The 115,343-nt window shown below is 62.8% G+C and carries 103 protein-coding genes and 1 pseudogene (1 of these 104 running past the window's edge); 29 read left to right on the top strand and 75 right to left on the bottom strand.

Annotated features, from left to right (window positions below; all coding sequences use genetic code 11):
• On the top strand, positions 1–2,047 hold the 3' portion of the coding sequence (locus tag FDP28_RS01610; protein ID WP_144658868.1) for an ATP-binding cassette domain-containing protein. The gene continues 347 nt to the left of window position 1, outside the view; 2,047 of the gene's 2,394 nt are visible here — the last part of the coding sequence; its start codon lies beyond the left edge, outside the window; the stop codon is at positions 2,045–2,047.
• A gap of 749 nt (positions 2,048–2,796) precedes the next feature.
• Here FDP28_RS01610 and FDP28_RS01615 read toward each other — a convergent pair.
• The 6 genes from FDP28_RS01615 to FDP28_RS01640 all read right to left on the bottom strand — a co-directional run bounded on the left by FDP28_RS01615 (position 2,797) and on the right by FDP28_RS01640 (position 7,777).
• Positions 2,797–3,891, bottom strand: coding sequence for a Fis family transcriptional regulator (locus FDP28_RS01615; protein ID WP_260842285.1), 1,095 nt, complete (start codon positions 3,889–3,891; stop codon positions 2,797–2,799).
• 400 nt (positions 3,892–4,291) lie between these two features.
• Positions 4,292–4,645, bottom strand: coding sequence for a helix-turn-helix domain-containing protein (locus tag FDP28_RS01620; RefSeq protein ID WP_144648897.1), 354 nt, complete (start codon positions 4,643–4,645; stop codon positions 4,292–4,294).
• Entirely contained in the window at positions 4,638–5,768 is a 1,131-nt protein-coding gene (locus FDP28_RS01625; RefSeq protein ID WP_144658870.1) for a tyrosine-type recombinase/integrase, read from the bottom strand. The genes FDP28_RS01620 and FDP28_RS01625 overlap by 8 nt, the downstream gene beginning before the upstream one ends.
• Positions 5,769–5,931: 163 nt before the next feature.
• The gene (locus FDP28_RS01630) at positions 5,932–6,582 is read right to left on the bottom strand and encodes an RNA polymerase sigma factor (RefSeq protein ID WP_144658871.1); all 651 of its coding nucleotides are present in this window, start codon (positions 6,580–6,582) and stop codon (positions 5,932–5,934) included.
• Between the two features lie 225 nt (positions 6,583–6,807).
• Entirely contained in the window at positions 6,808–7,236 is a 429-nt protein-coding gene (locus FDP28_RS01635; RefSeq protein WP_144658872.1) for a VOC family protein, read from the bottom strand.
• A gap of 85 nt (positions 7,237–7,321) precedes the next feature.
• Positions 7,322–7,777, bottom strand: coding sequence for a VOC family protein (locus FDP28_RS01640; protein ID WP_144658873.1), 456 nt, complete (start codon positions 7,775–7,777; stop codon positions 7,322–7,324).
• Between the two features lie 177 nt (positions 7,778–7,954).
• Between FDP28_RS01640 and FDP28_RS01645 the strand changes: the two genes are divergently transcribed.
• Together FDP28_RS01645 and FDP28_RS01650 are read left to right on the top strand one after the other, a co-directional pair.
• On the top strand, positions 7,955–8,344 hold the full coding sequence (locus FDP28_RS01645) for a DUF3054 domain-containing protein (RefSeq protein ID WP_144658874.1): 390 nt from the start codon (positions 7,955–7,957) through the stop codon (positions 8,342–8,344).
• Positions 8,345–8,417: 73 nt separating this feature from the next.
• Positions 8,418–8,696, top strand: coding sequence for an Lrp/AsnC family transcriptional regulator (locus FDP28_RS01650; protein ID WP_144658875.1), 279 nt, complete (start codon positions 8,418–8,420; stop codon positions 8,694–8,696).
• Between the two features lie 36 nt (positions 8,697–8,732).
• Here the strand turns inward: FDP28_RS01650 and trpD are convergent, their stop codons facing one another.
• A complete protein-coding gene (trpD, locus tag FDP28_RS01655; protein WP_144658876.1) occupies positions 8,733–9,791 on the bottom strand; it encodes an anthranilate phosphoribosyltransferase in 1,059 nt (352 codons plus the stop codon).
• Between the two features lie 148 nt (positions 9,792–9,939).
• Between trpD and ctaE the strand changes: the two genes are divergently transcribed.
• The 4 genes from ctaE (at position 9,940) to qcrB (ending at position 14,272) form a co-directional block, all read left to right on the top strand.
• Positions 9,940–10,578, top strand: a complete 639-nt coding sequence (gene ctaE, locus FDP28_RS01660; protein ID WP_144658877.1) for an aa3-type cytochrome oxidase subunit III — start codon at positions 9,940–9,942, stop codon at positions 10,576–10,578.
• An 87-nt stretch (positions 10,579–10,665) separates the two neighbouring features.
• Positions 10,666–11,454, top strand: coding sequence for a cytochrome bc1 complex diheme cytochrome c subunit (gene qcrC, locus FDP28_RS01665; RefSeq protein WP_144658878.1), 789 nt, complete (start codon positions 10,666–10,668; stop codon positions 11,452–11,454).
• 96 nt (positions 11,455–11,550) lie between these two features.
• Positions 11,551–12,621, top strand: a complete 1,071-nt coding sequence (qcrA, locus tag FDP28_RS01670) for a cytochrome bc1 complex Rieske iron-sulfur subunit (RefSeq protein WP_144658879.1) — start codon at positions 11,551–11,553, stop codon at positions 12,619–12,621.
• On the top strand, positions 12,599–14,272 hold the full coding sequence (qcrB, locus tag FDP28_RS01675; RefSeq protein ID WP_144658880.1) for a cytochrome bc1 complex cytochrome b subunit: 1,674 nt from the start codon (positions 12,599–12,601) through the stop codon (positions 14,270–14,272). Before qcrA ends, qcrB begins: the two co-directional genes overlap by 23 nt.
• A 130-nt stretch (positions 14,273–14,402) precedes the next feature.
• Here qcrB and FDP28_RS01680 read toward each other — a convergent pair whose 3' ends face one another.
• Positions 14,403–15,191, bottom strand: coding sequence for a GntR family transcriptional regulator (locus FDP28_RS01680; protein ID WP_144658881.1), 789 nt, complete (start codon positions 15,189–15,191; stop codon positions 14,403–14,405).
• Positions 15,192–15,348: 157 nt separating this feature from the next.
• Between FDP28_RS01680 and FDP28_RS20460 the strand changes: the two genes are divergently transcribed.
• On the top strand, positions 15,349–15,642 hold the full coding sequence (locus FDP28_RS20460) for an HPr family phosphocarrier protein (protein WP_186313469.1): 294 nt from the start codon (positions 15,349–15,351) through the stop codon (positions 15,640–15,642).
• 110 nt (positions 15,643–15,752) lie between these two features.
• On the opposite strand, the gene FDP28_RS01690 is transcribed toward FDP28_RS20460, so the two are convergent.
• The 5 genes from FDP28_RS01690 to FDP28_RS01710 all read right to left on the bottom strand — a co-directional run bounded on the left by FDP28_RS01690 (position 15,753) and on the right by FDP28_RS01710 (position 20,921).
• A complete protein-coding gene (locus FDP28_RS01690) occupies positions 15,753–16,154 on the bottom strand; it encodes a cytochrome c oxidase subunit 4 (protein WP_144658883.1) in 402 nt (133 codons plus the stop codon).
• Entirely contained in the window at positions 16,151–17,872 is a 1,722-nt protein-coding gene (ctaD, locus tag FDP28_RS01695) for an aa3-type cytochrome oxidase subunit I (protein WP_018777684.1), read from the bottom strand. Before ctaD ends, FDP28_RS01690 begins: the two co-directional genes overlap by 4 nt.
• A 10-nt stretch (positions 17,873–17,882) precedes the next feature.
• On the bottom strand, positions 17,883–18,752 hold the full coding sequence (gene ctaC, locus FDP28_RS01700; protein ID WP_144658884.1) for an aa3-type cytochrome oxidase subunit II: 870 nt from the start codon (positions 18,750–18,752) through the stop codon (positions 17,883–17,885).
• Between the two features lie 184 nt (positions 18,753–18,936).
• Entirely contained in the window at positions 18,937–19,326 is a 390-nt protein-coding gene (locus FDP28_RS01705; RefSeq protein ID WP_144658885.1) for a HesB/IscA family protein, read from the bottom strand.
• Between the two features lie 161 nt (positions 19,327–19,487).
• Positions 19,488–20,921, bottom strand: coding sequence for a dipeptidase (locus FDP28_RS01710; RefSeq protein WP_144658886.1), 1,434 nt, complete (start codon positions 20,919–20,921; stop codon positions 19,488–19,490).
• A gap of 115 nt (positions 20,922–21,036) precedes the next feature.
• Between FDP28_RS01710 and FDP28_RS01715 the strand changes: the two genes are divergently transcribed.
• Positions 21,037–21,630 carry a DUF3043 domain-containing protein gene (locus tag FDP28_RS01715; protein ID WP_144658887.1) on the top strand — a complete coding sequence of 198 codons (594 nt, stop codon included), beginning with the start codon at positions 21,037–21,039 and terminating at the stop codon, positions 21,628–21,630.
• Positions 21,631–21,689: 59 nt separating this feature from the next.
• Here the strand turns inward: FDP28_RS01715 and FDP28_RS01720 are convergent, their stop codons facing one another.
• Entirely contained in the window at positions 21,690–22,769 is a 1,080-nt protein-coding gene (locus tag FDP28_RS01720) for a quinone-dependent dihydroorotate dehydrogenase (protein ID WP_144658888.1), read from the bottom strand.
• Positions 22,770–22,837: 68 nt separating this feature from the next.
• Here FDP28_RS01720 and FDP28_RS01725 point away from each other — a divergent pair, with 68 nt between their 5' ends.
• Genes FDP28_RS01725 through FDP28_RS01735 form a run of 3 tightly spaced genes read left to right on the top strand, consistent with a single transcriptional unit; the run spans position 22,838 to position 26,619 of the window.
• A complete protein-coding gene (locus tag FDP28_RS01725; RefSeq protein ID WP_144658889.1) occupies positions 22,838–24,520 on the top strand; it encodes an FAD-binding dehydrogenase in 1,683 nt (560 codons plus the stop codon).
• A 9-nt stretch (positions 24,521–24,529) separates the two neighbouring features.
• Positions 24,530–25,552, top strand: coding sequence for an alpha/beta hydrolase (locus FDP28_RS01730; protein WP_144658890.1), 1,023 nt, complete (start codon positions 24,530–24,532; stop codon positions 25,550–25,552).
• Positions 25,549–26,619 carry an alpha/beta hydrolase gene (locus FDP28_RS01735; protein WP_260842287.1) on the top strand — a complete coding sequence of 357 codons (1,071 nt, stop codon included), beginning with the start codon at positions 25,549–25,551 and terminating at the stop codon, positions 26,617–26,619. Before FDP28_RS01730 ends, FDP28_RS01735 begins: the two co-directional genes overlap by 4 nt.
• Before the next feature lie 15 nt (positions 26,620–26,634).
• Here FDP28_RS01735 and FDP28_RS01740 read toward each other — a convergent pair whose 3' ends face one another.
• From FDP28_RS01740 to leuA, 3 genes are all read right to left on the bottom strand, one after another.
• Positions 26,635–27,459, bottom strand: coding sequence for an isoprenyl transferase (locus FDP28_RS01740; protein WP_144658891.1), 825 nt, complete (start codon positions 27,457–27,459; stop codon positions 26,635–26,637).
• A gap of 2 nt (positions 27,460–27,461) precedes the next feature.
• A complete protein-coding gene (gene recO / locus FDP28_RS01745) occupies positions 27,462–28,214 on the bottom strand; it encodes a DNA repair protein RecO (protein WP_144658892.1) in 753 nt (250 codons plus the stop codon).
• Positions 28,215–28,298: 84 nt separating this feature from the next.
• The gene (gene leuA / locus FDP28_RS01750; protein WP_144658893.1) at positions 28,299–30,038 is read right to left on the bottom strand and encodes a 2-isopropylmalate synthase; all 1,740 of its coding nucleotides are present in this window, start codon (positions 30,036–30,038) and stop codon (positions 28,299–28,301) included.
• Between the two features lie 249 nt (positions 30,039–30,287).
• Here leuA and FDP28_RS01755 point away from each other — a divergent pair, with 249 nt between their 5' ends.
• The gene (locus FDP28_RS01755) at positions 30,288–32,240 is read left to right on the top strand and encodes a M13 family metallopeptidase (protein ID WP_144658894.1); all 1,953 of its coding nucleotides are present in this window, start codon (positions 30,288–30,290) and stop codon (positions 32,238–32,240) included.
• A gap of 73 nt (positions 32,241–32,313) precedes the next feature.
• Here the strand turns inward: FDP28_RS01755 and FDP28_RS01760 are convergent, their stop codons facing one another.
• From FDP28_RS01760 to FDP28_RS01780, 5 genes are all read right to left on the bottom strand, one after another.
• Positions 32,314–33,873 carry an LCP family protein gene (locus FDP28_RS01760; protein ID WP_144658895.1) on the bottom strand — a complete coding sequence of 520 codons (1,560 nt, stop codon included), beginning with the start codon at positions 33,871–33,873 and terminating at the stop codon, positions 32,314–32,316.
• 108 nt (positions 33,874–33,981) lie between these two features.
• Positions 33,982–34,944 (bottom strand): GTPase Era, encoded by a 963-nt coding sequence (gene era, locus FDP28_RS01765; protein WP_144658896.1) that lies wholly within the window; start codon positions 34,942–34,944, stop codon positions 33,982–33,984.
• A complete protein-coding gene (locus FDP28_RS01770; protein ID WP_144658897.1) occupies positions 34,928–36,259 on the bottom strand; it encodes a hemolysin family protein in 1,332 nt (443 codons plus the stop codon). Before FDP28_RS01770 ends, era begins: the two co-directional genes overlap by 17 nt.
• Complete coding sequence (ybeY, locus tag FDP28_RS01775; protein WP_144658898.1) at positions 36,256–36,729, bottom strand: rRNA maturation RNase YbeY; 474 nt, start codon at positions 36,727–36,729, stop codon at positions 36,256–36,258. The genes FDP28_RS01770 and ybeY overlap by 4 nt, the downstream gene beginning before the upstream one ends.
• Positions 36,726–37,808 carry a PhoH family protein gene (locus FDP28_RS01780; RefSeq protein ID WP_144658899.1) on the bottom strand — a complete coding sequence of 361 codons (1,083 nt, stop codon included), beginning with the start codon at positions 37,806–37,808 and terminating at the stop codon, positions 36,726–36,728. Before FDP28_RS01780 ends, ybeY begins: the two co-directional genes overlap by 4 nt.
• A 273-nt stretch (positions 37,809–38,081) precedes the next feature.
• On the opposite strand from FDP28_RS01780, the gene FDP28_RS01785 reads away from it, so the two are divergent.
• On the top strand, positions 38,082–39,020 hold the full coding sequence (locus FDP28_RS01785; protein ID WP_260842289.1) for a GerMN domain-containing protein: 939 nt from the start codon (positions 38,082–38,084) through the stop codon (positions 39,018–39,020).
• Positions 39,021–39,056: 36 nt separating this feature from the next.
• Here FDP28_RS01785 and FDP28_RS01790 read toward each other — a convergent pair whose 3' ends face one another.
• Genes FDP28_RS01790 through hrcA form a run of 3 tightly spaced genes read right to left on the bottom strand, consistent with a single transcriptional unit; the run spans position 39,057 to position 42,006 of the window.
• Complete coding sequence (locus tag FDP28_RS01790; protein WP_144658900.1) at positions 39,057–39,818, bottom strand: 16S rRNA (uracil(1498)-N(3))-methyltransferase; 762 nt, start codon at positions 39,816–39,818, stop codon at positions 39,057–39,059.
• Between the two features lie 2 nt (positions 39,819–39,820).
• Positions 39,821–40,948, bottom strand: coding sequence for a molecular chaperone DnaJ (dnaJ, locus tag FDP28_RS01795; RefSeq protein ID WP_144658901.1), 1,128 nt, complete (start codon positions 40,946–40,948; stop codon positions 39,821–39,823).
• A 50-nt stretch (positions 40,949–40,998) separates the two neighbouring features.
• On the bottom strand, positions 40,999–42,006 hold the full coding sequence (gene hrcA, locus FDP28_RS01800; protein WP_144658902.1) for a heat-inducible transcriptional repressor HrcA: 1,008 nt from the start codon (positions 42,004–42,006) through the stop codon (positions 40,999–41,001).
• 229 nt (positions 42,007–42,235) lie between these two features.
• Here hrcA and FDP28_RS01805 point away from each other — a divergent pair, with 229 nt between their 5' ends.
• The gene (locus FDP28_RS01805) at positions 42,236–43,087 is read left to right on the top strand and encodes a DUF3097 domain-containing protein (protein WP_144658903.1); all 852 of its coding nucleotides are present in this window, start codon (positions 42,236–42,238) and stop codon (positions 43,085–43,087) included.
• Between the two features lie 119 nt (positions 43,088–43,206).
• Positions 43,207–43,620, top strand: a complete 414-nt coding sequence (locus FDP28_RS01810) for a DUF4870 domain-containing protein (protein ID WP_144658904.1) — start codon at positions 43,207–43,209, stop codon at positions 43,618–43,620.
• A 46-nt stretch (positions 43,621–43,666) separates the two neighbouring features.
• Here FDP28_RS01810 and hemW read toward each other — a convergent pair whose 3' ends face one another.
• Both hemW and lepA read right to left on the bottom strand, forming a co-directional pair.
• Entirely contained in the window at positions 43,667–44,896 is a 1,230-nt protein-coding gene (hemW, locus tag FDP28_RS01815) for a radical SAM family heme chaperone HemW (protein ID WP_144658905.1), read from the bottom strand.
• Positions 44,897–46,750, bottom strand: coding sequence for a translation elongation factor 4 (gene lepA / locus FDP28_RS01820; RefSeq protein ID WP_144658906.1), 1,854 nt, complete (start codon positions 46,748–46,750; stop codon positions 44,897–44,899).
• A 160-nt stretch (positions 46,751–46,910) separates the two neighbouring features.
• Here lepA and FDP28_RS01825 point away from each other — a divergent pair, with 160 nt between their 5' ends.
• Complete coding sequence (locus tag FDP28_RS01825; protein ID WP_144658907.1) at positions 46,911–47,447, top strand: type II toxin-antitoxin system PemK/MazF family toxin; 537 nt, start codon at positions 46,911–46,913, stop codon at positions 47,445–47,447.
• Positions 47,448–47,616: 169 nt separating this feature from the next.
• Positions 47,617–47,877 carry a 30S ribosomal protein S20 gene (gene rpsT, locus FDP28_RS01830; RefSeq protein WP_144658908.1) on the top strand — a complete coding sequence of 87 codons (261 nt, stop codon included), beginning with the start codon at positions 47,617–47,619 and terminating at the stop codon, positions 47,875–47,877.
• Between the two features lie 103 nt (positions 47,878–47,980).
• Here rpsT and holA read toward each other — a convergent pair whose 3' ends face one another.
• The 8 genes from holA to FDP28_RS01870 form a co-directional block, all read right to left on the bottom strand.
• On the bottom strand, positions 47,981–48,997 hold the full coding sequence (gene holA, locus FDP28_RS01835; RefSeq protein ID WP_144658909.1) for a DNA polymerase III subunit delta: 1,017 nt from the start codon (positions 48,995–48,997) through the stop codon (positions 47,981–47,983).
• A complete protein-coding gene (locus FDP28_RS01840) occupies positions 48,916–50,634 on the bottom strand; it encodes a ComEC/Rec2 family competence protein (RefSeq protein WP_144658910.1) in 1,719 nt (572 codons plus the stop codon). The genes holA and FDP28_RS01840 overlap by 82 nt, the downstream gene beginning before the upstream one ends.
• The gene (locus FDP28_RS01845) at positions 50,627–51,511 is read right to left on the bottom strand and encodes a helix-hairpin-helix domain-containing protein (RefSeq protein ID WP_144658911.1); all 885 of its coding nucleotides are present in this window, start codon (positions 51,509–51,511) and stop codon (positions 50,627–50,629) included. The genes FDP28_RS01840 and FDP28_RS01845 overlap by 8 nt, the downstream gene beginning before the upstream one ends.
• Before the next feature lie 128 nt (positions 51,512–51,639).
• Positions 51,640–52,623 carry a DegV family protein gene (locus FDP28_RS01850; protein ID WP_186313470.1) on the bottom strand — a complete coding sequence of 328 codons (984 nt, stop codon included), beginning with the start codon at positions 52,621–52,623 and terminating at the stop codon, positions 51,640–51,642.
• Between the two features lie 59 nt (positions 52,624–52,682).
• Positions 52,683–55,211, bottom strand: a complete 2,529-nt coding sequence (gene leuS, locus FDP28_RS01855) for a leucine--tRNA ligase (protein WP_144659101.1) — start codon at positions 55,209–55,211, stop codon at positions 52,683–52,685.
• Between the two features lie 307 nt (positions 55,212–55,518).
• Positions 55,519–57,033: a glycerol kinase GlpK gene (gene glpK / locus FDP28_RS01860; protein ID WP_144658913.1), complete on the bottom strand. Its 1,515-nt coding sequence runs from the start codon at positions 57,031–57,033 to the stop codon at positions 55,519–55,521.
• Positions 57,034–57,112: 79 nt separating this feature from the next.
• Positions 57,113–57,865: an MIP/aquaporin family protein gene (locus tag FDP28_RS01865; RefSeq protein ID WP_144658914.1), complete on the bottom strand. Its 753-nt coding sequence runs from the start codon at positions 57,863–57,865 to the stop codon at positions 57,113–57,115.
• Between the two features lie 169 nt (positions 57,866–58,034).
• Positions 58,035–59,819 carry a glycerol-3-phosphate dehydrogenase/oxidase gene (locus FDP28_RS01870; RefSeq protein WP_144658915.1) on the bottom strand — a complete coding sequence of 595 codons (1,785 nt, stop codon included), beginning with the start codon at positions 59,817–59,819 and terminating at the stop codon, positions 58,035–58,037.
• 122 nt (positions 59,820–59,941) lie between these two features.
• Here FDP28_RS01870 and FDP28_RS01875 point away from each other — a divergent pair, with 122 nt between their 5' ends.
• Genes FDP28_RS01875 through FDP28_RS01890 form a run of 4 tightly spaced genes read left to right on the top strand, consistent with a single transcriptional unit; the run spans position 59,942 to position 63,868 of the window.
• Positions 59,942–60,904, top strand: a complete 963-nt coding sequence (locus FDP28_RS01875) for a sugar-binding transcriptional regulator (RefSeq protein ID WP_144658916.1) — start codon at positions 59,942–59,944, stop codon at positions 60,902–60,904.
• A 34-nt stretch (positions 60,905–60,938) separates the two neighbouring features.
• Entirely contained in the window at positions 60,939–61,820 is an 882-nt protein-coding gene (locus tag FDP28_RS01880; protein WP_144658917.1) for an aldo/keto reductase, read from the top strand.
• Positions 61,821–61,829: 9 nt separating this feature from the next.
• Positions 61,830–62,774, top strand: a complete 945-nt coding sequence (locus FDP28_RS01885) for an alpha/beta fold hydrolase (protein ID WP_144658918.1) — start codon at positions 61,830–61,832, stop codon at positions 62,772–62,774.
• The gene (locus FDP28_RS01890; RefSeq protein WP_144658919.1) at positions 62,771–63,868 is read left to right on the top strand and encodes a glycosyltransferase family 4 protein; all 1,098 of its coding nucleotides are present in this window, start codon (positions 62,771–62,773) and stop codon (positions 63,866–63,868) included. Before FDP28_RS01885 ends, FDP28_RS01890 begins: the two co-directional genes overlap by 4 nt.
• On the opposite strand, the gene FDP28_RS01895 is transcribed toward FDP28_RS01890, so the two are convergent.
• From FDP28_RS01895 to pyrR, 13 genes are all read right to left on the bottom strand, one after another.
• On the bottom strand, positions 63,865–65,991 hold the full coding sequence (locus FDP28_RS01895) for a primosomal protein N' (RefSeq protein ID WP_144658920.1): 2,127 nt from the start codon (positions 65,989–65,991) through the stop codon (positions 63,865–63,867). The two genes, FDP28_RS01890 and FDP28_RS01895, sit on opposite strands and share 4 nt — an antisense overlap.
• 162 nt (positions 65,992–66,153) lie before the next feature.
• Entirely contained in the window at positions 66,154–67,383 is a 1,230-nt protein-coding gene (metK, locus tag FDP28_RS01900; RefSeq protein ID WP_144658921.1) for a methionine adenosyltransferase, read from the bottom strand.
• A gap of 76 nt (positions 67,384–67,459) precedes the next feature.
• Complete coding sequence (gene coaBC, locus FDP28_RS01905; protein ID WP_144658922.1) at positions 67,460–68,719, bottom strand: bifunctional phosphopantothenoylcysteine decarboxylase/phosphopantothenate--cysteine ligase CoaBC; 1,260 nt, start codon at positions 68,717–68,719, stop codon at positions 67,460–67,462.
• A gap of 27 nt (positions 68,720–68,746) precedes the next feature.
• Entirely contained in the window at positions 68,747–69,007 is a 261-nt protein-coding gene (rpoZ, locus tag FDP28_RS01910; RefSeq protein ID WP_017197559.1) for a DNA-directed RNA polymerase subunit omega, read from the bottom strand.
• A 38-nt stretch (positions 69,008–69,045) separates the two neighbouring features.
• On the bottom strand, positions 69,046–69,618 hold the full coding sequence (gmk, locus tag FDP28_RS01915; protein WP_144658923.1) for a guanylate kinase: 573 nt from the start codon (positions 69,616–69,618) through the stop codon (positions 69,046–69,048).
• A gap of 21 nt (positions 69,619–69,639) precedes the next feature.
• Positions 69,640–69,966 carry an integration host factor, actinobacterial type gene (gene mihF / locus FDP28_RS01920; RefSeq protein WP_144658924.1) on the bottom strand — a complete coding sequence of 109 codons (327 nt, stop codon included), beginning with the start codon at positions 69,964–69,966 and terminating at the stop codon, positions 69,640–69,642.
• A 157-nt stretch (positions 69,967–70,123) separates the two neighbouring features.
• Positions 70,124–70,996 (bottom strand): orotidine-5'-phosphate decarboxylase, encoded by an 873-nt coding sequence (gene pyrF / locus FDP28_RS01925; protein WP_144658925.1) that lies wholly within the window; start codon positions 70,994–70,996, stop codon positions 70,124–70,126.
• Positions 70,989–74,297 carry a carbamoyl-phosphate synthase large subunit gene (gene carB / locus FDP28_RS01930; RefSeq protein ID WP_144658926.1) on the bottom strand — a complete coding sequence of 1,103 codons (3,309 nt, stop codon included), beginning with the start codon at positions 74,295–74,297 and terminating at the stop codon, positions 70,989–70,991. Before carB ends, pyrF begins: the two co-directional genes overlap by 8 nt.
• Complete coding sequence (carA, locus tag FDP28_RS01935) at positions 74,297–75,541, bottom strand: glutamine-hydrolyzing carbamoyl-phosphate synthase small subunit (protein WP_144658927.1); 1,245 nt, start codon at positions 75,539–75,541, stop codon at positions 74,297–74,299. The genes carB and carA overlap by 1 nt, the downstream gene beginning before the upstream one ends.
• A complete protein-coding gene (locus FDP28_RS01940) occupies positions 75,522–76,043 on the bottom strand; it encodes a PH-like domain-containing protein (protein ID WP_144658928.1) in 522 nt (173 codons plus the stop codon). The genes carA and FDP28_RS01940 overlap by 20 nt, the downstream gene beginning before the upstream one ends.
• Positions 76,043–77,368, bottom strand: coding sequence for a dihydroorotase (locus tag FDP28_RS01945; protein WP_144658929.1), 1,326 nt, complete (start codon positions 77,366–77,368; stop codon positions 76,043–76,045). The genes FDP28_RS01940 and FDP28_RS01945 overlap by 1 nt, the downstream gene beginning before the upstream one ends.
• Entirely contained in the window at positions 77,368–78,396 is a 1,029-nt protein-coding gene (locus FDP28_RS01950; protein ID WP_144658930.1) for an aspartate carbamoyltransferase catalytic subunit, read from the bottom strand. The genes FDP28_RS01945 and FDP28_RS01950 overlap by 1 nt, the downstream gene beginning before the upstream one ends.
• Positions 78,393–78,977, bottom strand: coding sequence for a bifunctional pyr operon transcriptional regulator/uracil phosphoribosyltransferase PyrR (gene pyrR, locus FDP28_RS01955; protein ID WP_144658931.1), 585 nt, complete (start codon positions 78,975–78,977; stop codon positions 78,393–78,395). The genes FDP28_RS01950 and pyrR overlap by 4 nt, the downstream gene beginning before the upstream one ends.
• A 155-nt stretch (positions 78,978–79,132) precedes the next feature.
• Here pyrR and FDP28_RS01960 point away from each other — a divergent pair, with 155 nt between their 5' ends.
• Positions 79,133–80,374: a PrsW family intramembrane metalloprotease gene (locus FDP28_RS01960; RefSeq protein WP_397320656.1), complete on the top strand. Its 1,242-nt coding sequence runs from the start codon at positions 79,133–79,135 to the stop codon at positions 80,372–80,374.
• 70 nt (positions 80,375–80,444) lie between these two features.
• Here FDP28_RS01960 and nusB read toward each other — a convergent pair whose 3' ends face one another.
• The 14 genes from nusB to FDP28_RS02030 all read right to left on the bottom strand — a co-directional run bounded on the left by nusB (position 80,445) and on the right by FDP28_RS02030 (position 93,988).
• Positions 80,445–80,855 (bottom strand): transcription antitermination factor NusB, encoded by a 411-nt coding sequence (gene nusB / locus FDP28_RS01965; RefSeq protein ID WP_144658933.1) that lies wholly within the window; start codon positions 80,853–80,855, stop codon positions 80,445–80,447.
• A complete protein-coding gene (efp, locus tag FDP28_RS01970; RefSeq protein ID WP_011774957.1) occupies positions 80,855–81,418 on the bottom strand; it encodes an elongation factor P in 564 nt (187 codons plus the stop codon). The genes nusB and efp overlap by 1 nt, the downstream gene beginning before the upstream one ends.
• A 155-nt stretch (positions 81,419–81,573) precedes the next feature.
• Complete coding sequence (locus FDP28_RS01975; RefSeq protein ID WP_144658934.1) at positions 81,574–82,095, bottom strand: tetratricopeptide repeat protein; 522 nt, start codon at positions 82,093–82,095, stop codon at positions 81,574–81,576.
• On the bottom strand, positions 82,092–83,183 hold the full coding sequence (gene aroB / locus FDP28_RS01980) for a 3-dehydroquinate synthase (protein WP_144658935.1): 1,092 nt from the start codon (positions 83,181–83,183) through the stop codon (positions 82,092–82,094). Before aroB ends, FDP28_RS01975 begins: the two co-directional genes overlap by 4 nt.
• Positions 83,180–83,746, bottom strand: coding sequence for a shikimate kinase (locus FDP28_RS01985; RefSeq protein WP_144658936.1), 567 nt, complete (start codon positions 83,744–83,746; stop codon positions 83,180–83,182). Before FDP28_RS01985 ends, aroB begins: the two co-directional genes overlap by 4 nt.
• Positions 83,746–84,945, bottom strand: a complete 1,200-nt coding sequence (aroC, locus tag FDP28_RS01990) for a chorismate synthase (RefSeq protein ID WP_144658937.1) — start codon at positions 84,943–84,945, stop codon at positions 83,746–83,748. The genes FDP28_RS01985 and aroC overlap by 1 nt, the downstream gene beginning before the upstream one ends.
• A gap of 26 nt (positions 84,946–84,971) precedes the next feature.
• Positions 84,972–85,826, bottom strand: coding sequence for a shikimate dehydrogenase (locus FDP28_RS01995; protein ID WP_144659102.1), 855 nt, complete (start codon positions 85,824–85,826; stop codon positions 84,972–84,974).
• Positions 85,823–87,580 (bottom strand): endolytic transglycosylase MltG, encoded by a 1,758-nt coding sequence (gene mltG / locus FDP28_RS02000; RefSeq protein ID WP_144658938.1) that lies wholly within the window; start codon positions 87,578–87,580, stop codon positions 85,823–85,825. The genes FDP28_RS01995 and mltG overlap by 4 nt, the downstream gene beginning before the upstream one ends.
• Positions 87,577–88,167 carry a Holliday junction resolvase RuvX gene (gene ruvX / locus FDP28_RS02005; RefSeq protein WP_144658939.1) on the bottom strand — a complete coding sequence of 197 codons (591 nt, stop codon included), beginning with the start codon at positions 88,165–88,167 and terminating at the stop codon, positions 87,577–87,579. The genes mltG and ruvX overlap by 4 nt, the downstream gene beginning before the upstream one ends.
• 2 nt (positions 88,168–88,169) lie before the next feature.
• Positions 88,170–90,848: an alanine--tRNA ligase gene (alaS, locus tag FDP28_RS02010; protein WP_144658940.1), complete on the bottom strand. Its 2,679-nt coding sequence runs from the start codon at positions 90,846–90,848 to the stop codon at positions 88,170–88,172.
• A gap of 115 nt (positions 90,849–90,963) precedes the next feature.
• Entirely contained in the window at positions 90,964–91,194 is a 231-nt protein-coding gene (locus FDP28_RS02015) for a hypothetical protein (RefSeq protein ID WP_186313471.1), read from the bottom strand.
• Between the two features lie 22 nt (positions 91,195–91,216).
• On the bottom strand, positions 91,217–91,591 hold the full coding sequence (locus FDP28_RS02020; protein ID WP_017197541.1) for a DUF948 domain-containing protein: 375 nt from the start codon (positions 91,589–91,591) through the stop codon (positions 91,217–91,219).
• 157 nt (positions 91,592–91,748) lie between these two features.
• Positions 91,749–92,369 carry a 30S ribosomal protein S4 gene (gene rpsD, locus FDP28_RS02025; RefSeq protein ID WP_144658942.1) on the bottom strand — a complete coding sequence of 207 codons (621 nt, stop codon included), beginning with the start codon at positions 92,367–92,369 and terminating at the stop codon, positions 91,749–91,751.
• Between the two features lie 191 nt (positions 92,370–92,560).
• Positions 92,561–93,988 carry a replication-associated recombination protein A gene (locus FDP28_RS02030; RefSeq protein ID WP_144658943.1) on the bottom strand — a complete coding sequence of 476 codons (1,428 nt, stop codon included), beginning with the start codon at positions 93,986–93,988 and terminating at the stop codon, positions 92,561–92,563.
• 41 nt (positions 93,989–94,029) lie between these two features.
• Here FDP28_RS02030 and FDP28_RS02035 point away from each other — a divergent pair, with 41 nt between their 5' ends.
• The gene (locus tag FDP28_RS02035) at positions 94,030–94,629 is read left to right on the top strand and encodes a Vms1/Ankzf1 family peptidyl-tRNA hydrolase (protein ID WP_144658944.1); all 600 of its coding nucleotides are present in this window, start codon (positions 94,030–94,032) and stop codon (positions 94,627–94,629) included.
• Here the strand turns inward: FDP28_RS02035 and FDP28_RS02040 are convergent.
• The 3 genes from FDP28_RS02040 to hisS form a co-directional block, all read right to left on the bottom strand.
• Positions 94,626–95,417 carry a GNAT family N-acetyltransferase gene (locus tag FDP28_RS02040; RefSeq protein ID WP_144658945.1) on the bottom strand — a complete coding sequence of 264 codons (792 nt, stop codon included), beginning with the start codon at positions 95,415–95,417 and terminating at the stop codon, positions 94,626–94,628. The two genes, FDP28_RS02035 and FDP28_RS02040, sit on opposite strands and share 4 nt — an antisense overlap.
• A 66-nt stretch (positions 95,418–95,483) precedes the next feature.
• Positions 95,484–97,277, bottom strand: a complete 1,794-nt coding sequence (gene aspS, locus FDP28_RS02045) for an aspartate--tRNA ligase (RefSeq protein ID WP_144658946.1) — start codon at positions 97,275–97,277, stop codon at positions 95,484–95,486.
• A gap of 110 nt (positions 97,278–97,387) precedes the next feature.
• Positions 97,388–98,743 carry a histidine--tRNA ligase gene (gene hisS, locus FDP28_RS02050; RefSeq protein ID WP_144658947.1) on the bottom strand — a complete coding sequence of 452 codons (1,356 nt, stop codon included), beginning with the start codon at positions 98,741–98,743 and terminating at the stop codon, positions 97,388–97,390.
• A gap of 208 nt (positions 98,744–98,951) precedes the next feature.
• On the opposite strand from hisS, the gene FDP28_RS02055 reads away from it, so the two are divergent.
• The 3 genes from FDP28_RS02055 (at position 98,952) to FDP28_RS02065 (ending at position 102,033) form a co-directional block, all read left to right on the top strand.
• On the top strand, positions 98,952–99,755 hold the full coding sequence (locus FDP28_RS02055) for a peptidylprolyl isomerase (RefSeq protein WP_186313472.1): 804 nt from the start codon (positions 98,952–98,954) through the stop codon (positions 99,753–99,755).
• 66 nt (positions 99,756–99,821) lie between these two features.
• Positions 99,822–101,309 (top strand): DUF349 domain-containing protein, encoded by a 1,488-nt coding sequence (locus FDP28_RS02060; protein WP_144658948.1) that lies wholly within the window; start codon positions 99,822–99,824, stop codon positions 101,307–101,309.
• A gap of 94 nt (positions 101,310–101,403) precedes the next feature.
• Positions 101,404–102,033: a hypothetical protein gene (locus tag FDP28_RS02065; protein WP_144658949.1), complete on the top strand. Its 630-nt coding sequence runs from the start codon at positions 101,404–101,406 to the stop codon at positions 102,031–102,033.
• Here FDP28_RS02065 and FDP28_RS02070 read toward each other — a convergent pair.
• The 9 genes from FDP28_RS02070 to pdxT all read right to left on the bottom strand — a co-directional run bounded on the left by FDP28_RS02070 (position 102,030) and on the right by pdxT (position 111,866).
• Complete coding sequence (locus FDP28_RS02070) at positions 102,030–104,423, bottom strand: RelA/SpoT family protein (protein ID WP_144658950.1); 2,394 nt, start codon at positions 104,421–104,423, stop codon at positions 102,030–102,032. The genes FDP28_RS02065 and FDP28_RS02070 overlap by 4 nt on opposite strands.
• Positions 104,424–104,583: 160 nt before the next feature.
• On the bottom strand, positions 104,584–105,573 hold the full coding sequence (gene secF, locus FDP28_RS02075) for a protein translocase subunit SecF (RefSeq protein WP_144658951.1): 990 nt from the start codon (positions 105,571–105,573) through the stop codon (positions 104,584–104,586).
• Positions 105,573–107,324 carry a protein translocase subunit SecD gene (gene secD / locus FDP28_RS02080; RefSeq protein WP_144658952.1) on the bottom strand — a complete coding sequence of 584 codons (1,752 nt, stop codon included), beginning with the start codon at positions 107,322–107,324 and terminating at the stop codon, positions 105,573–105,575. Before secD ends, secF begins: the two co-directional genes overlap by 1 nt.
• Positions 107,325–107,438: 114 nt before the next feature.
• A complete protein-coding gene (gene yajC, locus FDP28_RS02085; protein WP_186313473.1) occupies positions 107,439–107,822 on the bottom strand; it encodes a preprotein translocase subunit YajC in 384 nt (127 codons plus the stop codon).
• A gap of 145 nt (positions 107,823–107,967) precedes the next feature.
• On the bottom strand, positions 107,968–109,044 hold the full coding sequence (ruvB, locus tag FDP28_RS02090; protein WP_144658954.1) for a Holliday junction branch migration DNA helicase RuvB: 1,077 nt from the start codon (positions 109,042–109,044) through the stop codon (positions 107,968–107,970).
• A complete protein-coding gene (gene ruvA / locus FDP28_RS02095) occupies positions 109,037–109,681 on the bottom strand; it encodes a Holliday junction branch migration protein RuvA (RefSeq protein ID WP_144658955.1) in 645 nt (214 codons plus the stop codon). Before ruvA ends, ruvB begins: the two co-directional genes overlap by 8 nt.
• Before the next feature lie 101 nt (positions 109,682–109,782).
• On the bottom strand, positions 109,783–110,361 hold the full coding sequence (ruvC, locus tag FDP28_RS02100) for a crossover junction endodeoxyribonuclease RuvC (RefSeq protein ID WP_144658956.1): 579 nt from the start codon (positions 110,359–110,361) through the stop codon (positions 109,783–109,785).
• 44 nt (positions 110,362–110,405) lie between these two features.
• On the bottom strand, positions 110,406–111,161 hold the full coding sequence (locus FDP28_RS02105; protein ID WP_144658957.1) for a YebC/PmpR family DNA-binding transcriptional regulator: 756 nt from the start codon (positions 111,159–111,161) through the stop codon (positions 110,406–110,408).
• Positions 111,162–111,164: 3 nt separating this feature from the next.
• Complete coding sequence (gene pdxT, locus FDP28_RS02110) at positions 111,165–111,866, bottom strand: pyridoxal 5'-phosphate synthase glutaminase subunit PdxT (protein WP_144658958.1); 702 nt, start codon at positions 111,864–111,866, stop codon at positions 111,165–111,167.
• A 102-nt stretch (positions 111,867–111,968) separates the two neighbouring features.
• On the opposite strand from pdxT, the gene FDP28_RS02115 reads away from it, so the two are divergent.
• Together FDP28_RS02115 and FDP28_RS02120 are read left to right on the top strand one after the other, a co-directional pair.
• Positions 111,969–113,297, top strand: a complete 1,329-nt coding sequence (locus tag FDP28_RS02115; protein WP_144658959.1) for a Mur ligase family protein — start codon at positions 111,969–111,971, stop codon at positions 113,295–113,297.
• Positions 113,294–114,064, top strand: coding sequence for a type 1 glutamine amidotransferase (locus tag FDP28_RS02120; protein WP_144658960.1), 771 nt, complete (start codon positions 113,294–113,296; stop codon positions 114,062–114,064). Before FDP28_RS02115 ends, FDP28_RS02120 begins: the two co-directional genes overlap by 4 nt.
• Before the next feature lie 3 nt (positions 114,065–114,067).
• On the opposite strand, the pseudogene FDP28_RS02125 reads toward FDP28_RS02120, so the two are convergent.
• Positions 114,068–115,334 (bottom strand): annotated as a pseudogene (locus tag FDP28_RS02125) (CapA family protein).
• Positions 115,335–115,343: the final 9 nt, after the last annotated feature.

The following is a 115,343-nucleotide window of genomic DNA, read 5'->3' on the forward strand; positions in this document are numbered from 1 at the left end:
CGTAGGTACCGCCACTGATGCGAACGCCATGCTCCGTATTCTGTTCAGCCGGCTTGGACAACCCCACATTGGATCCCCGAACGCCTATTCGTTCAATGTCCCCACGGTGAAGGCCAGTGGAGCAATCACCGTCGAGCGCGGCGAAGGCAAGACCAAGACGGAAAAAGCCACCTTCAACCGGCTGGGCGGGATGTGCCCCCGCTGCGAAGGCATGGGTTCGGTCAGCGACTTCGACCTCACAGCGCTCTACGACGACAGCAAATCGCTCAACGAAGGCGCCCTCACCATTCCTGGTTACAGCATGGACGGCTGGTACGGACGCATCTTCAGCGGGACCGGTTACTTCAACATGGACAAGCCGATCGCCAAATTCACGAAGAAGGAACTGCACGATCTTTTGTATCGCGAGCCCACCAAAGTGAAGGTGGAAGGGATCAACCTGACCTACGAGGGCGTGATTCCGAAGATCCAGAAATCGATGCTTTCCAAAGACGTCGACGCCCTGCAACCGCATGTCCGCGCCTTCGTCGAGCGGGCCATCACGTTTACGACCTGTCCGGAGTGCGAGGGCACCAGGCTGAGTCCGGAGGCCCGGTCTTCCAAGATCAATGGCAAGAGCATTGCCGACGTCTGCACCATGCAGATCAGCGATCTCGCGGACTGGATCCGCCAACTGGACGAGCCTTCGGTGGCGCCGCTGCTCAAAGGGCTCCAGCACCTTTTGGATTCCTTCACGGACATTGGACTGGGCTACCTGTCGCTCGACCGTCCCGCGGGCACCCTGTCCGGGGGAGAGGCCCAGCGCACCAAGATGATCCGCCACCTCGGCTCGTCCTTGACCGACATCACCTATGTATTCGACGAACCCACCATCGGCTTGCACCCGCACGACATTGAGCGCATGAACCAGCTCCTGCTTCAGCTGCGGGACAAAGGCAACACCGTTCTGGTGGTCGAACACAAGCCTGAAGCCATCGCCATCGCGGATCACATCATCGACCTCGGCCCAGGCGCTGGAAGCGGCGGCGGCACAATCTGCTTCGAAGGGGATCTGGAAGGATTGCGGGGGAGTGACACCATCACCGGGCGCCACCTCGATGACCGTGCCTCCCTGAAGGCAAAGGCCCGTACCGCCAAGGGGCACATGGAAGTGCGAGGCGCTTCCACCAATAACCTCAGGAATGTGGATGTGGATATCCCCTTGGGTGTTTTGTGCGTCCTGACCGGCGTCGCCGGCTCCGGAAAGAGTTCACTGGTTCACGGCTCAGTGGCCAAACGTGACGGCGTGGTGGTGATCGACCAAGGTGCCATTCGCGGTTCCCGCAGGAGCAACCCGGCCACCTACACGGGCCTTCTGGAGCCCATCCGAAAGGCATTCGCGAAGGCAAACGGCGTCAAGCCGGCGCTCTTCAGTTCAAACTCCGAAGGCGCCTGCCCAACGTGCAACGGCGCGGGCGTTATCTACACAGATCTGGGCGTCATGGCCACGGTCGAGTCCACGTGCGAAGAATGTGAGGGAAAGCGCTTTCAGGCTTCTGTTCTTGAATACAAGCTAGGCGGGCGCAATATTGCAGAAGTGCTTGCAATGTCGGTGAATGAAGCCGAAGCCTTCTTCAGTGATGGCGACGCCCGCACGCCGGCAGCCCACAAAATCCTTGACCGCCTCGCCGACGTCGGACTTGGCTACCTGACACTGGGCCAGCCGTTGACGACTTTGTCCGGTGGTGAGCGGCAACGGCTGAAGCTTGCCACGCAGATGTCCGAGAAGGGTGACATCTACATCCTGGACGAACCAACCACGGGCCTGCACCTGGCGGATGTCCAGAACCTGCTGGGCATGCTGGACCGCCTGGTCGAGTCAGGAAAATCGGTCATTGTGATCGAGCATCACCAAGCAGTCATGGCTCATGCCGACTGGATCATCGACCTCGGACCCGGAGCCGGGCACGACGGCGGCAGGATAGTTTTCGCTGGATCGCCGGCTGAACTGGTGGCTGGGAAAGGGACGCTGACCGGCAAGCATCTAGCCGCCTATGTAGGCGCCTGAGAGCCGCTTCCACAGAGGTTACCGAACTGGCAGCGGGACGTGTTGGTGTGGGACGAGTTGGCGTCTGCTCCGGGCGCATGAAGTCCGCGTCGTAGGTTGAGTGCATGAAGGCACGGCTTGTTGATGAGCGAGACACAGTATGGGAATCGACCACCTCTGATTTTCGGGTCTTCCTGGTGGACGGTCATTCTGTGTCGGCTTTTAATCTTGATTCCGTGAGCCTTGCTGAGGCTTCAGCATGGGCCGGTGAGAACGCGCCTCCTAGCGTCAAGGTTTCCATCGCTTTGCGAGAAGTCGATGCTGCAGGGCAGCCTGGATTACGGTGGCTAGTTGGTCAGCCGGTATGAGGAAGAGGCGCTTGAGGCGGAATAACAACCATGAGGCCAGCACGAGTTGTCCATATCATGAGTCATGAGCACGCTTCCTAAGTCCTTGTCTCCAGTTTTAGCCCTGCTTCTGGCGGGCTGTGCTGGATCGCAAGCGGGGTCGTTTCAACGTTCCATCAGCGAGGACGACTCTTGGAATGTAGGTGCGATTCATCCCAGATATGACTCGCTGAGTCCCTGCGATGAAGACCCAAGTGTCGAAAGAGCAGTGGTAAGTGCAGATCTTCCGGCCTCGCATCTTGGGATCAGGCTCGTGCCTGGTTCGACAGAAGAGGATGCGGTACGTATCGCCGAATGCCTCGCCCGCGTTCTCTCTAATGGCGAGATATGGATCGCTTCGCCGGAATAGGCGCAATGCGTGGCCTAGTAGCCCCTGCGAAGAGGCAGCGATGGTTTGTCGTGACTTGAACTTGGTGCGTGGAGCGACGAGATGTATTCTATGTAGTTGGCCGAAGAGGCCAGTGCGTGGCGATCGATCGTGGCCGGGGCGTAGCCGAGAGCTTCGGCGATGATGGCCACCGGAGCGATTTTCGTAAGCTCGTGTAGGGTTCCGAGTCTGGCGGCCCGGCTGCTGAACGCGGCGCTGAGGCGCTGGGTGAGGGTTGAAGCGCGAAGATGCCGGCCGGGGGCGCCGCCGCGGAACACCCAGTTGCTGTTGGGGTGCGCTGCTGTTTGATCGTGGGTCGGGGTGGCTGCGAGTTCTCTCCAGGGCTCATCGAGCGGCGAGGTGAGTGCGATCTCGACGGCTCCGAAGGTGACCGTGACCAGATCCTCTGTCACCTTGACGTCGTGCCACGTCAGCTGGACGATGTCGGAAACCTGTTGGCCAAAGACCAGAACGAGGATGGCCGCTGCTCGGTCCCGCGGGCTCATGTCGGTCGTGTGGCTGAGGCCGCGGACGAGCTCTGCTTGAGCGGCTGCATCGAGTCTTGGGCTGGTGCCGCGACGGTGGGGCTGCAGCTTCAATGAGGGATCGATAAGGCTGGTTCTGGTGGCCCAGTCGAGGAAGCGTGAGGCAATGCCCCGTGTCGTTGGGCCTTCTGCCTGCCATCGGTCCAGGTGGGCTTGGGTCAGTGCTGCGAGTTCAGTGTCTCGTTCGGTGAGCCAGTTCAGCAGTTCGATGCCGACGGTGACTGATTGTTTGGCCCGCAGGAAGGTGCCTTGGGTGACCTCGTCCATCTGGTTCATCCGGCGCTGGTGGTGCCAGCGGATGTAGCGCCGGATGATGTCCCGATGGTTCTGGCTGGTGATCCGCTCGAGTGCCTGCTCGGCCCATTCAGCAAACCTTGCGCTGAGTTCATCGCGGCGCGGCAGCGCCTGGTGTTCGACGAGTAGTCCTCGGACGTATTCGCGCGTGCGGGATGCCGGTAGTTCGTCGAGGTGGGTGTGGGTGATCACAGGCGTGGCCGCCAGTTGCTGGAGGAAAGCGGTGACGTGCGGTTGCTGGATCCAGGTCATGCCACTGTTGGCCCGCTTCATGGATTTCAAGGCGGTGGCGACTGCCCGGAGCGCCGGGGAGGGTGGTTGGTTATCCGGTGGACTGAGGAGCCTGTCGACGGTGGCCGCGAGGATGCATGACCAGCATCGGTTCCCTGAGTGGAGTTCATCCTCGTTCCCGCATCCGATGCAGTCGATGTTGAGCTGGACTCCGGAGCAGCTTCGGCATGCCGGCAGCGTGTCGACGCGGCCGGGCAGGACACCCTCGTGACCGCAGGCGCAGGTGCCTCGGGTTCTTTTGGCCTGCTGGTAGCAGTAACCGCAGATTCCGCCGTCCGGCCAGCGGACCGCGATTTGATGGTGTTCACCGCAGCGTCCGCATGGTTCAGGCCATCTGACGGGGTCTCCGGCTTTTCGTGGCCTAGGCATCTTCATCCGGTGGCAGCACGCGGATCCGTCGAGCGATCGGCGCACCGGGGGCGATGCCAAGGTCCTCTGGCTTCTTCGGGGCGTTGGCGGTCTTCGCGGCGCGCATCTGCACGTAGGGTTCGAAGAGGTCGTTGGGCGTGCATTCCAGGATGTCGCAGAGCGCCGCGAAGGTCTGGGCTGGAATGCGTTCCGGCGTTCCGGTGACGAGCCGGTGGACCTGGGCGTTGGAAAGATTGATACCCCGGGATTTCAGCAGGGGGAGAAGCTCGGTGGTCTTCCAGAGGTTCCGTTGGGCCATCAGCTGACGAAGATTCCAGCGGTAGCCAATCCGTCGCTGTTCAGCCATGGCCGTTCCCCTCATTTGTGCCGCCGCTGCGCAGCCGCTGGGCGATCATTTTCTGGATGGTCTTCTGTTTGAAGTCCGCCGACACGGAAGTATAGAGGGCCGTGGTCGAGGAGTAGCTGTGCCCGACCTGCTGCTGGATAAACAACGGGTCGTAGCCGGCCTCGATCAGGTGCGTCACGTACGAATGCCTCAACGTGTGCAGGGAAAGTTCCTCCGGGAGCCCGGCGATTTTCCTCACCCGCTGGAAAGAGCGGTCAAAATTGCGGAAAACAGTGGAGCCGGAGCGTTCCGAGGGCCACAGGCTGGCTGACCGGTCGGCGGTGGGGAAACGTTTCCGGCCGTCAGGGGAGAGCCAATACTCAAGGAGCCCGACGACCCAATCGAATTCGGGGACAGTCAGAACCGTGCGTCGGCGGGGGCCTGAGCCCCTGGTTCCCTTGGCCCAGCGCACCTGGAGCGCCCCGAACCGGCCGAAAGACTCAACGTGCGGGTTGGGCCCGAAGTCGACGTATTCGAGCATCGCCAGCTCACGCCGCCGCAGCCCGTAGGCGTAAGCGACCTTGAACGCCGTCGAGTCCCTCAAGGCTGGAAGCCAGCGCTTGGATCCCTTGGCAAACTCAGTGTCCACCAAGTCGTCGGCGGCGTCGAAGAACGCCTGCAGCTCGGCCCTGGTAAACGCCCGGCGGCGTGCCGGCATCGCATCATCCGTTGTATGCCGGGGCGAGTTCCACTCGAATACGACCTGCACCGGGATGTCCGAGAAAACCCGTTCGCAGAACGCCGCCCAACCGTAGCGCCCATCAGTCAGGTATGAGCAGAACGCCCTGATAGCCCCGGAATTAGCCCGCAGCGTCGATAACGCCAAACCTTTCTCGGAGCTCCGCCGGTCCGCCAGGAACTCATCCACGTGATGCGCCGACCACGTCCACGGGTACTCATTCGCATGCTCCTGAAACCGCTGGACCGTCCCGCACGAGCTCTTGATATACGACGTCGACAGCCCGCGTGCCAGCATCTGCGCCCGCCAGCCATCTAGCATCGCTTCAAAGACGCGGTCCTCGGCACGCAGCAGCCCGACATTCACGTTGGTCAGAACGTCGCCGAGCCGCACGGCCTCGCGCATTCACTCGCGACAAGCCCATGGCGCTTCAGTACTGCAACGCCTACCTGAGCTGCGAAAACACGAGAAAGCGGGATGGGACGGGTTCTCTCATCTACTTCTACTCGTCCTTCTTTAACGCCGATAATCTACATTATGTCAAGTAGCGTTCTGGAGGCCTACCCTCTCACTGGGTCACACTGACCCTCAGGTAAGCGCTGCGCAACCCACGTCGCGCCCGAAAGGACAAGGCTGAGACAGCATTCGGGGTGATCCCCATCAGCTCGGCAATTTGAGCCGGCTTCATGGCTTCCACCTCACTGAACCAGAGCACTGATTGCCAGCGATGCGGCAGAGAACGCAATGCGTGGATCAGCGCTGCGGTCTCATCGGGATCCAGCACTGACTGGTCATCCCCAATGTCCTCCGGCAACGGAAACTTCACCGGGAAGGCACGCCGCGCCTGGACGTTTCGACGATGTGCCATCCGCCGGACGGTACTCAACAGGTAGCCCCTGAACGATTGCTTCGGACCGCCGCCTTCCATCAGTGCCTGAAAGACGGCCGCAAAAGCTTCACCCACGACATCCTCGGCATCTGACGGATTGTCCGCTTCCCTCATGGCGACGTAGAGCGCGATACCGCCATACCTGTCGAAGAGTTCTCCGAACGCGGCAACTTTGCTGGCCCGGACCTGGGCCATCAGGGCATCGTCGTCGCTCTCCCCAACCGAACCGTACCGCCCCCTCCCCCGTCGCGCGCCGACGGATTCAGGCGAGGGCAGGCGCTGCAGCTGCTCGTCATTGACTGCGGGATGTGGCAAGGCAGCAGTGGGCATGGTTCCTCTTCGGGCGCATTGATCAAGGGGTCCTTGAATCTAGGGCGCCAGAAACCAAGCTGACGGAAAATGCAGCTTTTTGCCGGGATTCGAGCGGTGGGCGCAGGATTTTGCGATGAGCGGCCACCAAGAGCTGCTAGCGGCGCACAAGGGCCCCGCTGGAACTTTCCAGCGGGGCCCTTGTGCGATGCGTCAGTTTGCCTGCGCTCAGTTGTGCTGCCGGGCTCAGCTCTGCTGCTGGGCTCCGGCGATATTCACCAGCCACGCTATGCCGAACTTGTCCACGCACATGCCAAAGACGTCACCCCACGGCGCGCTTTCGAGCGGCATGGTGACCGTTCCGCCGTCGACAAGTTTGTCCCAGTAGCCGCGAAGTTCAGCCTCGTCCGAAGACTCGCCGCTCAGCGATACGGAAATGTTGTTTCCCGGGTTGTACTCCATGCCGTTGGGCGTATCTGCGGCCATGATCGTCAGCCCGCTGGGCGAGACAAGCATGGCGTGCATGACCTTATCGGCTTCGGCCGGATCCTGGCTGGCCTGGTAATCGCCGAAGGTGCTGATATTCAACTCGCCGCCGAACACTGATTCATAGAAAGTGATCGCGTCACGGGCGTTGTCCCTGAAGGAGATGTAGGGATTCAAGCGGGAAGTCATGTGGTCAGTTCTCCTTATGGTTGTTGGGTGTAATTGCACGTCATCGTGCCTCGCGGGCGCCGGGCGTCAGCCCTCCCCCACAGTTTCAGTCGCCGTCGTACGCCTTTTGCAGGACGGCAAGGTCAAGTTTGCGCATTTTCAACATGGCCTCCATGGCACGTTGTGAACCTGCCGGATCCGGACCGTTCAGGAGTCCGGTCATGGCAGTGGGAACGATTTGCCAGGAAAGACCAAACTTATCTTTGAGCCACCCGCACTGGCTCTCCTCTCCCCCGGCAAGCAAAGCCTCCCAGTATCGGTCGACCTCCTCTTGGGATTCACAGTTCACCACCAAGGAAACTGCCTCATTGAACGTGAAATGTGGGCCTCCATTGAGACCCATGAACTGCCGGCCCTCTATTTCAAACTCGACCGTCAGGGCGGTGCCGTCCGGACCGGGCACTCCAGGGCTTATCGAAGAGTTGTCGAATATCGATGTGTAAAACTGTGCCGCTTCAGCCGCTTGGCCGTCGAACCACAAACAAGTAGAGATCTTCTGCATGCGCCACTCCTCGAAGAACGACGGGAACCGCGTGTCCCCCATCAGAGGCTAGTACCGTGAGTTCACTCACACAACGGGCCAGCATCGATTCTTCCTGGCGGTGGTGGAACACGAACCGGGCTGGCTGAACGGGGATCGACTTCGCGCCTGCGGGAGGTCCCGGATAGGGTCAAAGGCATGCCTTCGTCCACAAAGTCCCGGCTGGCAGCCGCCGCCGGGGATCTTGTCCTGATTCTTGTCTTCGCCGCCATCGGCCGGGACGCCCACGCCCGCGGAGACATCATCTCCGGCGCATTCATCACCGCCTGGCCATTTTTGGTTGGTGCACTGGTTGGCTGGCTCGTCCTCAGGGTATGGCGAACGCCCTTCTCCGTCTGGCCGTCGGGTGTGGCAGTGTGGCTGGGCGCTGTGGGCGTTGGGATGTTGCTCAGGGCCGCAACGGGACAGACCGTTGTCCTGCCCTTCATCATTGTTGCGTTGATCAGCCTGGGCGTCTTCCTGCTCGGATTCCGTGCCTTGTCCACCCTGATCCGTCGAGCCGCGGCCAAGCGGCAACACCGGGCGTGATCCGGACCGGGAACCAGAGGATGCACTAGGCTGGGAACCGTCCGCAACGATGCTTTTTTCGGAAAGGCCCCACGTGATCACCGCTTTCGTTCTGATCAAGACCGATGCCTCACGCATCCCGGAAACCGCCGAGCAAATTTCGGCCATCCAAGGCATCAGTGAGGTCTATTCGGTCACCGGCGAATGGGATCTCATTGCGGTCGCCAGGGTTTCCCAGCATGAAGAACTGGCAGACGTCATTGCCGACCGCCTGTCCAAGGTGCCGTCGGTGGTCCACACCACCACGCACATCGCTTTCCGTGCCTACTCGCAGCACGACCTCGATGCCGCCTTTGCACTCGGTTTTGAATAAGCACTGACCCACCCCCGGGGCCGGGTTAAAGCCCCATCAGCTCTGGCTGAGGGCCGTCCATTTCGCCAACACTTCGGCAGCCTTGCCGGACTCAATGGACTCAGCTGCCCTGTCGAACGCTGAGCGCATGCGCTCCAGCAAGCTGCCATCGGCCTGGAGATCGAAGGCCACCAACCCGGCGGCCGCGTTCAGCAGCACAGCGTCCCTGACGGGACCAACCTTCCCGTCGAGGACTTCACGAACGACGCCGGCATTCACGCTGGCGTCTCCACCGCGAAGGTCCGCCACGGTGGATGGCTTAATGCCAAGTTCCGCGGGACTGAAAACCTGCTCCTCCACGGAACCATCCCTGATTTCCCACACCGTGGACGGCCCAGTGGGCGTCAGCTCGTCCAGTCCGTCGTCACCGCGGAATACGAGGCCACGGCTTCCCCGCCGAGCCAGGACTCCGGCAACCAATGGCGCCATCCGCGCATTGGCCACACCCACAGCCGAAGCCTGCACATGGGCAGGATTGGTCATGGGTCCAAGGAAATTGAAGGCGGTTGGGACGGCGAGTTCGCGTCGGGGAACCGCCGTGTGCCTGAAGGACGGATGGAAAACCTGGGCGAAGCAGAACGTGATGCCCGCCTCTTCGGCATTGCGCGCCACCTGTTCGATGGAGAGGTCCAGCCGAACCCCGAGCGCCTCCAGGACATCAGCCGAACCCGATGTTGACGAGGCAGCCCTGTTTCCGTGTTTCACAACCTTGGCCCCGGCTCCGGCAGCAACAAGGGCCGCCATCGTCGAGATGTTTACGGTGTTGAGCCGATCCCCACCGGTTCCGACAATGTCGAGCTTTTCGCCCGATATGGAAATCGGGTTGGCGTGCTGGACCATGGCTTCAACCAATCCAGCAAGCTCTTCAACCGTTTCGCCCTTGGCACGGAGGGCTACAAGGAAACCGGCGATCTGCGATGGGGTTGCTTCACCGGACATGATCGTGTTCATGGCCCACTCTGTGTTGCCCACAGCAAGGTCGTCGCCGTTGATCAGTGCTGAGATGAGCCCTGGCCAGGTATTGCTGGCTGCAGGTGCCGATGCCGGAGAAGTCACTCCCTGATGCTATCGAGCCAGCCACGCCGATGACCAATGTGAACCACGCCGGGAACTTTTCCGCGCGATTTCGCGTCTTTGTAGAAAAAGTCTCCCGAATCGGTGGTTTGCATTGGGAACTCTGGACTTTTACAGACATAATGTCCTTGTGACATCTGCGACCCATGCCCCCAGTACCCCGGCGCACCCGACGCTGAACCGCCCTAACCTGGTTTCTGTTGGAACCGTTGTTTGGCTGTCCAGTGAGTTGATGTTCTTCGCCGGCCTCTTTGCCATGTACTTCACCCTGCGCTCCACATCAGGACTGATGTGGGCCGAAGAGACGGCCAAGCTCAACTTCCCGTTTGCGCTCGTCAACACCATCGTCCTGGTGGCAAGTTCCTTTACTTGCCAGATGGGCGTCTTTGCCGCCGAGCGGCTCGAACCCCGCCGTACCGGTGGGCTCTTCCAGTTCACCCGCTGGGGCATGACCGAATGGTTCACCCTCACGTTCATCATGGGTGCCTTCTTCGTAGCCGGCCAGACCACGGAATACGCCATGCTCGTCTCCGAGCACGTCTCCCTGTCCTCCAACGCCTATGGCTCCGCCTTCTACATGACCACAGGCTTCCACGGCCTTCACGTCATCGGCGGTCTGATCGCTTTCCTCTTCATTATCGGCCGTGCGTTTGCGGCCAAGAAGTTCGGACACTTTGAAGCGACGTCGGCAATCGTCACCTCGTACTACTGGCACTTCGTCGACGTCGTTTGGATTGGCCTCTTCCTGGTCATCTACGTCCTCAAGTAAGCCCGGCTTGACTCTTTTTCTACAAGAGGCAGAATTTCAAGAAGCGGCTCACGGAGCCGACGCAGGATCGAATAAAGGAACCACCACGTGAAGGCACTCTCGCAGAAGCGACGTCACCCATTGGCAGCAATTGCGCTGCTGCTGATGGGCCTCCTCCTCACTGGTGGGCTTTACGCCGTCGCCACATCTGTCAACCAGGCCAAGGCCGACACCACCAGCTACAGCGCCAGTGACGTAGAACAGGGCGGCAAGCTTTTCGCCGCCAACTGCGCCACCTGCCATGGCATGGGGGCCAGCGGAACCCAGGACGGCCCCTCGCTGGTCGGCGTGGGTGCTGCCGCGGTTGACTTCCAGGTTGGTACCGGTCGTATGCCCATGCAGATGAACGGCCCTCAGGCCCAGAAGAAGCCCGTCCAGTTCAATGAAGAGCAGACCAAGCAGCTCTCGGCCTATGTCGCATCCCTGGGTGCAGGTCCGGCCATTCCGGAAGAGCACCTGCTCGATGGCAAGGGTGACGCCGCAAAGGGTGGAGAACTCTTCCGCGTCAACTGCGCCATGTGCCACAACGCCGCTGCAGCCGGCGGTGCACTGACCCGGGGTAAGTTCGCTCCGGCCCTGGCAGATGTCACCTCGCAGCACATCTACGAGGCAATGGCTACCGGTCCCCAGAACATGCCCGTCTTCAACGACTCGAATGTCACCCCCGAAGACAAGCGCGACATCATCACGTTCCTGAAGACCATTGAAGCCAATGGTTCCCCGGGCGGCGCGGACCTCGGATCCCTCGGCCCGGTCTCTGAAGGCCTGTTCGTTTGGGTTGCCGGTTTGGGTGTCATCATCGCCTTCACGATCTGGCTGACGTCACGCACGTCCTGATCGGGACACAACAAAACTTCTGCTGCACAGTCAGCAGTTTGAAACTGAAAACAACTCGGCCCCGGTCGAGACAACGAGAGAAGGATGAGGCGAATTATGGGCAACCATAGTGACGGCAGTCCGAACCACTCGGGCACCGTAGCTACGGCTGGTCAGAATGAGGTGGAGAAGTTCCAGGATCCTGGTCTTCCTCCGCATCGTTTGCGCCTGGCTGACACGGACCCGGTAGCCGCAAAGCGCGCCGAGCGTCAGGTAGCCATTCTGTTTGGCACCTCTGTCATCGGAACGCTGGTCTTCCTGGTGGCGTACTTCGCCATTGACCTTGGCGACGACACCACCATTGCAACGATCCGCACGCAGAACCTCCTTCTGGGTCTCGGTACTGCCTTCGCAATGCTTGGTATCGGCACCGGCATCGTGCACTGGGCCAAGGCCCTGATGCCCGATCACGAAGTGTCCGAGGAACGCCACGCTATCCGTACGGAAGAGGACCGTCAGGCTGCAGTGCGCATCGTCGACGACATCGTCGAAGAGACCGGCATCAAGCGCCGTCCGCTGATCCGCAACACCCTTCTTGGTGCTGTCGCTTTGGCTCCCCTGCCTGCTCTCGCCATCTTCGGCGACCTGGGTCCGCGTCCGGACAGGGCACTTGCGCACACCATGTGGGCTCCTCAGGACGGCAAGCTCAAGCGCCTGACCCGCGATCCCGATGGCACCCCTATCAAGGCATCGGATGTCACCATCGGCTCGGCCTTCCACGTAATTCCCGAAGGCCTCAACGAGCTCCACGAAGGCAAGTTGAACGAAAAGGCCAAGGCCGTTGTTCTCCTGATGCGCCTGGACCCGAACTCGCTGAACCCCTCCGAGGGCCGTGAAAACTGGAGCTACAACGGAATCGTTGCCTACTCCAAGATCTGCACGCACGTCGGTTGCCCTGTTGCTCTCTACGAGCAGCAGACACACCACCTTCTGTGCCCCTGCCACCAGTCCACCTTTGACCTCACGCAGGAATGCAAGGTCATCTTCGGACCGGCCAGCCGTCCGCTTCCGCAGCTGCCCATCGCAGTTGACGCAGAGGGCTACCTCGTCGCTACCAGCGACTTCAGAGAACCTGTAGGACCGAGTTACTGGGAGCGTGACGAGCATGAGCGCCTCATCAACAGCTGAAGCCCCCTTCGTTCCGAAGACCAAGGTTGGTAGCTTTACCAACTTCGTAGACGAGCGTGTGGGCGGCTCCGGCATCCTGCGTGAGTTCGGCCGGAAGGTCTTCCCCGACCACTGGTCGTTCATGTTCGGTGAGGTGGCGCTGTACTCCTTCGTCATCCTGCTGATGTCGGGAACCTTCCTGACCTTCTTCTTCGACCCGTCCATGGCAGAAACCCACTACCAGGGTTCCTACACGCCGCTGTACAACGTCGAAATGTCTGTTGCCTACAACTCATCGCTGAACATCTCCTTCGATGTCCGCGGTGGCCTGTTCATGCGTCAGGTGCACCACTGGGCAGCACTGCTGTTCGTGGCATCGCTGGGCGTGCACATGCTGCGCGTATTCTTCACGGGTGCTTTCCGTAAGCCCCGCGAAATGAACTGGGTTGTCGGTGGCGTTCTGCTGATCCTGGCCATGGCTGCCGGCTTCACCGGCTACTCCCTCCCCGATGACCTGCTCTCCGGCAACGGCCTGCGCATCATCGACGGCGTCATCAAGTCCATCCCGGTCATCGGAACCTACATCTCCTTCTTCCTCTTCGGTGGGGAGTTCCCGGGAACGGCCATCATCGGCCGTCTGTACGTACTGCACATCCTGCTTGTACCTGCACTGATCCTCCTGATGATCGTGATCCACCTGTTCATGGTGGTTGTGCACAAGCACACCCAGTACCCTGGCCCGGGCCGCAACGACGGCAACGTCGTCGGTTACCCCCTCGGTCCGGTTTATGCTGCCAAGGCCGGTGGCTTCTTCTTCATCGTGTTCGGTGTCCTGGCACTCATGGCAGCGGCCTTCACCATCAACCCGATCTGGAACTACGGTCCCTACGACCCCTCCCCTGTTTCCGCAGGCACCCAGCCTGACTGGTACATCGGATTCGTCGACGGCGCACTGCGCCTCATGCCCGGCGTGGTCAACGACTTCCACTTTGAGTGGATTGTCTTCGGACACACGCTCACGCTGAACGTGCTTCTTCCGGCCCTCGTACCGGCAGGAATCATCTTCACCGTTCTGTTCACCTACCCGTGGATCGAACGCTGGGTAACCAAGGACGACCGTGAACACCACGTTCTCGACCGTCCCCGGAACGCCCCCACGCGTACTGCCATCGGCGTTGCAGGTTTCACCTGGTACTGCGTCATGTGGGCCGCTGCAGGTTCGGACCTCATCGCCACCCACTTCCACGTGTCCCTGAACGACGTGACCTACTGGCTGAGGACCTTGTTCTTCATCGGCCCGGTCATCGCGTTCATCGTCACCAAGCGCATTGCCCTGGCGCTCCAGCGCAAGGATCGTGAAATCGCCCTCCACGGCCGCGAGACCGGACGCATTGTGCGCCTCCCGCACGGTGAGTTCATCGAGGTCCACGCTCCGCTGGACGAATACAAGCGGTACAAGCTTGTCGGCTTTGAGTCACCCGCTCCCCTGCCGGCACAGCCGAACGAGCATGGCGTAGTAACCCGCAAGGAGAAGCGCCGCGCAGCACTGTCCCGCTGGTTCTTCGAAGACCGCGTTGCTCCAGCAACTCCCGCGGAACTCGAAGCAGCCCACTCGCACGGCCACCACGAGGCCATTGCAGCTGGCGACGAACAGAAGAGCCTGAGCCACTAGCAGCTCGGAACTCAACCACAAGAGGGGCCCAGTCCACACGGACTGGGCCCCTCTTTTGTCTTGTCGTGATGATACGCACGGCACCCCCTGGAACAGGAGCAGCACACACGGAGCCCATCACGGGCTTGTACTACTGGGTCCGGTACCCCGAGGCGTAGTTCCGGGTTGGGCGCACACCGGGCCGTTGCAGGGGAATCCAGAGCTTGTACCGGTCGGCACGGTAGTACGACACCGAGTAGTCCACCATGGCGCGGGCAACGAACGCGTGCCGCTGTATCTTCAGCAGCGGGGAACCCACGTCAACGTTAAGCAGCCTGGCAGTCGAAGGAGAGGCCGCGGTGGCTTCGATCATGTCCTCGCCCCACTCCATGACAAGGCCGTATCGTTCGCTCAGCACGTTGTACAGCGAGGTGGGAGGCGCCTCGTCGAGAAGCCCCGGGACACGGTGCGCAGGGATGAAGTTCTCATCCACGCTCATGGGCTCGTTGTCGGCCAACAGAAGCCTGCGGAAGCGCACCAGGGGTGTCCCCTCGTCCAGCTGGAGTTCGCGCGCCAGAAACGCACTCGCCGCAATCTGCTCGAAGCTGAGGACCTTGGCAGCCGGCACCATGCCACGACGCTGCATTTCCTCGCTGTACGACGTCAGCTTCACCTGCAGATCAAGCTTTGGCTTCTTGACGAAAGTCCCCAGGCCCACAACACGCTCAATGACTTCCTCTCCAACCAAGGCATCAATCGCTTGGCGGACGGTCATGCGAGCGAGCCCAAAGCGTTCGGAAAGGTCCCGCTCGGACGGCAGGGCTGAACCGGGCGGACAGGATTGCGCGATGAAGGTTCGCAGGATTTCACGGAGCTGGACGTAGATTGGCGTGTTGCTGGATCGATCGATCTCCCCGGCAATGCCCGCGGCGTCAGCCACGACAGTAGTCCGCCATGTAAGTCATGGTTCTAGGATAATTCAGGGACACCTCAGGTCTAGACCAGCGAGGGCCCAAGTTGTTAGGCGCCGGGCGCTGGCCGCTACGCTTGTAGGGATCATTTTTCGGCGGGGTGACCGCCTTAGCAAAGGAGCTGGCTTGCCGCAGCACAAAGCATCGGTTGCCGCAGAAATCGGCCTGCACGCCCGGGCGGCGGCAGTCTTCGTACGCGCTGTCACTGAAACAGGACTACCGGTAACCATCCGAAAAGCTGACGGACATCCGGTCGACGCCCGCTCGCTGCTTGAGGTCATGACGGAAGACTTCGAACACGGCTGCGAAGTCTTCTTGGAGGTCGCTCCCGAGGCCCTGACGGACCAGCAAACCATCTCGGAGGCCAACAACGCATTGGCAGCCCTTTCCTCCGTCCTGGAGGCCCCTGAGGCCCGCTGAGCCGGCCCCATGAATCCGGCGCCGGCGGGATTCATGAATCAGATCTGAAATGGAACAAAAAAGGATGGGCCCCACCTTTCGGTGGGGCCCATCCTTTTCAAAGTGAAGAACTAGTGGGCGTGGTCGCCGCGGCTGTACTCAAAGACCCAGCCAACGAGTGCGACGAGCGCCAGGCCGCCGGCCACGTAGGTGACCCAGAAACCAACGGCCAGGCCGAGGAATCCGCCAGCGCAGGACAGACCGAGGACCAGGGGCCACCAGCTCCAGGGGCTGAAGTGTCCCTGCTCACCAGCGCCTTCGTGGATCTCTGCATCAGGACGGTCCTCCGGACGCATTCCGATGCGCTTGCCGGTGAAGCCAAGGTAGGCACCGATCATGCCTGCGAGCCCACCGACCAGCAGGATGCCGAGCACGCCGACCCACTCGGACCATTCGGTCAGGAAGCCATATGCGATGGCTACTGGCACGAAGAAGAAGACTCCGGCCCCGAAGAGCCACGATTCAATTTTCATTTACTGACGTCCCTCTGGTCGGCGTTACCCAAGACTGCTGCTGCGGGTGACGGAGCCTCGGCGGTGTGCACCTGGGCCAACTCCGGGTGGTGGAGATCCAGGGCCGGGCGTTCGGAGCGAATACGGGGCAAGGAGGTGAAGTTGTGGCGCGGCGGCGGGCAAGAGGTTGCCCATTCCAGCGAAGCACCAAAGCCCCACGGGTCATCCACTTCAACCTTCTTGTTGCTGCGCCACGTGATGTAGACGTTCCAGAAGAACGGCAGCAGTGATGCACCCAGGACGAAGGAAGAGATGGTGGAGAACTGGTTCATCCACGTGAAGTTATCCTGCGGCATGTAGTCGGCGTAACGGCGCGGCATACCTTCAACACCGAGCCAGTGCTGGATAAGGAACGTGCCGTGGAAACCGAGGAACAGGAGCCAGAAGTGGATCTTTCCGAGACGCTCGTTCAGCATCTTTCCGGTCCACTTGGGCCACCAGAAGTAGAAGCCTGCGAACATGGCGAACACGACGGTACCGAACACGACGTAGTGGAAGTGGGCCACCACGAAGTAGGAGTCGGAAACGTGGAAGTCCAGCGGCGGGGAAGCCAGGATAATGCCTGTCAGGCCACCGAAGAGGAAGGTCACCAGGAAGCCGATGCTCCAGAGCATGGGCGTCTCGAAGGTGATGGATCCCTGCCACAGCGTGCCGATCCAGTTGAAGAACTTCACACCCGTGGGTACTGCGATCAGCATGGTCATGAAGGCGAAGAACGGCAGCAGCACCGAGCCGGTGACATACATGTGGTGGGCCCACACCGTCACGGACAGGGCAGCGATGGCAATGGTTGCGTAGACAAGGCCCTTGTAACCGAAGATCGGCTTCCGGCTGAAGACCGGGAAGATCTCGGAGACGATGCCGAAGAACGGCAGGGCGATGATGTACACCTCGGGGTGGCCGAAGAACCAGAACAGGTGCTGCCAGAGAACGGCGCCACCGTTTTCGGGATCGAAGATGTGCGCACCGAAGCGGCGGTCAGCGCCAAGGGCGAAGAGGGCTGCAGCCAGCGGCGGGAAGGCCATGAGGACCAGGATTGCCGTCACCAGGGTGTTCCAGGTGAAGATCGGCATACGCCACATGGTCATGCCCGGGGCACGCATGCAGATGATGGTGGTGATGAAGTTGACAGCACCGAGGATGGTGCCGAAACCGGAGAGCGCAAGTCCGAAGACCCACAGGTCACCACCGACACCAGGGCTGAATGTCGTGTTCGACAACGGCGCGTAGGCGAACCAACCAAAGCTTGCCGCACCCTGCGGGGTGATGAAGCCGGAGACTGCAATGGTGGAGCCGAAGAGGAAGAACCAGAAAGCCAAAGCGTTCAGTCGGGGGAACGCAACATCCGGTGCACCGATCTGCAACGGCATGATCACGTTGGCGAAGCCGGCGAACAGAGGCGTTGCGAACATCAGCAGCATCACGGTGCCGTGCATCGTGAACATCTGGTTGTACTGCTCTTTGGTCTGCAGGATCTGCATACCGGGTTCGAACAGTTCTGCACGGATCAGCAGCGCCATGACGCCACCGAGGCAGAAGAACACGAACGACGCGATCAGGTACATGTACCCGATGGTCTTGTGGTCCGTGGAGGTGATCCAGTTGACGACGATGCGTCCCTTGGATTTAGGAACTACGGGAGCCTCGAGGGTCCCGGCGGATTGAGTGTAAGTAGCCACGTCGCTCCCCTTACTTTTCGTTCAGGTTCGGATTGCGGTCGTATTCCGCACCGAGCAGGCCCGTGTTGCCATCCTGGCGGAGCTTGTCCATGTGGGCCTTGAACTCAGACTCGGAGACAACCTTGACGCGGAAAAGCATTTCGGAGTGGTATTCACCGCAAAGTTCAGCACACTTGCCATCGAAGGTGCCTTCCTTCGTCGGGGTGAACCGGATGTAGTTGGTCTTGCCCGGGATCATGTCGCGCTTCTGGAGGAACGCGGGGACCCAGAAAGAGTGGATGACATCGCGGGAGTTCAGTTCCAGGTCAACGGACTTGTTGACCGGCAAGTACAGCGTGGGGAGCAGTTCCTTGTCGACCTCGTTGCCGGTCAGGTGCGCCTGGACGCCAGCCTCGTGGAGGTCCTCGGTGATGACCTGGCCCTGCTTGTAGTTGAAGTCCCATGCCCACTGCTTGCCGCGGACATCAACGACGACGTCGGCCGGCTGTGAGCGGTCATCGATCGCACGCTGGTCCTGGTCGGTGAAGTAGAAGAACACCAGAACCATGAACAGCGGGATGGTCAAGTAAAAGACCTCGAGCGGCAGGTTGTAGCTGAGCTGCTTGGGGAATCCCGTGGTGCCCTTGCGGCGACGGTAAGCAATGATGCACCAGACCAGAAGGCCCCACGTGATGATACCGACTGCCAAAGCGGCGATCCATGAGTTGACCCAGAGGTCCATGATCCGGTCAGTGTGGTTGGTAGTGCCGCGCTCTGTAGGCAGCCAACCCTTCTCTACCTCTGGTGAACATCCGGTCAAAACCAACGCGCCGGCGAGTGCCAAGCCAGTGATCGAGGTGATCTTTATGCGTCGGCTGCCGGTTCGGTTCTGCGAACTCACAGACGGCCCTTCCTCTTGTTGCTGTCTCCCGGCAGGCCGAAGGCTCACCGGGCACACTAAAAGTTTTACTACCCGATGTAGAGCTTACCGCTATCAGGCGGTTTTCGCGCACATGTCAGCGCCGTGGCTCCGGATGCCTTTAAAGCAACCCGCAAGTGGCGCCGACATGCGGCGATGGCTCACATCAGTGGAACGAATCACCGCAGGCGCAAGACCCGCCGGCGTTCGGGTTGTCAATGGTGAAGCCTTGCTTCGAAATGGTGTCCTCGAAGTCGATGCTTGCGCCGCTGAGGTAAGGGACACTCATCTTGTCCACAATGACCTCAACACCGTCGTAATCCCGCACAGCGTCTCCGTCGAGCATCCGCTCGTCAAAGTAGAGCTGGTAGATCAAGCCGGAGCAGCCGCCAGGCTGGACTGCAACGCGCAGCCGAAGGTCGGTGCGCCCTTCCTGTTCGAGGAGGCTGCGGACCTTGCCTGCCGCCACGTCGGTCAGGTTGACCTCGTGCGTGGGCAGCTCGTCGTTGGCGACGACCTGTGTTCCGGTGCTGTTTTCGTTGGTTGCAGTGCTCATTGGCCTACCTTCTTATGAAGCTTCTGGCGGCGGCGCCGGGACGCTGCCTGCCCTTACCCAATTACATACGGGTTACAGCTAATGCTACGTCGCGCAGACGCTTAGCTATAACTCCTGACGTAACCACGGACAGCATTTCCTTGTTCCCGGCCGAACGGGTCCTAGGCGCCCAGCCCCTCGGCATTCAGACGCGCAAGCATCAGGGCCTCGGCCAGCACAGCATGGCGGAAGTCGCCGATGTGCAGGGATTCGTTGGCGCTGTGGGCACGGGAGTCAGGGTCCTCCACACCGGTCACCAGGATCTGAACGTCCGGATACATCTCCATGAGGTCGGCGATGAACGGGATGGAGCCACCGATTCCCATCTCGACGGGCTTGACGCCCCACGACTCCTCCAAGGCCCACAAAGCCACCTTCGCAGCCCCGGAAGTCGTGTCGGTGGCAAAAGCGTTCCCCCGCTCCCCCGGCGTAAAGGTCACCCTGGCACCGAAGGGGGCGTTCGATTCCACATGCTGCTTCAGGGCCTCCATGGCAGCTTCGGGGTCCTGACCCGGCGCAAGGCGCATGCTGAACTTTGCCCGGGCCGCGGGGATCAAGGTATTGGATGCGACATCAACCGCCGGGACGTCCATACCGATGATGGACAAGGCCGGCTTGGTCCACAGGCGCGAACCGATCGTGCCGCTCCCGGCGAGCCGCACGCCGTCGAGCACTGACGCATCCGCGCGGTAGTCCTCCTCGGTGAGGTCGACCGCAACGTCGTCGCGGGCCGCCAAGCCGGGAACCGCCACGTTGCCGTCGTCGTCGTGGAGAGTCGCAATCAGGCGCGACAACAGCGTGGGAGCATCCAGGACCGGTCCGCCAAACATCCCCGAGTGGACAGCGTGGTCCAAAACCCGGACTTCGAACGTTCCGTCCACCAAGCCACGGAGGCTGGTGGTCAGAGCCGGGACGCCCACCTTCCAGTTGCTCGAGTCGGCAACGACGATCACATCTGCCCGCAGCAGCTCCTGGTGCTCCTCAAGGAAGGTGCCGAACGTCGGCGAGCCGGCTTCCTCCTCACCTTCGAAGAAGAAGGTCACACCGAGACCGAGGTCCTCGCCGAGGACCTTGCTGACAGCACTGTAGGCTGCCAGGTGCGCCATGATGCCGGCCTTGTCGTCAGCGGCTCCGCGCCCGTAAAGGCGTCCATCCCGCTCCTCTGCCACGAACGGTTCGGACCTCCACAGAGCCCGGTCCCCCGGCGGCTGTACATCGTGGTGGGCGTACAAAAGGATGGTGGGTTTTCCTTCCGCCGCTGGTCGACGGGCGACGACGGCGGGACCACCGGGGGTCCCGTCGGCTTTGTCGCACCTGAGGATCCGGACGTCGGTCATGCCGGCAGCCTTGACCAGCGACGACACGGCCTCGGCGCTTCGATCCAGTTCCTTGGGGTCGAAGCTCGGCCATGCAATGCCTGGAATCGAGACGAGCCCGCGCAGGGAATCCATGGTGGAGTCGAAGGACTCGTCAACCGCCGTGGCCAGTGCCTCGACCGGGATGTCGCCGGAGTACTGTTGCTTGTTCTGCGGGGTGTCCGCATGTGCTGAAGTCATGGCCCACACTTTACCTCCGGCTGGCCGGCCATCCCGGGATGCCCGACCGGGCACCGAAGAGGCATCGACCGGGACGACGTAACCTGCGCCACCTCGCTGAGGGTATTCTGTATGGGTGTTCGGACGTAAAAAGGAAGAGCCCAGCGCTCAGTCAACAGTAGACCAGGCCTACGCCACCGCCCCGGCGCCGGGCGCCGGCAAGGGCGCCCCTACGCCCAAGCGGAAGGACCAGGAAGCCGCCCGGAAGCGCCCTCTTGTGCCCACCGACCGCAAGGCCTCGAAAGCGGCAGAACGGGTGGCTATCCAGGATCAGCGCATGAAGATGCGGCAGGCATTGGATACCGGTGATGAGAAGTACCTCCCCTTGCGCGACAAGGGCCCTCAGAAGCGGTACGTTCGCGACTACGTCGACGCCCGCTTCAGCCTGGGCGAATACCTGATGTTCGGCGCTTTGCTGTTCGTGGTCATTTCCTTGATCATTCCGCCGACCAGTGCCGGGATCAGCTACGTCCTGGTGGGCTTCTGGATCATGTTCCTCGCTGTCTTCGTGGACGTTTTCATTCTTTCCCGCAGGCTTCGCAAGCAGTTGACTGCGAAGTTCGGCGAGGTCGAGCGGGGATCAGTCTGGTACGGCTGCATGCGCGCCCTCCAGTTCCGCAAGCTTCGCCTCCCCAAGCCACAGGTGAAGCGCGGCCAGTACCCGGCCTAGAGCCCCATTGACAAGAAGACCCCGGACCACTGGTCCGGGGTCTTCTGCTTTGAGAGGCTTTAGCGGGACGCCCGCTGCCGCAGCTTGACCAGGCCTTTGTTGATGCGGGATACCCAGAACGGACCCTCATACAGGAAAGCCGTGTACCCCTGCACCAGTGTTGCTCCGGCATCGAGGCGATCCTGAACGTCGCGGGCGGTCTCGACGCCACCAACGGCAATCAGCACAAGCTCATCACCCACAGCATCCTTGAGCCGCCGGAGGACTTCCAGGGATCGCTGCTTGAGCGGAGCACCCGACAAGCCACCGGCCCCGAGGGCCTCGACGTGTGCGGGGTCGGACTTAAGACCGGCCCTGGAGATCGTGGTGTTGGTGGCGATGATTCCATCCAGCTTCAGGTCCAGCGCGAGACGGGCGACGTCGTCAACGTCTTCATCGGACAGATCCGGAGCAATCTTGACGAGCAAGGGAACGTGCCGTCCTGCAGCTTCGTCGGCGGCGTCACCGACGGCCCTCAGCAGCGGACGCAGCGTTTCAACGTTCTGCAGCAAACGCAGGCCCGGCGTGTTCGGGGAGCTGACGTTTACCACCAGATAGTCCGCGGCAGGAGCCAGGCCGCGCGCACTGATCAGGTAGTCTGCCGTGGCGTCGTCCAGGTCCACGTTTTTGGTCTTGCCAATGTTGACGCCGATGATCGGCCGCGACTGCGGGTACAACCTCTGCAAAGCAGCCCGGGCGGACTTGAGCCTCGGCGCAACGGCTGCGGCGCCGTCGTTGTTGAATCCCATGCGGTTGACCACGGCACGGTCTTCGATCAGGCGGAACAACCGGGGTTTGTCGTTGCCCGGCTGGGCCTGGCCGGTAATGGTGCCAACTTCGACGTGGCCGAAACCAAGGTCGGCCAAAGCCTCGATACCGTGGCCTTCTTTGTCGAAGCCGGCCGCCAGCCCGAACGGCGACGGGAAAGTGAGGCCGAAAGCCTCTGTCCTCAAAGAGGCATCCGGGGCGCTCAGCCGCGCCAGAATCCGGCCGGCGCCGGTACGGTGCGCTGTCCGGATCGCCTGGAAACCGATCTTGTGGGCTTTCTCGGCATCCATCCAGGAAAAGGCCAACTTGAAGAATGTGGGGTAAACACGCATACTCCTAGTTTTGCCGGTCCGGGACCGCTGGCCAAACCCGTGACCGCAGAAGCCGTTAGCATGTACGCATGCCGCTGGAAGATAGTGACGCACATCATGGACCCCGGCGCGTTTCTGCCGACATCGCGGTGGTTGGTGCCGGATTGTCCGGACTCGTCGCGGCCGCGACCGCCTATGCCGCCGGCAAGAGCGTTGTGGTGCTGGACCAAGAGCCGGAAGCATCAGTGGGAGGCCAGGCGCACTGGTCCTTCGGCGGACTCTTCATGGTCGATACCCCGGAGCAGCGCAGGCTGGGCGTAAAGGACAGCCCCGAGCTCGCCCTGTCCGACTGGATGGCTTCTGCAGCCTTTGATCGACCGGCGGATGGGCACGCACGGGCCTGGGCGGAGGCCTACGTCCATTTCGCCGCCGGTGAGAAAAGGAGTTGGCTCCGTAACCTGGGCGTCGGCATTTTTCCGCTGGTTCAGTGGGCCGAGCGGGGTGGGTACGGTCCCCAAGGTCACGGAAACACGGTGCCCCGATTCCACGTCACTTGGGGAACGGGACCGGCGCTTGTCCAACCGTTCCTCGCAAAGGTGCAGGAAGGCGTCGCTGCGGGAAAGGTGCGGATGTTCTTCAGGCACAGGGCCGCTTCCTTGACGACGACGGCGGGCCGGGTCACCGGCGTGTCGGGCCAGGTCTTGGAATGGTCGACGGCGGTGCGGGGCCAGGAGTCCTCGCGGGTCGCCGTCGGCGAGTTCGAGGTGAACGCCGGAGCGGTCGTGGTGACCACGGGAGGGATTGGGGGCAACCACGATCTCGTGCGTCGGCAATGGCCAGGTGGGTCAGCGCCGGCCTACATGCTCAGTGGCGTGCCCGCGTCGGTGGACGGTGGGTTCCTTCCGGCAGTGCAAGCAGCAGGCGGAAGATTGATCAACGTTGACCGGATGTGGCACTACCCCGAGGGCATCCACAATTACGAGCCTGTGTGGCCCAAGCACGGAATCCGGATCCTCCCGGGACCTTCGTCTCTGTGGCTCGACGCCGAGGGCAGCCAATTGCCGGCCCCGCTCTTCCCGGGTTTCGATTCCCTGGGAGCGTTGCGCCATATTCTCGCAACCGGCCACGGCTACTCATGGTTCGTCCTGGACAGAACCATCGCCCTCAAGGAGCTGGCTCTTTCCGGGTCTGAACAGAATCCTGACCTCACCGGCAAGGACGTGAGGCTCCTGGCTTCGCGCCTGAAGCCGGGCACCGACTCCCCTATCCAACGTTTCCTGCAAAGGGGCGAAGACTTCATCGAGGCCACATCGGTGCGGGATCTCGCCGCGGGGATGAACCGTCTGGCTCAAAACCACCTGATCGACGCCGGCACCCTGGAGGCGTTGGTGGACGCCCGGGACCGGCAGGTGACCAGTGGCCTTGGAAAGGACCCACAGCTTGCCGCGATCAGGGCAGCCCGGCGCTTCGCCACCGACAAACTGATGCGGGTCGCACCCCCGCACCGCCTGACTGACCCCAAGCACGGTCCCTTGGTTGCGATCCGTCTCTCGGTCCTGACCAGGAAGAGCCTCGGCGGCCTTCAAACAGACCTGGGCTCAAGGGTATTGGGCGTGGAGGGGGAAGCGGTTCCGGGTCTTTACGCAGCCGGGGAGGCTGCCGGGTTCGGCGGAGGAGGCATCCACGGGTATCGGGCGTTGGAAGGTACGTTCCTTGGCGGCTGCCTCTTCTCGGGCAGGGCTGCAGGGCGGAACGCCGCGGACGGTGTCTAAGCTAAAGCCATGAAGTGGACCCCTGACATCCTCGGAAAGGACTTCCAGTCCTGCGGCTTCGAGGCGGCGGGGCCCGACGGCGTGACCCGCCACGCCACACTGGTCCGGCATCGGACTGAAAAGCCCTCCCCGGAGCGTGGCTCAGTACGCGGACGCGCGTCCTACGGAGCCGTGCTCTTCCTCCATGGTTGGAGCGACTACTTCTTCAATACCGAGCTCGCCCGGTTCTGGGCCGAACAGGGCTACGATTTCTACGCTTTGGACATGCACAACCACGGCCGGAGCCTGCAGTCCAACACTCCGGGCGGCTACGTAGCGGACTTGAGGTACTACGACGCCGAAATCGACAGGGCCATGGACCTCATTCGGGATGACCGCTCTGGCTACCCCGACGGCACGCTGACCTTGATGGGGCATTCAACCGGGGGCCTGGTTGCCGCGTTATGGGCCAGCCGCCATCCCGGCCAGGTCCAGTTCCTGATACTCGACAGTCCGTGGCTCGAAATGCACGGGAACTCACTGGTCCGTCGTGCCGCCCACGCCATGGTCGCACCTCTTGCCAGGTTTCGTCCGGAGACTGTCTTGCGGCTGCCGGAGAGAGGTTTCTACTTCCGCAGCATCAGCAGCAGCGCAGAGGGAGAATGGGTGCTCGACGAGAAGTACCGGCCTCCTTTTGCCTTCCCTGTGCGGGCGGGATGGTTGAGCGCCGTCTTTGCGGGCCATTCGCAGGTGTCCCGGGGGCTCAACCTGGAAATACCTGTGTTGGTTCTGACTTCAGCGGCCAGCGCCAACGGCATGGTGTGGCAGGAATCCATGCGTCGCTCTGACGCGGTCCTGGATGTGGGCATCATCGCCCTGCGCGCCATGGCGCTGGGACGAACAGTGACCTTGGAACGGATTGATGGCGGCCTGCATGATGTCTTCCTCTCAGCCCCCGAGGTGCGCAAGGACGCGTATGCAAGGCTTGCCCGCTGGATCAGCGGATTCATGCGCCATGGCGCTCTGGAAGGGCAGGAGGAAAGGGATACGTGACGGGGACAGGCAATTCCGGTCAGCAGTGGAGGCCCGACGTCCTGGGCCGCAACTACGAATGCATGGACCTGCCACTTAAGGACGACGACGAAGGTCCGGTCAAAGCAACGCTTGTGAGGCACGCTCCGGCTCTCGAGGAGACAGCTCCGCACGGAATCCTCGATTTTCTGGCGACCTTCCTCAAGCGTAGGCACCACACACCGCACGAACCGGATGGGGCACCCAAAGTCGTTCTCTATCTCCACGGCTGGGCCGATTACTTCCTGCAAACGGAACTCGCCGAATACCTCACCGCCTCAGGCTTTCTTTTCTATGCGGTGGACCTGCGCAAATTCGGCAGAAGCCTTCTTCCAGGACAAACACCGGGCTACACGTCCGACCTCAGCGTTTATGACGAGGATCTTGCCGCGGCCCTGAGGGAGATCGAACGGGACGTGGCAGCACGGACCAGCAATCATGCGCCTCCCACCATCCATGTGATTGCCCATTCCCTGGGTGGACTCATCGCCGCGCTATGGGCCAACCGCAACCCAGGCACAGTGGGCACCCTGGTCCTGAACTCGCCCTGGCTTGAGCTCCAGGGCAGCAGCTTGGTCCGCAGCATCGCCATGCACTTGGTGGAACCGTTCGCCCGCACGGATCCGAAGCGCCCCTTCAGGTTTCCGGAAATGCCTGCCTACTGGGAAAGCGTCAGCAATGAAGCGCATGGCGAATGGATGCTGGACCCGGTGTGGCGGCCACGGGCTTCATTTCCCATTCGAGCTGGTTGGACCAAGGCTGTCCTTGCCGGGCACGCCGCTGTTGAGCGCAAGTTGAACATTGATGCCCCGGTCTTGGTTCTGTTGTCGGGCCGCACCAGGATCCAAGCCGACTGGACGGCCGACCTGATGCGCGCTGATGCCGTCATCGACGTCGAAGAAACCTCCCGGCGCGCCCTTGGCTTGGCACGGCGAACCGCGGTCTTCCGTTATCCGGGCGCGCTCCATGACATCTTCCTGTCGCGCCGCACGGTTCGGCAGCAAGCGTACCGGGACGTCGCAGTGTGGCTCGCGGCTTATCCGTACTGAATTAGCACACGCAGGCTAATTAGCGGCGGGCGCCGCGTCCACGGCTCCTCCATAGCGCCTGTCGCGTTTGGCGTAAATTTCGACGGCGTCCCACAGGGTGCGCCTGTCAACGTCCGGCCAGAGGGTATCCAGGAACACGAACTCCGCGTAGGCAGACTGCCACAGCAGGAAGTTGGAGAGTCGTTGCTCCCCCGAGCTTCGCAGGAAAAGGTCGACATCCGGGAGGTCGGGCTCGTCCAGATACTTCTGGATGGTCTTCTCGCTGACGGACCCTGGCTTGAGCCTACCGGCCGCCACGTCTTCGGCAATGGCGGAGACGGCGTCCGCAATCTCCGCACGCCCGCCGTAATTAACACACATGGTCAACGTACAGGTGTCATTGGCCCGGGTGTACTCCTCGGCTTCTTCCAGCTCCTTGATGACGGAGCCCCAAAGACGGGGCCGGCGGCCGGCCCAGCGGATCCTGACACCCCAGTCGTCGAGCTGGTTTCGCTGCCTACGAAGCACATCCTTGTTAAATCCCATCAGGAAGCGGACTTCTTCGGGTGAGCGACGCCAGTTTTCGGTTGAAAACGCGTAGACGCTGACGTACTTGATCCCCAGCTCGATGGCTCCCGCCATGACGTCCAAAAGCGCGGGCTCTCCGGCCTTGTGTCCCTCGATCCGGGGCAATCCGCGCTGATTGGCCCATCGTCCGTTGCCATCCATGACAATGGCGACGTGTTGCGGGATGAGTTCACTCGGAATATTTGGCGGAACCGCTCCGGAAGGATGCGCGTAAGGCGCCTGTACCGGGGTAGTCCGGGTCGCCGTCGTCTTGCTCTTCTTTCCAAGTGCCACTGTCAGCTTCGCTCCACATGTTTGAGGGATTTCACGGCACGTTCCAAATGCCATTGCAGGTAACTTGCCACCAAGCCCGCGGCTTCACGGCGGTGCCGTGGATCTGATGCGTCCGCAACAGCCCAGTCGCCGGTCAACAAGGCTCCAAGCAGGACGACGGTTTCGGCCGCAGGCGCCGGTGAACCGGGCGGCCTGCAGTCCCCACAGACCATGCCGCCTACCGGGGCGGCAAAAGCAGTATGCGGTCCAGGACGGCCACACCGGGCACAGGAGGTAAAGCTGGGAGCCCATCCTCCTGTGGCCAACGCACGCAGAAGATAGGAGTCAAGGATCAGTTCCGGCGGATGGTCCGAACGACTCAGGGCTGCCAACGCACCCACCAGAAGGTTGTACTGCGCCGTCCCTGATTCGGAATCGGCGTCCGTCAGCTTTTCAGCGGTCTCGGTCATGGCCGCAGCCACCGTGAACCGGCCATAGTCGGCGGCGATGCTGCTCCCGTAGGCACCCTTGGCCACAGCCTGGGTGACAATGTCCAGCGTTCGGCCCGACACCAGCTGCAGATCTGCCACCATAAAGGGCTCAAGCCTGGCTCCGAAGCGGCTGCTCGTCCTTCGGACGCCTTTGGCGACGGCACGCACTTGCCCATGGTGTTTCGTGAGCAAGGTAATGATGCGATCCGCCTCGCCCAGCTTGTGGGTACGGAGCACTACGGCATCGTCCCGATAGGCCCGGGCGGCAAACGATGGATTGGCCACATCTAATCTTCGCACTATGCCTGGACCCGGGACGGCCACCGGACCGTGTGGTGACAGAGTTTCCTGTCACCACACGGTTCCAGCCTAGGCTTGGGCGTCGCGTACTGCCCGGTTCACAGCAGAAATCAAAGCCTTGAGCGAAGACGTCGTGGTGCTGGGGTCAATCCCTACTCCCCACAGGACACGCTCTCCGACGGCACATTCGACGTAGGCGGCGGCGCTGGCGCTGCCGCCCTCGGACAGTGCGTGCTCGCTGTAGTCGAGGACCCGGACGTCGACGCCGTCCTGGTGCAGAATGTCCAGCAACGCCGCAATCGGACCATTGCCGTGTCCGGTGCGCCGCACCTCGACACCATCAATCCGCAGGTTCGCATTCATGGTCATGGCACCGGCTTCATCGGTTTCGGTGCTCACGCTGCCCAGCGTGTAGCGGCCCCACTGGGCCTGTTCCTCGTCTGAAGGCAGGTATTCGTCCTGGAAGATCTGCCACAGCTGGGATCCGCTGACCTCGCCACCGACGGCGTCCGTCCGCCGCTGGATGACGCCGGAGAACTCAATCTGGGCCCGACGTGGCAAGTCCAGGTTGTGCTCATTCTTCAGCAGGTACGCAACGCCACCCTTGCCGGACTGGGAGTTGACCCGGATGACGGCTTCGTAGCTGCGCCCCAGGTCCTTCGGGTCGATCGGCAGGTAAGGCACTTGCCAGGTGAAGTCATCCACGGACTTCCCGGCAGCGGCAGCGTCCTTCTCCAGTGCCTCAAAGCCCTTCTTGATGGCGTCTTGGTGCGAACCGGAGAATGCCGTGAAGACCAGGTCACCGCCATAGGGTGAGCGCTCCGGAACGGGCAGCTGGTTGCAGTACTCCACCGTTCGGCGGATCTCATCAATATCCGAGAAGTCGATCATGGGGTCCACGCCCTGGACAAACATGTTCAGCCCGAGCGTCACCAGGTCCACGTTGCCGGTGCGTTCGCCGTTTCCGAAGAGGCAGCCCTCGATGCGGTCCGCGCCAGCCAGGTAGCCCAGTTCAGCGGCTGCAACTCCAGTGCCACGGTCGTTGTGGGGGTGCAGGGAGATGATGATGCCGTCGCGGGGGTGCAGGTTGCGGTGCATCCACTCGATCGAATCGGCGTAAACGTTCGGGGTAGCCATTTCCACGGTGGCCGGCAGATTGATGATGACCTGCTTGTCGGCTGATGCCTCAAAGACGTCGGCAATGGCGTTGCACACACGCGCGGCGTACTCGAGCTCGGTTCCCGTGAAGGACTCGGGCGAGTATTCGTAGGTGATGTGCGTGTCCGTCAGTGTTTCTTCGTATTTCTTGCAGAGCCGTGCGCCCTGCAGTGCGATGTCCAGGATTCCGTCTTCGTCCTGGTTGAAGACGACACGCCGCTGGAGTACCGATGTGGAGTTGTACAGGTGGACGATGGCCTGCTTGGCACCGACCAGGGACTCATAGGTCCGCTCGATCAGGTGTTCCCGCGCCTGGGTCAGGACCTGGATGGTGACGTCGTCGGGAATGTGACCGCCCTCGATCAGCTGACGGACAAAATCGAAGTCGGTCTGTGATGCGGAGGGGAACCCTACCTCGATTTCCTTGTAGCCCATCTTGACCAGCAGCTGGAACATCTTCAGCTTGCGGGCCGGGCTCATGGGATCGATCAACGCCTGGTTGCCATCCCGGAGGTCAACAGCACACCAACGCGGAGCTTTGGTGATGACCTTGTCCGGCCAGGTACGGTCAGGGACCTCAACGGTGATCTGGTCCTGGAACGGCACATAGCGGTGAATGGGCATACCGGAGGGCTTTTGTGCATTACGCATGACGTGTGGCCTTTTCTCTAAGAACTGTATGAAAGCTTGGCCGGACACAACGAAACTCCGCGGCGAGGGTGGCCCAGCGTCAAACAGCTATCAGGCCTCGCCGCGGCAGCTAAGAAGAAGCATTTCCGCACGCACAAAATTACAGTAGCACGGTGCGTATGATGACAGTGCAACACCTCATGCAACGTCCACTATGCAGACGCCGCAGCGGTGGCAACGCCGACTGCAGCGTCCCTTCAAGGAGCCACAGTGCCACAGTCGGGGATCACTCTTTCGAATATCGACCACAGCGTCCGGCCCCAGGACGACCTTTATCAACACGTCAATGGCGCGTGGCTGAACAGCACCACGATTCCTGACGACAGGCCGTTGGAGGGGACGTTCACCGCCTTACGCGATGGAGCCGAACTCGCAGTGAAGGCAATCATCGAAGAAGCCGCCGGCAAGGGTGAAGCGGCCACGGGCATCGAGCAAAAAGTGGGCGGCCTTTACGCAAGCTTCATGGATGAGGCCACGGCCGAGGCAAAGGGACTCGACCCTGTCCGGCCGCGACTTGAGGAGGTGCGGGCGGTGCAATCCGCCGGAGAGCTGGCAGGCCTGATTGGCCGGCTTTTCCGTTCGGATGTATCAGGGCTCTTTTCGATCTACCCCGCCCCGGATGCCGGCAACCCTGAACGCATCCTGCTGTACATCGGTCAAGGTGGCTTGGGCTTGCCTGATGAGTCCTACTACCGCGAGGACAAGTTCGCCGGCATCGTTACGGCGTACGGCGAGTACATCGAAAGCCTGTTCACCCTCGCCGGTGTCCCTGACGCTGCGCAGGCTGCCCAGCGCGTGGTCGCGCTTGAGACGGCCTTGGCATCGCATCATTGGGACAACGTGACGCTCAGGGATCCCCAGAAGACCTACAACTTGAAGTCGGCGGAAGAGGCAACGGCGCTGTTTCCCTTGCTGGACACGTGGTTCGATGCGGCGCGGGTCGATGCGGAGAAGCGTCAGGAAATCGTTGTCAGCACACCCGACTTCTTCACCGGCGCTGCCGGCTTGATGGAATCCGAGCCCCTGCAGACGTGGAAGGAATGGCTGACACTTCGGGTTCTCAGTTCGGCCGCCCCCTACTTGTCGTCCGCCTTCGTTGACACCAACTTCGATTTCTATGGCACGACCCTCAGCGGGACACCACAGAACAAGGAACGGTGGAAGCGTGGAGTCGCGGTCGTGGAAGCAGCACTTGGCGAGGCAGTTGGCCAGATCTACGTCGAACGGCACTTCCCCGCCGGTCACAAGGCCCGGATGGAGACCTTGGTAGCCAATCTGATCGAGGCCTACCGCGAAAGCATCTCGTCATTGGAGTGGATGGGCGAAGAGACCAAGAAGGAAGCCCTGAAGAAGTTGGACGCGTTCCGTCCCAAGATCGGCTTCCCGGAGAAATGGATTGACTACTCTGCCGTGGAGATCGACCCCAATGATCTTCTCGGCAACGTTGAGCGCGCCCATGACGCCGACGTGGACAGGCACCTGGACGAGATCGGCAAGCCCGTTGACCTGTCGAAGTGGCTGATGACGCCTCAGACAGTCAACGCCTACTACCACCCCATGTTGAACGAAATTGTCTTCCCTGCTGCCATCCTCCAACCGCCTTTCTTCACCGCGGAGGCGGACGACGCCGTGAACTACGGTGGGATCGGCGCAGTGATCGGACACGAGATTGGCCACGGCTTCGACGATCAAGGATCGCAGTTCGATGGCAGCGGCGCACTGCGCAACTGGTGGACCGAGGACGACCGCAAGGCCTTCGAAGCACTCACGGCAAAACTCGTGGCCCAGTTCGACGCCCTTTCACCGTATGCCGCCCCCGATCACAAAGTGAACGGCAAGCTCACCCTGGGCGAGAACATCGGAGATCTTGGCGGACTGACCATTGCCTACAAGGCGTACCTGCTGAGCCTGGATGGTAAAGAACCGGAAGTCATTGATGGCTTTACGGGTCAGCAACGGTTCTTCATGTCGTGGGCAGCCGGCTGGCGTCAGGTCATTCGAGCCGAGGAAGCGATCCGCAGGCTCGCCACCGACCCGCACTCCCCCAATGAATTCCGGACCAATGCCATCGCACGAAACCTTGATGCTTTCCATGAGGCCTTCGGAGTACGCGAAGCTGACGGAATGTGGACCGAGCCGCAGGAACGCGTCAGCATCTGGTAAATAAATGAACAAGAGAGGCCGGGCCAGTTCTTCAACTGGCCCGGCCTCTCTCATGAGTCGCCTGCGTTATCCGCTACTGATCGATGTAGAACGGGTTCACCTGTTGGCACACCGCGTCCTTGGCAGTTTGGTTAACCACATCTGAGGGAACCGACGCTGCTCCGTAGGCCGTGCCGGTTGTGAAGTCCGTACCAACGTAGAGCTGCACACCAGCCACGCCAGGTGCCTCTTGGACTTGGGCGGCCGGGATGCCATAGAGCTTGGCGACGTCGGCGGCCACGTCGGCAAAGCCCGTTCCGTAGTAAAGCACGGTCTGGTCCACGGGGTTGGCCAGATAGGACACAGCCTGCGCGAATCCGCCGCCCGTCAGAACGGCCATCAGTTCCTGGCCGCGGGTGGCGACACCACTGCCGTTGGCCACCGAAACAGGCTGGATCGCCTTGTCATAGGCAGGCGCGGCGGGCGTTGTGGTTGTCGGCTGCGGGGCCGGGCTCTCTGACGGCGAGGGAGTAGCCGTCGCACCGGGAGTGGTGAGGTCAAGGTCCGCGCGCAGTGCCGCGAAGAGCTGGGACGCTTGGGGTTCAACCAGTTCAAGGCGGTTCGGATCCACGGCTGCAGCCTGGGTAGGCACAGCCACGAACGCTACCTTCGACACGTCAATATCCTTTAGCCGCCCACCGATGGTCAACAGCGAAGGGACCGAGGCGAGGCCCTCGTCCACTGTCAGGTTTTGGGTCACGACGTCTGCGATTTGCAGGAGACGCTGCGGATTGCCCAGCGTGCCTTCACTCTTGAGCTTTCGAGTCAGGGATGAAAGGAATGCCTGCTGGCCCTTGATGCGACCCAAATCGCCTCCGTCGCCGAACGCATGCCTGGTGCGCAGGAACGCAAGGGCCTGCTCGCCTTCGACCAACGAGTCACCCTTCGGCAGGCGGAGGCGGGAGTCCGGATCAAAGACGGGATCGCTGACGCAGACATTCACACCGCCGACGGCGTGGGAAAGCTCCTTGACGGCGTTGAAGTCAGCCATCATGAAGTGGTCGATCTCGAGGCCCGTCAGCTTGTTGATGGTGTCGACTGCGCAACCGATGCCGGCCTCTGCCATGGCCTCGTTGATCATCACGCCGCTTCGGGCAGGAAAGGTCTGGTTGTTGGTGCGGTCGGTGCACTGGGGAACGTTCACCAACAGGTCCCGGGGGAAGCTGAGGACATTGACGCGCTTGTTGTCGGCAGAGATGTCCAGCAGCATCATGACATCCGAGTGACCATAACCCGTGGAGTCTTCGCTGGTGCCGTACTCGGCATTCTTGCCGTCACGGGTATCGGAGCCAAGGATCAGGATCTGGAGCCGGTCGGTCTTGTCATTGGCCGTGGCCTCACCTGCATTGCGGCTTTCATCCGCACTCAGAGGGGCCTTGGTGATGTTCGTCTGGAGTCGGATAAACCAGAAAGCAGCAAACGCGACGCCGGCGACCAACGCGACGGACACCACGCCGGTGACGATCTTCAACCAGAGCGGCCATCCCTTGCGCTCATTCATATGGCGCGGAGTGCCGTCGGCCTCGGCTCCATGGCGTGCCGCAACGGGGCCAGCGGTGCCGGTGCCCTCCGGGCGGGCGTCACGACGTCGCACTATTCGGTTTACCTTTCCTTAAAACAGCTCAATCCCCGCAATCATAGTTGCCGTTTCTGGGAAGTTCCTTATCGGGCCGAAAGCCACGCCGGATCCAGCTCTGTTGGCCTAGAAGCCGAGCTTGACCAGCTGCTTCGGATCGCGCTGCCAGTCCTTGGCAACCTTGACATGCAAATCGAGGTAGATCCGGGTACCGAGAAGGGTTTCGATACCCTTGCGGGCATTGGTTCCGACTTCGCGCAGCCGGCTGCCGCCCTTGCCAATGATGATGGCTTTCTGCGACGGACGCTCTACGTAAAGGTTGACGCGGACGTCCAAGAGCGGATTGTCCTCAGTACGTCCTTCACGCGGCACGATCTCCTCGACCACTACTGCCAACGAGTGCGGAAGCTCATCACGTACACCTTCCAAGGCCGCTTCGCGGATGAGTTCGGCGATCATGACCGCTTCGGGCTCATCTGTCAGCTCGCCATCCGGGTAGAGCGGCGGGGAGGGAGGCATGTGGCTGATCAGAACGTCCGCGACGGTGGAAACCTGGAAACCGTCGGCCGCTGAAACCGGAACGATATCGGCCCATCCTGCTTCGCCCAGGACCTCCCTGCCCAGCTCTGCGACGGCCAGCAATTGCTCGGTCAGGGCCTGACGGTCCACCAGGTCAGTCTTGGTCACCAAAGCGACGATCGGCTTACGTCCGACGCCGGCCAGCTGGGCGGCAATGAATTTGTCGCCCGGACCAATCTTTTCGTTGGCGGGCAAGCAGAAGCCGATGGCGTCGACCTCGGCCAAAGTATCGGCAACGAGCTCGTTCAGCCGCTTGCCGAGAAGGGTTCGGGGCCGGTGCAGCCCCGGTGTGTCCACGAGGATCAGTTGCGCGTCCTCGCGGTGGACGATGCCGCGGATGGTGTGGCGGGTGGTTTGCGGCTTGGCTGAAGTAATCGCTACTTTCTGGCCGACAAGGGCATTGGTAAGGGTGGACTTGCCGGCATTCGGCCGACCGACCAGCACCGAGAAGCCCGCGTGAAAGCCGCCGAAGTCGCTGTCGGCATCGAATTTCTTATTTTGCTTGCTCACGTGGAACTCCCTGTTGCGTTGAGTCGGCGTCGTCGAGAAGGTCTTCAAGGTCAGTGTCTTCCTTTGGCATGGCGGCCGCAATAATATGGCTGACCCTGTTACGCCGACCCTCAAGCCTATCTGCCTTAAGGAACACCCCGTTCACTTCAACGGAGCTTCCGACGATGGGAACCTGTCCAAGGGCCTTGGCCAGGAGCCCGCCCACGGTGTCCACTTCGTCGTCGTCGAGTTCGATATCGAACAGTTCGCCAAGGTCATCAATGCTCATGCGGGCGCTGACGCGGTACTGTCCGTCACCCAAGTCGACGGCTTCTTCAGCGGCTGCGTCGTATTCGTCGACGATCTCGCCGACGATTTCCTCGATGAGATCTTCCAAGGTCACCAAACCGGCGGTTCCCCCGTACTCATCAATGACAATCGCCACGTGGGTGGACTCCTGCTGGAGCTCGCGCAGGAGGTCGCTCACCGGCTTGGACTCGGGAACGTACCGGACATCACGGGCCAGCGAATCGACGTCGTGCGGCTGCAGTCCCGGCTCACCGCGGTGCATGGCCGCGGCAACATCCTTCAGGTACAGGATGCCGCGGATTTGATCAGTGTTCTCACCGATCACGGGAATTCGGGAATAGCCCGACCGCAGGAACAATCCCATGGCGGTTTCAAGGTCTGCGCCCGTGCCGATGCTGACAATGTCCGTGCGGGGAACCATGACAGAACGTACCAGGGTGTCGCCGAAGTCGAAGACCGAGTGGATAAGTTCCGCTTCGTTGTCCTCGATCATGTCGGACTCGGCCGCCCGGTCCACAAACTCGCGGAACTCTTCTTCGCTGACGAAAGCATCATCGCCGGCCGGAGCACCAGGGGCTACCGCCTGGCCCAAGGCAACAAGCCAGCCCGGGATCGGGCCCAGGATCCAGCACAGAAACCTGATCAGGGGCGCGGTGAAGCGCACTACCGGCCCTGAGTGGGCGCGCCCAAGCTGCCTGGGCGAAACACCGACCAGCACAAAGCCGATGACTGCCATGATGCCCGTCGCGGCCAGTCCGGCGAGCCACACGTTGTCCAGCAAGCTGTGGAGGACAACGGCTACCGCCACGGCCGCCGCCATTTCAAACCACACACGCCAAAAGCGCAGCGCCCTCATATGGGCTATGGGGTTTTCCAGGATGCCGGCCAGCGCCTTGCCCTTGCTTCGGCCAAGGGATTGTTCGGCCTCGTGGCGGGGCAGGAAGTTGAACGCAGCCTCCGCTGCAGTCAGCAGGGCTACAAAGCTGAGGAAAACCAGCGCCATGCCGACCAGGATGAGCGAGGTCACTGCATGGTCTCCATGGGGGCATCCTTGCCCAGGAATTCAGACAGCAGTTCGCGCTGGAGGCCAAACATTTCTTCTTTTTCCTCGGGTTCTGCGTGGTCGAAGCCCAGCAGATGCAGGATCCCGTGCGTTGCCAGCAGCAGCATTTCATCCTGCGTGGAGTGACCGGCGTTGCGCGCCTGGACTTCGGCCACCTGCGGGCAGATGGCGATGTCCCCGAGCATGCCTTGCGGGGTGGGCTTGTCCGGTGTCCCCGGCGTCAGCTCGTCCATGGGCACGGACAGGACATCCGTTGCTCCGGGCTCGTCCATCAGCTCAATGTGGAGCTTCTCCATGGCGGGTTCGTCCACCAAGAGGATCGACAGCTCCGCCTGGGGGTGGATATAGAGGCGTTCGAAAATGAAGCGGGACAACGTCACCAGCTGTGCTTCATCGACTGCCACGCCGGACTCGTTGTTGACTTCGATGCTCATTTACGTTCTCCACGTTTATGGGTGTTGGCAGCGGCCGCGGGTCGGTGGGCGTCATCCCATGCGCTGTAAGCGGAGACGATATCGGCCACCAGGCGATGCCGCACCACGTCAGCGGCTTCCAGGATCGAGAAGTTGACGTCGTCGATACCGGTGAGGATTTCGCGGACGATCCTCAGACCCGAGGTCGAGCCAAAGGGAAGGTCGATCTGCGTGACGTCACCGGTGACTACCATCTTCGACCCGAATCCGAGGCGCGTCAGGAACATCTTCATCTGTTCCGGAGTGGTGTTCTGGGCTTCATCAAGGATGATGAAGGCGTCGTTAAGGGTACGTCCACGCATGTACGCCAAAGGCGCTACTTCGATGGTCCCGGCAGCCATCAGGCGAGGGATGGATTCCGGATCCATCATGTCGTGCAGGGCGTCGTAAAGGGGACGCAGGTACGGGTCGATCTTGTCGCTGAGAGTGCCTGGAAGGAAGCCCAGCCTCTCCCCCGCCTCAACGGCGGGCCGCGTCAGGATGATCCGGCTGACTTCCTTGTTCTGCAATGCCTGCACAGCCTTGGCCATGGCGAGGTACGTCTTACCGGTACCTGCAGGGCCAATTCCGAAGATCACCGTGTTGTCGTCGATGGCGTCAACATAGTTCTTCTGGTTCAGGGTCTTGGGCCTGATGGTCTTGCCCCTGCTGGAGAGGATGTTGTGGGTCAGGACATCCGCGGGATTCTGCACGGACTGGGTCCGCAGCAGGGACACCAGTTGCTGAAGTACGTCGGGCGTGACCACGGTCCCCTTGGCCACGAGGCCGCGTACTTCCTCAAGGAGGCGCATAATCCGTGGAATCACTGTGGAAGGACCGGTCATGGAGAGCTCGTTGCCACGAACGTGGAAGTTCACGTCCGGGAACTGTTCCTCGATGTACCGCAGCGCTTCATCATGGCTGCCCAGCGAGTGAACCATCTGGTCGGAGTTGTCGAACGTGACAACTTCCGTGCGCGTGCCCGGTAAAGTGTGCGGGAACTCGGTCAGCGGCTGGTTCCCGTTTCCGGTCCTGAGCCGCCCGTTCAAAGATTCACTCATAGTGCTGGCCTGCGGCCTGTTCTCCTCCGGTTGATGGTATGACGCAATCCTACGCCAGCCCCGGGCCGGATGAACCTCGGCAAGGCGCCGGAACCAGGGCCGAAACGATACCGAAGACATTTTGTCTCAACTCGGCATCAAGCCGGTATCAATCATGTTTCAGTTGACCGCCGTCCACCCAAACCCGGCCGGACGCCGTCGTCGATGTGCCAAGCTGGCTTAACCGGGTGGTTGGAACCCCCGCAGCCCTGACCAAAAGGAAGCACCATAGCCATGCCAGCGAGCACCGGGAAAGGCGCACGAAAGCGGACACGGTCCGCCATCGCCGCGCCTGCGATGCTTGCTGTCCTGCTGCTGACCGGTTGCATTGCCAACGGCGGCGGGGGCAGCCAGGCGACGTCGAGCCCGCCGTCGCTGTCCGTGCAGGACGCGCCCGCGAGCAACGCCCCCTTGGAGACAACCCAGGCATCCACCAAGATTCCGGTCTATTGGATTGGGCGAAGCAAGGACGAGGTCTACCTCTACCGCGAATTCCGGGACATATCCGGTGACGGCAACCCTGTCACCACCGCCCTGAAGATCATGATGGCCGAGAAGCCGTTGGATCATGATTTCTTCACGCCTTGGCAGGAACCTGGAAACCTGGCGACCTCCATCTCCGGGAAGAACGTGATCACCGTCGACGTCTCCCGCGACGCCTTCAACTCGAACCTGGACGCCGGGATGGCCCAGAGGGCCATTCAGCAGCTGGTCTACACAGCCACGGCGGCAGCGTCGTCCTCCGGACTCATCAACTCGGGCCAGCAGATCCAGGTGGTCATCCTGGTGGACGGCCACAAGGACTACATGGCGTTCGGACAAGTAAAACTTGGCGAACCCATGACGCGCGACGCTTCCTTGGTGGCACCGCTGTGGATCATTGATCCCCAGGAGGACGTCTCCTTGCCGGCAGGGCTCATCAAGTTCAACGGCCGCATCACGGACAACTCCCGGCCCATCAGCTGGCAGATCCTCCAGGACAACGGCAAGGGAGAGAAGTCGAGCCTGCTCACGGGCCAGACCAAGGCAACCGGCGAGCCCGGTCAGTACGGTCTCTTCAGCTTCGGCGCCACGCTGAAACCCGGCAAGTACGAGCTCCGGGTCTCCGAGGTGGACGACGCCGGCAAGGCGATCGAATCGAGCACGGATACCCGCCTGTTCAGCGTCTCCTAGGCGTCTTGTACATAGCTCGCGAGCGTCGGTGGCCGGCTACCAGCGTCCGAGGACGTCGCTGGCCAGAACGACGGCGGCAGGTCCCGCCGTCGACGACCGCAACACATGGTGACCCAACAGTGCGGTGACGGCACCAGCGTCGCTCAGCCGCGTTACTTCGCGCGGTGAGATCCCGCCTTCGGGCCCGACAATCAGAAGAACCTCGCGCGGTGGGGTGTCGCCAGCATCCAGCTTCTCCAGGACCTCCCGCAAGGGGTTCTTGGCGTCCTCGTGGAGGATGATGGCGAGGTCGGCTTCCGCAACGGCCTTGGCCAGTCCGCTCGAGTCGACGATCGGGCGGACCGGAGGTATCCAGGCCCTGCGCGCCTGCTTTGCCGCGGCGGTCACCACAGACTCCCACTTCGCGTGGGCTTTGGCTGCGCGGTCACCTTTCCAACGCACAATCGAGCGTTCGGACTGCCAGGGAACCACGGCATCGATTCCAAGCTCAGTGGCCGTCTCGATGGCCAGCTCGTCACGGTCGCCCTTGGCCAAGGCCTGCACCAGGACCAAACGCACCTGGGGCTGTTCTTCGAAGACGACATCCGCCGCCGTCACCGTCAAGGTGCCAGGGCCGACGTCGGCGACGGTTCCGGTGAGGCGGGCACCAGCGCCGTCGGCGATGTCAACGGACTCACCGACGGCCAAGCGCTTGACCGTGACGGCGTGGCGCGCCTCCGGTCCCTCCAGGACAAATGCGGCACCGGAGCGCAACTGGTCAAGGCTGCCGACCGGGGCGAAGAAGACGGGATTGCTCACCGCTACAGGTTACCGAGCTTGTCCCGGAGCTTTGCGAACATTCCGCCGCTGGCCACCAGTTTGCCTTCGGTGAACTGCTCACCGCGAAGCTTGGCGAGCTGCTGCAGCAGTTCTTCCTGGGCGTGGTCCAGTTTGGTGGGAGTCTCCACGTGCAGGTGCACTTTGAGGTCGCCACGGCCGTAGCCGCGGAGATGGGTGACGCCAAGGCCGCGAAGGGTGATGATCTCCCCGGACTGCGTCCCCGCCTTGACCTCAATGTCCTGTGCGCCGTCGAAAGTATCAAGCTCCAAGTCCGTCCCGAGGGCTGCTGCTGTCATGGGCACGCTCAGGGTGGCGTGGAGATCATCACCTTCACGAACGAACGTGGAATCGTTGTTTACGCGGATCTCCACGTAGAGATCGCCCGCCGGACCACCGGCGGGGCCGGCTTCGCCCTGGCCGGACAGCTGGATGCGCGTGCCGGTGGCGACACCTGCCGGCACCTTGATGGTCAACGAACGGCGGCTCCGGATGCGGCCCTGGCCACTGCACTCGTTGCAGGGATCCTTGATAACTGTGCCGAATCCTTCACAGGTTCCGCAGGGCGCGGTGGTCATGACCTGGCCAAGGATGGAGCGCACTGCGCGCTGGACCTGGCCGCTGCCGCCGCAAATGTCGCAGCGTTCGGGGTGGGTGCCGGGACGGCAGCAGCTGCCATCACACGTTGGGCAGACCACGGCTGTATCGACTTCAAGCTTCTTGTTGACGCCGAACACCGCGTCCTTGAGGTCGATCCGGACACTGATGAGGGCGTCCTGGCCGCGCCGGACGCGTGAGGCCGGCCCTCCGTGTCCACCGCCCCCGCCAAAGAACGTGTCGAAGATGTCCTGGAAGGCGAAGCCTTGGCCTGCGTACCCGCCACCGAAGCCGTTGTCAGTTCCGTTCTCATTGCCGGTGGCGTCGTAGACGCGGCGTTTCTGGGGATCTGACAACACTTCGTATGCATGGGTCACGGCCTTGAACTGCTCCGCGACATCTTCACCGGGGTTTACGTCCGGGTGGAGTTTCCGTGCCAGCTTGCGGTACGCCTTTTTGATCTCTTCCCCGGTGGCTTCCGGCGAGACTCCCAAAACGTCATAGTGGCTGCTCAAAGTCGGTATCTCTTCCTGGTTGTACTGCGGATGTTTCCTCGGGCCGCTTTTCAGCCGCCGAGAATGCGGGAAAGGTAACGGGCCACGGCGCGTACTGCCGCCATGGTGGTGGGATAGTCCATGCGGGTGGGTCCGAGGATGCCCACCTTGGCACCTGATCCGTAGCCGGTGGCCACGACAGATGCCTCGGCGAGACCGTCGTACGGATTCTCCCGGCCAATGCTGACAGTGACGCCTCGAGGATCGTCTCCCATGTCCGACAACAACCGGAGCATGACAACTTGTTCCTCAAGTGCCTCCAGCACCGGACCGATGCTCAAGGGGAAATCGACGTTGGACCGTGCAAGGTTGGCCGTACCGGCCATGAGAATGCGCTCTTCACGGCTGGTATCGCTCAACGATTCCAGGCCATTTGCGAGCGTTTGCGCGAGGGCCCGAAGGTCGGGCGGACACAGGGCAACCACTGACGGAAGTACCTGCGGCAAGAGGGCCAGCTGGGTGCCGGCGATGCTGCCAAGGAAACGTGACCTCAACAACATCAGGGCCTCGTTGCTCACATCGGCACCGGCCTCGATCACCTTCTGCGCAACGCTTCCGGTATCCGCTATGAGGACCACAAGCACTTGCTTGGGTGCCAGCAGGACAAACTCCGCGTGGCGCACCAAGGCGCGGTGCGAGTGCGGGTACTGCACGACGGCGACCTGGTTGGTCAGCTGCGAAAGGAGCCTGACGGTGCGCTCAAGAATGTCATCGACGTCGTCCGGGCCCTCCAACAACGAATGGATGGCCCGGCGCTCGGCGGCTGACAACGGCTTGACCTGCGAGATGCGGTCCACAAAGAGGCGATAGCCCTTGTCCGTGGGAATCCGGCCCGCGCTGGTGTGCGGGGCAGCAATGAGACCCTCCTCTTCCAGGACAGCCATGTCATTGCGGATGGTGGCACTGGAAACACCCAGGTGGTGGCGCTCAACGAGGGCCTTCGATCCCACGGGCTCCCGGGAATGTACATAATCCTCAACGATGGCACGCAGCACTTCCAGCTTGCGTGGCTCACTCATTGCTCCACCTCCTGACGACTGCCATGGTCCTTGGGACCGTCCCCGTGGGACCTCCAACGGGTCACCACACTTAGCACTCAACATGCCCAAGTGCTAACAAGTCTAGTATGAGCTACCACGTTGTTAGCATTGAAACCGTCCCCGGACTGTATCCGGGACGGCGAACCAGCACAGCCTGAATTCAGCTGCTGCCTGTCCTTTCACATACCAGCACAGAGGTAGGAATTCCTTGGCTTTCGACAATTGGGGCCCGCAGGATCTGACGGCACCGGCCAAACGCCAACTCCCCGAAGTCCCGGTCAAACGCGGAATGGTCCTGGAGGACGTCCAGTCGGGGTGGGTGGGCGAAGTCACCCGGGTCGAAAAGACCGGCGGCATGCACATCGTGGCCCTGGAGGACAGGCGCGGCAAAACGAAGTCGTTCCAGCTCGGCTATGGGTTCCTCCTTGAAGGGCAAGCCATCCGGTTGATGCCTCCAGCTCCCCGTCCGCCTGCCGCGGCGGTTCCGGCAGGACGGACGGCCTCGGGCTCAGTAAAAGTCGAGGGACAGCGGGCGCAGGTAGCCAAGGCCAGCCGCATCTGGGTTGAAGGCAAGCACGACGCCGAACTCGTCGAGAAGGTCTGGGGTGACGATCTTCGGGTCGAGGGAATTGTGGTCGAACCCCTCCATGGAGTGGACGACCTCAAATCGGCCATCGCAGCTTTCAGGCCCGGGCCCGACCGCCGGCTCGGCATCCTGGTGGATCACCTGGTCCAGGGCTCCAAGGAGTCCAGGATCGCAGCCGAGGCCATGACCGTCCCCGGCGCAGCCGGGAATGTCCTGATCGTCGGGCACCCCTATGTGGATGTGTGGCAGGCAATCCGGCCCAAGGTCCTGGGCATTGAGCAATGGCCGGCTGTGGCCCGTGGGACAGATTGGAAGACCGGGATTCTCACCGCCTTCGGGTGGCCCCACGACACCGCCGAGGACATAGGTTTGGGCTGGCAGCGGCTTCTGGGTGCGGTGCGCAGCTATGCGGACCTTGAACCGTCATTGCTGGGCCGCGTTGAGGAAGTCATCGACTTCCTGACCGCACCCTGAAGGGCCGCCAGCACGACAGGATCTGAGGCATCTGCGGGGCGTTGGTCCCGGGAAGGACGTCCGGGCCGGTATTCTTGGACAGCAACACCGCAGCATCTTTACAGCAAAGGGAAGACACCGTGGCAGATAACGCTCCTGAAGAACCGGGCAGCGCCGCAGGCCGGCCCCAGTACCACGGCGCGCCTGCCAACGCTCTCCCGCTGACGGCCAGTGAGGACCGGCAGTGGGCCACTTTGGCGCACTTCGGCGGCATCCTCGGATGCGTGCCGGCTCTTTTGATCTACTTGATCTTCCGCGACCGCGGGCCGTTCACCGCACAGGAATCCAAAGAGGCACTGAATTTCACGCTGCCTCCCACTATTGCCGCCGTGCTCGCGAACATCCTGGTACTGCTTCCGGTGGTGGGAAACATCTTCGCAGTCATCGCCACGGGCATCTGGGTAGCGCTGACCTGCTTCTCCGTCTCAGCGGGAATCAGGGTCAACCACGGTCAGCCGCACCGCTACCGCTTCAACCTGCGCTGGATCAAGTAGAGGCCCCGGCTTAGGACGCAGGAGCTCCACTACTGGCTTAGCCGGTTCAGTCCGGCAGGATCCTGCGGACTACTGCGTCGGCGAGCAGACGGCCCTTCAGCGTCAGGATCAGCCGACCCTTGAACGCCTGAACAGGATCAACCAGCCCATCAGCGATGAGGCCTGCCATGGCATGACGGCCCACAGCATCGAGGGCATCTACGGCAAGCCCCGTTCCGAGGCGCGCCTCCAGCATGATCCGCTCGATTTCGCGGGTTCCGGGGTCGAGGGTTTCGCGCCCGGCTGCCGGCGAGGTTCCAGCGCCCAACCGTGACGCATAGGCCGTCGGGTGTTTGACGTTCCACCACCGGACGCCGCCAACATGCGAATGCGCACCGGGGCCGATCCCCCACCAATCATCTCCGCGCCAGTACGCCAAGTTGTGCCTGCAGGCCTGTTCCGGGGTCCTGGCCCAGTTGCTGACCTCGTACCAGTCCAGGCCCGATGCTGAGATCATCTGGTCCGCCAGTTCGTATTTGGCGGCGTGGTCGTCGTCGTCGATTCCGGGGACTTGGCCGCGCCTGATCTGCGCGGCAAGCTTGGTGCCGTCCTCAACTATCAGCGCGTAGGCGCTGATGTGATCGGGCTCGTAGGACAGGGCCGTCTTGAGCGAGAGCTCCCAATCCGCCATAGACTCCCCTGGTGTCCCATAGATCAAGTCCAAACTGACGGCCAGGCCGGCCTCGCGGGCCCATTGGACCACCAAGGGCACCCGGCTGGGGGTGTGCGTGCGGTCCAGGACTTTCAACACGTGGGGAACGGCCGACTGCATGCCGAAGGACACCCGGGTGAAACCGGCCTCGGCAAGGATCTTCAGGGATTCGGGGGTTACGGAGTCGGGATTCGCCTCGGTGGTCACCTCCGCGCCGGGCTCAATGCCCCAATGCCCGACGGCGGCACGCAGGATCTGCGCCAGATCTTCCGCGGGCAGGAGGGTGGGCGTACCGCCGCCGAAAAAAACTGTGCTGAGGGGTCGCGGCGGGAGGCCCGAGGCATCCAGGGCCGCAGCCGCGAAGCCGAGTTCGGAAACCGCCGTCGCAGCATAGGCATCCTGTGACGCTCCGCCGCCGAGCTCGGTCGCGGTATAGGTGTTGAAATCGCAATAACCACAGCGCACGGCACAGAACGGGATGTGCACGTAGAGGCCGAATTTGCGCTGCTCGACGCCGTCCAGCACCTGCGGCGGCAAAATGCCGTCCGCAGGTGCCGGATCGCCCAAAGGTAGGACGCTGGGCATTTACTTCTTGGCCTTGTCCTTTGACTCGTCCGTGGTCAGCGCTGCGATGAAGGCCTCTTGGGGCACCTCAACGCGGCCAACCATCTTCATGCGCTTCTTGCCTTCTTTCTGCTTTTCGAGCAGCTTGCGCTTACGGGTGATGTCACCGCCGTAGCACTTGGCAAGAACGTCCTTGCGGATGGCCCGGATGCTCTCCCGGGCAATGATGCGGGAGCCGATGGCAGCCTGGATGGGCACCTCGAACTGCTGCCGTGGAATCAGTTCGCGGAGCTTCCCGGTCATCATCACACCATAGGCGTAGGCCTTGTCACGGTGCGTGATGGCGCTGAACGCGTCCACCTGTTCGCCCTGGAGCAGGATGTCGACCTTGACGAGGTCGGCCACTTGCTCGCCGTCGGCCTTCCAGTCCAGCGAGGCGTAGCCGCGCGTCTTGGACTTCAGGAGATCGAAGAAGTCGAACACGATTTCGGCCAGCGGGATCCAGTAACGGAGTTCAACGCGGTCCTCGGACAGGTAGTCCATGCCCTTCATCTGACCGCGGCGGCTCTGGCACAGCTCCATGATGGCGCCGACAAACTCGTTGGGCGCAAGGACGGTAGCGGAAACCATGGGCTCGCGGACTTCAGCGATCTTGCCCGTGGGGTACTCGCTGGGGTTGGTGACGTGGACAACCCGCTTGTCTTCCAGGGTGACCTCGTACTCCACGTTGGGTGCAGTGGAGATGAGGTCGAGGTTGTACTCGCGTTCCAAACGCTCGCGGGTGATTTCAAGGTGCAGCAGCCCAAGGAAGCCCACACGGAACCCGAAGCCCAGCGCAGCCGAGGTCTCAGGCTCGTAGACCAGGGCTGCGTCATTGAGCATCAGCTTTTCCAATGCGTCACGGAGCACCGGATAGTCCGTGCCGTCCAAGGGGTAGAGGCCGGAGAAGACCATGGGCTTGGCGTCGGCGTAACCACTGAGAGACTCAGAGGCCGGCTTGGCTTGGTTGGTGACGGTATCGCCAACCTTGGACTGGCGGACATCCTTCACGCCGGTGATGAGGTATCCCACCTCGCCAACACCCAGGCCCTTGGACGGGGTGGGCTCCGGTGAGCTCACGCCGATTTCGAGGAGTTCGTGCGTCGCGCGGGTTGACATCATCTGGATGCGTTCGCGTGGGTGCAGCTTGCCATCCACCACACGGACGTAGGTGACCACGCCACGGTAGGTGTCGTAGACCGAGTCAAAGATCATGGCACGCGCGGGGGCGTCGGGATTGCCAACAGGTGCCGGGAGGTCGCGGACGATCTTATCCAGCAGTGCTTCGACGCCAACGCCGGTTTTACCGGAAACCTTGAGGACATCCTCCGGGTCTCCACCGATAAGGTTGGCAAGCTCAGCCGCGTACTTCTCGGGTTGCGCCGCAGGGAGGTCGATCTTGTTCAGCACTGGAATGATGGTGAGGTTGTTTTCCATCGCCAGGTAGAGGTTGGCCAAGGTTTGGGCTTCGATGCCCTGTGCCGCGTCCACCAGCAGGATCGCGCCCTCGCAGGCTGCCAAGGACCGGGAGACCTCGTACGTGAAGTCCACGTGACCTGGAGTGTCGATCATGTTCAGGGCGTAGCTTGTGCCATCGAGTTCCCACGGCATGCGAACAGCCTGGGACTTGATGGTGATGCCGCGCTCACGTTCGATGTCCATGCGGTCCAGATACTGGGCCTTCATGTCGCGTTGCTGAACGACGCCGGTGAACTGCAGCATGCGGTCGGCCAAGGTGGACTTACCGTGGTCAATGTGGGCAATGATGCAGAAGTTCCGGATGATGGCCGGATCTGTTGCGGCGGGCACCGGTGCGGTGCGGGCCATGGGAGACACGCAGGATCCTTACTGTCGACACTCACACGGCAAATCATGGAACTGGGCATAAGCCAGCCCGAACACGCCGCATATCTGATCCTCTAGTCTCCCACGAACCAGCGCTTCGCCGTACATTGCGCAGCGGGTTGCCCGCCACAGACGGATGTAGCGTATTCACATGAGCTTCGATATGCGCCCTCTGGGTAAATTCCTGCTGCGTTCACTCCGGGCATTGGGAGGCTCGGGCTCAAAAGCCGCCGCCCCACCAACTGGCGCCAGGAAGCCGGCCCGGCCATCCGCCGTCGGACATTCCGCAGTCTCCTACCCGGGCGACTTCGTCGGAGCCGTAAGGCCCGGCTACTCCCCCAAACCTGATGGCCAACCGGATCCAGGCGAAATCGTATGGGGATGGGTTCCCTATGAAGAGGACCATTCGCAGGGCAAAGACCGTCCTGTACTTCTTATCGGGCGTGATGGGAAATGGCTGCTGGGACTGATGCTCACGTCAAAGGACCATGACAACGGCAGGCGCGCAGATGACTACGTCGACATCGGGAGCGGACCGTGGGACAGGCAGGGCAGGCCAAGCGAAGTCAACGTACGGCGCATCATCCGACTGGATCCTTCGGCCGTCCGGCGCGAAGGCGCCGTGTTGGGTAAACGGCAATTCCAGGAGGTTTCGCGGAGCCTCCAAGCGCAGCAAAGCCGGCGGTGAGCGACAAATCTCCGTTTACGGGCCTCATCTGCTATCCTTTATAGCTGTGTGTCCGTGCAGGTCGACGGCCGCACATGGTTGGCTGCCATAGGCATCCCCACGCCGCTCAGTCGATGGCCAACCTGACAACCCTCTAGACCAATTTCCGCATTAAAAAGAGAGTTCATACGTGGCTAATATCAAGTCCCAGAAGAAGCGCATCCTCACCAACGAGAAGGCTCGCCTGCGTAACAACAGCGTCAAGTCTGAGCTGAAGACGGCCATCCGCGCCGTCAACACCGCCGTTGAGTCTGCTGACAAGGATGCTGCTGCAACTGCACTTGTTGCTGCCAGCCGTAAGCTGGACAAGGCTGTCAGCAAGGGCGTTATTCACAAGAACAACGCTGCGAACCGCAAGTCGGCGATCTCCAAGAAGGTCAACGCACTCTAAGGTTTTCCAGTTCGACTGAGCTGATCAAAAGGCCGGCGCCCCTTTGGGTGCCGGCCTTTGGGTTTTAACCAACGGCGTTTGCCGCCTGATGCATCAACCAGCTTCAGCGTCGGCTGGCGGAGGTGGCGATCACGGTCACAGCGTGCTCCACGGCGTACACCGGGTCGCGGGATTCGCCTTTCACCTGCGCGTCCGCCTCTGCAATCACCTGGATCGAGCGGATCAGGCCCTCGGGTGTCCACCGGCGGACATCCCGTTGTGCCTGCTCCACCAGCCAAGGCTGCATTCCGAGATTTTTGGCGATGGTTGCCGATGATCCATTTGCCCCGGCAACTTTGGCCAACGTCCGAAGCTTGGCTGCCAGGGCAGCCACCAGGGGAACGGGATCGACGCCGGTGGCCAGTGCGTGCCGAAGGGTGGACAGCGCCACCGGGCCGTTGCCGGCCATGGCAGCGTCCGCGACTTTGAAGGCTGTGGCTTCCACACGCCCACCGTAGTAGCGCTCCACCGTCTCTGCCGTCACAGCGGTTGTGGCATCGGCAATGAGCTGGGCGCACGCCGATGCCAGTTCAGAAAGATTGGCTCCGACGGCATTCACCAGCGCCTGGACAGCCTCACCTTCAATGCGGCGGCCGCCCGCTTTGAACTCCGCGACAACGAAAGCAGTTTTGTCGGCGTCCTTTTTCAGGGGCTGACATTCGATCACGGGCCACCCGCCGGCCTTCACGGCATCAAGCAGCTTCTTGCCACGTACACCACCGCCGTGCCGAAGGACCAGGACAACGTCCTGATCAGGATGTTGAAGGTAGGCCAGACCGTCTGCCAGGAACGCATCGTTCATGGCTTCGAGGCCCTCGACCTCTATGAGCTTGCCTTCACCGAAGAGGGACGGAGTGACGGTCATCGCCAGCGTCCCGGCCTCGTAGGAGCCGGCGTTCAGACGGGTGAGCTCCACATCCGGCGTGCTGGTGCGTACCTGCGTGCGGATCCGGTCCATGGCGCGGATCCCGAGGTATTCTTCCGGTCCCGTGATCAGCACTACGGCGGCCGGCGCCGCGTCCCGCCAGGAGACGTTGTTCGCCGCGGAGTTCTTGGCCCGGGTGTTTTGGGCAGCAGCCACTGGTGTTTCCTTCCGGACGATTTCCTGCAGTTTACAAGTCTGCCATGCCTGTGCCGTGAGATTCGTTCCAAAGCCACCACTACGACTGTGTGCAGGGCCATGACGCGTGCCATAAACGGCCGCGGATGCAGCAGCATCCAGACTGCAGTGATGGTAACCACTGAGCCGAGCATCATGGACGCAATTCCGGCCGGCCCGTCGGCCCACGGCAGTGCCGCCCCGGGCAGGCCCGCGAAATACCTGGCCACGCCCGCAACCGCCGCCGCGCATCCACCGGCGACTGCCACGGGCACCACCGCCAACCAGGGCGCCAACGCGGCCAGTGGAACAGCGATCGTACCGAGAATGGTCACTGGGGCCACCAAAGGACCGGCCACTACATTGGCGATGAATGCATACGGGGTGAATTGCGGCTGAAGTGCCACGATGACGGGGCCACACAGCAGCTGGGCGGACAAGGGAACGGCCACTCCGGCAGCAATCCACCTGGGAACGCGGGCAGGGATCCAGGACGCAATCCGACGGGCCAACAGCACGATACCGAGAGTGGCCAGCACGGACAGGAGGAAACCCACGTTCGCAGCCATAGCCGGGTCAATAAGCAACAGGACCGCTGTGGCAACGCACAGGAATGTGAGGGACCGTCCACGAAGCCCGCCCGCCAGGGCGGCCAGACCTACGGCCCCCATGACGGCTGCACGCAAGACGCTCGGATCAGGGCCGACCATGACCACGAAGCCCGCCAGTCCGCAAGCAGCCACGGCTCCCGCCGCGGGGCGGGGTAGCCTGAACGTTCGGGCCATCACTATGAACCCTCCAAGGACAAGACTGCAGTTGGCGCCGCTCACGGCTGTCAAATGGGTCATACCGGTGGTCTTCATATCGGTACCGAGGCTCTCCGGCAGCGCGCTGGTATCTCCCGTAACCATCCCCGGCAAAAGCCCGGCTGCGTCAGCAGGCAACCATTGTGTGGCGCTGCCAAACGCTTGCTTAAGCTGTCCTGCCGATTGGCGGACATCGAACTGTGAGCGGATCACGACGGGTCCGGACGACGCCGACAGAATAGCTGCTTCTGTTTGCCCCTCCCGCACTTCCTTCAGGATCCCGGTGGTTCTGACAAGTTGGCCGGGTTGCACCTCCTTCCACGAATCGCCTCCGGTCACCACGACCTCGGCGGCTCCCCGCGTCACTGTGCCCTTGGCGGTGACCTCCTTCATGGTGGCCTCCACTGTCCATCTGGATGCACCTGTATGACCCGGCACGCTCGCTTCCTTCGGGCTTCCAGTGATCATGAGCTGGATGACCACTCCCTCTTTGCCCGCGACAGCCTCCGCCAGGGGTCCGGCCTCACGTTGGGTTGCAACGACCGCACAGTGGACTGCGACTGACGCGCCCATGAAACACGCTAGCGCAAAAGTGGCCTTCATTGTCCTCGCGCGGGCTCCGGCGGTTTGCAGCCGACGTCCACCGATCATCAGGACCGCTCCGGCGATCGCCAGGATCCCTGCCGTTATCCAAGACCAAAGTGCGCCATTGAAGCTGCCCACAAGCGCCGCACCCCAGGAGATGACGACGGCGGGCACCAGCCTGAGATCCGATCGCTTGGCTGGCCCTGTTTCCGCCTTGGCATCAGCCACCTTGCACCGTCACAAGGTCCTTGAGTGACTCCATGAGCTTGGGTCCGATTCCATCCACGGCATCAAGTTCGTCCACGGACGTGAACGCTCCGTGCTCCTTGCGCCAATCCACAATGCGTTGCGCTGTAACCGGCCCTACCCGCGGCAATGTCCCGAGTTCCTCCAATGACGCCGTGTTGATATTGATCTTGGCGCCAGCCGCCGCTGCTGGACCAGCTATACCGCTGGCGTTCCCGGTGCCGGCCTGGGAGGACGCCGCCGGCGGGGGTGCCTCTCCCACCGTGGGGACATACAGCTTGGTTCCGTCCGTGAGCACTTCGGCGAGGTTGAGGGCGGCCAGCTCGGCATTCGGCGCCGCCCCACCGGCGGCACTGATGGCCTGGAACACCCGGCTCCCCTGCGGCAATGAGACCACCCCGGGCTTGCCCACTGCACCGGCCACATGGACAACGACCACCCCTGCTCCCCCTTCCGGGGCCGCAGGCAAAGAGTCCGGGGAGTCAGTCACTTCCGCTCTTGTGGTGGTACCCGGGCTGGTCGGACCTGTCGATGCCCCAACCTCGCTTAACGGCTCCGAGGTTGCTTGTCCGTCTGCGAGCTGCCAGAAGTGCCAAGCTACGAGTGAAGCACCCACCACGGCAAGGAGCGCAGCAACCCTCCAGGATGTGCGCCACCGCAGCCGGGTTCCAGGCTGACTATGGTCCGCTCCCCCTGCCAACAGCGAGTCCAAATCGCCTGTGGCTGCCTCGGGATAAGCGGCATCAGCCAGGTCCAACAACGGTTGACCGCCGCCGTCAGGGATCATTCGGGAGGCAAACCGCTCCCGCGCGGCCCGCGCTGCGGCGTCTGGGGATACGTCGCGGTTCCAGCGTGGCATGAACCGAGCCTACGGCCGGTTACCCGGCCCCGCCGCGCGGTTTCAGCGCTATGTGGATAACCGGAACAGAGCACGGCTCCCGCAGCACTCCACACGCAGAAGATTCGGCGGAAAGTTTTGCCGCAACGTCACCCCGCCGGTGTGCTGCTCTCCCCCACGATAACCGCGAGAACTCCAAGCCCGGCATGCGCGGCCAGGACGGCGGGCAAGGCACTGATCTGCGGCGCCGGGCAATCCGGGCAGCTTTCGTTCAACCGCGCAGCCAGGGCTTCGGCCTCGATCTGGTTGCCGAAATGGTGGACCGCCAAGCGTTGTTGGCCTGCCGGGCGGGAGGCAACGTCCGCAGCAACGATCTCCTCGAGACGGGCTATGGCGCGCACAGCGGAACGCACCTTCTCGAGCGGCACGATCTTGCCGCCGTCGACCGCCAATATCGGCTTGATGGCCAGCACCGTACCCAAGAGCGACGCAGCCGCGCCGATACGCCCACCCCGACGCAGCTGCTCCAGGCTGGGGACGTAGAAATACACCTTGGTACGTTCCATCCGCTGTTCGGCGAAACCCCGGACCTCGGCAGACCCTCGACCGTCCGCCGCGGCAACGACAGCGCTTTGAACGCCCATCCCCAGAGCCATGCCTACTGTTCGGGAATCAACGACCTCCACGGGAATCGTCACGCGGGCAGCAGCGAGGCGGGCGGCGTCGGCGGTTCCGGAAAGGTCAGACGAGATATGGATGGACACTACGGCTTCAAATCCACGCCGCTGGGCGGCCAGGTACGCCTGCTCAAATTGCCCGGGTGATGGCCGGGATGTCTTTACCGAGGCGCCGGAAGCGAGTGCCAACGACAACGTCTGAGTGATGTCGTCTTCACCTTCGCCGTAAATTTCATTCCCCACCATCACGGGCATGGGCACAACGGCCAAACGACCGTCGGCCGTAAAGGCAGAAACCCAGTCAGCGGGCAGTGCGGCGGCCGAATCGGTGACCACGGCAGTCTTGACGACGGCGGCGAGTGGCTCGTCAGCGACAGGAACCGGCGCCGCTGGTTGCCGGAGGCGCGCCACCCTTTCCTTGAGCCACATCCAGGCGGGTGGTTCTCGCTCAGGCACGCAACCTCCAAAGATGATGGCCGGCCGCCGGCACAGTGCCGGCGGCCGCGCAATCCCTGCTAGGCAGGAACGATGTTCACCAGTTTAGGTGCCCGCACGATCACGGTGCGGATGCCACGGCCGTCCAGGGCGCGCTGAACGTTCTCCGAAGCCAAGGCGAGCTCCCGGAGCTCGTCTTCGGCGACGTCAGGAGACACTTCCAGACGATCACGGACCTTACCTTGGACCTGGACCACGGCAGTGACGGTGTCCTGGACCAACAGGGCTTCGTCATGGGTGGGCCAGCCGGCGTTTGCCACGGATGCCGGGTGTCCAAGCGCGCTCCAGAGGTCCTCAGCGGTGTACGGAGCGAAGAGGCTCAGGATGACGGCAACGGCTTCGACTGCCTCGCGGACGGCGGGGTCCGCTGCGCCTGCACCGGAGTCAATGGTCTTGCGGGTGGCGTTGACCAACTCCATGAGGCGTGCCACAACGACGTTGAACTTGTTGTTGTCCAGGAGCTCGGCAGCGTCGGCAATGGTCTTGTGGGTCACCGTGCGCAGGGCACGGTCGCCCGTGGCCGGGTCGACACCGGGCTCGCTGCTGACGTCCTGGCCAAGGCGCCAGGCACGGGCCAGGAACTTGGCCGAACCCGACGGCGATACGTCCGCCCAGTCGACGTCGTCTTCCGGTGGGGAGGCAAAGACCATCGTGAGGCGGACGGCGTCGACGCCGAATTTGTCCAGCTGCTCACCGAGGTCCACGCCGTTGCCGAGGGACTTGCTCATGGCTTTGCCGCCGTTGAGCACCTGCCCTTGGTTCAGGAGCGCCGAGAACGGTTCGTTGGCCTCGATCAGTCCGATGTCCTTGATGACCTTGGTGAAGAACCGGGCATACAGCAAGTGCAGGATGGCGTGCTCCACGCCGCCCACGTACTGGCCCACGGGCATCCAGTCATTGATCTTCTCAGGATCAAAGGGGCCCTCGGTGTACTGGGGCGATACAAAGCGCAGGAAGTACCAGGAGGAGTCCACGAAGGTGTCCATGGTGTCCGTGTCGCGCTGGGCAGCACGTCCACAGCTGGGGCATTCAACGTTGACCCACTCGACGGCGGCGGCCAGCGGGGAGGTCCCCTTCGGGGCCAGCGCTTCGCCACGCAGGTTGTCGGGAAGCCGGACCGGCAGCTGGTCATCGGGCACGGGTACTTCGCCGCATTCACCACAGTGGATGATCGGGATGGGGGTGCCCCAGAAACGCTGACGGCTCAGCAGCCAGTCACGCAGCCGGAAGTTGACGAACTTTTCGCCGGTTCCGAGCTTTTCCAGGATCTGGATGGCTGCCGGGATGGCTTCGGCCTTGGACAGTCCGTCCAGCTCGCCGGAGTTGATGAGCGTGCCTTCGCCAGCGGTAGCCACACCGGTCTCGGCCGGGTTCTCGTCGCCGGTTTCAAGCACAGGGCGTACGGGCAGGTCGAAGGCCTTGGCAAAGTCGAGGTCGCGCTGGTCGTGGGCGGGCACCGCCATGATGGCGCCGGTGCCGTAGTCGGCCAGCACGTAGTCCGCGGCCCACACCGGCAGCTTTTCACCGTTGAGCGGGTTGATGGCGTAGCGGCCGGTGAAGACGCCGGTTTTCTCGCGCTCGGTGGACTGACGTTCGATCTCCGAGAGGGCCTTGACCTTCTCGCGGTATGCCATCAGTTCGTCATGCTGCTCCGGGGTCACCAGATCCAGCGCCAGGTGCGCGTCAGCTGCGACGACGAAGAACGTTGCGCCGTAGAGGGTGTCGGGTCGCGTGGTGAAGACGGTGACTTCGCGCTCGGCCCGGTCTTCCGTAGCCTCGATGACGAAGCGCACGTGGGCACCTTCGGACCGGCCGATCCAGTTGCGCTGCATGGCCAGCACGCGCTCGGGCCAGTGGCCCTGCAGCTGGTCCATATCTTCGAGCAGGCGGTCGGCGTAGTCAGTGATCTTGAAGTACCACTGGTTCAGGGACTTCTTGGTGACCGGCGTGCCACAGCGCTCACAGGCACCATTGACTACCTGCTCGTTGGCCAGGACGGTGAGGTCCTTGGGGCACCAGTTGACCGGGGAGTCCTTGCGGTAGGCCAGGCCACGCTCGTAGAAGCGCTTGAACAACCACTGGGTCCACCGGTAGTACTCGGGGTCCGAGGTGTGGATGCGGCGCGACCAGTCAGCCGAGATGGCGTAGCGCTTGAACGATGCCGCCTGGGTGTCGATGTTGGCATAGGTCCACTCGCTGGGGTGGGCGTTGCGCTTGATGGCTGCGTTCTCGGCGGGCAGGCCGAAAGAGTCCCAGCCGATGGGGTGCAGGACGTCGAAGCCCTTCTGGCGCAGGTAACGTGCGACGACGTCACCCATCGCAAACGCTTCGGCGTGACCCATGTGAAGGTCACCGGAAGGGTAGGGGAACATGTCCAGGACATAGCGGCGTTCGCGCGAGCCGTCGTCGGCAGGCGTGAAGACTTTGAGGTCCTCCCAGACCTGCGGCCACTTGGCTTCCATCGCAGCGAAGCTGTAGACGCCTTCTTCAGGCGCTTCGGCTGCGGCTGTCTGTGCTGTTCCGGTCTCTGTCTCCGGCTGAACGCTCACTGCTGCCCTCTTCTGTTCTTCGATGGCGGTATTGCCTCCTGCTGCGGCCCGGAATGCCCCGGACACACAAAAGCCCCTCAACAATGGAGGGGCGGCCGCACGGCTGATAAAGCCGGGCGGCTAGCTAAGCAGAAGGATCGCACGCATAGATCTACAATAGCGCACGATCCCCCAGCCCAGTCGCATCGAGCGGCTTAGGGAAGGCCGGCTGACTGACGCCGCGCCGTTATGGGGGCCCGGGAGCGGCTTCGGGCGTCCGCGAAGCGGGCGGGGCCCCCATAACGGCTAAGGCGTCGGGTTGCCGACCTTACTTAACGTCCTCGTCGACCCAGTCCATGGACTTGGTGACTGCCTTCTTCCACAGGCGCAGCTGGCGTTCCTGCTCCTCCGCCGGCAGCTGCGGCTCCCAGCGCTTGTCCTCGTTCCAGTTGGCGCTGAGCTCGCCCAGGTCCTTCCAGAATCCAACAGCGAGTCCAGCGGCGTAGGCAGCACCGAGCGCCGTGGTTTCCACGACCTTCGGGCGAACCACGGGCACACCGAGGATGTCGGCCTGGAACTGCATCAGTGCCTCGTTGGCGACCATGCCGCCGTCGACCTTCAACTCGGTGAGCGGAACGCCCGAGTCGGCGTTGACGGCGTCAAGTACCTCGCGGGTCTGGAACGCGGTGGCTTCCAGGGCGGCACGGGCAATGTGGCCCTTGTTGGCGAACCGCGTAAGGCCCACGATTGCGCCGCGGGCGTCGGCGCGCCAGTACGGGGCGAAGAGGCCGGAGAAGGCGGGGACGATGTAGACGCCACCGTTGTCTTCCACAGCAGCGGCGAGTTGCTCGACTTCCGGGGCGGAACTGATCATGCCCAGGTTGTCGCGCAGCCACTGGATAAGCGAACCCGTCACGGCGATGGAGCCTTCAAGGGCGTAGTGCGGCTTCTCGTCTCCCAGCTTGTAGCCAAGGGTGGTGAGGAGGCCGTTCTTGGAGTGGACGATTTCCTCGCCGGTGTTGAAGATCAGGAAGCATCCGGTGCCGTAGGTGTTCTTCGCTTCGCCGGGCTGGAAAGCGGCTTGGCCGAAGGTTGCGGCCTGCTGGTCACCGAGGATGCCCGCAACAGGGGTCTCGCGCAGCAGCTGCGAGGTGTGGACCTGGCCATAAACCTCGGAGGAGGACTTGATGGTGGGCATCATGGATGCGGGGACACCGAAGATGTCCAGGATTTCCTGGTCCCATTGCAGGGTTTCAAGGTCCATGAAGAGGGTGCGCGAAGCGTTGGTGACGTCGGTGACGTGCACGCCGCCGTCGACACCGCCGGTCAGGTTCCAGAGGACCCAGGCGTCGGTGTTGCCGAAGAGGAGGTCGCCCGCTTCGGCTTTCTCGCGTGCACCGTCCACGTTGTCCAGGATCCACTTGATCTTGGTGCCGGAGAAGTAGGTGGCCAGGGGAAGGCCTACCTTCTGCTTGAAGCGCTCAAGGCCTCCATCCTGCGCCAACTGGTCGACGATCGGCTGCGTACGGGTGTCCTGCCACACAATGGCGTTGTAGACAGCCTCGCCGGTGTTCTTGTCCCAGACCACTGCCGTTTCGCGTTGGTTGGTAATGCCGACGGCGGCAATGTCGTGCCGTGTCAGGTTCGCCTTTGACAGTGCCGAGGCAATGACTTCCCGGGTGTTGTTCCAGATTTCGGCCGGGTTGTGCTCAACCCAGCCGGCCTGGGGGAAGATCTGCTCGTGTTCCATCTGGCCGGTGGAGACAATGTTGCCCGAGTGGTCGAAAACGATGGCTCGCGAGCTGGTGGTGCCCTGGTCAATAGCGATGACGTATTGGTTCATTGTGACGTCCTTGTCTGTTCTTGTTAATTACTCGGTGGGATCTGTTGCGTGCGGATAAGAACGGTTGTTGCAGGCGGTGTCAGCCGGCAAGTGCAGGCATAATGCCCGGTACCAAAAGGCCCACAAGCCCGGCCAAAGCGCCACCAACCAGGGGGCCTACAACCGGAACCCAGGAGTAGGCCCAGTCGCTGGAGCCTTTGCCCTTGATGGGAAGGACGGCGTGTGCGATACGCGGACCGAGGTCACGTGCGGGGTTGATGGCGTAGCCGGTCGGACCACCGAGGGACACACCGATACCTACGACGAGCAGCGCTACAGCCAGCGGGCCGAGTCCCGAAGGGGTTCCGCCAAAGGTCAGGATCACGAACACCAGGACGAACGTGCCGATGATTTCGGTGATCAGGTTCCACGGGGTTGAACGGATGGCCGGTCCGGTGGAGAAGGTGCCCAGCTTGTTTGCTGCCAGGGGTTCTTCGTCGAAGTGCTGCTTGTAGGCGAGCCAGCAAACCACGGCGCCCAGGAACGCACCGAGGAGTTCACCACCGAAATACGTCAGGGTCGAGCCGAACGTGTCCGCCACGTCCGGCGCGTACTCTCCCTTGCCGTTGACCAACAGGCCCAACGTGACAGCCGGGTTCAGGTGCGCACCGGACTTTGCAGCCACGAAAACGCCCGCGAAGACCGCAATACCCCAGCCCCACGTCACCATCAAGAATCCAGCGTTGTTGCCCTTGGTGCCTTTGAGCGCAACGTTGGCCACAACACCGCAACCCAGCAGGGTCAGCATCATGGTTCCGAATACTTCGGAAAGGAAAACTATTCCAAGAGACATCTTTGACTCCTCTATTTTCTGTTGTCAGCCTCCTCGCGGGTGAAGAGGCTGTTGGGACGGTTCCGTTGTCTCCGGAACCGTCCCGGTGTGGTGGTCCCCTATCAGGCCCACCTACCCCCATTCCGCCCCTGCCGCGTGGTGGGACGGTCAAGCTGTTTTCGGTGCCGGGCTAAGCCACGAGGCTGTGCACGTCTACCTTGTGGAACCGCTGGAGAACATCCTGTGCGTGCCGGATTTCGGCCTCACGGGTCGCTTCGTCCCAACCGAGAGGCTCGGACAGGGCCGCTGCGATCTCGTTAAGCAGTTCACCGGTCACGAGGCCCCGGAACGCGAGGGACGTCCTGCGGATAAGGACATCGATCAGGTGTCCGATCTGCTCGTGTTCGGCCATGAAGGCCAGTTCACGGACACTGAGTTCGCGGGTGGAGCGCAGCAGCTGGTCCTGTCCGGCGTTGAGGTAGTCGATGACAGCCTCTGCCCGGGTTCCGTAACGGGTCAGCAGGACGGCAACACGGTCAGCGTCCAGGCCCGGACCCATGTGCTTTTTGATCCATTCCTGTTCGCCCTGTTCCGTATCCGGGAAGCCGGCGCCTCCGCCGATGGCGAGTTTCGCCGTCGAGACCTTCCGTTCCATCCCCAGTTCGCGCAGGACATCGTTCGTCATGTGTTCTGCCAACGCGCGGAAGGTTGTCCACTTGCCACCTACCAGGCTGAGTACGACGGCGTCCTTGCCGCCTGGCGTTGTCACGGCGTCTTTTCCGGTGCGGACGTTGCGCTCGATGCGGTAGTCACGGGAGACGAAGCCCGGCTGGGTCTCATCGTGCCGCGGCAACGGACGGACACCTGCGAAGCTGTAAACGATCTGGTCCCGTTCGACCTTGATGGTGGGGAAGACATGGCCCACCAGGTCGAAGAAGTAGTCGATTTCTTCTTCGGTGCAGACGGCGTCCTCGGACATATCGGCGTCCACGTCGGTGGTACCCACCAACACGCGGTCACCCATCGGGTAGATGAGTACGATGCGGCCATCGGTGTGCTCGAAGAAGATTTCGCGGCCGTTGCAGGCAGCGAGCAGTTCGGGGTGGTCCAGGACAATGTGGGAGCCCTTGGTGCCGCCCATGAACCTGCTGGCAGCCCCCATGGCCTGGTTGGTGAGATCCACCCAAGCACCAGTGGTGTTGACGATGACGTCGGCCTGGAAGTCGAATTCCTTGCCGGTCAGTTCGTCGCGCAGGCGGGCTCCGTCAGTTCCCATGGAGACGAGGGAGACGTAGTTGCTGGCACGGGCGCTTCCTCCGGGGAGTCCACCGCCGAGGCCGGCCTTCTCGCCATCCTGCAGGACGTCCAAGGTCAGGCGCTCAGGGTTGTGCACGGAGGCATCGAAGTAGGTTGCTGCGTACTTGATGCCGGAGTGCAACTTGGGGAGCTCGGCAAGTGCCCGGGTCCGTCCGCGGAACTGGTGGCGCGGAACGCTGCCACCGTCGCGGGAGAAGAAGTCATACATGCTCAGGCCGACCTTGATGAGGAACGCACCGCGTTCCTTGGGTTTGCCCTGCTTGTGGGTGAGGAAGCGCGTCGGAGCGGAGAGGATTCCCGAGAAAGTGCTGAAGATCGGGATCGTCGTCTGCAGCGGCTTCACGTAGTGCGGGGCAATCCGGAGCAGCCTGTTGCGCTCGACGACGGACTCCTGGACGAGGCGGAACTCGCCGTTCTCGAGGTAACGGATGCCGCCGTGGATCATGTGCGACGACGCACCGCTGGCTCCCTGGCAGTAGTCGCCGCGTTCCACGAGCGCTACGTCGACGCCTTGCAGTGCGAGGTCCCGGAAGGTTCCGACACCATTGATGCCACCGCCGATGATGAGTACCTTCGCCGTCGGCCGCTCCTGAAGTGCGACGACAGAGTCACGCTGCTGTGAGTGCTGTGAGGTACCGGAAATCCTGTTGTGTCCCAAAACTGCTCCCTTGGGCTTGGTTCGTGCGCTGCGCCACTCGCTGCTGCACCGTTCACCACTAATCTTGCGAAGGTGGAAAATGGAGTCAAGCTATTTGCACAAACGTGCAGTAAGGAAATGAGATGGCACGATCACGTCACTCGGACGCGCTCCGGGCTGCACAAATGTATTACTTGCAGGACCTGACCATGGATGCGATCGCCCGCGAACTGCGGACCTCCCGGTCCACGGTCTCCAGGCTTCTGTCCTCGGCCCGCGAAACGGGGTTGGTCCAGGTACAGATCCGCAGTCCTTTCGATACCGGACCAGAGCTGGAAAGCCAGATCCGGAGCCAGTACGGGGTGGATGTCCACGTGGTCCCGGTACTGGACACGCTCAACGAAGCCGAGACCCTGGACCGCGTCGCCATGCAGGCTGCGCGGACCATCGGGCCGCTGGTGGACTCGAACGCCATCATCGGAGTCGCTTGGGGCGCCACCCTCAGCGCGGTCAGCAGACACCTCACCCGGAAGGTCACGCACGACAGCATCGTGGTCCAGCTCAACGGCGCCGGAAACATGCAGACCACCGGCATCACGTACGCCAGCGACATCATGCGCCGCTTCGGCAGCGCGTACGGAGCACGTGTGGAACAGTTCCCTGTCCCCGCGTTTTTCGACCACGCCGCCACGAAGACCGCCATGTGGAATGAGCGAAGCGTTCAACGGATCCTGGATCTGCAGGCCCGAATGAGCATTGCCATATTCGGCGTGGGTTCAGTCGACTCCGACTACCCGAGCCACGTGTATGCCGGCGGATACCTTGATGAACACGACCTCACCATGCTGGCCGCGGACGACGTCGTAGGGGATGTCGCAACGGTCTTTTTCCGCAGCGATGGATCCTCGGACGGCATCACCTTGAACGAGCGCTCAACCGGTCCAAGCCATGAGCAACTCCGGCAAGTCCGCCGGCGCATCTGCGTGGTCTCCGGGGCTTCAAAAATCAACGGGCTTCAGGGGGCACTGGCTGCGGGCCTGGCAACAGACTTGATTTTGGATGAGGCCTCAGCACGACGCCTGGTCAGTTTCAACGGGCACTCCTGAAGTATTCGTGCAAGGAGTGGGTAGAGTCGTTGCTATGAGATCCCCCAGCCCGCTGGCCTTGAACAACGGCGTCACCATGGAACGTCTGGGTTTTGGCCTCTACAAAGTCCCACCCAAGGATGCCGATGTCCTGGTCTCCACCGCATTGGGCGAAGGGTACCGGCGCTTCGATACTGCGGCCATGTACGGAAACGAAGTAGGTGTGGGGCGCGCACTGGGCGGCGCCATCGGTGACGCCGCGCGCTACAACAGTGACACGGGCGGCTCCGGCGAGTCCCTCCACACCCTGGCCCGCGAGGACCTCTTCGTCACCACCAAGGTCTGGAACGACGACCACGGCTATGATTCCACGCTCCGCGCCTTCGATACCTCCATTTCCAATCTTGGACTCGACTACGTGGACCTCTACCTCATTCACTGGCCTTGCGCAGAGCGGGGACTTTTTGTCGAAACCTATAAGGCGCTGGAGACCCTGTACAGAGAGGGCAAGGTCCGCGCGATCGGGGTGTCCAACTTCCAGCCAGGTCATCTGGACGAACTGATGCAGAAGGCCGAAGTGGTCCCCGCAGTCAACCAGATCGAGCTGCACCCTTGGCTTCAGCAAAGCCGGTTGCGGCTTCTGCACCAGCAATTGGGCATTGCCACGGAAGCGTGGAGTCCGCTCGGCAGGGGCCAGGTGTTGGCAGATCCCGCCATCGTCGCACTGGCCGAAAAATACCACCGCACTCCCGCGCAGATCATCCTGCGCTGGCACCTGCAGCTGGGCAACCTGGTCATTCCCAAGGCCAGCTCGGCAGCCAGGATCAAGGAAAACCACGAAGTCTTCGATTTCGAACTCGACGCGGCTGACATGGACGGTATGGCCGGACTGGAACGCCATCATCGAACTGGGTCGCACCCGGACAACGTGAAGTAGGACAACCGCATGGACTCAGTGGACACCGGGCGCTCCCCCAAGGGCGCACAGGCCCCCACCCAATATTTCAGCAAAGAGTTGCGTCCGCGGACCCGGGCCTCCGAAGTGGAAGTCGACGGAAGCACCGTGGCCTACTGGATTTACGAGCCTGTAGCCGTAACACCGGGCACCCGCACCATCCTTGTCATCCATGGCTTCAGGGGTGACCATCACGGCTTGTTGCGGGTAGCGGACCAGCTTCCCGAGATGCGGATCATCATGCCGGACCTGCCAGCCTTCGGAAGTTCGGAGCCGTTTGTTGGTGATGAACATACGGTGGAACGGTACGGGGACTTCATCACCGGTTTCATGGCCGCACTGGACCTTGGTCCCAAGACCGTGTTGCTGGGCCATTCCTTCGGCTCGATCATCGCAAGCCACTACGCCGCGGCGCGTCCGGGTGCGGTGTACCCGCTGATCCTGATCAACCCCATTGCAGCACCTGCCCTGGAGGGACCCAAGGGCATCATGACCAAGCTTGCTGTCTTGTACTACCAGGCATCGGCAAAGCTCCCGCGCCGTGTTGGCTTGGCGCTTCTCCGAAACCGCGTAATAGTCCGGATCATGAGTGTCACCATGGCCAAGACCAAGGACAAGGAACTTCGTCGTTTCATCCACGGCCAGCATGACGCCTATTTCAGCGCGTTTGCGGACCGTAACAGCCTGCTCGAATCATTCAAGGCCTCCGTCTCGGGGAACGTAGCGGACGTCGCCGAGCAACTGCATCTGCCCGTGCTGCTGGTGGCCGGCGAAAAAGACGAGATAGCCACCCTCCCCAGCCAGCACAAACTCATGGAGCGCCTGCCGGACGCAACGCTGGAAGTCATTCCCGGCGTCGGGCATTTGATCCACTACGAAACCCCGGTCCCCGCAGCAGCGGCGATCCGCGCCTTCCTGGAGGAACATCCCGCGTGAAAATTGTCATCGACGCCCGCTTTACCCGAACGGACCACCACGATGGCATCAGCCGGTACGGTTCCAGCCTCATCGCCGCGACGTCGAAAATCGCCGACGTCACGATGCTCATCAGCGACGAGCGGCAGCTCGCCCTGTTGCCCGACGTCCCTTACGTCCTGATCAACAGCCCTCTTTCTCCCTTGGAGTTGTTCGTTTCCCGCAAGGTCAATCCCCTGGGCGCGGACGTCGTGGTGTGCCCCATGCAGACCATGGGCACGCTGGGGCGCAAGTATGGACTGGTCCTGACCCTCCACGACCTCATCTACTACGAGCACCCGGCTCCGCCGGGGTTCCTGCCCGCTCCGGTACGCATCCTGTGGCGGCTGTACCACAAGGCGTACTGGCCGCAGAGGCTGTTGTTGAACCGGGCCGACATCGTGGCCACCATCAGCCACACCACCGAAGCCCTGATGGCAAAATACAGGCTCACGAAACGGCCTGTGCGGATTGTGGGAAATGCACCCCAACCGGGACAGACACCGCGCGATGCCACGGCTGGAGCTGACAAGACGCTGCTGTATATGGGCTCGTTCATGCCCTACAAGAACGTGGAAACCATGATCCGTGGCATGGCCGGACTGCAGGATTACACCTTGCACCTTTTGAGCCGCATCACTGCCGAGCGCAAGGCAGAACTGCAGGCTTTGGTTCCGGAAGGGGCGAAGGTCATCTTCCACAACGGCGTCACGGACGCCGAGTATGACGCCCTCCTGCTCCGGGCAACCGCCCTCATCAGCCTTTCCCGGGCCGAGGGCTATGGCCTGCCGCTGGTGGAGGCCATGGCGTTGGGAACCCCCGTGATTGCCAGTGACATCCCCATCTTCAGGGAAGTCGGCGGCGACGCCGTCAGTTACGTTGATCCGGGCTCGCCCACGGACTTCGCCGCTGCCGTGAACGCCCTCGGTGACGAGGCCCTGTGGCAGCAGCGCTCCCGCAGTTCCGTTCAGCGTGCCGCCGCGTTCAACTGGGACGATTCGGCACGGCAGTTGCTGGCCGCAGCCGAAGAAGTCGTGGCGTTGCAGCGCCGCAGGGCCTCAAACACACAGCGCTAGAGGACGTCTACTCCGTCAAGGCGGAGCTGGACGGGTCCAGCGGTGCGCTTGGCCGCACTGGCCACTTTGACTGCACGCATGGCACGCGTCGCTTCGGCTGCATCAGCGTAGGGAATGAAGTAGAGCATGCGGACGTCCACCTCGTCCTGCCCTGAGACCGCTGACGATGGGCCGACCGTTGAGGATGGCCCGACGAACTGCTGCACGGGCGCCGGCCCGGCCTTCCGGAGCCGCTTGGCCAGCGGGGCGCCGGCCTCGAACGTCCCGGCAAAATGCCCGACGTCGGCCCTGCTACCCGTCACCGAGGCGACACGGACCGCCGGGGGCAGCTGAAGCTCTTTCCGGAGCTCCAACTCACGCGAGGCGTAACCGGCGGCGTCCCACCGCAAGAGGGCGCCCGTCGCTGCGGTGTCGTCCGCAGTGATGACCACCAAGCCACCCTCGCTGGCAGGCTTTACCAAGGAGGCAGCGTTGAACCACCGACGCACAGTGTCCTCGCCGGCTCGAAGGTTTTCGCGCCGGAGCAAGGAATTGCCATCCAACAACAAAGCCGCCGCGTAGCCCTGTGGCGCCACCGGTTCGGCTCCGACGGTCGCCACCACCAAGGCAGGAGCATCCGGAACCGTCGCTTTGACGTGTTCGCCGGACGAGGTCACCACAGCCTTGCCTGGGAACGCCCGGCCAAGCTCTTCGGCCGTCCTCATGGCGCCGGCAGCGCCCCTGCGCAACCTGGTGCCGCTGCAATGCGTGCAACGCCATTGGGGTGCAGGCGTGGAACACCAACGGCATGCAGGAATCGCGGAGCTGCTGGAAACGGCCAGCGGTCCCTGGCACGTGTTGCACCGGGCAAGCTCCCGGCACGTCTCGCACACCAGCGACGGCGCGTAGCCTGCCCGGGCAACCTGCACCAGTACCGGGCCACGTTCCAGCCCTTCCTTCGCGGCTCGCCATGCGGCTCCCGGCAAGCGCGCGATGCGTGCCAAGGGATCGCGTTCCTGTTCGAAACTGTCAGCGGTATTCAGGACACGCGGCACTGTGGAGCGAACCATGCTTCGGGGCGCTTCAACCGGGACAGCCCACTGCAACTCCACCAGGCGCTGGAGTTCCGTACTCCGGCTGTGCGATGCCATCAGGCACGCGGCGTTCTCCTGCTCCGCCCGCAAGAGCAGGACCTCGCGGGTGTGCGCGTAGGGTGCCCGTTGCTCAATGTGGAGATCGTCCCCGTCATCCCAGCACACCACCAGTCCAAGATCCTTGACCGGCGCGAAAGCAGCGGAACGGGTGCCTACGGCCACCCGAGCGGAACCGCTCAAGAGGCGCAGGAAGTTGCGGTACCGGGGCGTCTGGCCGTCATCGGCGGTCAGACGGGCGACGTCCGACGGCGGCAGGACCGCTGCCAGCGCCGCTTCCACGCGGTCAAGATCCCGGTAATCAGGAACCACCACGATCGCGCCGCGTCCCGAGGATCTGACGGTGGCCACCGCAGCGGCCACCAAGGCCGGCCATCCATCAGGACCAAATCCTTGCAGGGCGGTGAGAACGGCTTTGGGCGAACCGCCGCTGGCCAAGTGCTGCAGATACGCTGTGCCATTGGTGTAGCGACGCCAGGCATGGGCATTGAAAGCCGGTGTTTCCTCTCCCCCGGTTTCCGAGTCATTGCTGGGCGGCACATCCCCGCCCAGCAGTTCCTTCTCCACCTTGGCAACCCGCGGGGGGATAGCCGAACGAAGGACATCGCTCAGGGTCCCCGCGTACCGGGCGGCGACCTTGCCGGCCAGCGTGGCAATGTCAGACGTCAGCACAGCCACCGGGGAAACCACCTTATGCAGGGGTGTCAACGGTGATGCTGCGTCTGAAGTATCGAGTCGCTCCAGTATGTAGCCGCCCAGTTCCTGGCCGTTGAACTTCACTTTCACCCGCACGCCGGGAGCCGCTTCCTCGGCCAGTTCAGCAGGGACGCTGTAATCAAAGGGCCTGTCCAGGTGCGGCAGAGGCGACTCCAGGACCACGCGGGCCACAGGAAGGTGTCCTGCCAAGGGCGGACCCTGGACAGAGGGCCGGTCCGGGAAACCTTGCAGCAGCGAGGGCTGAAGCAATGACGGCTGGGCCTCAGGGCCTGCCATAACCTTCACCTCCAGCTCGTCGCACGATAACTACTGCGCACAGGACTATGTACCGCATGAATGCAGATGCCCGCAGCGGGATTGACCGGCTGCGGGCATCTCTCTGGCTAAAGCCAATCACGAACCACCGACAAAACAACATCGCGGTGATCGCGGGAGGAATCAGGCGTTGAAGTATTCCTTCAAGTCCGCCACCCGGTCCAGCCGCTCCCAGGTGAAGTCGGGCTCGTCCCGTCCGAAGTGCCCATGTGCAGCCGTCTTGGCGTAGATGGGACGCTTGAGGTCCAAGGCATCAATGATGGCGCGGGGACGGAGGTCGAAGAGCTCGTCGATCGCTTCGCTGATGCGTGCGGGGTCGACCGTCTCCGTGCCGAAGGTCTCCACGTACGTTCCTACGGGGCGTGCCTGGCCAATGGCGTAAGCGATCTGGATCTCGGCACGCTTGGCAAGGCCGGCGGCAACCACGTTCTTCGCTACCCAACGCATGGCGTAGGCCGCGGAGCGGTCAACCTTGGACGGATCCTTGCCGGAGAACGCTCCACCGCCATGCCGGGAGAATCCGCCGTAGGTGTCCACGATGATCTTCCGGCCGGTTAGACCGGCATCGCCTACCGGTCCGCCGATGACGAAGGCTCCGGCGGGGTTCAGGATGCTGGCCGTACGCGAAAGGTCAAGGTTCGATGCCGCAAGCACGGGTTCGATGACATAGCTGGCCAAGTCAGCGCGGAGCTGTTCAAGGCCCGCTTCCTCTGCATGCTGGCTGGAGATGACAACCGTCTCAACGGAAACCGGCCGGTCGCCGTCGTACCCTACCGTGACCTGGGTCTTGCCGTCGGGCCGCAGGTAGGCAAGTTCGCCGTTCTTGCGGACTTCGGTGAGGCGTTCCGAAAGGCGGTGTGCCAGCCAGATGGGCGTGGGCATGTAGGAAGCCGTTTCATCACTGGCGTAGCCGAACATGATGCCCTGGTCGCCGGCACCCTGGAGGTCGTAATCGTCCTCCTGGCGTCCTTCGCGGGCCTCCAGCGAGTTGAACACGCCGCCTGCGATGTCGTTGGACTGCTGGCCGATGGAGACCGAAACACCGCAGCGGGCACCGTCGAATCCGTTGGCGGACGAGTCATAGCCGATGCCGAGAATGGTCTCACGGACAATCTGCGGAATTTCGACGTAGGCATCGGTGGTGACCTCACCGGCAACGTGCACCAAACCGGTGGTGGCCATCGTTTCAACAGCCACGCGCGATTCAGGGTCCGCGGCGAGCAACGCGTCAAGAATCGAGTCGCTGATCTGGTCGCAGATCTTGTCCGGGTGCCCTTCGGTCACCGACTCTGACGTGAAGAGGCGGAGCTTGGACGGGGTGCCATGGTGTTCATGGTGCAGCGGTAAAGTCACTCGACCACCTTACTGGGTTGCGGGATCACGGCATCGGCCGTGTGTCCCTTTGCTAAGAATTCTGGGATGGGCTCGGTCACATGGCCGGGAAGACCCGCGCGAGTTCTGCACCCACGCGATCGACCACCGCGGCAGCGACATCAGCCTTGGAACCGGCCGCGGACTGAGGTTCAGCGCCATGGCCGGAGAGGATGACCACGGAGTTCTCGTCCTGACCGAAGACCTGCCCGACTCCCACCTGGTTGACAACAAGAAGATCGCAACCCTTGCGTTTAAGCTTGGCAGTTGCGTGCTCCAGGACATCGCCCTGGGCGTCTCCGGTTTCTGCCGCGAAACCGACGATCAGCTGCTGGCCACCGTGTGTGTTCCGACGTTCCACGAGCTCATGGAGGATGTCCGGGTTCCGGACCAAGCGCACCAGCGGCGCTTCCTCGCCGTCGACCTTTTTTATTTTGGTGTCCGAAACCTCTGCCGGACGGAAGTCGGCGACGGCTGCGGCCATGATGACGACGTCGGAATCGGCGGCCGCTTTCAGCGCTGCCTCGCGCAGTTCCAAGGCTGACTCAACGCGGACAAGCTCGACGCCGGCGGGCGGCTCGACGTCCATGTGTGCGGCCAGGAAACGCACGGTGGCTCCGGCAGCCAGCGCAGCGGCGGCCAGGGCAGCGCCCTGCTTGCCGGAAGATCGGTTGCCCAGGAACCGGACAGGGTCAAGGGCTTCTCTGGTTCCACCGGCTGAAATCGTGACGGTCCTGCCGGCAAGCGATGCGTGCTGGGCAGAAGGCACCGTAGTGCCTTCAATGGTCCCGGCGGCGTCCGCCAACGCGATGGCCGCAGCAAAGATGGCTTCGGGCTCGGGCAGGCGGCCCGGACCGGAATCGGCGCCGGTAAGTCGTCCGGAAGCCGGTTCGAGGACTGTCACGCCACGGCTGCGCAACGTTTCCACGTTGGCTTGCGTTGCTGCGTGCTGCCACATCTCCGTGTGCATCGCCGGAGCGAAGAGCACAGGGCCATGGGCCATCAGCAAAGTGTTGGTCAGGAGGTCGTTGGCCTGCCCGGTGGCAGCCCTCGCCAGGAGGTCGGCAGTGGCCGGAGCGATGACGATCAGGTCTGCCTGATGCCCGAGGCGGACATGGTTGACCTTGTCGACGTCGTCAAAGACGCTGTTGCTCACTGGGTTGCCCGACAGCGCTTCCCACGTGGCGACCCCGACAAAACGGGTAGCTGCCTCCGTGGGAATCACCGTGACCTGGTGGCCGGCTTCAGTAAAAAGCCGGAGGAGCGATGCGACCTTGTAGGCTGCAATCCCTCCCCCGACTCCGAGGACTATGCGCACGTGACCTCCGTCAACAGGCAGTCTGTATTATTCTGCGGGCTCGATCGGCGTGGAGACCAGCAGGCCTTCGTTGATCTCGCGGAGCGCGATCGAGAGCGACTTTTCGTTCAGCTTGGTGTCAACCAACGGACCGACGTACTCGAACAGGCCCTCGTGCAGCTGGGCGTAGTAAGCGTTGATCTGACGGGCACGCTTGGCGCCGAAGATCACCAGGCCGTACTTCGAATCGGCAGCCTCAAGCAGCGAATCGATCGGCGGGTTGATGATGCCTTCAAGGTTCGTGGACACGAATTCTCCAAATTCTAGCGGGCCAACAAAAAGGCGCTTTAGCGCCCGTGCGGGGTAAGCCCCATGAGTGAAACAAGCTCGTCCGCTGCCCGGCGAACGTCGTCATTGATGACGGTGTGGTCAAACTCCGGTTCAGCAGCAAGTTCCAGTTTAGCGGTTTCCAGCCGACGCTGCTGTTCTTCGGCAGTTTCGGTGCCGCGGCCAACCAGTCGACGGACCATTTCGTCCCAGCTGGGCGGTGCCAGGAAGACGAAGTTGGCATCGGGGACGGCGGCCTTGACCTGCCGTGCACCCTGAAGGTCGATCTCAAGCAGGACCGACTTTCCCTCGGCGATGGCGGCCTCCACCGTGCTGCGAAGAGTGCCGTAGCGGTTCTGGCCGTGGACCACAGCCCACTCCAGCAATTGGCCGTCAGCGACCAAGGCATCGAACTCTTCGGCCGACTTGAAGAAGTAGTGGACCCCATCCTTCTCGCCCGGACGGGCTGCCCTGGTGGTGGCAGAGACCGAAAGCCAAACCTCTGGATAGTTGTCCCTGATGTAGGTCGATACGGTTCCCTTGCCCACGGCAGTAGGGCCGGCAAGGACGGTCAGTCCAGGATTCTTGCTCACGGATTCCTTCGGGGAAATGCGTCAAACGCTTTGTTGGGTATCCATAAAATCTACCAGCGCTTGAGCCTGATGAATTCCCAACCCCCTGATGCGCCGGGATCCGGCAATTCCGATATCCGCCATGATTGCGGCCGCCCGGACCGGACCGATGCCCGGCAAAGCTTCCAGCAGCTCCACTACCCGCATACGTGCGATCGCCTCGTCGGTGGCTCCCGAAGAGATCAACTCCGCGATGCTCACTTGGCCGTGTTTGAGCTTCTCCTTGGCCGCGGCCCGCACCGCGCGGGCCTTCGCGGCCTTTTCCAACGCATCGGCACGTTCTTGCGGTGTCAACTCTTTAAGGCCCACTGCAGAACCCCTGTCAGATCGAGTTAATGATGCAGGTCAGGCGACTGATCCTGAACCTACCTGCAGGGGCCCGGTTGCGCAATGAGTTGGACCAACGCGGGGTCACTTATGGCCCGTTGAACACCTCAACATGGGCCATAAGTGACCCCGCGTTGCTTTAGGAAAGCAGCCCCGCCAGAGTCTCCTCCGCTGCGGAACGCAACGCGGCAGCAGTGGGGCCGGCCGCGAGAATTCCCCGGCTGGAAGTGGCCAGGACAGCCGGGTAAGCCGAGCCGAAGGTCGCACGCAGATCCGCCGGCGTGGCACCCTGCGCACCCAACCCGGGCGCGAGGATTGCGCCGCGTACCGGGCCCAGGTCGATGTCCAGATCCGTCAGGGCGGAGCCGATGGTCGCGCCCACAACCAAGCCAACTGAACCCAGGGACCCTTCGTAGCGCCCATTCTCTGCAGTTGCTTCGGCAACGATCCGCCGCGCGACGGAATCGGAGCCACCGACGTGCTGGACGCTCTTGCCCTCCGGGTTGGAAGTCAGGGCGAGCACAAACACTCCCCTGCCGTACTGGGCGGCAAGGTCCAAGGCCGGACGCAGCGACTCAAAGCCGAGGTACGGGCTCAACGTTACTGAGTCCGCGGCCAAGGCTGAACCATCGCGGAGCCAGGCATCGGCGTAGGCGGCCATTGTGGAGCCGATGTCGCCACGCTTTGCGTCCGCGATACTGAGCACACCGGCCTCCGTCGAAGCGGCAAGGGTCCGTTCCAGCACCGCCATGCCGGCAGAGCCATGGCGCTCGTACAAGGCCACCTGCGGCTTGACCGCGGCAGCGAGGGAAGCCACGGCCTCCACGACGGTGAGCGAAAAGCGCTCCAGCCCGGCGACGTCGTCGTTCAATCCCCAATCCGCCAGCAAACTGGGGTGGGGGTCGATGCCGACGCAGAGCGGACCGCGGTCAACCATGGCCGCAGCCAGCCGGGAGCCGAAGGACTCCCGGACAGGCTGCTGGCTTTCAGGCGTGGTGCCGGACTCAGGCATTGGCAGCTTCCAGGGAAGCCGTCAGGTTGGCAGCGTGCTCCTGCAAGCTGGTCACCGACCACTCGTAAGTGCGCAGTGCCTCGATGGCTTGGACCGCGGCGTTGAACTCAGCCACGGTGGTGATGCAGGGAATTCCGATCGACGTTGCTGCCGCCCGGAGTTCGTAGCCGTCGCTGCGTGCCTCGCCGCCGGAGGGCGTGTTGAACACCATGTCGATCTCGCCGGCGACAACCAGATCAGCGATGGTGCCTTCGCCTTCGGCACTGCTGCCTTCGGCAACCTTGCGGACAGGAGTTGCCTGGATGCCGTTGCGGCGCAGGACGTCGGCCGTTCCACCGGTGGAGACGATCTCGAAGCCGAGGTCGGACAGACGCTTGACGCCCATGATCACCGAACGCTTGTCACGGTTTGCCACGGAAACGAAGATTTTGCCTCCGGTGGGCAGCGCGTTGTTGGCGCCGGACTGGCTCTTGGCGAAGGCGGTGTCGAAGTGCTTGTCGATGCCCATGACTTCACCGGTCGAGCGCATTTCCGGGCCCAGGAGGGAGTCAACAACCTTGCCCGCCGGGGTGCGGAAACGGCTGAACGGGAGGACGGCTTCCTTCACGGCAACCGGAGCGTCCAGCGGAAGGGTGGAACCGTCGCCGGTCTCGGGCAGCATCTTGTAGGCGCTGCGGAGCTGGTTGATGGTCACTCCGGTACCGATGAGCGCTGCGGCCTTGGCCATCTGCACGCCGGTCGCCTTGGAGACGAACGGAACCGTCCGGGAGGCTCGCGGGTTGGCTTCCAGCACGTACAGGACATCCGATGCCAGGGCGAACTGGATGTTGATCAGGCCGCGGACACCAACGCCTTCGGCAATCGCACGGGTAGCTTCACGGACACGCTCGATCACGTTGTTGCCGAGGGTGATCGGGGGCAGCACACAGGCGGAGTCACCGGAGTGGATACCGGCTTCTTCGATGTGTTCCATGATGCCGCCGAGGTACATGTCGGTGCCGTCGAAGAGGGCGTCGACGTCGATTTCGACGGCGTCCTCCAGGAAGCGGTCGATCAGCACCGGGTGGTCCGGGGTAATCTCCGTAGCGTTGGCGATGTAGCGCGACAGGTTGGCCTCGTCGTAGACGATTTCCATGCCACGGCCGCCCAGCACGTAGGACGGGCGGACCAGGACCGGGTAGCCGATCTCATCGGCGATCTTCTTGGCGTCCTCGAAGGAGACGGCGGTGCCGTTCTTCGGTGAGGTCAGGCCGGCCTCATCCAGGACCCGGGCGAAGGCACCGCGGTGTTCGGCGAGGTCGATCGCTTCGGGCGACGTGCCAAGGATCGGCACACCGGCGTCGGCAAGCTGCTGGGCGAGCTTGAGCGGAGTCTGGCCACCGAGCTGGACGAACACGCCCATGACTCCACCGGTGCGCTCTTCAGCGGCGATGACCTCGAGGACGTCCTCAAGGGTCAGCGGCTCGAAGTAGAGGCGGGTGGAGACGTCATAGTCGGTGGAGACAGTCTCGGGGTTGCAGTTGACCATGACGGTCTCGTAACCGGCCTTGCGCAGCGCCATGGAGGCGTGGACGCAGGAGTAGTCGAATTCGATGCCCTGGCCGATGCGGTTGGGGCCCGAGCCCAGGATGATCACGGACGGCTTGGAGTGCAGGCCGACTTCGTCTTCCTCGTCATAGGCCGAGTAGTGGTACGGGGTGTAGGCGGCAAACTCGGCTGCACAGGTATCCACCGTCTTGTAGACCGGGCGGATGCCAAGGGCCTGGCGGACACCACGGACAACGGCTTCGGAGTTGTGCGTCAGGGCACCGATCTGCTCGTCCGAGAAACCGTGGCGCTTGGCGTTGCGAAGCATGTCCGCGGTGAGGACGCCCGCCTTCCGGATCTCCTGCGCGGTCTCATTGAGCAACTGAAGCTGGTCCAGGAACCAAGGGTCGATCTTGGTTGCCGCGAAGAGGTCTTCCACGCTTGCGCCACCGAGGAGCGCACGCTGCACCTGGTGCAGGCGGTCGGTGGTGGGACGCTTGGCCTTCTCGATGAGTTCGGCAACTTCGTACTCAGGCACGGAGCTGAAGTCCAGCTGAGAGCCCTTCTGCTCCAGTGAGCGCAAGGCCTTCTGGAGGGCTTCGGTGAAGTTGCGGCCCATGGCCATCGCTTCGCCCACAGACTTCATGGTGGTGGTGAGCGTGTTGTCGGCCGCCGGGAACTTCTCGAACGCGAAGCGCGGAACCTTGACCACCACGTAGTCCAGGGTCGGTTCGAAGGAAGCCGGGGTCTTCTGGGTGATGTCGTTGGGGATCTCGTCCAGGGTGTAGCCCAGGGAGAGCTTGGTGGCGATCTTGGCGATGGCGAAGCCGGTGGCCTTCGACGCCAGCGCAGAGGAGCGCGAAACACGGGGGTTCATCTCGATAACCACCACGCGGCCCGTAGCCGGGTCGATGGCGAACTGGATGTTGCAACCACCGGTGTCCACGCCGACTTCGCGGATGACGGCGATGGCGACGTCGCGCAGCTTCTGGTACTCACGGTCCGTGAGGGTCAGGGCGGGCGCAACCGTGATGGAGTCACCGGTGTGGACACCCACGGGATCGAAGTTCTCGATGGAGCAGACCACAACGACGTTGTCGTTCTTGTCGCGCATCATCTCGAGCTCGTATTCCTTCCAGCCAAGGATGCTCTCTTCGAGCAGGACCTCGGTGGTGGGGCTGTACTGAAGACCCTGGCCCACGATGCGGCGGAGATCGTCCTCGTTGTAGGCGAGGCCGGAACCGAGGCCTCCCATGGTGAAGGACGGGCGCACAACCATCGGGTAACCCAGGTCCTCGGCGGCCTTGAAGGCCTCATCCATGGTGTGGATGATGTGGCTGCGGGCAGACTCGGCGCCGCAGCGCTCCACGACGCCCTTGAACTTCTCACGGTCTTCGCCAAGTTCGATGGCCGCGATGTTGGCACCGATGAGTTCGACGTTGTACTTCTCCAGGACGCCGTTCTTGTCGAGGGCAATCGCTGTGTTCAGTGCGGTCTGGCCGCCCAGGGTGGGCAGCACGGCATCCGGGCGCTCCTTGGCGATGATCTTCTCGACCACCTCGGGCGTGATGGGCTCCACGTACGTTGCATCGGCGAACTCGGGGTCCGTCATGATGGTGGCCGGGTTGGAGTTGACCAGGATGACCCGAAGGCCCTCCTCCTTCAGGACCCGCAGTGCCTGGGTACCGGAGTAGTCGAACTCAGCCGCCTGGCCGATGACGATGGGACCGGAACCGATGACAAGGACGCTCTTGAGATCTGTACGCTTGGGCATTACTTCTTGTCCTCAGTCTTGGAGTCGGTGGTGGTGGCGGGGGCGGCGGCTTTGGCATCGGCCATGAGGTCGATGAAGCGGTCGAAGAGGTACGCGGCGTCGTGCGGGCCGGCGGCGGCTTCAGGGTGGTACTGGACCGAGAAGGCAGGGATGTCGAGGCAGGCGAGGCCTTCAACGACGTCGTCGTTCAAGGAAACGTGGCTGACCTCCACACGGCCGTAGCGCTCCTCGGGAGCCACAGTGGAGCCGTTCAGCGGTGCGTCCACGGCGAAGCCGTGGTTCTGGGAGGTGATTTCGACTTTGCCGGTGCGGCGGTCCATCACTGGTTGGTTGATGCCGCGGTGACCGTAGCGCAGCTTGTAGGTGCCAAAGCCCAGGGCACGGCCCAGGATCTGGTTGCCGAAGCAGATACCGAAGTACGGCAGCTTCTCGTCCAGCACCGAACGCAGCAGCGAAACCTGGTGGTCGGCGGTGGCGGGGTCGCCAGGTCCGTTGGACATGAAGAAACCGTCGGGGTTGACGGCGTTGACGTCCTCGAGCGTGGACGTGGCGGGCAGGACATGCACGCGTACGCCGCGCTCGGCGAAGCGCACGGGAGTCATGGCCTTGATGCCAAGGTCCACGGCGGCGATGGAGAACCGCGGCTCACCTTCCCAGCCGTGGTCCTTGGGGTCTACGACGTAGGCCTCGTCGATGGAAACTTCCTCCGCCAGGGCCGAGCCTTCCATGGGGGCACTGGCCAGGACTATGTCCAGCAGTTCCTTATCCGATGCCTGTGCGGCCTCGCCGGAGAAGATGCCTGCGCGCATGGTCTTGTGCTCGCGGAGGTGGCGGGTGATGGCGCGGGTGTCCACGCCCTGGATTCCGACAATTCCCTGCTCGACCAATTCCTCGTCAAGGCTGCGCTCGGAGCGCCAGTTGGAGGGGCGGCGGGCGGCGTCGCGCACGATGTAGCCTGCAACCCAGATGCGGCGGGATTCAGCGTCTTCGCTGTTGACGCCGGTATTGCCGATGTGCGGCGCCGTCTGGACAACCAGCTGGCGGGCGTAGGAGGGATCGGTGATGGTCTCCTGGTAGCCGGTCATACCGGTGGCGAAGACGGCCTCACCGAGCGCGGTGCCCTGGGCGCCGTAGCTGCGGCCGCGGAACATGCGGCCGTCTTCGAGCACCAGCACTGCTGCTGTGGGGGTGGTTTTGGTGGCTGAGTTACTTTCCGTCACTTTATTACTTTCCACTATCGGCATCTGCCTGAGGGGCTGCGGAGATCAATTCTTTGAGTGCTTCGAGGAGGAGCGTCTTGTCGGCTGAGTGCCTGGACCGGAAACCGGTGTCGAGTTCCCGGTCGCCAAGTCTCCAGCTGATGACCAGGAGTCCGTCCTTTTCGACGAATTTCCCGGCCATGCCGTTGGCTTCACGGGTCTCGACCAGGGCTCGACGAGGGATGAACACCGGCTCGGCACCGCTGCGGTCGAACAGTACGCCTTCAGCGTGGATGCTCAGTTCCGCGTTGGTCCGGATGCCCAAGCCCTGGACTGCGATCCGGTCCAGCCAGTCCCCCGCCGTCGTGGTGGTCACATACTGGCCATCGGCGACGACGCTGGCGGGCGTCAGCTGCTCCGGCACCCCGGGGAGGCGTTCGACGTCGGCTTGTCGCCGCAGCCGGTTTCGCCACCCCAGCCAGATCATCGCCAGGACGACGACGATCAGCGGCACCGTGATGAGCACGGTCAGTGTCTGGTTGTTCATCAGCTGCTGCTGACTGCCGGGTGCTTGTACGGCGTATTGAGGCGGCCTTCGAGGACTGTCGGGTGGCCCTTGTAGAAGGTCGCCACCACGGATCCGGGCAGCTCCTTGCCCTTGAACGGTGAATTGCGGCCCATGGTTGCCATTTTATGGGGGTCAACGGTCCAACGCGCAGCCGGGTCCACCAGGATGACGTTGGCGGGCTCGCCAACCTCAAGCGGGCGGCCTTGGTCGGCGACCCGGCCGATGACGGCGGGAGTGAACGAGGTAACCCTCGCGAAGTCCGCCCACGTCATAAGTCCGGTTTCGATCATGGTTTCCTGGACGACAGACAAGGCCGTTTCCAGGCCCGTCATGCCCATGGCCGCCTGCGCCCACTCGCATTCCTTGTGCTCGCTGGGGTGCGGCGCGTGGTCGGTGCCGACGACGTCGATGGTGCCGTCCGCCAATCCTTCGCGCAGGGCCTGGACATCGGCATCGGTGCGCAACGGCGGGTTGACCTTGTACACGGGGTCGTAGCTGCGGACCAGCTCGTCCGTCAGGAGGAGGTGGTGCGGGGTTACCTCGGCGGTGACGTTGATACCGCGGGCTTTCGCCCAGCGCACGATTTCAACGGAACCGGCCGTGGAGACGTGGCATACGTGCAAACGGGAACCAACGTGCTGGGCAAGCAGGACATCGCGGGCAATGATGCTTTCCTCGGCAACAGCCGGCCAGCCGGTCAGACCCAGGACCGCCGAAACTGATCCTTCGTTCATCTGGGCCCCGGCGGTAAGGCGCGGTTCCTGCGCATGCTGGGCCACCACGCCGTCGAACGCTTTGACGTATTCCAGCGCACGGCGCATCAGGACGGGATCATGAACGCAGATGCCGTCGTCGGAGAACATCCGGACCTGGGCGCGGGAGTCTGCCATGGCACCGAGCTCTGCGAGCTGCTCGCCTGCAAGTCCCACAGTGACCGCCCCTACGGGACGGACATCCACCCAGCCGGACGCACGGCCCAGGCTGTGGACCTGCTCGACGACGCCGGCGGTGTCGGCTACGGGGTTGCTGTTGGCCATGGCGTGGACGGCGGTAAAGCCACCCAAGGCAGCGGCGCGGGTACCGGTCTCGACGGTCTCGGCATCTTCGCGGCCAGGTTCACGCAGGTGGGTGTGGACGTCAACCATGCCCGGCAGGGCGATAAGACCCTTGCCGTCGATGACGGTGGCGCCGTCCTCGGAAAGGTCGGTACCTACTGCGGCGATAACGCCGTCGCGGATCAGCAGGTCCTGGGCGTCGCCGCCGAGGATCGCGGCCCCGCGGATGAGGTAAGTGTTCTCGGCCATCAGTTGCTCTCCTTGCTCGACGGGCTCGCGAAAGCCGGTATGGCGGTGGTTATCGGGGCTGCCTCGCGGGAGTCCCCGGAGAGCAGCAAGTACAGGGCGGCCATGCGCACGGAAACACCGTTGCGCACCTGGGCCAAAACTGTCGAACGTGGTGAGTCCGCTGCGGCGGAAGAGATCTCCAGGCCGCGGTTCATCGGTCCCGGGTGCATGATGATGGTGTCTTTCATGCCCAGCTCGTCCAAGGTCCGCAAGCGGGCGTCGTCGAAGCCCCAACGTCGCGAATATTCACGCGTGGACGGGAAGAACGAGGCATTCATCCGCTCGCCCTGGACGCGAAGCATCATCATCGCGTCGATGCCGCCTTCCAGCGTTTCGTCCAGGTTGTAGCTGACCTTGCAGGGCCAGTGCTCGACGCCGATGGGCAGCAAAGTGGGGGGCGCCACCAGTGTGACCTCCGCGCCCAGGGTTTTCAAAAGCCAAACGTTGGAGCGGGCCACGCGGGAGTGCAGCACATCGCCGGCAATGGCTACGCGCATGCCCTTGAGGTCGGCTCCGGTGGAAGCGACGCCGTTGAGCTTGGACCAATGCCTGCGCATGGTGAACGCGTCCAGGAGCGCTTGGGTGGGGTGTTCATGCGTGCCGTCGCCTGCGTTGATGACGGCTGCGTCAATCCAATCGGTGGCAGCGAGCCGGTGCGGCGCGCCGGAAGCCCAGTGCCGGATGACGACGGCATCCGCGCCCATGGCTGCGAGGGTTTGGGCGGTGTCCTTGAGGGATTCGCCCTTGGAGACGGAGGATCCTTTGGCCGCGAAGTTGATGACATCAGCGGAGAGCCGTTTGGCAGCGGCTTCAAAGGAAATTCGCGTGCGCGTGGAGTCCTCGAAGAAGAGATTCACTACAGTGCGGCCGCGGAGGGCAGGCAGCTTTTTGACCTCGCGGTCCCCCACCGCGGACATCTCCTCCGCGGTATCGAGGATACGGATCGCATCTGCTGAGACCAGGTTTTCCGTGGAAAGAAGGTGCTTCACTTACCCGCCTCGATTACTACCTCGTTGACGGGAAGGCCATCCACGGAGTCGGTTTCTTCCAGGTGCACGCGGACTTTTTCGGCAGAGGACGTGGGAAGGTTCTTGCCCACGTGGTCGGCGCGGATGGGGAGTTCGCGGTGGCCCCTGTCCACCAGGACCGCAAGGCGGACAATCCGGGGGCGGCCGAGGTCAACCAAGGCGTCCAGGGCGGCGCGGATGGTGCGTCCGGAATACAGGACGTCGTCAATCAGCACGACCACCTTGTTGTCGATTCCGGACAAGGGAAGCCGGGTGTGGTGCGGTGGCCGCGTGGGCTGGTGTGAGAGGTCGTCACGAAACATGGTGACATCCAACTGACCGACGATTGCTGCGGCGTTTACCGTGGGGTCGGCTGCTGCGATCTTGTTGGCGAGCCGAACGGCCAGTGGGTAACCGCGGCTGGGAATGCCCAATAGAACCAGGTCCTGCGAGCCTTTGTTGGCTTCGAGGATCTCGTGGGCGATACGAGTCAGCGCACGGTCAATATCCGCCTGGTTGAGGACAACCCGCGACGGCAGGTGCGCAGAAGTGACTTCAGTCATCGCTCGTCTCCCCTTTCCCCGCCTCACGGGACGGAATTAAAAAAGGAATATTTGCTCCTCAAAACTATCACAGCGGGCCCATGGCCACCGATCGGGTCAGCGCCGGGACAGTGAGTTTAAGCTCACACTTCGCCCCGTGGAATAGGCTCGTTTCCATGAGCATGAATCACCCAGGCCAGTACGGCGGACAGCCCCACCCGGGTCCCTACCTGGAGCCGGGGGCGAACCCTACGTGGATCGGACACGTCCAGCCCGGGAATTACCAGCCGGCACCGGGCAACCGGGCTCCGCTTCCGCAGCAGACCTGGGCGATGCCACCGGTACGGCGCAGCTGGGGCACGCTGCCCTTGTTGATCGTTGGCGCGGTCCTGGCCCTGGGGAGTCTTTTGCTGGTGGTTCCGTTCCTGCTGGGCAATACCGGCGTTACCGGATTCGTCATCGGTTTCCTGGTGTCCCTGATTCCGTTGTCCATCGTCCTTTTGACCGTGCGCCTTATTGATCGCTGGGAGCCGGAACCACCCCGGCTTCTCTGGTTCGCCTTTACTTGGGGCGCAGCAGTGTCCATCGCCGGCACACTCTTGATCCAGCCGATCTTCGCATTGGCTGCACCCACCTCCAGCGAAGAAGCCTTCGCCTATTTCATGGCCACGGTCCAAGCACCGATTGTGGAGGAGTTCACCAAGTCATTGGGTCTTCTGGTCCTGATCCTCGCGGCCCGGAAGTACTTCGACGGCCCCGTCGATGGAGTGGTTTTTGCCTTCACCATCGCCGCTGGCTTTGCCTTCACGGAGAACATCCTCTACTTCGGTCGTGAAATAGCCTCCTCCAACGACCCCGGCACCGACCTGGTACGCATCTTCATCCTGCGGGGGGTCATGTCACCCTTTGCCCATGCTGTCTTCACCGGCACAACCGGGTTGATCATGGGCTTTGCCGCCCGCAAGTGGCACCCCGGATACGCGGTCCTGGCCTTCTTCATCGGCCTGCTGCCCGCGATGTTCCTCCACAACCGCTGGAACAGCATGGGCCAGAACTTCCTGGCCGAGTACTTCGTCGTCCAGGTGCCCATCTTCCTGACGGCAGCCGTGGGCATCATCCTGCTTCGGCTCGCCGAGGGAAAGCTGACCCGGCAGCGACTTCTTGAATACGCCCGCGCGGGATGGTTCACGCCCGCGGAGGTGGAAATGCTGGCCACAACAAGGGGAAGGCGCCAAGCACTTCGCTGGGCGGCCTCACGGGGACGCGGCCCCCAGATGAAAGCCTTCATCAAGGGAGCAACAGCCTTGGCTTTCACCCGCCAACGGATCCTGAGCGGCCGCGACGTCCATGCGCACCAACGCGACGAACTCGAACACCTTCATGCAGTCCCGGCATTGCGGGCTGCGGTCCTCCAGTAGGCCATATTAAGAAAGATGGACCCTCCCCGGTTTCCCTGGGAGGGTCCATTAATAATTGCCGCCTGGCCGGCTACGCCAGCAGGGACGGCTTGAGCTTCTGGAGACGGCCAAGCAATCCGTTGATGAAGGCCGGCGACTCGTCGGTGGACATCGTCTTGGCCAGGGCCACGGCTTCGCTCACCGCCACTCCGTCGGGAACTTCGTCATTGTAGAGAAGTTCCCAGGCTCCGATGCGGAGAATGATGAGGTCCACCGAGGGCATACGCTCAAGGGTCCAGCCTTGGGCATAGGTCTCAAGGAACTCGTCGATGGTTGCCTGCATGGACACAACGCCTTCCACGATCTCCACCGTGTAGGGATTGATGACCAGGTCTGTCTTCTCCCGACGCGCAGTCAAAGCGTCAAAAGCCGAAACTGAGCGCTGCTCCGCTTCGAAAAGTACTTCCAAGGCCCTGCTACGGGCTTTACCGCGGGCGCTCACTAGTCGTTGACCCGGCCCAAGTAGCTGCCATCGCGGGTGTCGACCTTGACCTTGGTGCCCTGCTCCACGAACAGCGGAACCTGGATCTCGTAGCCGGTTTCAACTGTGGCCGGCTTGGTTCCGGCCGAAGAGCGGTCGCCCTGCAGGCCAGGCTCAGTGTAGGTGATTTCGAGCACAACGCTCGGAGGCAGCTCGATGTACAGCGGCGTGCCTTCGTGGATGGCGATGTTGACCATCTGGTTCTCGAGCATGAAGTTGGTGGCGTCGCCAACCGTTGCACCGGACACGGTGATCTGGTCGTAGTCCTGGGTGTCCATGAAGACGAAGTCTTCGCCATCCTGGTACAGGTACTGGTAGTCGCGACGGTCGACGGTCGCGGTTTCAATCTTCAGGCCGGCGTTGAAGGTCTTGTCGACCACCTTGCCGGACATGACGTTGCGCATCTTGGTGCGGACAAAGGCGCCACCCTTGCCGGGCTTGACGTGCTGGAACTCGATGATGTTCCAGAGCTGGCCCTCGAGCTTCAGTACGGTCCCGTTCTTGATGTCGTTTGTGGTTGCCACTCGTATCCTCTGGTTAATCGCACTGGTTCCAGCTGCCAGCTATCTATGCCAAGCAGGCGTGCCAATCGGCGCGCCAGCGCGTATTTATCAAAAATCCAAAAACCATTCTACCGTCAAATGCGGAGCTGCCTTGCAAAGGGTGTTCCAGGCAGCCTTCAGGACGCCAGTTCCATGACGTCACGGGCCCGCTGCAGGGCTACCGCCGAGGAGTAGATCAGCGCGGCATCGGCAGCCATGGCCACCCTCAGGTCCAACGCCTTGGCGAACTCCTCGGATGCTGCCAAGGCGTTGCCGCTGACGAAGTAGGCGCGGCCGAGGTATTGGCGCACTACTGCTTCCTTGGAGGTGCCTTGGACCTCCTGCAAGAGGTGGCGGAACAACTGGACAGCCCGGTCAAGACGGTTGGTGGCACGGTGGACTTCTGCCTCAAAGATCCTCAGCCGGAAAGACTCGGGGTCCTTGTACCGTGCCTCCGCCAGCAGCTCAGCTGCTTCCTTTGGCTGGTTTTCCAGCAGAAGGGCCATGATCCGGTCGGCAGGATCTTCCGACGCCGCAAGCGCGGTCTCCATGACTTCCTCGTTGACCACCACGGGCAAGAGCGTGTCAGGGTTCATCCGGACACCAGGGAAACCGGCGGTAGGCCAGTCACTGACTCCTTCGCGCAGGGCGATCGTCATGATGCGATCTCCTGGTACGCGGCGAAGAGAAGGGACGTGTCGGGGACGTCCAGGATTCCGGGCTTGGCAACTCCGTCCAGGACGACAAAGCGGAGCAGGTCGCCACGGGACTTCTTGTCGCGGCGCATGCCGTCGAGCAGGCCCTGCCAGCGGTCCCGGCGGTAGGTAATGGGCAGGCCAAGGCTTTCCAAGATGGTGCGGTGCCGGTCAGCGTCGGCATCGGACAAGCGGCCGACGCTGCGGGACAACTCTGCTGCGAACATCATTCCCACGGCTACGGCAGCACCGTGGCGCCACGAGTACCGTTCCACCAGCTCGATGGCGTGACCGAGTGTATGGCCGTAGTTCAGGATTTCGCGCAGGCCGGATTCCTTGAGGTCCTGGGAGACGACGTCCGCCTTGACCGCGATGGCGCGTTCAATCAGTTCGCGGACCACCTCGGATCCCGGGTCCATGACAGCGTCCGTGTTCTTCTCGATCAGCTCGAGGATAGCGGGATCGGCGATGAATCCACATTTGATGACCTCGGCCATGCCGGAGATGAGCTCGTTCTTCGGAAGGGTCTGGAGCGTATCGAGATCGGCCAGGACGGCTGCCGGCGGGTGGAACGAACCGACGAGGTTCTTTCCTTCGGCTGTGTTGATGCCGGTTTTGCCGCCGACGGACGCGTCCACCATGCCCAGGAGGCTCGTGGGCATGTGGATGACTTTGACGCCGCGAAGCCACGTGGCTGCGACAAAGCCGGCAAGATCGGTGACAGCACCGCCGCCGACTGCAACGATCGCATCCGAGCGGGTGAAATCGTTCTGGCCCAGGACCTGCCAGCAGAATGCAGCAACCTGGATGTGCTTGCCTTCTTCCGCGTCCGGGATTTCAGCAGTGAGCGCAGTGAATCCAGCGCTCTCCAGCTCGTCGCGGACGGTATCACCGGTCAGGCGGAGGGCGCGGGGGTGGATGACAAGTACCCGCCGGACGCGCTCACCGAGTTTTGCCGGAAGACTCTCCAGCAAACCGCGGCCCACCACGACGTCATAATTTTCGTTGACTGACTGGCCGGTCACCTTGATGACAGTTGCTTCGTTACTCACTTTTCAACTTCCTCTTTCAAGGCTGCATGCTGGCGCAGCCGTTCCTCCAGCTGGAGGCCGATGTCCACCACGGTTCCTGTACGGACGTCCATGACGATGTCCGCCAGCCGTTCGTAGACAGGACGCCTGGTGGCAAAAAGTGCTTCCCAGCGCGTCATCGCGTCGCCCTGAAGCAAGGGCCTGCCGGTGTTCCGCGCAATGCGGTCCGCCACCGTTTCGGCGTCGCACTCCAGGTAGACCACGGTGCACTCCCCCAGCAGTTGCTGAGTCCCGGAGTCCAGGACTGCTCCCCCGCCGAGGGAGATGATCGCCGGCTGCTCCTTGGCAGACTCGATCGATTTCGCCACGGCCCTGGCTTCAATTTCGCGGAAGGCGTGCTCGCCCCGACCAGCGAAGATGTCAGCGATGCTGCCGTGGGCAGCGACGACTACGGCATCGGTGTCCACGAACGGGAGACCAAGCTGCTGGGCAAGCTGCTGGCCTATGGCCGACTTGCCAACAGCCATAGGGCCCACCAAAACAACGGGACGGCCCGCGGAGACGTCCAGGACAGAGCGGATCACTACCGGCCGACCGTGTCCAGGGTTGCCGGGATGTTGTCCAGGTAGCTCTGCAGGTTGCGTGCGGTTTCGGCGACGGAGTCGCCGCCGAACTTCTCGGTGATGGCCTCGGCCAAGACCAGGGCCACCATGGCTTCGGCGACAACACCTGCTGCCGGAACGGCACAGACGTCTGAACGTTGGTGGTGGGCCTTTGCTGGCTCGCCCGTGCTCACGTCAATGGTGCGCAATGCGCGCGGGACCGTGGCGATCGGCTTCATGGCGGCGCGGACACGCAGGACCTCGCCGATGCTCATGCCGCCTTCGATGCCGCCGGCACGGTTGGTCTGGCGGACGATCCTGCCATCCCCATCCTTGACGATTTCATCGTGGGCGGCGGATCCGCGGCGGGAAGCGGTCAGGAAGCCATCGCCCACTTCGACGCCCTTGATCGCCTGGATGCCCATGAGGGCTGCTGCCAGGCGCGAGTCGAGGCGGCGATCCCAGTGGACGTAGCTGCCCAGTCCCGGGGGAAGCCCGTACGCGAGCACCTCAACCACACCGCCAAGGGTTTCGCCTTCCTTGTGCGCAGCGTCTACCTCGGCAACCATGGCGTTGGACGTCTCGCGGTCGAAGCAACGCAGGGGGTCGGCGTCAAGCGCGATCACGTCGCCGGGGACCGGCAAGGGACGCCCCTCGGGGACAGCGACGCTGGCAATGGAAACAGTGTGGCTGACGAGTTCGATGCCAAGCTGCTTCAGGAACTGCGCTGCGACGGTACCGAGCGCAACGCGGGTGGCAGTCTCCCGTGCACTGGCGCGTTCAAGTACCGGCCGGGCTTCGTCGAAGCCGTACTTCTGCATGCCCGTGAAATCAGCGTGTCCGGGGCGCGGCCGCGTCAAGGGGGCGTTCCGGGCCTGGTCGGCCAGGAGTTCGGCATCCACGGGATCAGCAGACATGATCTGCTCCCACTTGGGCCACTCGGTGTTTCCCACCTGGATGGCTACAGGGCCGCCCTGGGTGATGCCATGACGGACGCCGCCCATGATGGTGACCTCGTCCTGCTCGAACTTCATGCGGGCGCCCCGGCCATAGCCCAGGCGGCGGCGCGCCAGCGCGTCACGAATTTGCCCGCTGGTGAGTTCAACACCGGCGGGCACGCCTTCAACAATTCCGATCAGAGCCGGACCGTGGGATTCACCGGCAGTCAACCAACGCAACATATAACCAATCCTGCCATGTAAGGCCTCTAGAACACCCGTCGGGGAAGCCCGACTGAGTCGCACATCACATCTATGACGGCGGCATCAACATCACGTCCGCTAAAGAGCCGTATCTGCTCCGCCGCCTGGTACATCAGCATCTCCAGCCCTGGGACTACCGCTCCCCCATGGCCGCTCCACACTTCGGCGATGCGGCTGGGCCAGGGATCGTAGGCAACATCCAGCAGGACACCTGCACCGGTTCCCGGCAAAGACGCCAATTCTTCGGCCAGGTCATCGGCGGCCCGCGGGGGAAAAGTGGAGATGACAAGCTCAGCTGCCGCCACAGCGGTGGCAGCTTCGGTCAACGGCCGCACGGCGAGGGAAATCCCGACGGCGGCCGCCGCGGCTTCTGCGTCTGACGCGCGTGAAGCGTCTCTGACGAAGACGTCCACATGGCCGGCACCCAACTCATGAACCGCGGCCACTGCCGCAGCGGAGGTACCGCCACCACCGAGGATGGCAGCATGGGGTGCCGAAGCGACCCCGGCGTGCCGCACCGACTCGACGATTCCCGCGACGTCGGTGTTGTATCCAGCGCGCCGCACCCCTCCGCCGTCGTGCTCTAAAACCACGGTGTTGATGACGCCCAACTGGGCCCCCGCACCGCGAACTTCATCGACTTCCCGGATCATTGCCGTCTTGAGAGGCATGGTCACCGACAAGCCGCACCAGGACTCGTCCCCCCGGAGTGACTCCATGAAGGCCGGAAGACGATCCACCGTGACGTCAATCGCCGAGTACTCAATGTCCAGACCCAACTTGGCGTAGGCGGCCAAGTGGAGCGCCGGGGACTTCGAGTGGGAGATCGGATGACCCAGGACCGCGGCCCGAAGCGTCACACGCACCGTCCCGCGTTGGCCTGGCACCAGGCGTTGTATTGCTCAACGTAGGTGTTGTGCTCAGCCAGCGTTTTGGAGAACTTGGTCTCCTTGGTGTCCAGGTTGATCGTCACCCAGTACATGTAGTCGTTGACCGTCGGCTTGGCAGCGGCGTCGATCGCCGTCTTGCCTGGAGAACCGATCGGACCCACGGGCAGGCCCACGTTCGCGTAGGTGTTGTACGGATTCGACTTGTCGGCCTTTTCTTCCTCCGTGACGTGGAAGGACTTCCGGCCAAGCCCGTATGTGACCGTCGCGTCGGATTGGATAAGCCCACTGGTCTCCACGTTGTTGGGCTTGAGCCGGTTGTAGATGGCGCCTGCCACGTTTCCGTAGTCCGCCTGTCCGCCCTCCGCCTGCACAATGCTGGCGATGGTGACGACGTCGTACTGTTTGGCGGGGTCAGTGATGCCTTGTGACTTGAGCTCATCCAGGGTGGTGGTGACCAGCTTCTGGATGATGTCCTTGGCGGAAGTTCCGAGATCGAACCGGTACTCTCCCGGCGCCAGGAAGCCTTCGAGGTTCTTTGCCTTGGCGGGAAGTCCGAACTGTCCAGGAGCCTGGTTGAGGGCGTTGAGCTGCTCCAGCGGGATGCCGGAGCCCTTGGCAATGGCGTCCAGGGATTCGTTGATCCGCAGCCCGGCGCTCAGGGCGAAGTACATGACCTTGGAGGAGTCTTTGTTGACCAGGACCGCCACGGCGTCCGAATTCTTCATTTCGGTCTTGAAGGTAAATTCACCAGGGGACAGTTCACCGCCCTGGCTGACGAACTCCTTAACGAAGGCGTCAGCATCGGCTACGACGTGCTTTTGCACGAGATCGCTTGCTACCGCCTTGGGCCCTGCGCCTTGGGGAACGGTGACGCTGACGGAGCCGGTACCGGGACCCGGGTAGTCCGTGACCTTGTCCATGCCAAGCAGGGGCTTCAAGAACTGCGCTCCGACAGCGACGGCGGTGACAAAGACAGCAAGCGTCAACAGGAGAGCAAGGACACGACGGCGGCGGCGCGCCTTTTTCGCGGCAGCTTTGGAGGCGGGGGTCGCTACCGGTGCAAGGAGTTCGTGGGCATGGTCATCGTGGTGGACCTCATCGTGATGAAGTTCGTCATGGTGGAGGTCGTCATGGTGCAGTTCGCCATGGTGGAGGTCTTCATGGTGGACCTCGTCATGGTGAACCTCGTCATGGAATCCGGCATGCGCGTCCACGCCGTAGTGGGCGTCATGCGCGGTGTAGTCGTGGGCTTCCAATGGTGTGCTGCCGGGTTCAGCAAAAACCAGTTCACCATCACCGTGGGTGTGGCCGGATTCTTCGTGTTCTGTCTGTGCGGCATGCTCCACGTGACCGACGCCAGCTGTCTGGTCATCCTTCGAGGCAGCCGGTGCTGCTTGTTCCTCCGCGGTATGCGGTGCCTCAACTTCCGGCTTCTGGACGGGAGCAGGAGGAGCCATTGGAACCGGAGGAGCTACAGGAACGGGAGGAGCTGCTGGAACAGGAGGGGCTGCAGGAGCCTGGGCAGCCGGAACCGCGGGAACGGGGCGGGGAAGTTCTGCCTCAGTTTCGGCTGCGGGGGAATCCTCCCCCGGCGTCGCTTCGGGAACGGGTACGACGTTGTGGTTCTGCGTGGCGAGGAATCTCTCCCGCGCCCGCAGCTCTTTGCGGGTCAGCGGCATGCCGCCGCCGGTACCGCTGGAGGGGTCGTTGTTGACCGGGCTCACAGTTGCAGTCCCCTCGTAGAAGAATCAGGTTCGTTGCCGGAGGCAGCCTGCAGCGTTGGGGCACTGCTGGGCTTTTCGGGTTCCGCCGGTGCCTGCACTCGGCGGCCGACGTCCGTTCCTCTGGCTTTTTGCATGTCGATCGCGTGCTGGAGTATTCCAGCAGCAGCAACCTGATCAACCACTTTACGGTGATTCCTGCTGCTCATGCCAGCTTCGTGCAGGTTGCGGTGTGCCGTCACGCTGGAAAGCCGCTCATCGACGAGGTTCACCGGAACGTCCAAACCGGCGCGGGCCAGCTCCCTGACCAGCAGCACAGCATATTCTGCGGCCATGGCGGCGGAGCCCCGTTCTTCGCCCTTCATGGTGCGTGGAAGGCCGACGAAAATCTGCACCGCAGCCAACTCCGCGGCGTGCTTGACCACCAAACGGACATCGGAATTCTTTTTGGCGTCCCGCCCTACAGTCTTGAACGGCGTGGCGAGGATTCCATCGGGATCGCACTGGGCAAGGCCCACCCTGACGGTACCGACGTCTACCCCCAGCTTGATGCCACGGGGGTAGACGTCGTCGTTAGTACGTGTGGACACTGTCAGCGCTTGGCTATCGCGTCCACCACGGCTGTGAGGGCCTCGGAGACCTTCGCAGCGTCGGTGCCGCCGCCCTGTGCGACGTCGTCCTTGCCGCCACCGCCGCCACCGAGGATACCGGCGGCCAGGCGGACAAGCGCTCCTGCCTTGACCCCGGCACCACGGGCAGCTTCATTGGTGGCAATCAGAATGACCGGGCGATCGTTGCTGACGCCGGCGACCGCAACCGTCGCGGCCTCCGAGCCGAGGCGGTTACGCAGGTCCAGGGCAAGGTTCCGCAGGTCATCCGCACCACCGACCTGTCCGGCGTCGTGGGCGACAACGCGCACCCCGCCAGCGTCCTTTGCCGTCCCCACAAGGTTGGCGGCCGCGGCGGCGAGCTGTTCCTTGCGGAGCCGGTCGAGTTCCTTTTCGGTCGCCTTGAGCTTGTTCAGCGTGCTCGAAATCCTGTCGGCGAGCTGGCCGGAAGGAACCTTCAACAGCTCTGTCAGTTCGGTCACCAGCGCGCGTTCGGCAGCCAGGTGGCGGAACGCATCAAGGCCTACGAAGGCCTCGACGCGGCGGTTTCCGGAACCAACGGACTGTTCACCGAGCAGCGAAAGGCTGCCGATGAGGGACGTGTTGGACACGTGCGTACCACCACAGAGTTCACGCGACCACGCGCCGTCGATCTCCACGACCCGGACTTCACTGCCGTAGTTCTCGCCGAACAGGGCCATGGCACCGAGTGCCTTGGCTTCTGCCAGGCCCATCACCTTGGTGTCCACGCGGTAGTTGTTCCGGATGGCTATGTTGGAAACTTCTTCGATCTCAGACCGCGTTGCCGGGCTCAGTCCCTCACCCCAGGCAAAGTCGAAGCGCAGGTATCCGGCCTTGTTGAAGGAACCACGCTGGGTGGCCTCCGGGCCAAGGATCTGGTGCAGGGCAGCGTGGACGATGTGCGTTCCCGTGTGCGCCTGCTCGGCTGCGTGCCGGCGTTCACGGTCGACGGCGGCGCGCACCAATGCGTCGGAGGCGATCTCGCCTTCACGGACGATCGCCTTGTGCACGCTCAGGCCCTTGATGGGGCGCTGGACGTCAAGGACCTCCACGACGAAGCCATCGCCGGTGATGAGGCCGGTATCGGCGGACTGGCCACCGGCTTCGGCATAGAACGGGGTTTCATTCAGGACGAGCTCGATTTCGTCGCCGGTGGAGGCGTGCGAAACTGCCCGTCCGCCGTTGACGATGCCCCGGACCTTCGACTCGCCCTCGAGCTCGTCGTAGCCGGTAAACACGGTCTCACCCTGGCCCAGGAGCTCCTGGTAGGCGGTGAGGTCGGCGTGGCCGCCCTTTTTGCCCTTGGCATCGGCCTGGGCGCGCTGACGCTGCTCGAGCATGAGCGCACGGAAACCTGCCTCGTCGACCTTCAAGCCTGCCTCTTCTGCCATCTCCAAAGTCAGGTCGATGGGGAAGCCATAGGTGTCGTGCAGGGTAAAGGCGTCAGCGCCGGAGAGCGGGACTCCCGCGGCCTTGGATTCGGCCACAGCGTCTTCCAGGCGCGCAGTGCCCGAAGCGATGGTGCGGAGGAAGGCTTTTTCTTCAGCGTAGGCAATGCGGCTGATGCGGGCGAAGTCGGTCTCCACTACGGGGTAGACCCCCTTCATGGCATCACGGGACACGGGAAGAAGGTCAGGCAGGCAGGCCTTCTCGACACCGAGCAGGCGCATGGCGCGCACTGCACGGCGGATCAGGCGTCGCAGCACATAGCCGCGGCCTTCGTTGGACGGTGCCACGCCGTCGGCGATGAGCATCAAGGCGGACCTGATGTGGTCAGCTACCACTCGCATCCGCACGTCATCGGTGTGGTGCGGATCGTCGGGGGTCTCAGCCGAGGTGTATTCACGGCCCGACAACTCAGCAGCCTTGTCGATGACGGGACGGACCTGGTCGGTCTCGTACATGTTCTCGACGCCCTGCAGAATCATGGCCAGGCGTTCCATGCCGAGGCCGGTGTCGATGTTCTTCTTCGGCAGCTCGCCAACGATGTCGAAGTCGACCTTGGAACGGACATTCTCGATCTGGTACTGCATGAACACGAGGTTCCAGATCTCGATGTACCGGGTTTCGTCAGCCAGCGGGCCACCTTCGATACCGTAAGCCGGGCCGCGGTCATAGTAGATTTCCGAGCAAGGCCCTGCCGGCCCGGGCTGTCCCGTGGACCAGTAGTTGTCGGCCTTGCCCATGCGCTGGATACGTTCAGCCGGAATACCGGTGTTCTTCAGCCACAATTCCTTGGCTTCGTCGTCCTCTTCGTAGACCGTCACCCAGAGACGCTCGGCGGGGAGTCCGTAACCGCCGTCGTCAACGCTCTTGGTGAGCAGCTCGAAAGCGAACTTGATCGCATCTTCCTTGAAGTAATCGCCGAAGGAGAAGTTGCCGCACATCTGGAAGAAGGTGCCGTGCCGGGCAGTCTTTCCCACTTCCTCGATGTCACCGGTGCGGATGCACTTCTGGACGCTCGTGGCACGGCTGTAGGGCGGTTCTTCGCGGGCGGTCAGGTAGGGAATGAACGGCACCATTCCGGCCACAGTGAAGAGAAGTGACGGGTCGCTGGAAACGAGCGACGCGGAGGGAACGGCGGTGTGGCCCTTGCTGACAAAAAAGTCCACCCAGCGCTTGGTGATCTCCTGCGACTTCATTAGCTGATTACTTACCCTTCTCAATTCACTGCACACGATGTGCGCGGATCCGGCTGGTGCCGTTCCGCAGCTTTCCATTCTGCCCTGTTGAGGGCTTCGGAGCGAACCGCTCCTGCTACCGTCGGCCTGCTGTGCCGTCGTCGATCCCCAGCGCGGCCCGGAGATCCTCTTCGCGCTGGTGCATGCCTGAGCGCACGGCGTCGGCGAAGTCGAACAGTCCGTCGGCCATCCGGCCGACAGCCCGGTTCAAACCTTCAGGGCCCAAATTGGCTTGTGCCTCAGTGATCTTACGGAACGCGATGACGCCGATTGCGACGCCGATGCCCATCCAAACAATTCTTTTCATCGGTTTCGGGTCTCCCGTTGGTTCAGCGGCTGCGTCGGCCGGAGGAAGGGGTGCGGCGTCCGGCGAAAGCCGAGCGGACGCCGTAGCTGAAAGCAGCCACCTTGATCAGGGGCGAACCGACCGTCGCCGCTACGAGCGAGGACAGCGCGGAGATGTTGGCCGAGGCATCCGAAACGTTCGAGGCGATGCCATCGACCTTCTTCAGCTGCTGGTTCGTGGTGGTGACCGTCGCGGTCACTTCGTCCATCAGGGGCGTGGCGCCGTCGCTGATGGAGCGGATGGAGGTGCGGACCTCGTCAAAAACGCCGCCCAACTTCAAAATGGGCACAGCCAACAGCAGAACCAGGAGCGCAAAGACTCCTGCTGCGATGAGACCGGCAATGTCGCCACCAGACATAGAACACTTCTCCTAGGATCGTTGCGCTGCCTTGCACCTGCCGCATTGCGGCTTTGGCCAAGGCCTCCCCCAGTACCTTACCTAAGTGGCCCGGCACCTTATAGACAAAGAAGCCCGCGGCGGTTGCCACGGGCTTCTTTGTCTGCGCTGCTTGAATTTAGCGTGCGTAGAATTCGACGACGAGCTGCTCTTCGCAGATCACGGGGACCTCGGAGCGCTTCGGGCGACGAACCAGGCGTGCCTGCAGGGCGTCAATCTTGACGTCCAGGTACGGCGGCACGTTGTTCAGGACGTGTGCACCGGCAGCGGCGACCTGGAACGGAGCCATAACCTCGGAGCGGCTGTGTACGTGGATGAGCTGGCCTTCGCCAACGCGGAAGGACGGGCGGTCAACGCGAACGCCGTCAACCAGGATGTGGCGGTGCACAACCAGCTGGCGGGCCTGTGCGATGGTGCGGGCGAAGCCTGCACGGAGCACGAGGGCGTCCAGACGCATTTCGAGCAGCTCAACCAGGTTCTCACCGGTCAGGCCCTTGGTGCGGCGTGCTTCTTCGAAGGCACGGGTCATCTGGGCTTCGCGGATGCCGTACTGGGCGCGCAGACGCTGCTTTTCGCGCAGACGTACGGCGTAGTCGGAGTCCTGCTTCTTTCGGGCACGGCCGTGCTCACCGGGGCCGTACGGACGGCGCTCCATGTACTTGGCGGCCTTGGGGGTCAGAGCAATGCCGAGTGCACGCGAAAGGCGTGCGGTACGGCGAGCACGAGTGTTGTTAGCCACTTGTGTCCTTCCAAATTACTGCGGTGTATCAGTGTTACTGGCCTCCATCAGGGAGAGCATCGGCCAACCGCTGCCTCTTGCTACTGGCCCGGGCGCGCAGCACCGTTGAAGGAAATCTTCAAGGGATGTGGCGTCGGGTCATGCCAGACAAGGATCCATCCTACCACGGGCACTGAATCCGCCCGCCCGCTCTACTCGCCGCGGACGATCTTCCTGAGCCGCTCGAGCCTGGCCGCGATGTCGCGCTCCGCGCCGTTGTTGGTGGGTTCGTAGTAATTCCTGCCCACAAGGTCGTCCGGCGGATACTGCTGGGTGGCGATCCCGTGGGGCTCATCGTGGGCGTATTTGTAGCTCTTGCCGTGTCCCAGCTGCTTGGCCCCGGGGTAGTGGGCATCGCGAAGATGCATCGGAATGCCGCCACCATGGCCGGCCCGCACATCTGCCACGGCCTTGTTCAAGCCCATGTAGGCGGCATTGGACTTCGGTGCGGTGGCCAGGTGCACCACCGCTTCGGCCAACACAATACGGCCCTCCGGCATGCCGATCAGCTGCACTGCCTGGGCCGCAGCGACCGCAGTCTGCAACGCGGTGGGATCGGCCATGCCAATGTCTTCGGCGGCAGAGATGACGATTCTGCGGGCAACGAACCGGGGATCCTCCCCCGCTTCGAGCATCCGCGCCAGATAGTGCAGGGCGGCGTCGACGTCGGATCCACGGATGGACTTGATGAAGGCGCTGGCGACGTCGTAATGCTGGTCTCCGGCACGGTCGTAGCGGACGGCGGCGGCATCCAAGGCGCGCTCGGTGTGACGCAGTTCCACCAGCACCAGGCCTTCAGACCCGCCGTCCTCGACGGCGGTGGCGTCACCGAACGCTACCCCGGCAGCAGCCTCCAGCGCCGTGAGGGCACGCCGCGCGTCGCCTCCGGACAGGCGCACGAGGTGCTCAAGCGCCTCCGGGGCCAGCTCGACTCGTCCGGCAAGGCCGCGCGCGTCCGTCACGGCCTTTTGCAGCAAACCGGAGATATCGTCATCGGTCAGCGGTTTCAGGGTAAGCAACAATGATCGGGACAAGAGCGGCGACACCACTGAGAAGGACGGGTTTTCGGTGGTTGCCGCCACCAGCACCACCCAGCGGTTCTCGACGCCGGGCAGCAGGGCATCTTGCTGCGCCTTGTTGAAGCGGTGGATCTCGTCCAGGAACAGCACCGTGGTCTTTTTGTAGAGGTCCCGGGCGGTCAAGGCCTCGTCCATGACCCTGCGCACGTCCTTGACGCCGGCAGTGATGGCGGAAAGTTCAACGAACTTCCGGCCCGGCCCGCGTGCGATGACATGGGCCAAGGTGGTCTTGCCTGTGCCCGGAGGTCCCCAGAGGATCACCGAGCTGGGTCCTGCCGGCCCCGCGGCCTCCGCACCGGCCGCCAGTTGCCTCAGTGGAGAGCCGTGGCCCAGCAGATGCTGCTGCCCTACGACATCGTCCAAGGTCCGTGGGCGCATCCTCACGGCCAGCGGGCTTCGCTGGCACGCCATCCAGTTCGCATCCGTCGGCCCCCCGGCGGCAGGCAGCTCCTCCGACTCGTCGTCGTCGTTCACTGCACCGGCACCAAAGAGATCTTCCACATGGATAGGCTACTCATAGTTCCAGCAAAGGAGACATTGACGTGCAGCGCCCAGCATCGGCCCCGCGCCTTCCAGGGGGAAGCCGGACCGCAGTGGTGTCCGCAGCACGGTTGCACGGATGGGTGGAGCGGTTCACGGCCAGTCACGGCACAGTCGCGCAAGACCTCGACGACGGCGGCCTGCTGCTGCGGGCTGCCGACGGAGCCAAAGCGCTTCTGCGGGCACCCTGGCCGGCTGACGGGAGGCCTGGCAGAGGCTCGACGGAACTTGAGCGATTGGCATCGCTGGCGAACCAGGAGCGTGCATTGGGCGTGCTCTTGGTCCGCAAGGGTGGCTACGCCCTGGCCGCTGCCAGCGGTCCGACAATATTGACGACGAAAAGCGGTTCACGCTTCATCGATGCCAGGACCACGGCCGAACACGCAGCGCGGATCTTCGCCAACCACAGGATCGAATACCTTGTGACCGGCGGCGACCGCGCTTTGGTGGACCAAGTACTTGCCCAGCCCTCGCTCAAAGCCGTGTCCGGCAGGACAAGGCTGCCTTTCCTGGATGTACAGGTACCAAAGTCCGCGGCCCTTGCCAAAGCCGCCGCCGACGCCTGCTCCATCCGGATCAGCGTCACCGACCCGCCGGCTTAGCAGCCGCCCGGGGCACGTTTCAGGGGAGCTTGCCGGTACAGGTAGCCGCCGTAATCCGTAAAGCCGACCTGCCCGTACAGGGCGCGCGCCGCATGGTTGGCCGCGGTAACGAGCAGCCAAAAACCGCCAAGGCTGCGTTCCCTGCCGGCCTGCAGCAACGCTTCCAGTACTTGGGTGCCGTAGCCCTGCCTGCGGTGCGCCGCCGACGTCGCCATGCTGTAGATACCGCCCCAGCCGTTCACCAAGGCCAGACGCCCGACGGCGGCGGGGACGCCGTCGTCGTCCCTCACCAGGGCGTACAGCGACGGGCAGGCGGTGAGAATCCTGCGCGCGACAGTCAATTCTGCTTCTCCGCCGCGGCCATCCACCGACCACCACAGATTGAGCCATTCCTGCGAGGGTTCTTCGCTGACTTCCACCCCGGCAGTGGGCGCTTTCCCGGGAACGTCAGCGGCATCCCGGACCATGATCCTCGTCTCGGACTGCCTGGTAAAGCGCTGGCCGTCAAGAACAGCGTTGAGCGCGGCGCTGCGGGGATCGTCGAAGACCTGGAAGATCAGGGGCAGCCTGCGCGAGCGGTACCACTGCGCGGCGGACTGAACAGAGTGGGCGATGCCCTCCGGCCCCGCTTGGGCCGGCACCCTGGGCCACACCGAGTTCGCCCGCTGCGTCACTCCCTCCGAGGCGCGAAGCACCCACTGTCCCGCTTCCTCGCGCTCAAGCGCCGGCCAGGCCTTGTCCATCAGCTCTTCAAGGGCGGTTTGCTCCACGTTAGCGGCGCCTCTCATGCTCGGGAATCGTTGGACAGAAAACACCGGAGGGCTCCCCCTAAGGGGAGCCCTCCGACTGTGGTCTTACTCGGACTTGGTGTCCGCCTTGGCGGCCGGCTTGGCCTCAGGTTTGAAGTCCACCCCGGCCTCCTTGCGCTGCTGCGCAGTAATCGGAGCAGGCGCGGCAGTCAGGGGGTCGAAGCCGTTGCCCGTCTTCGGGAAGGCGATGACGTCGCGGATCGATTCCACGCCCGCCAGCAGCGCCACGACGCGGTCCCAGCCGAAGGCGATGCCGCCGTGCGGAGGCGCACCGTACTTGAAGCCCTCCAGCAGGAAGCCGAACTTGGTTTCAGCGTCTTCCTTGTCCAATCCCATGAGCTGGAAGACCCTCTCCTGGACCTCGCGCTCATGGATACGGATGGAACCGCCACCGATCTCGTTGCCGTTGCACACGATGTCGTAGGCGTAGGACAGTGCCGACTCGGGATCCTTGTCGAAGGTATCCAGGAATTCGGGCTTGGGCGAGGTGAAAGCGTGGTGGACCGCTGTCCACTGGCCTGCGCCCACTGCCACGTCACCGGAAGCGACGGCGGCTGCAGCCGGTTCGAACATCGGAGCGTCCACGATCCACACGAAAGCCCAGTCGTTGGGATCGATCAGGCCGGTGCGGTGGCCGATTTCGACGCGGGCAGCGCCCAGCAGCGAACGGGAAGCGCTCTTCTCGCCGGCGGCAAAGAAGATGCAGTCACCGGGCTTGGCGCCGACGGCATCAGCCAGTCCCGCACGTTCTTGTTCCGTGAGGTTCTTGGCGACAGGCCCTGCAAGCTCCCCGTCCTCCTTGTACAGGACGTAGGCCAGTCCCTTGGCGCCGCGCTGCTTGGCCCATTCCTGCCAGGCATCGAGGGCGCGGCGGGCCTGCGAAGCGCCACCGGGCATGACCACTGCGCCGACGTAGGGTGCCTTGAACACGCCGAAGTTGGTGTCCTTGAAGAACTCAGTCAGCTCGGTCAGCTCAAGGCCGAAGCGAAGGTCCGGCTTGTCGGAGCCGTACTTGGCCATGGCGTCCAAGTAGGTCATGCGACGGATGGGCGTGGGAACTTCGACGTCGATCAGCTGCCACAGCGACTTCACAATGGCTTCGCCCAGGGCAATGATGTCGTCCTGGTCAACGAAGCTGGCTTCGATATCCAGCTGCGTGAACTCGGGCTGACGGTCGGCACGGAAGTCTTCATCGCGGTAGCAGCGGGCGATCTGGTAGTACTTCTCGAACCCACCCACCTGGAGGAGCTGCTTGAACAACTGCGGGGACTGCGGCAGGGCGTACCAGGAGCCGGGAGCCAGGCGTGCCGGGACGACGAAGTCGCGGGCGCCTTCGGGCGTGGAGCGCGTCAGGGTGGGCGTTTCGATTTCCACGTAACCCTGATCGTGCAGGATTCCACGGGCCACGCGGTTCGCCTCGGAACGCAAACGGAGGTTGCGGGCCGGGCCGGGACGGCGCAGGTCCAGGTAACGGTGCTTCAGCCGGGCCTCTTCGCCGACCTCGACGTGTTCGTCGATCTGGAACGGGAGGGGGTCGGAGGTGTTGAGGACAACAACCTTCTCAGCGATGACCTCGATCTCCCCTGTTGCCAGCGCCGGGTTCTCGTTGCCTTCAGGACGCTTGTTGACCGTACCGGTAACCTGCAGGACGTACTCGTTCCGGAGGCCGTGGAAGACCTCTTCTTCACGGACAACCACCTGGGCCACGCCGGATGCGTCTCGGAGGTCAACGAATGCAACGCCACCGTGATCGCGGCGGCGGCCCACCCAGCCGGCCAGGGTAACGGTTTGTCCAATGTGCTCGGAACGAAGGGATCCGAGGTCATGTGTGCGCAGCACAGCATTCCTTTCAGCATGAAATGTAGAGGGACCGCCGCAAAGCGGTCCCGTCCGAGTTTACCCGCCCCGACCACGGCTGCGGCCCAGCGGCGGAACTAACGTTGTTGTGCTCAGGCAGTGGCCACGCGGACGTGGAGGTCTTCTTCCGGAGGCGTCCAGCTCGCGGGGTCTGCGTCCACTTGCTCGCCCGAGCGGATGTCCTTGACCTGGTGCTTGCCGTCGTCGTCGGTGAACCAGACAAAGGGGATGCCACGACGGTCAGCAAACTTGATCTGCTTGCCGAACTTTTCGGCCTTTGCGGCCACTTCGGTGGCTATGCCGCGGCCCCGCAACTGCGCGGCGATGTCCTGGGCGGCCGACCAACTGTCGTCGGTGTTGAGGGCAACCAAGACAGCGGTCGGAACAGCACGGGACGCCGACGCCAGTTCCTGGCTGAGGATGCGCGAGACAAGGCGGGTCACGCCAATGGAAAGCCCGACGCCGGGGAACTTGCGGTTGCCCTTGCTGGCCAAGGCGTCGTAGCGTCCGCCGGAACAGATCGAACCCAGCTGCTCGTGGCCCACCAGGACAGTCTCGACGACAGTGCCTGTGTAGTAGTCAAGCCCACGGGCGATGCTCAGGTCCGCGACGACCTTCCCGGGTGCGCGCTGCACGGCGGCTTCGATGACCTGCTGCAGCTCACTGAGACCCTCTTCAAGGAGCTCATCCTTCACACCGAGCGCGCGGACCTGCTCAACGAACGAGGTGTCCTCCGTGCGGATGGTGGCCAGCTGCAGGGCCAGGGCTGCTTGCTCGTCCGTGGCGCCGAGCTCGGATTTGAGCAGCCCAGCCACCTTGTCGGCGCCGATCTTCTCCAGTTTGTCGATGCTCCGCAATACACCGGCTGTGTCCGTCAGGCCGATCCCCCGGTAGAAGCCTTCTGCCAGCTTCCGGTTGTTGATCCGCAGCCGGAAGTCCGGAATCGGCAGGGCGCTGAGCGCCTCGGCGATGACCAGCGCAATTTCGACGTCGTAACGGAACGGCAGTTCGCCGTCGCCGACGACATCGATGTCCGCCTGGGTGAATTCGCGCGCCCGGCCCTCCTGGGGACGCTCGCCGCGCCACACCTTTTGGATCTGGTAACGCCGGAACGGAAATGCCAGGTAGCCGGCGTTCTCCACCACGTAGCGGGCAAAGGGAACCGTCAGATCAAAGTGCAGGGCCAGGGCGTTGGGATCCGTTTTGTCGGATCCGTTCGGCTTCCCGGCGTCGCCTTCGTCGTCCTGGAGCCGGCTCAGTCCATAGACCTCTTTGTCGATTTCGCCCTTGCGGAGCAGCTGGCCCACTGTTTCCACAGCGCGGGTCTCGATGGAGGAAAAGCCATGCAGTTCGAACGTTTTCCGGAGCGTGTCCAGAACGTGGAGCTCCACCAACCGCTCCTGGGGAAGCCACTCGGGGAATCCGGACAGGGAGGCGGTACGTGCCATGGTGGAATTGTCTCCTTGAAGAAAGCTGACGCGGGCCTCGACGCCGCAGCTTTAAACGCCCGTTCGGCGTTTACAGGGCGGGCGTCCAGCCGGTCATGCATAAACTATGTGCGGCAGCCAGTTTATGCTTTCCGCGCGTGCACATCTAATGCAGCATGTCCGGGTTCCTGCCGGCAGCCATCCGAAGCTGACTTATTCAGGAGGACTCTTGGCAACAAGGTCGCGGGATGACCGCGAAGCGAAACGTCGCATCAGGCAGATGGAAGCCAAGCGCGCTCTGCGGCAGGAACAGGCCAAGCGCCGGAAACGCGACAACACCATCGCCATTGGCGCCGGAGCTGCAGCGGTCATCCTGGCCGTCGTCCTGCAGCTGACCGTCTTCAGCTCCAACCCCACAGAAGCCGAGTTTGCCGCTGCCGAAGCCGGACTCAGTTCCCCGTCGGCCTCGCCCTCTGCCGCTCCTTCCCAAAACAGTGCAGACGTTCCGAGCGCGGACACAGCCGCAGGCAAGACCTTCACAGGCCAACTCTCCCTGAACGGCGGGGCCGTCGGCGTTGAATTGAACGGCACTGCCGCTCCCCAAGCCGCCGCGGTCCTGAAGTCGCTCGCGGATGCCGGTTACTACAACGGGGCAAACTGCCACCGGTTGACCACCTCGGAGACGTTTGGCCTCCTGCAGTGCGGGGCCAAGTCCGAGGACGGCGCCGACGATCCCAATTATCGTTGGGGTCCCCTGGAGAACACCCCTGCGGACAACAAGTACCCCGCGGGAACCATCGCCATTGCCCGCACGGGCAACAACGCCTATGGAAACGGTCACCAGTTCTTCATTGTCTACAAGGACACCACCATCCCGGCCGATACCGCAGGCGGTTACACCGTGGTGGGCAAGGTGACCAGTGGGCTGGATGTAGTGACCAACATCGCCGCTGCCGGGTTGAAACCCGGCGAAAACAACAACGACGGCGCCCCTGTGGCACCTGTCACGATAGACTCGTTCTCTCTGAAGTAACCAGCTCCGGACCCAGGCCCGGCGTGCATTGCCTTAGCAGTCCCTCCAAGCGAAAGACTTTTAGCGGTGACAGACAGTCAGAAATCCGACGAAACAGCATCAATGGCCAACGATGACGCAGCCGAGGTGATCGAAGCGGCCGAAGCCGAGGCTACGTCCGGAGCCGTTGCGGCTTCGACGGCCACCGAATCCCCGGCTCCCCGCCCGGCCCCGTCCGCGGCTCCGTCACCGGCAGCATTTGCGGCCCGCCCGAAAGCTCCGGCCCCGGTTGTTCCAGCGGCTCCGGCAGTATCTGCTGCGTCGCTCGCCGAAGCCGCCAAGTGGGGGCGTGCCGAGGGGGACGGCCATGTCTTCCTGACGCTCGATGGTGAGGAAATCGCCGTCGGACAGTACCCGGGAGTCAGCCCTGACGAAGCTTTGGGCTACTTCGCCCGGAAGTTCGACGACGTCATCGCCCAGGTCGTGCTGCTTGAACACCGCGTCGAGTCCAAGGCTCCGGCAACGGACATGCAAAAAACCGTCATACATCTGCGTGAGCAACTCGCCGAGCGCAACATGGTCGGTGACATCCGCTCCGCCGAGGCCCGACTGGACACCCTGTCGACTCAGATTATCGAACTGGAGAAGTCGGAGAAGGCAGCCCACGACGCCCTTCGTGCCAGCGAACTCGCTGCCCGCGAAGCCATCGTGGCCGAAGCAGAGTCCATTGCGGGCCAGGACCCGGCCCAGATTCAGTGGAAAACCTCCAGCGCACGCATGAACGAGCTCTTCGAATCCTGGAAGGCCGCCCAAAAGAGCGGCGTCCGCTTGGGCCGGAGCAACGAAGATGCACTGTGGAAGAGGTTCCGTTCGGCCCGCACGGTGTTCGACCGCCACCGCCGCGCCTACTTCTCGCAGCTTGACAGCAACAATTCAGCCGCCAAGACCGCGAAGGAGGCCTTGATCGCCGAGGCCGAGGCACTTTCCTCGTCCACCGACTGGGGATACGCCGCCGGCGAATACCGCAGGCTCATGGACCAGTGGAAGGCAACTCCCCGCGCGAGCCGCAAGGACGACGACGCGTTGTGGGGCCGTTTCCGTGCCGCGCAGGATGTCTTCTTCAGCAACCGGCAAGCGGCCAATGACCAGATCGACCAGGAATACACAGCGAACCTGGCCGTCAAGGAGCAGCTGATCATCGAGGCCCAGGCATTGCTGCCCATCAAGGACCTCAACGCGGCCAAGAAGTCCCTCCAGTCCATTCGGGACCGTTGGGAAGAGGCCGGCAAGGTGCCGCGCGCCGACATGGGCAGGATCGAGGCAGGCCTCCGGAAGGTCGAAGACGCCGTTCGTGAAGCCGAAGAAGAGAAGTGGCGCCGGACCAACCCCGAAACGAAGGCTCGTACCAACAGCGCCCTGACACAGCTCGAAGCCGCAATCGCAGGCCTCAAGGACCATCTCGACAAGGCCGAGAAGGCAGGCGACCAGCGTCGCATCAAGGCTGCCCGTGAGGCCCTTGAAGCCCGCCAAGCCTGGCTCGACCAGATCCAGCGTTCGGCCAGCGATCTCGCATAGTCGCCCCTGACTACGACACAGGCTCCGTCCCGGTTATCCACATAGCCGGGACGGAGCCTGTACTCGTTGGGCCGCTCAACGGAATGATCGAGTGATGGTCCTTCCTGTCACCGCCCCGCAACTGCTGGAGCCGGTCATCCCCGAGCTCTACTCCGCCGGCCGCATCTTCACCTGGAACGAGCTCCAGGGAATGGCCGTCGACGGCATTCTGCTGCCCCTGTATGGGAAAAGCTACGCCTCCCCCGGCGTAGCCATCACCCAGCGCATCCGGGCCCGCTCAGCAGCCCTGGGTGTGCCGGAGCGGATACGCACCAAGGTGGTCGCGGGCAGGCTCACCGCCGCCTGGATCTACGGGTGCGCCAGTCCACCCGGAAAGTTATCGCTTCTGGTGGACGCGAAGCACCGCATCTCCAGCCTTCGAGGCACTTTGGCGTGCAGCCTTCATGAAGTGCGGCTCGGGCAGCTGGATGTGGTGAGCCTCGGAGGGATGCTCGTGACCAGCCCGCTCCGCACGGCGGCTGACATCGCGCTCCATGTTGAGACTGTCCGCGCCCTGCCCGTATTGCGGCGCCTCCTGGACCGCCCCGAGCTCGGAATCAAGCTGCGCCTGCTGGTCCTGGCGGTGGAAGCTGCACCCCGGGTGCCCCACAAGAAGCGCGCGTTGGCCACGTTGGCCCAACTCGCGCCGGAGACAGCACCAGACCCTGGAAAGGAGCCCCGCTAGCTCCTGCGGCTGTTTCCGGTAGTGCGGTAAACGTCAAAGACACCATCAATGCGCCGGACCGCGTTCAAGACGTGGTGCAGGTACTTGGGGTCTCCCATTTCGAACGCGAACTTGGAGATTGCCACCCTGTCGCTTGAGGTGTGGACGGACGCAGCCAGGATATTGACATGGTTCTCCGACAGGATGCGGGTCACATCCGATAGAAGCGACTTGCGGTCCAGGGCTTCCACCTGGATCTCCACCAGGAAGACGCTCGACTGCGTGGGCGCCCATTCGACGTCGACAATCCTGTCAGGCTGGTCACGCAGGCCGGCGACGTTCGTACAGTCTGTCCGGTGCACAGAGACACCTGAACCGCGCGTCACGAAGCCGAGGATGGGATCCGGGGGCACGGGTGTGCAGCATCGTGCCAGCTTGACCCACACGTCGCCCACGCCCCTGACGATGACGCCTGAGTCCGAGAACTTGGATTTGGCTACCTGGGTGGGAATGCTGACCTCGTCAAGATCCTCATCCGGGGTCTCGTGTCCGCCCAGGTGCTCCATGAGCTTTTCCATGACGGACTGGGCCGAAGTGTGCCCATCGCCGACGCCTGCGTAGAGGCCGGAGATGTCCACGTAATGGAAATCCTCGGCGACTGCGGACAAAGCATCGTGGGTCATGAGCCTCTGCAGCGGGAGGTTCTGCTTCCGCATGGCACGGGTGAGCATGTCCTTGCCACGGTCGATCGCTTCTTCGCGACGCTCCTTGGTGAACCATTGCCGGATCTTGTTACGTGCCCGTGCCGACTTGACGAAGTGCTGCCAGTCCTGGCTTGGACCGGCCCCTTCGGCCTTGGACGTGAAGATTTCCACCCAGTCGCCGTGGTTCAGTTCACTGTTCAGCGGTACCAGCTTGCCGTTGACACGTGCGCCAATGGTCCGGTGGCCGACTTCGGTGTGCACAGCGTAGGCGAAGTCGACGGGGGTCGAACCCGCGGGAAGGGCCATGACTTCGCCCTTGGGCGTAAAGACAAAGACTTCCCGGGCGTTGATCTCGTACCGAAGGGAATCCAGGAACTCTCCGGGATCCGACGTTTCCTGCTGCCAGTCCACGAGGGACCGCAGCCAGCCCATGTCGCCGTCGCGCGGGCTGCCAGGACCTTGTGCCGTCCGGTTTGGCTGGTCCTTGTACTTCCAGTGCGCAGCTACACCGTACTCGGCGCGACGGTGCATCTCGTGCGTGCGGATCTGGATTTCGACAGGTTTGCCGCCCGGGCCGATCACTGTCGTATGCAAGGACTGGTACATGTTGAACTTGGGCATCGCGATGTAGTCCTTGAACCTGCCCGGCAGGGGGTTCCATCGCGAGTGCAGCGTGCCAAGGGCGGCATAACAATCACGGACAGAGTCCACCAGGACCCGCACGCCCATGAGGTCGTTGATGTCGTCGAAGTCCTTGTCCCTGACAATCATCTTTTGGTAGATGGAGTAGTAGTGCTTGGGGCGTCCCGTAATGGTGGCCTTGATACGGGCGGTCCGGAGATCGTCCGCTATCTGGTTGCGGATAACGCTCAGGCTCTTTTCGCGCTCCGGGGTCCGGTCCCCCACCATCCGGACGATTTCTTCGTACACCTTGGGATAGAGGGCTGCGAACGACAGGTCCTCAAGCTCCCACTTGATGGTATTCATGCCCAGGCGATGGGCCAAGGGTGCAAAAATCTCCAGCGTTTCGCGGGCCTTGCGCGAAGAGGACTCTGCGGACACAAAACGCCAGGTCCGTGCGTTGTGCAAACGGTCGGCCAGTTTGATCATGAGGACCCGGATGTCCTTGGCCATGGCGACCACCATCTTGCGGACGGTTTCCGACTGGGCCGCCTCGCCAAAGCTGACTTTGTCCAGCTTGGTGACCCCGTCGACCAACATGGCAACCTCCGGTCCGAAGTCCCGGGTCAGGTCAGCCAAGGTGTACGGAGTGTCCTCCACGGTGTCGTGCAGCAGCGCGGCGGCCAAGGTGGTGCCTGTCATGCCGAGTTCAGCCAGGATGGTGGCTACTGCCACCGGGTGCGTGATGTACGGATCGCCGCTCTTGCGCTTCTGGCCCTGGTGGCTCCGCTCAGCGACGGCGAACGCGCGCTGGATCAGGTCAAAATCCTCTTTGGGATTGTTGGCCCTGACGGTCCGCAGCAGCGGCTCAAGGATCGGCGAGTAAGGCGCTACGCCCCGACCAGTCAGCCGCGCCAGCCGGGAACGTGTGCGTTCCCTCCGGCCGGGGAACGTGGGACGGGCTCCGGGCATGTCAACCGGCACGGCGCCTGCAGCCCGGGCGGACACACTTGTTGCAGGGACCGCAGCTGCGTTGCGGTCCTCTTCCCCGCCCGCCAATGGTGCCGACGTCGCTCGTTCTTCCACAGAAGTACCCCTCACAACCGATTTAATTCTCCCAGTCTATTCCCGTAAGTGAATGCTTCTGCAACTGGACTGCACATGACGAACGACCCGGCAAGTCAAAGAGCCGGCCACCGCAGTGTGCGGGGGCCGGCTCTTCGGAGATTTGCTGCAGTGTGCAGCCCTAAACTGTAGCTTCCGTCCTCCGGTGGGCTACCTTCTTGGCCTGCTTGACCAGCTCGGGTTCGCCTTGGCGCAGCCAGGCGTACAGCGGGGCCGCGATGAAGATCGTGGCCGCGGTGCCGATCAGGATACCCACGAACAACGCCAGCGACAGGTCACGCAACGTGCCGGCCCCCAACAGGCCCGCTCCAATGAAAAGGATCGCCGCCACGGGAAGGACAGCCACCATCATGGTGTTGATGGAACGTACCAAGGTTTGGTTGACGGCCAGGTTGACCTCTTCGCCAAAAGTGCGTCGCGTGGACGTGGAGATGTCCGAGGTGTTTTCGCGGATCTTATCGAAGACCACCACGGTGTCGTACAGCGAGTAGCTCAAGACGGTCAGGAAGCCGATGATCGCCGACGGCGTGACTTCGAAATCGCTCAAAGCGTAAACACCCGCGGTGGTAAACATCGTGACGAGCATGCCAACAAGCGCTGACAAGGACATCTTCCAGGTCCTGAAATACAGCGCCATGAGCACCGCAGCCAAGCCAACGAAGACCACCAGGCCGATGAGGGCCTGCCTGGTAACGTCCTGGCCCCAGGTCGGTCCGACGAAGTTGGAGGTGACCTCATTCTCGGTAACTCCGTAGGCGCTGGTGAGGCCGTCCTTGATGCGGTTGGTCTCGTCGTCGGTCAGCTGATCGGTCTGGATCCGCATGGTGTTGCCCGCAACGTTCGCAACGCGCGGAACAGCGTTCGGGACGACGTCATGCACAGCACGCTCACCAAGCGCCGCATCGGTGGTGCTCACGTTGGAGACAGTGAACTCGGAGCCGCCACGGAACTCGATGCCGAGGTTGAAGCCACCCTTGACCACCGGGATCAGGATGGACAACGCCACAGCCACAGCCGCGATGGTGAACCAGATCTTCTTGGAATTGACGAAATTGTACGAGCGTTTGCCCGTGTAGAGCTCATGGCCGAAGGTTGCGAAGCTCGTAGTCATTACTTCTCCTCCTTGCTGCCGTTGGAAGTGCCGGTCAATTGGCCCTTCGCGGCAAGGCGCCGTTCGGCGATGGTCAGGCGTCGTTCGGCTTCAGCGGCGGCTCCGGCATTGCGGGCGCGGACCGGCGTCGGCTTTTCGTCCGGAGTCCGGAGGCGGCCGGCGCCGCGGTACAGCGGGACGGCGCCCAGGCGGTCGGGCGACAATCCGGAGAAACGGTGTCCTTCACCAAAGAACTTGGTCCGCGCCAGCACCTGCAGCATCGGATGCGTGAACATGAACACCACAATGAGGTCGGCAAGGGCCGTCAAGCCCAAGGTGAAGGCGAAGCCACGGACGTTTCCAACCGCCACGAAGTACAGGACCACGGCGGCAAGAAGGTTGACGGCTTTGGAGGCCAAAACGGTGCGCTTGGCGCGCTTCCAGCCGTTTTCGACGGCGGACACCAGGCCGCGTCCATCGCGCAGTTCGTCACGGATGCGTTCGAAGTAGACGATGAAGGAGTCAGCGGTCTGGCCAATGGCCACGATCAGACCTGCCACACCAGCCAGTGACAACCGGTAGTTTTCCGTCCAGCCGAGGATTGCAATGGCAAGGTAGGTAAGCAACCCGGCCACCACCAGGGAGGCGATGGTAACGAATCCCAAGGCCCGGTACTGGAAGAGCGAGTACACCACAACGAGCAGCAGGCCAATCATGCCGGCAAGGAGACCGAGTCGCAGCTGGTCGCCACCAAGCGTTGCCGAGATCTGCTCCTGCGACTGGATCTCGAAGCTGATCGGCAGGGCGCCATAGCGCAGCTGGTCGGACAACGCCTTGGCGCTGGCCTGGGTGAAGTTGCCGGTGATCTGTGGCTTTCCGTCGGTGATGACGGCCATTGCCCGCGGTGCGGAAATGACTTTGTCATCCAGTACGATGGCGAACTGCGCCTTCGGGTCCTGCGTACCTTGCGCCTGCGCTGCAACGTAGAACTGGTTAAGGCGTTCGGTAACTGCCTTGAACTTTGCGGTGGCATCGCCGTTGAAGACGATGTTCACACCCCAGGAGTTCGTGACAGAGCCCTGCGCGCCTTGGACCTGGGAGAACGTGGAGTCGCTGATGTCCTGGCCCTTGACCTCCACCGGCCCAAGAATGTACTTGACGGCGGGAGTCTTGTCGGTAGCGGGCTCACAAGCAACCAGCGGCTTGGCAGGATCCGAACGGTCCCGCTTCTCGTTGGAAGGGTTGACGCAATCCAGCGCCTCGAATTCCTTCTGGACATCAGGGGTAACCCAGTTGATGTCGCTGGCGTTCGTCGGCTCGGCAGTGGGCTTGTTCAACTGGTCATCCGGGGTCCGCTGTTCGGCGGGGATGGCTGCGGGATCTCCAGCGGCGATAACAGGCCGGAAGTTCATGTCAGCCGAGGCCTGGATGAGGTCGCGGGTTTCCTTCGAAGGGGTGCCCGGCAGGCTGACAACCACGTTCCGGCCCGACTGGGTGCTGATTTCGGCCTCGGCGACGCCGGAACCGTCAACACGCTGGCGGATGATCGCCACCGCTTGGTTGAGTTGCTCCTCGTTGATGTCGGTCGCACCCTCCACACGGGGTGCCAGGATCATCTGCGTTCCGCCTTCGAGGTCCAGTGCAAGCTTGGGCGCCCAGCTTGCATGGCCGGTCATCACACCGCCGGCCAGGACGACGGTGAGTACAACGAATATTGCTCCAAGCCATGTCAGCACCCTGCGGGCTGAATTTTTGGGGCCGGTCCTTGCCATTTTCAATCTTCCTGTTATCGCCGGACAGCCGCCGGCGGACGCTGATGAGCGTCTGCCGGCGGCTTTCCGCTGCCGTAGAAGTTGCCGTGCGCGGTGGTGCCGCGACTGACGGTGCTAGTTGTCCTTCTTGTCCTCTTTGTTGAGGCGCGCAATGGTCTCTTCCGGCGTCTCGCCGGCCGCCGGGGTTTCGGGGCCCGTTGCGGTCAAGGAAGAAGCGTCATCCGGAACCACAGGGGCTTCCTCGGGAGTCGCCTCAACAACCTTGGTGACAGCCTGACGGTGAACCGTGGCCTCGTTGCCCGGGGAGAGCTCGATAACGACCTTGTTCTCCGCTTCGTCGATGGACACGATGCGGCCAAAGAGGCCGAAGCTGGTCATGACGTCGACGCCCGGAGCAAACTTGGCCTGCATCTCAGCCTGCTGCTGCTGGGTCTTCTTGTTGCGGCGGAACATCATGAAGACAAAGAGTCCAAGCATGACGAACAGCAATATGGTCATTGGATCCACAGGGAAGTTCCGTTCTGTACTTACGTTTTGGTTCACGGCAACGTCCCTGGCAGATCCGCGAGGCTGGCGCATGGATCAAGGACTCGAACGTGCCGAGCGTCATACCAGTCTAGAGGGAAAAGCTGAACGCAGCGTGTTAACCCGCAGTATCTACGCTTTCGGCGTGGTTTTCGTCGTCGTCAAACAGCCCAAGGGTCTCTTGTCCGAACACACCGGCCGGCACGGCGTACCCCAGATGGGTCCAGGCGGACGCCATTGCAATCCGGCCGCGGGGCGTCCGGCCCAGAAGGCCCTCCCGCACCAGGAAAGGCTCCGCTACCGTCTCGACGGTCTCAGCCTCTTCCCCCACGGCAATCGCCAGCGTGGACAGTCCCACCGGACCGCCGTTGAACTTGGTAATAAGCGCTTCGAGGACAGAGCGGTCCAGCCGGTCAAGGCCGCGTTGGTCCACTTCGTACATATCCAAGGCAGCCGAGGCTGACCGGGCGTCGATTTGGTCGATGCCGTGAACCAGTGCCCAGTCGCGGACACGCCGAAGCAACCGGTTGGCGATACGCGGTGTTCCGCGTGAGCGGCCGGCAATCTCCGTGAACCCGGCCGAGTTCACCTTCAGGTCCAGCAGCCCTGCCGAACGGCGCAACACAAGTTCGAGTTCGGCCACTGAATAGAACTCAAGATGACCGGTGAAACCGAAGCGGTCCCGCAGCGGACCAGGAAGCAGTCCGGCCCGGGTCGTGGCTCCTACCAACGTGAAGGGAGGCAGCTCCAGGGGAATGGCCGTGGCACCGGCACCTTTGCCCACCACGATATCCACGCGGAAGTCTTCCATGGCCATGTAGAGCATTTCTTCCGCAGGCCGGGACATGCGGTGGATTTCGTCCAGGAACAGGACCTCGCCTTCGGAGAGGGAGGACAATATTGCTGCCAAGTCCCCGGCATGCTGGATGGCCGGTCCGCTGCTGATGCGCAGTGGAGCATTCATCTCGGCCGCAATGATCATGGCCAGGGTGGTTTTGCCGAGTCCGGGGGGACCGGACATGAGCACGTGGTCGGCACTGCGGCCGCGCATTTTGGACGCCTCGAGGACCAAGGCAAGCTGCTTGCGGACCCGGTGCTGGCCCACAAAGTCGTGAAGGTTCTTGGGACGGAGAGCCGCCTCGATGACCCGCTCTTCCGGTTCCTCTCCCCCGCTGACCAGTGACTGCTCAGCCACGGCTGCCTACGCGGTTGCCGGCGCGGGCGCCGTCCTGGCCAAGCCACCGCAGCGTGGCCCGGAGAATCTGTGCGACGTTACCGGCATCCACCAATTCGGGTGAGTCGGCCATGGCTTTGTCGATGCTTCCGTTGGCGTCCTTCTCCGACCAACCAAGGCTGGTCATGGCGGCCACCACCTGCGGCTTCCAGTCAGCCTTGACAGCGGCTGCGGGCGCGGCCGCGGTGCCTGTGCCATGCGGGACCAATTTGCCCGCAAGCTCAAGGACGATCCGGCCGGCAACCTTTGGCCCGATACCGGGAACTTTCGTGAAGGCCTTGCCATCACCGGTATGCGCTGCAACGCGGATGGCTTCGGGTTCGTGCACTGCGAGCACGGCCAAAGCAAGCCGGGGTCCGACCCCGCTGACGCTGAGCAGGACATCGAAAACTTCCCGCTCGTCGTCGTCGGCGAAGCCAAAGAGTGTCAGGGAGTCCTCGCGGACGATCATCGAGGTAAAGAGCTTTGCGTCAGCCCCTACCTTCAGATGGCTCAGGGTCTGCGGCGTTGCGAACACGCTCATGCCCACACCGTTGAGGTCAATGACGGCGCTGGACAACCCAACGTGGGCTACGGTTCCACGAAGAAAACTGATCAAGACCCGGCTCCTGAAATACTGCCTGCCGGGACGCTGGGAACTGCGGCCACGGCTGACTATCCGAACATATCTACGAATACCCTAGCAAGGACGCCGGGGTATCAGCGTGCACGGCGCGCTTTGGCTTCGGCATCCGCCCACGCTTTCTGGGCCGGAGTCAGTGTGCCGCCGCCTGCCGCGCCGCCCGCTGTTCCCATCCCGCTTCCTGCGCGCCAGGCGTGCGTCAAGGCAAGGGCAAGGGCATCTGCGGCATCGGCGGGCTTGGGGGGTGCATCCAGGCGCAGGATCTTGGTGACGAGCTTCGTGACAGCATCCTTGTTCGCCGACCCACTGCCAGTGACGGCCGCTTTCACTTCCGACGGCGTATGGAGGGCCACCGGGATACCGCGGCGCGCCGCGGCGGCAATCACGACGCCCGAGGCTTGGGCGACGCCCATGACGGTGCTGACGTTCATCTGCGAGAAGACGCGTTCGACGGCGACGACGTCCGGCTTGTGCAGGTCAAGCCACTCATCGATGGCTTGGGCTATGACCAGCAAGCGCTTGTCCAAGGTCAGTTCCGCCGAGGTTCCCACGACACCAACGGCCACCATGGTTGCCCGGCGGTTCCGTTCAATGTCCACTACACCGATGCCGCAACGGGTAAGGCCCGGATCGACTCCCAATACGCGAAGAGTCAAGTCCGGGCCTTCCTGTTTGTCATCAATACTTGGTGCTGCCGCGCCTACTCGGCGTCGAGGGCAGCCTGCACTTCCTCGCTGAAGTCCGCGTTGCTGTAGACGTTCTGGACGTCGTCCAGGTCCTCAAGTGCGTCGACGAGCTTCATGAACTTCTTGGCGCCATCGATGTCCAGGTCAACCTGCATCGACGGGACAAACTCTGCTTCGTCGGTTTCGTAGTCGATCCCTGCTTCCTTGAGGGCATCCCGGATGGCCTGCAGATCCGACGGCTCCGAGTGGATCTCCCAGTTGTCGCCGCTGTCCTTGACTTCCTCCGCACCGGCATCCAGGACGGCCATGAGGATGTCGTCTTCGCTGAGGCCGTTCTTTGGCAGAACCACAACGCCCTTGCGGGCGAACAGGTAGCTGACGGAGCCGGGATCGGCGATGGTGCCACCGTTGCGGGAGATGGCCAGACGTACCTCGGACGCTGCCCGGTTCTTGTTGTCGGTAAGGCATTCGATCAGCAAAGCCGAGCCCTGGGGGCCGCGGGCTTCGTACATAATCTCGGTGTAGTCAACCACTTCACCGGTGAGGCCGGCACCGCGCTTGATGGCACGGTCGATGTTGTCGTTGGGGACCGAGGTCTTCTTTGCCTTGGTGACGGCGAGTTCCAGGCCCGGGTTGCCGGCCAGGTCGGGTCCACCCATGCGGGCAGCGACTTCGATGTTCTTGATCAGTTTTGCGAACGACTTTGCACGCCTGCTGTCAATGATGGCTTTTTTGTGCTTGGTGGTCGCCCATTTGGAGTGGCCTGACATGCTTTACGCTTCTCCTCTGATCATTCGAATAAAGAGTTCATGCACACGCTTCTCCCCTGTCACTTCCGGATGGAAGGAGGTGGCCAGCAAATGGCCGGAGCGCACTGCAACAATTCTAGCCACTCCATGCAAAGCCGGCGTGTGGCTGGCGTGGTCGGGATCCACTTGGGCCAGAACGTCTACGCCCTCACCCACACGCTCGACCCAGGGTCCGCGGATGAACACGGCGTGAACGGGATCCACCCCGTCCTGTCCCGCACTGAAGTCGAGCCCCTTGAAGTCGAGGTCCGTCTCGAAGGACTCACGCTGGCGGCCGAAGGCATTCCGGCGCACAGTGATATCGAGGCCACCGAAGGTCTGCTGCGGGTTTCCCTTGAGGTCGGTGGCGGGGTCCGCAATTTCGTTGGCCAGCAGAATCATTCCTGCGCACGAGCCGAATACCGGCAGACCATCCGCGATCCGCTGTTGAATCGGCTCGCGGACTTCGAAGATCCGGGACAGTTTGTCGATCGTGGTGGATTCGCCACCGGGAATGATCAGGCCGTCGATGTCGTCCAGCTCTGAGGGCCGGCGGATTCCCACGCCTGTAGCTCCCGCAGACTCCACGGCGTGGATGTGCTCACGAAAATCGCCTTGGAGTGCCAGTACACCGATCCGGAGGCCTGTACCCACACGTGATGAAGCATCGGAAAGGGGGTTGGTCATTGGTCCATCATAGTGGTCCCTGTGCTTTGGGCAGTGTCCCGGAGCAGCCCGGCACCCGCGGCGACCCGGGTTCCATGCCCCGACTGGGATATATTACAGAGCATGCTTTCCTACAGCGTCCCCCTCGGCAAGCTGGTCCGCACACTGTCCCGGCTAAGGGGCGGAGGCTCAGCGTTCCCCGGCTTGGTGGTCGAGAAAATCGATCCCCGTTTCATGCAGCGAACGCTTGCGTCGTTGCCCCACGGCGTAGCTGTTGTCAGCGGCACCAACGGCAAGACCACCACCACGAAAATGGTGGTGGAACTCCTGGAGAGCCAAGGCCTGAAGGTGTTCACCAACCGCACCGGCAGCAACTTCACCCGTGGCGTGGCAGCTTCCCTGCTGGGCGAGGTCGACTGGCGGGGCCGGCTTGATGCCGACATTGCAGTGCTCGAACTGGATGAAGCGCACGCTGTGCATTTCGTGAACAAGGTGCCTCCCCGTTTCAGCCTCCTGCTCAATGTCCTCCGGGACCAGCTGGACCGCTTCGGCGAAATCGACAAGACAGCCCGCCTCCTTGAACACATCGCCTCCAGGACGACGGATACGGTGGTCCTGAACCGCGAGGACCCGCGCGTAGCGCGAATCGCCAGCACCATCAACAGCCTCGACGCCGTTTACCACCCCAACGTCCGCTACTTCGGCCTGGACGAATCGCTTCGCAGCACGTTCCCGAACGACGACGAGATGCGGTCCGGAAGCGGCCCCTCACCGTCGGGAACGTCGGTGGCCGCAGCGCCGGGCGAGGCAGTCGATTTGCCGGATGCCGACGTCGTACTTCGCCGGGTAGGCGCCCAGGACGCCGACTTCGAGTTCGACGGCAAGACCGTCACCACCACCATGAAGCTCCGTGGGGTCTACAACATCTTCAACGCCGCCGCCGCGTTGTCGCTGACTCGTGCGGTGCTGGGAACCGGCCCCGTTGACACCCCGAAGCTCGTCAAAGCGTTGGGCAACGTGGCACCGGCCTTCGGACGCGGCGAAAGCCTGACTGTGGACGGCCAACCCCTTGAGCTTGTGCTGGTGAAGAACCCCAGTGGTTTCCGGCTTGGCCTGAAGTCCTTCCCGGCCGGCGGCTACGCAACCATGATCGCCATCAACGACAACTACGCCGATGGCCGGGACATGTCGTGGCTGTGGGACGTCGAATTCGAGTCCCTGCGTGATGGCGGCGTCGAAGTCCTCACCGGTGTCCGCGCTTACGACATGGCCCTGCGCCTCCAGTACGACGACGTTCCGTTCGGCACGGTTGAACCGGACATCACAGCAGCCTTGCGTACGTTCATCGACGGTTCACGGGGTAAGCCCAAGCGCATCTTCTGCACCTACACATCAATGCTTGCAATTCGCCGCGAACTTGCCAAAATCACCATAGTTGAGGTGGTCTCATGACCTCGGAAACCCAGCCCCGGGCCGCATCCGGCCAGGCTTCACAGCCCAGCAAGGGCACCATCCGCGTACTCCAGCTGTACCCACGGGAAATGAATATCTATGGCGACTGGGGCAACGCCCTGGTCCTCAAGCAACGCATCAAGTGGCACGGCTACACGCCGGAGCTCCTCGAGTACAACGTCGGCGATGAATTCCCGGAGGACGTTGACATCATCGTAGGTGGCGGCGGGCAGGACAGCGGCCAACTTGTCATCCAGGATGATCTCCAGGCGCGTGCGGAGCAATTGCGGGAGCTCGCCGACGACGGCGCTCCCATGTTGGTGATCTGCGGCCTCTACCAACTCTTTGGCAAGTTCTTCAAGACCAGCTCGGGACCCACCATCCCCGGCATCGGCATCCTGGACGTTGAAACCCATGGCACGGACGAACGCCTGATCGGCAACGTCATCATGAAGTCCGCTGAGTTCGGCGACATCCTGGGCTACGAGAACCACAGCGGCCAAACCACCCTGGGTGCCGGCGTCGAGCCTCTGGGGACCGTTACGAAAGGTGCCGGCAACAACAGCAAGGATGGCCACGAGGGCGCCCGGTACAACAACGTTGTTGCCAGCTACCTGCACGGTTCCCTGCTGCCGAAAAACCCGGCCATCGCGGACTTCCTGATCAGGACGGCAGCCGAACGCAAGTTCGGTACCTTCGTGCCGGGAACGCCCGACGACGACTACGCCCGCCTCGCGCGCGAACACGCCGCGCGCCGCCCGAGGTAAGCGTCACTTTTCCTTCGTGATCAGCAGTTCATGGGCACCGGCATTCGCGGCGCCCATGGACTCAACCACGGTTTTGGTTCTTTGGCGGGTTTCGGCGTCCGCGGCGGGCGTGGCACATACGCCCTGCGGCGCATCGCTGGCCACTGAACACCACCGATAGGGATCCCGGACAATCACTGAGGGCGCCCATGCCAGATCCGAGGCAGTCCAGGTACCGGCCGCATTTTGGCTGAACTGCGCCCTGACCAGCAGTCCTTCATTGTTCACCACGTACCACGGTGACAACTCTGTGATGCCATTGCCCAGACCGTAGACGATCCACGTGCCTTTATAGTTCTCGATGGGCAGCACTGAGTGGGTGTGGTGCCCGTAGATCATGGTGAACTGTCCGCTGTCCACGAGTGCGTGGGCTACCTCCTGCTGTTGGGCATTGGGTTCACTGGCGTACTCGTCTCCCGCGTGCATCACTCCCAGCACGATGTCCGCGCCGAGTGACCTGGCTTGGGTGGCCTTGGCGATCATGGTCGCGGGGTCCAGTTCGTCCACAAGCCATGGATACTCCGGGATCTGGCCGTTGTGCCCGTAGGTCCCTTCGATGACGGCTACCTTGGCGGCGTCCGTTTGCAGCATCAAAACTTCCTTAGATGCTGCTTCCGTCCGGTAGGAGCCGGTATGCTTCAAGCCTGCCGCGTCCAGGGCATCCAGGGTTCGCAGCAGCCCCTCGGTGCCACGGTCAATTGTGTGGTTGCTGGCGGTGGTGCAGGCCTGGTAGCCGAGGTCCTTGGAAGCTGTGACGATTTGTGGCGGTACGTTGAAGGAAGGGTAGGCGAAAAAAGGCCCTTCGGGCGTGGCCACGGGAGTCTCCTGATGGCAGATGGCGAGGTCGCTGTTCCTGATGTAGCGCCGCTGTCCTTCCAGCAGTGGCACAAAGGTGTAGCCCGGCTGACCGGCGGCAGCGGCGTCGGCCCTTGCCTGCTGCCACAACTGGGTGTGGACCAGCATGTCGCCGGTCACGGTGATCGAAGTGCATCGGAGTTCCGCGCAGGCGGGTCCCTTCCCCGGGGTCGGGTTTGGGGGCAGGCGTGCGTGTGGGTGAAGGTGACTCACCCGCCGGAGCCGATGCAGCGGTGCTTGGTCTGGGATCGTTGTTCTCGGCGATGACGCCGCAGGCACCCAACGCCATGGCGAGGACCAGGGCGAGTGTCGGCAGGGCTGCCCGGCGTGAGCGCTGCCATCCGGTACCAGATGTGATTTTCCCCATGCTTTTCATCCTACGGTG

This window comes from Paenarthrobacter nicotinovorans, assembly GCF_007670255.1.
GTDB classification, from domain to species: domain Bacteria; phylum Actinomycetota; class Actinomycetes; order Actinomycetales; family Micrococcaceae; genus Arthrobacter; species Arthrobacter nicotinovorans_B.

Excerpts from the sequence above, each read along its gene's own strand:
- FDP28_RS01615 (WP_260842285.1), bottom strand. The coding sequence starts at position 3,891 with ATGACCTGGATCCAGCAACCGCACGTCACCGCTTTCCTCCAGCAACTG.
- FDP28_RS01620 (WP_144648897.1), bottom strand. The coding sequence starts at position 4,645 with ATGGCTGAACAGCGACGGATTGGCTACCGCTGGAATCTTCGTCAGCTG.
- FDP28_RS01625 (WP_144658870.1), bottom strand. The coding sequence starts at position 5,768 with ATGCGCGAGGCCGTGCGGCTCGGCGACGTTCTGACCAACGTGAATGTC.
- FDP28_RS01630 (WP_144658871.1), bottom strand. The coding sequence starts at position 6,582 with ATGCCCACTGCTGCCTTGCCACATCCCGCAGTCAATGACGAGCAGCTG.
- FDP28_RS01635 (WP_144658872.1), bottom strand. The coding sequence starts at position 7,236 with ATGACTTCCCGCTTGAATCCCTACATCTCCTTCAGGGACAACGCCCGT.
- FDP28_RS01640 (WP_144658873.1), bottom strand. The coding sequence starts at position 7,777 with ATGCAGAAGATCTCTACTTGTTTGTGGTTCGACGGCCAAGCGGCTGAA.
- FDP28_RS01645 (WP_144658874.1), top strand. The coding sequence starts at position 7,955 with ATGCCTTCGTCCACAAAGTCCCGGCTGGCAGCCGCCGCCGGGGATCTT.
- qcrA (WP_144658879.1), top strand. The coding sequence starts at position 11,551 with ATGGGCAACCATAGTGACGGCAGTCCGAACCACTCGGGCACCGTAGCT.
- qcrB (WP_144658880.1), top strand. The coding sequence starts at position 12,599 with ATGAGCGCCTCATCAACAGCTGAAGCCCCCTTCGTTCCGAAGACCAAG.
- FDP28_RS01690 (WP_144658883.1), bottom strand. The coding sequence starts at position 16,154 with ATGAAAATTGAATCGTGGCTCTTCGGGGCCGGAGTCTTCTTCTTCGTG.
- FDP28_RS01705 (WP_144658885.1), bottom strand. The coding sequence starts at position 19,326 with ATGAGCACTGCAACCAACGAAAACAGCACCGGAACACAGGTCGTCGCC.
- FDP28_RS01710 (WP_144658886.1), bottom strand. The coding sequence starts at position 20,921 with ATGACTTCAGCACATGCGGACACCCCGCAGAACAAGCAACAGTACTCC.
- FDP28_RS01720 (WP_144658888.1), bottom strand. The coding sequence starts at position 22,769 with ATGCGTGTTTACCCCACATTCTTCAAGTTGGCCTTTTCCTGGATGGAT.
- FDP28_RS01725 (WP_144658889.1), top strand. The coding sequence starts at position 22,838 with ATGCCGCTGGAAGATAGTGACGCACATCATGGACCCCGGCGCGTTTCT.
- FDP28_RS01730 (WP_144658890.1), top strand. The coding sequence starts at position 24,530 with ATGAAGTGGACCCCTGACATCCTCGGAAAGGACTTCCAGTCCTGCGGC.
- leuA (WP_144658893.1), bottom strand. The coding sequence starts at position 30,038 with ATGCGTAATGCACAAAAGCCCTCCGGTATGCCCATTCACCGCTATGTG.
- ybeY (WP_144658898.1), bottom strand. The coding sequence starts at position 36,729 with ATGAGCATCGAAGTCAACAACGAGTCCGGCGTGGCAGTCGATGAAGCA.
- FDP28_RS01780 (WP_144658899.1), bottom strand. The coding sequence starts at position 37,808 with ATGAGTGAATCTTTGAACGGGCGGCTCAGGACCGGAAACGGGAACCAG.
- FDP28_RS01785 (WP_260842289.1), top strand. The coding sequence starts at position 38,082 with ATGCCAGCGAGCACCGGGAAAGGCGCACGAAAGCGGACACGGTCCGCC.
- hrcA (WP_144658902.1), bottom strand. The coding sequence starts at position 42,006 with ATGAGTGAGCCACGCAAGCTGGAAGTGCTGCGTGCCATCGTTGAGGAT.
- hemW (WP_144658905.1), bottom strand. The coding sequence starts at position 44,896 with ATGCCCAGCGTCCTACCTTTGGGCGATCCGGCACCTGCGGACGGCATT.
- FDP28_RS01825 (WP_144658907.1), top strand. The coding sequence starts at position 46,911 with ATGAGCTTCGATATGCGCCCTCTGGGTAAATTCCTGCTGCGTTCACTC.
- FDP28_RS01845 (WP_144658911.1), bottom strand. The coding sequence starts at position 51,511 with ATGCCACGCTGGAACCGCGACGTATCCCCAGACGCCGCAGCGCGGGCC.
- glpK (WP_144658913.1), bottom strand. The coding sequence starts at position 57,033 with ATGAACCAATACGTCATCGCTATTGACCAGGGCACCACCAGCTCGCGA.
- FDP28_RS01865 (WP_144658914.1), bottom strand. The coding sequence starts at position 57,865 with ATGTCTCTTGGAATAGTTTTCCTTTCCGAAGTATTCGGAACCATGATG.
- FDP28_RS01875 (WP_144658916.1), top strand. The coding sequence starts at position 59,942 with ATGGCACGATCACGTCACTCGGACGCGCTCCGGGCTGCACAAATGTAT.
- FDP28_RS01880 (WP_144658917.1), top strand. The coding sequence starts at position 60,939 with ATGAGATCCCCCAGCCCGCTGGCCTTGAACAACGGCGTCACCATGGAA.
- FDP28_RS01885 (WP_144658918.1), top strand. The coding sequence starts at position 61,830 with ATGGACTCAGTGGACACCGGGCGCTCCCCCAAGGGCGCACAGGCCCCC.
- FDP28_RS01895 (WP_144658920.1), bottom strand. The coding sequence starts at position 65,991 with ATGGCAGGCCCTGAGGCCCAGCCGTCATTGCTTCAGCCCTCGCTGCTG.
- pyrF (WP_144658925.1), bottom strand. The coding sequence starts at position 70,996 with ATGCCTGAGTCCGGCACCACGCCTGAAAGCCAGCAGCCTGTCCGGGAG.
- carB (WP_144658926.1), bottom strand. The coding sequence starts at position 74,297 with ATGCCCAAGCGTACAGATCTCAAGAGCGTCCTTGTCATCGGTTCCGGT.
- carA (WP_144658927.1), bottom strand. The coding sequence starts at position 75,541 with ATGCCGATAGTGGAAAGTAATAAAGTGACGGAAAGTAACTCAGCCACC.
- FDP28_RS01940 (WP_144658928.1), bottom strand. The coding sequence starts at position 76,043 with ATGAACAACCAGACACTGACCGTGCTCATCACGGTGCCGCTGATCGTC.
- FDP28_RS01945 (WP_144658929.1), bottom strand. The coding sequence starts at position 77,368 with ATGGCCGAGAACACTTACCTCATCCGCGGGGCCGCGATCCTCGGCGGC.
- pyrR (WP_144658931.1), bottom strand. The coding sequence starts at position 78,977 with ATGACTGAAGTCACTTCTGCGCACCTGCCGTCGCGGGTTGTCCTCAAC.
- FDP28_RS01960 (WP_397320656.1), top strand. The coding sequence starts at position 79,133 with ATGAGCATGAATCACCCAGGCCAGTACGGCGGACAGCCCCACCCGGGT.
- FDP28_RS01975 (WP_144658934.1), bottom strand. The coding sequence starts at position 82,095 with ATGACGATCGCCCTGCGCGAAGGAGTCAGTGACTGGCCTACCGCCGGT.
- aroC (WP_144658937.1), bottom strand. The coding sequence starts at position 84,945 with ATGTTGCGTTGGTTGACTGCCGGTGAATCCCACGGTCCGGCTCTGATC.
- alaS (WP_144658940.1), bottom strand. The coding sequence starts at position 90,848 with ATGAAGTCGCAGGAGATCACCAAGCGCTGGGTGGACTTTTTTGTCAGC.
- FDP28_RS02015 (WP_186313471.1), bottom strand. The coding sequence starts at position 91,194 with ATGAAAAGAATTGTTTGGATGGGCATCGGCGTCGCAATCGGCGTCATC.
- FDP28_RS02020 (WP_017197541.1), bottom strand. The coding sequence starts at position 91,591 with ATGTCTGGTGGCGACATTGCCGGTCTCATCGCAGCAGGAGTCTTTGCG.
- FDP28_RS02040 (WP_144658945.1), bottom strand. The coding sequence starts at position 95,417 with ATGAGAGGCGCCGCTAACGTGGAGCAAACCGCCCTTGAAGAGCTGATG.
- hisS (WP_144658947.1), bottom strand. The coding sequence starts at position 98,743 with ATGGCACGTACCGCCTCCCTGTCCGGATTCCCCGAGTGGCTTCCCCAG.
- FDP28_RS02065 (WP_144658949.1), top strand. The coding sequence starts at position 101,404 with ATGGTCCTTCCTGTCACCGCCCCGCAACTGCTGGAGCCGGTCATCCCC.
- secF (WP_144658951.1), bottom strand. The coding sequence starts at position 105,573 with ATGACTACGAGCTTCGCAACCTTCGGCCATGAGCTCTACACGGGCAAA.
- secD (WP_144658952.1), bottom strand. The coding sequence starts at position 107,324 with ATGGCAAGGACCGGCCCCAAAAATTCAGCCCGCAGGGTGCTGACATGG.
- yajC (WP_186313473.1), bottom strand. The coding sequence starts at position 107,822 with ATGACCATATTGCTGTTCGTCATGCTTGGACTCTTTGTCTTCATGATG.
- FDP28_RS02105 (WP_144658957.1), bottom strand. The coding sequence starts at position 111,161 with ATGTCAGGCCACTCCAAATGGGCGACCACCAAGCACAAAAAAGCCATC.
- pdxT (WP_144658958.1), bottom strand. The coding sequence starts at position 111,866 with ATGACCAACCCCCTTTCCGATGCTTCATCACGTGTGGGTACAGGCCTC.
- FDP28_RS02115 (WP_144658959.1), top strand. The coding sequence starts at position 111,969 with ATGCTTTCCTACAGCGTCCCCCTCGGCAAGCTGGTCCGCACACTGTCC.
- FDP28_RS02120 (WP_144658960.1), top strand. The coding sequence starts at position 113,294 with ATGACCTCGGAAACCCAGCCCCGGGCCGCATCCGGCCAGGCTTCACAG.